122 protein-coding genes and 1 pseudogene are annotated in these 88,815 nt (G+C 68.3%); 87 read left to right on the top strand and 36 right to left on the bottom strand.

All coding sequences use genetic code 11. The features are described from left to right. From ACGFRF_RS38545 to ACGFRF_RS38380, 34 genes are all read left to right on the top strand, one after another. Positions 1 to 1,465 (top strand): winged helix-turn-helix domain-containing protein (locus ACGFRF_RS38545; RefSeq protein WP_393748265.1); only part of this gene is annotated, 1,465 nt, incomplete at its 5' end. 11 nt (positions 1,466 to 1,476) lie between these two features. Beyond that, complete coding sequence (locus ACGFRF_RS38540; RefSeq protein WP_393748263.1) at positions 1,477 to 1,809, top strand: hypothetical protein; 333 nt, start codon at positions 1,477 to 1,479, stop codon at positions 1,807 to 1,809. After that, positions 1,806 to 2,579, top strand: coding sequence for a DciA family protein (locus ACGFRF_RS38535; RefSeq protein ID WP_393748261.1), 774 nt, complete (start codon positions 1,806 to 1,808; stop codon positions 2,577 to 2,579). Before ACGFRF_RS38540 ends, ACGFRF_RS38535 begins: the two co-directional genes overlap by 4 nt. A 188-nt stretch (positions 2,580 to 2,767) precedes the next feature. After that, positions 2,768 to 3,169 carry a hypothetical protein gene (locus ACGFRF_RS38530; protein ID WP_393748259.1) on the top strand — a complete coding sequence of 134 codons (402 nt, stop codon included), beginning with the start codon at positions 2,768 to 2,770 and terminating at the stop codon, positions 3,167 to 3,169. A gap of 69 nt (positions 3,170 to 3,238) precedes the next feature. Next, positions 3,239 to 3,424 (top strand): hypothetical protein, encoded by a 186-nt coding sequence (locus ACGFRF_RS38525; protein WP_393748257.1) that lies wholly within the window; start codon positions 3,239 to 3,241, stop codon positions 3,422 to 3,424. Next, entirely contained in the window at positions 3,424 to 3,639 is a 216-nt protein-coding gene (locus ACGFRF_RS38520; protein ID WP_393748255.1) for a hypothetical protein, read from the top strand. The genes ACGFRF_RS38525 and ACGFRF_RS38520 overlap by 1 nt, the downstream gene beginning before the upstream one ends. 157 nt (positions 3,640 to 3,796) lie before the next feature. After that, positions 3,797 to 5,077: a ParA family protein gene (locus tag ACGFRF_RS38515; RefSeq protein ID WP_393748253.1), complete on the top strand. Its 1,281-nt coding sequence runs from the start codon at positions 3,797 to 3,799 to the stop codon at positions 5,075 to 5,077. 86 nt (positions 5,078 to 5,163) lie between these two features. Beyond that, positions 5,164 to 6,180, top strand: coding sequence for a ParB/RepB/Spo0J family partition protein (locus ACGFRF_RS38510; protein ID WP_393748251.1), 1,017 nt, complete (start codon positions 5,164 to 5,166; stop codon positions 6,178 to 6,180). An 844-nt stretch (positions 6,181 to 7,024) separates the two neighbouring features. Further along, complete coding sequence (locus ACGFRF_RS38505) at positions 7,025 to 7,285, top strand: hypothetical protein (protein ID WP_393748249.1); 261 nt, start codon at positions 7,025 to 7,027, stop codon at positions 7,283 to 7,285. 227 nt (positions 7,286 to 7,512) lie between these two features. Continuing rightward, the gene (locus tag ACGFRF_RS38500) at positions 7,513 to 8,082 is read left to right on the top strand and encodes a hypothetical protein (RefSeq protein ID WP_393748247.1); all 570 of its coding nucleotides are present in this window, start codon (positions 7,513 to 7,515) and stop codon (positions 8,080 to 8,082) included. 132 nt (positions 8,083 to 8,214) lie between these two features. Then, positions 8,215 to 8,457 carry a hypothetical protein gene (locus ACGFRF_RS38495; protein ID WP_393748245.1) on the top strand — a complete coding sequence of 81 codons (243 nt, stop codon included), beginning with the start codon at positions 8,215 to 8,217 and terminating at the stop codon, positions 8,455 to 8,457. A 208-nt stretch (positions 8,458 to 8,665) separates the two neighbouring features. Next, the gene (locus ACGFRF_RS38490) at positions 8,666 to 8,989 is read left to right on the top strand and encodes a hypothetical protein (protein ID WP_393748243.1); all 324 of its coding nucleotides are present in this window, start codon (positions 8,666 to 8,668) and stop codon (positions 8,987 to 8,989) included. 74 nt (positions 8,990 to 9,063) lie between these two features. Next, the gene (locus ACGFRF_RS38485; RefSeq protein ID WP_393748241.1) at positions 9,064 to 9,729 is read left to right on the top strand and encodes a hypothetical protein; all 666 of its coding nucleotides are present in this window, start codon (positions 9,064 to 9,066) and stop codon (positions 9,727 to 9,729) included. A gap of 16 nt (positions 9,730 to 9,745) precedes the next feature. Beyond that, a complete protein-coding gene (locus tag ACGFRF_RS38480; RefSeq protein WP_393748239.1) occupies positions 9,746 to 9,973 on the top strand; it encodes a hypothetical protein in 228 nt (75 codons plus the stop codon). Beyond that, positions 9,973 to 10,530, top strand: a complete 558-nt coding sequence (locus tag ACGFRF_RS38475; RefSeq protein ID WP_393748238.1) for a hypothetical protein — start codon at positions 9,973 to 9,975, stop codon at positions 10,528 to 10,530. Before ACGFRF_RS38480 ends, ACGFRF_RS38475 begins: the two co-directional genes overlap by 1 nt. Positions 10,531 to 10,644: 114 nt before the next feature. Further along, complete coding sequence (locus ACGFRF_RS38470) at positions 10,645 to 11,280, top strand: hypothetical protein (RefSeq protein WP_393748236.1); 636 nt, start codon at positions 10,645 to 10,647, stop codon at positions 11,278 to 11,280. Next, positions 11,280 to 11,495, top strand: coding sequence for a hypothetical protein (locus ACGFRF_RS38465; protein ID WP_393748234.1), 216 nt, complete (start codon positions 11,280 to 11,282; stop codon positions 11,493 to 11,495). The genes ACGFRF_RS38470 and ACGFRF_RS38465 overlap by 1 nt, the downstream gene beginning before the upstream one ends. Before the next feature lie 110 nt (positions 11,496 to 11,605). Beyond that, positions 11,606 to 11,788, top strand: coding sequence for a hypothetical protein (locus tag ACGFRF_RS38460; RefSeq protein WP_393748232.1), 183 nt, complete (start codon positions 11,606 to 11,608; stop codon positions 11,786 to 11,788). Beyond that, positions 11,781 to 12,005 carry a hypothetical protein gene (locus ACGFRF_RS38455; protein ID WP_393748230.1) on the top strand — a complete coding sequence of 75 codons (225 nt, stop codon included), beginning with the start codon at positions 11,781 to 11,783 and terminating at the stop codon, positions 12,003 to 12,005. Before ACGFRF_RS38460 ends, ACGFRF_RS38455 begins: the two co-directional genes overlap by 8 nt. Next, positions 12,002 to 12,214: a hypothetical protein gene (locus ACGFRF_RS38450; RefSeq protein WP_393748228.1), complete on the top strand. Its 213-nt coding sequence runs from the start codon at positions 12,002 to 12,004 to the stop codon at positions 12,212 to 12,214. The genes ACGFRF_RS38455 and ACGFRF_RS38450 overlap by 4 nt, the downstream gene beginning before the upstream one ends. Further along, positions 12,211 to 12,726: a RusA family crossover junction endodeoxyribonuclease gene (locus ACGFRF_RS38445; RefSeq protein ID WP_393748226.1), complete on the top strand. Its 516-nt coding sequence runs from the start codon at positions 12,211 to 12,213 to the stop codon at positions 12,724 to 12,726. Before ACGFRF_RS38450 ends, ACGFRF_RS38445 begins: the two co-directional genes overlap by 4 nt. Next, on the top strand, positions 12,723 to 13,382 hold the full coding sequence (locus ACGFRF_RS38440; RefSeq protein ID WP_393748224.1) for a WhiB family transcriptional regulator: 660 nt from the start codon (positions 12,723 to 12,725) through the stop codon (positions 13,380 to 13,382). The genes ACGFRF_RS38445 and ACGFRF_RS38440 overlap by 4 nt, the downstream gene beginning before the upstream one ends. Beyond that, a complete protein-coding gene (locus ACGFRF_RS38435) occupies positions 13,379 to 13,945 on the top strand; it encodes a hypothetical protein (protein ID WP_393748222.1) in 567 nt (188 codons plus the stop codon). The genes ACGFRF_RS38440 and ACGFRF_RS38435 overlap by 4 nt, the downstream gene beginning before the upstream one ends. A 45-nt stretch (positions 13,946 to 13,990) precedes the next feature. Then, positions 13,991 to 14,488: a single-stranded DNA-binding protein gene (ssb, locus tag ACGFRF_RS38430; protein ID WP_393748220.1), complete on the top strand. Its 498-nt coding sequence runs from the start codon at positions 13,991 to 13,993 to the stop codon at positions 14,486 to 14,488. A 149-nt stretch (positions 14,489 to 14,637) separates the two neighbouring features. After that, positions 14,638 to 14,826, top strand: a complete 189-nt coding sequence (locus tag ACGFRF_RS38425) for a hypothetical protein (protein ID WP_393748218.1) — start codon at positions 14,638 to 14,640, stop codon at positions 14,824 to 14,826. A 154-nt stretch (positions 14,827 to 14,980) separates the two neighbouring features. Beyond that, positions 14,981 to 15,352 carry a hypothetical protein gene (locus ACGFRF_RS38420; protein WP_393748216.1) on the top strand — a complete coding sequence of 124 codons (372 nt, stop codon included), beginning with the start codon at positions 14,981 to 14,983 and terminating at the stop codon, positions 15,350 to 15,352. Between the two features lie 42 nt (positions 15,353 to 15,394). Further along, positions 15,395 to 15,796 (top strand): hypothetical protein, encoded by a 402-nt coding sequence (locus ACGFRF_RS38415; RefSeq protein ID WP_393748214.1) that lies wholly within the window; start codon positions 15,395 to 15,397, stop codon positions 15,794 to 15,796. Positions 15,797 to 15,828: 32 nt separating this feature from the next. Continuing rightward, positions 15,829 to 16,857 (top strand): DNA-methyltransferase, encoded by a 1,029-nt coding sequence (locus ACGFRF_RS38410; protein WP_393748212.1) that lies wholly within the window; start codon positions 15,829 to 15,831, stop codon positions 16,855 to 16,857. 101 nt (positions 16,858 to 16,958) lie between these two features. Next, complete coding sequence (locus ACGFRF_RS38405; protein ID WP_393748210.1) at positions 16,959 to 17,840, top strand: hypothetical protein; 882 nt, start codon at positions 16,959 to 16,961, stop codon at positions 17,838 to 17,840. Further along, positions 17,837 to 18,211: a helix-turn-helix transcriptional regulator gene (locus ACGFRF_RS38400; protein ID WP_393748208.1), complete on the top strand. Its 375-nt coding sequence runs from the start codon at positions 17,837 to 17,839 to the stop codon at positions 18,209 to 18,211. The genes ACGFRF_RS38405 and ACGFRF_RS38400 overlap by 4 nt, the downstream gene beginning before the upstream one ends. Before the next feature lie 63 nt (positions 18,212 to 18,274). Next, a complete protein-coding gene (locus ACGFRF_RS38395) occupies positions 18,275 to 18,535 on the top strand; it encodes a hypothetical protein (protein WP_393748206.1) in 261 nt (86 codons plus the stop codon). After that, positions 18,535 to 19,026 (top strand): hypothetical protein, encoded by a 492-nt coding sequence (locus ACGFRF_RS38390; protein WP_393748204.1) that lies wholly within the window; start codon positions 18,535 to 18,537, stop codon positions 19,024 to 19,026. Before ACGFRF_RS38395 ends, ACGFRF_RS38390 begins: the two co-directional genes overlap by 1 nt. Continuing rightward, positions 19,023 to 19,658 carry a nuclease-related domain-containing protein gene (locus tag ACGFRF_RS38385; protein ID WP_393748202.1) on the top strand — a complete coding sequence of 212 codons (636 nt, stop codon included), beginning with the start codon at positions 19,023 to 19,025 and terminating at the stop codon, positions 19,656 to 19,658. The genes ACGFRF_RS38390 and ACGFRF_RS38385 overlap by 4 nt, the downstream gene beginning before the upstream one ends. A gap of 118 nt (positions 19,659 to 19,776) precedes the next feature. Beyond that, complete coding sequence (locus tag ACGFRF_RS38380) at positions 19,777 to 20,121, top strand: DUF6233 domain-containing protein (RefSeq protein WP_393748200.1); 345 nt, start codon at positions 19,777 to 19,779, stop codon at positions 20,119 to 20,121. A gap of 92 nt (positions 20,122 to 20,213) precedes the next feature. On the opposite strand, the gene ACGFRF_RS38375 is transcribed toward ACGFRF_RS38380, so the two are convergent. The 4 genes from ACGFRF_RS38375 to ACGFRF_RS38360 form a co-directional block, all read right to left on the bottom strand. Then, positions 20,214 to 20,969, bottom strand: a complete 756-nt coding sequence (locus ACGFRF_RS38375) for a hypothetical protein (protein ID WP_393748198.1) — start codon at positions 20,967 to 20,969, stop codon at positions 20,214 to 20,216. Positions 20,970 to 21,011: 42 nt separating this feature from the next. Then, entirely contained in the window at positions 21,012 to 21,443 is a 432-nt protein-coding gene (locus tag ACGFRF_RS38370; RefSeq protein WP_393748196.1) for a hypothetical protein, read from the bottom strand. Then, a complete protein-coding gene (locus tag ACGFRF_RS38365) occupies positions 21,443 to 21,745 on the bottom strand; it encodes a hypothetical protein (RefSeq protein WP_393748194.1) in 303 nt (100 codons plus the stop codon). The genes ACGFRF_RS38370 and ACGFRF_RS38365 overlap by 1 nt, the downstream gene beginning before the upstream one ends. A 109-nt stretch (positions 21,746 to 21,854) precedes the next feature. After that, positions 21,855 to 22,067, bottom strand: a complete 213-nt coding sequence (locus ACGFRF_RS38360) for a hypothetical protein (protein ID WP_393748192.1) — start codon at positions 22,065 to 22,067, stop codon at positions 21,855 to 21,857. 282 nt (positions 22,068 to 22,349) lie between these two features. Here ACGFRF_RS38360 and ACGFRF_RS38355 point away from each other — a divergent pair, with 282 nt between their 5' ends. Then, the gene (locus tag ACGFRF_RS38355) at positions 22,350 to 23,429 is read left to right on the top strand and encodes a hypothetical protein (RefSeq protein WP_393748190.1); all 1,080 of its coding nucleotides are present in this window, start codon (positions 22,350 to 22,352) and stop codon (positions 23,427 to 23,429) included. 1 nt (position 23,430) lies between these two features. Here ACGFRF_RS38355 and ACGFRF_RS38350 read toward each other — a convergent pair whose 3' ends face one another. From ACGFRF_RS38350 to ACGFRF_RS38310, 9 genes are all read right to left on the bottom strand, one after another. Beyond that, a complete protein-coding gene (locus tag ACGFRF_RS38350) occupies positions 23,431 to 23,601 on the bottom strand; it encodes a hypothetical protein (protein ID WP_393748188.1) in 171 nt (56 codons plus the stop codon). Positions 23,602 to 23,648: 47 nt separating this feature from the next. Beyond that, entirely contained in the window at positions 23,649 to 24,290 is a 642-nt protein-coding gene (locus ACGFRF_RS38345; RefSeq protein ID WP_393748187.1) for a hypothetical protein, read from the bottom strand. 98 nt (positions 24,291 to 24,388) lie between these two features. After that, entirely contained in the window at positions 24,389 to 24,541 is a 153-nt protein-coding gene (locus ACGFRF_RS38340) for a hypothetical protein (protein ID WP_393748185.1), read from the bottom strand. Then, positions 24,538 to 24,921 carry a hypothetical protein gene (locus ACGFRF_RS38335; protein ID WP_393748183.1) on the bottom strand — a complete coding sequence of 128 codons (384 nt, stop codon included), beginning with the start codon at positions 24,919 to 24,921 and terminating at the stop codon, positions 24,538 to 24,540. Before ACGFRF_RS38335 ends, ACGFRF_RS38340 begins: the two co-directional genes overlap by 4 nt. Continuing rightward, positions 24,918 to 25,376, bottom strand: coding sequence for a hypothetical protein (locus tag ACGFRF_RS38330; RefSeq protein ID WP_393748181.1), 459 nt, complete (start codon positions 25,374 to 25,376; stop codon positions 24,918 to 24,920). The genes ACGFRF_RS38335 and ACGFRF_RS38330 overlap by 4 nt, the downstream gene beginning before the upstream one ends. Then, positions 25,364 to 25,774: a DUF4326 domain-containing protein gene (locus ACGFRF_RS38325; RefSeq protein ID WP_393748179.1), complete on the bottom strand. Its 411-nt coding sequence runs from the start codon at positions 25,772 to 25,774 to the stop codon at positions 25,364 to 25,366. The genes ACGFRF_RS38330 and ACGFRF_RS38325 overlap by 13 nt, the downstream gene beginning before the upstream one ends. Further along, positions 25,774 to 25,929 carry a hypothetical protein gene (locus ACGFRF_RS38320; protein ID WP_393748177.1) on the bottom strand — a complete coding sequence of 52 codons (156 nt, stop codon included), beginning with the start codon at positions 25,927 to 25,929 and terminating at the stop codon, positions 25,774 to 25,776. The genes ACGFRF_RS38325 and ACGFRF_RS38320 overlap by 1 nt, the downstream gene beginning before the upstream one ends. Beyond that, positions 25,929 to 26,384 carry a hypothetical protein gene (locus ACGFRF_RS38315; RefSeq protein ID WP_393748175.1) on the bottom strand — a complete coding sequence of 152 codons (456 nt, stop codon included), beginning with the start codon at positions 26,382 to 26,384 and terminating at the stop codon, positions 25,929 to 25,931. Before ACGFRF_RS38315 ends, ACGFRF_RS38320 begins: the two co-directional genes overlap by 1 nt. Before the next feature lie 486 nt (positions 26,385 to 26,870). Next, on the bottom strand, positions 26,871 to 27,269 hold the full coding sequence (locus ACGFRF_RS38310) for a hypothetical protein (RefSeq protein WP_393748173.1): 399 nt from the start codon (positions 27,267 to 27,269) through the stop codon (positions 26,871 to 26,873). Positions 27,270 to 27,428: 159 nt separating this feature from the next. Between ACGFRF_RS38310 and ACGFRF_RS38305 the strand changes: the two genes are divergently transcribed. Next, positions 27,429 to 27,644 carry a hypothetical protein gene (locus ACGFRF_RS38305; RefSeq protein WP_393748171.1) on the top strand — a complete coding sequence of 72 codons (216 nt, stop codon included), beginning with the start codon at positions 27,429 to 27,431 and terminating at the stop codon, positions 27,642 to 27,644. A 3-nt stretch (positions 27,645 to 27,647) separates the two neighbouring features. Here the strand turns inward: ACGFRF_RS38305 and ACGFRF_RS38300 are convergent, their stop codons facing one another. From ACGFRF_RS38300 to ACGFRF_RS38275, 6 genes and pseudogenes are all read right to left on the bottom strand, one after another. Beyond that, positions 27,648 to 29,447: a hypothetical protein gene (locus ACGFRF_RS38300; RefSeq protein WP_393748169.1), complete on the bottom strand. Its 1,800-nt coding sequence runs from the start codon at positions 29,445 to 29,447 to the stop codon at positions 27,648 to 27,650. Positions 29,448 to 29,528: 81 nt separating this feature from the next. After that, positions 29,529 to 30,884, bottom strand: a pseudogene (dnaB, locus tag ACGFRF_RS38295) (replicative DNA helicase); the annotation flags it as partial. Between the two features lie 99 nt (positions 30,885 to 30,983). Beyond that, on the bottom strand, positions 30,984 to 32,099 hold the full coding sequence (locus tag ACGFRF_RS38290; protein WP_393748167.1) for a hypothetical protein: 1,116 nt from the start codon (positions 32,097 to 32,099) through the stop codon (positions 30,984 to 30,986). Positions 32,100 to 32,331: 232 nt separating this feature from the next. Beyond that, positions 32,332 to 32,607, bottom strand: a complete 276-nt coding sequence (locus ACGFRF_RS38285) for a hypothetical protein (RefSeq protein WP_393748165.1) — start codon at positions 32,605 to 32,607, stop codon at positions 32,332 to 32,334. Positions 32,608 to 32,846: 239 nt separating this feature from the next. Then, on the bottom strand, positions 32,847 to 34,052 hold the full coding sequence (locus ACGFRF_RS38280) for a helix-turn-helix domain-containing protein (protein WP_393748163.1): 1,206 nt from the start codon (positions 34,050 to 34,052) through the stop codon (positions 32,847 to 32,849). A gap of 181 nt (positions 34,053 to 34,233) precedes the next feature. Beyond that, positions 34,234 to 34,476, bottom strand: a complete 243-nt coding sequence (locus ACGFRF_RS38275) for a hypothetical protein (protein ID WP_393748161.1) — start codon at positions 34,474 to 34,476, stop codon at positions 34,234 to 34,236. Between the two features lie 234 nt (positions 34,477 to 34,710). Between ACGFRF_RS38275 and ACGFRF_RS38270 the strand changes: the two genes are divergently transcribed. The 11 genes from ACGFRF_RS38270 to ACGFRF_RS38220 all read left to right on the top strand — a co-directional run bounded on the left by ACGFRF_RS38270 (position 34,711) and on the right by ACGFRF_RS38220 (position 43,812). After that, on the top strand, positions 34,711 to 34,911 hold the full coding sequence (locus tag ACGFRF_RS38270) for a hypothetical protein (protein WP_393748159.1): 201 nt from the start codon (positions 34,711 to 34,713) through the stop codon (positions 34,909 to 34,911). Next, entirely contained in the window at positions 34,911 to 35,183 is a 273-nt protein-coding gene (locus tag ACGFRF_RS38265; RefSeq protein ID WP_393748157.1) for a hypothetical protein, read from the top strand. Before ACGFRF_RS38270 ends, ACGFRF_RS38265 begins: the two co-directional genes overlap by 1 nt. Next, positions 35,183 to 35,497, top strand: a complete 315-nt coding sequence (locus ACGFRF_RS38260) for a hypothetical protein (RefSeq protein WP_393748155.1) — start codon at positions 35,183 to 35,185, stop codon at positions 35,495 to 35,497. The genes ACGFRF_RS38265 and ACGFRF_RS38260 overlap by 1 nt, the downstream gene beginning before the upstream one ends. Further along, the gene (locus ACGFRF_RS38255; RefSeq protein ID WP_393748153.1) at positions 35,497 to 36,000 is read left to right on the top strand and encodes a hypothetical protein; all 504 of its coding nucleotides are present in this window, start codon (positions 35,497 to 35,499) and stop codon (positions 35,998 to 36,000) included. The genes ACGFRF_RS38260 and ACGFRF_RS38255 overlap by 1 nt, the downstream gene beginning before the upstream one ends. Positions 36,001 to 36,118: 118 nt before the next feature. Continuing rightward, positions 36,119 to 36,409, top strand: coding sequence for a hypothetical protein (locus ACGFRF_RS38250; protein WP_393748151.1), 291 nt, complete (start codon positions 36,119 to 36,121; stop codon positions 36,407 to 36,409). Next, the gene (locus ACGFRF_RS38245) at positions 36,406 to 36,576 is read left to right on the top strand and encodes a hypothetical protein (RefSeq protein WP_393748149.1); all 171 of its coding nucleotides are present in this window, start codon (positions 36,406 to 36,408) and stop codon (positions 36,574 to 36,576) included. Before ACGFRF_RS38250 ends, ACGFRF_RS38245 begins: the two co-directional genes overlap by 4 nt. A gap of 24 nt (positions 36,577 to 36,600) precedes the next feature. Further along, positions 36,601 to 38,181, top strand: coding sequence for a DUF2637 domain-containing protein (locus ACGFRF_RS38240; RefSeq protein ID WP_393748147.1), 1,581 nt, complete (start codon positions 36,601 to 36,603; stop codon positions 38,179 to 38,181). 33 nt (positions 38,182 to 38,214) lie between these two features. After that, the gene (locus ACGFRF_RS38235; protein ID WP_393748145.1) at positions 38,215 to 38,592 is read left to right on the top strand and encodes a hypothetical protein; all 378 of its coding nucleotides are present in this window, start codon (positions 38,215 to 38,217) and stop codon (positions 38,590 to 38,592) included. A gap of 301 nt (positions 38,593 to 38,893) precedes the next feature. Next, entirely contained in the window at positions 38,894 to 40,873 is a 1,980-nt protein-coding gene (locus ACGFRF_RS38230; protein WP_393748143.1) for a hypothetical protein, read from the top strand. A gap of 18 nt (positions 40,874 to 40,891) precedes the next feature. Then, entirely contained in the window at positions 40,892 to 43,060 is a 2,169-nt protein-coding gene (locus tag ACGFRF_RS38225) for a hypothetical protein (RefSeq protein ID WP_393748141.1), read from the top strand. Between the two features lie 200 nt (positions 43,061 to 43,260). Next, entirely contained in the window at positions 43,261 to 43,812 is a 552-nt protein-coding gene (locus ACGFRF_RS38220; protein ID WP_393748137.1) for a hypothetical protein, read from the top strand. A 225-nt stretch (positions 43,813 to 44,037) separates the two neighbouring features. Here the strand turns inward: ACGFRF_RS38220 and ACGFRF_RS38215 are convergent, their stop codons facing one another. Beyond that, positions 44,038 to 44,532, bottom strand: a complete 495-nt coding sequence (locus tag ACGFRF_RS38215; protein WP_393748135.1) for a hypothetical protein — start codon at positions 44,530 to 44,532, stop codon at positions 44,038 to 44,040. Between the two features lie 113 nt (positions 44,533 to 44,645). Between ACGFRF_RS38215 and ACGFRF_RS38210 the strand changes: the two genes are divergently transcribed. The 28 genes from ACGFRF_RS38210 (at position 44,646) to ACGFRF_RS38075 (ending at position 71,368) form a co-directional block, all read left to right on the top strand. Further along, positions 44,646 to 45,158 carry a hypothetical protein gene (locus ACGFRF_RS38210; protein WP_393748133.1) on the top strand — a complete coding sequence of 171 codons (513 nt, stop codon included), beginning with the start codon at positions 44,646 to 44,648 and terminating at the stop codon, positions 45,156 to 45,158. Next, positions 45,139 to 46,749: a terminase large subunit domain-containing protein gene (locus ACGFRF_RS38205; protein ID WP_393748131.1), complete on the top strand. Its 1,611-nt coding sequence runs from the start codon at positions 45,139 to 45,141 to the stop codon at positions 46,747 to 46,749. Before ACGFRF_RS38210 ends, ACGFRF_RS38205 begins: the two co-directional genes overlap by 20 nt. 152 nt (positions 46,750 to 46,901) lie before the next feature. Then, positions 46,902 to 48,773, top strand: coding sequence for a hypothetical protein (locus tag ACGFRF_RS38200; protein WP_393748129.1), 1,872 nt, complete (start codon positions 46,902 to 46,904; stop codon positions 48,771 to 48,773). Positions 48,774 to 48,838: 65 nt separating this feature from the next. Beyond that, positions 48,839 to 49,579 (top strand): hypothetical protein, encoded by a 741-nt coding sequence (locus ACGFRF_RS38195; protein WP_393748127.1) that lies wholly within the window; start codon positions 48,839 to 48,841, stop codon positions 49,577 to 49,579. Between the two features lie 111 nt (positions 49,580 to 49,690). Then, positions 49,691 to 50,101, top strand: coding sequence for a head decoration protein (locus ACGFRF_RS38190; protein ID WP_393748125.1), 411 nt, complete (start codon positions 49,691 to 49,693; stop codon positions 50,099 to 50,101). A 16-nt stretch (positions 50,102 to 50,117) separates the two neighbouring features. After that, a complete protein-coding gene (locus ACGFRF_RS38185) occupies positions 50,118 to 51,164 on the top strand; it encodes a major capsid protein (protein ID WP_393748123.1) in 1,047 nt (348 codons plus the stop codon). A 2-nt stretch (positions 51,165 to 51,166) separates the two neighbouring features. Continuing rightward, complete coding sequence (locus ACGFRF_RS38180) at positions 51,167 to 51,454, top strand: hypothetical protein (RefSeq protein ID WP_393748121.1); 288 nt, start codon at positions 51,167 to 51,169, stop codon at positions 51,452 to 51,454. Between the two features lie 90 nt (positions 51,455 to 51,544). Continuing rightward, positions 51,545 to 51,874, top strand: a complete 330-nt coding sequence (locus ACGFRF_RS38175; protein ID WP_393748119.1) for a hypothetical protein — start codon at positions 51,545 to 51,547, stop codon at positions 51,872 to 51,874. Next, the gene (locus ACGFRF_RS38170; protein ID WP_393748117.1) at positions 51,871 to 52,710 is read left to right on the top strand and encodes a hypothetical protein; all 840 of its coding nucleotides are present in this window, start codon (positions 51,871 to 51,873) and stop codon (positions 52,708 to 52,710) included. The genes ACGFRF_RS38175 and ACGFRF_RS38170 overlap by 4 nt, the downstream gene beginning before the upstream one ends. 26 nt (positions 52,711 to 52,736) lie before the next feature. Further along, positions 52,737 to 52,931, top strand: a complete 195-nt coding sequence (locus ACGFRF_RS38165; RefSeq protein WP_393748116.1) for a hypothetical protein — start codon at positions 52,737 to 52,739, stop codon at positions 52,929 to 52,931. Continuing rightward, the gene (locus ACGFRF_RS38160; RefSeq protein WP_393748115.1) at positions 52,928 to 53,323 is read left to right on the top strand and encodes a hypothetical protein; all 396 of its coding nucleotides are present in this window, start codon (positions 52,928 to 52,930) and stop codon (positions 53,321 to 53,323) included. Before ACGFRF_RS38165 ends, ACGFRF_RS38160 begins: the two co-directional genes overlap by 4 nt. Then, positions 53,323 to 53,769, top strand: a complete 447-nt coding sequence (locus ACGFRF_RS38155) for a DUF6093 family protein (protein WP_393748114.1) — start codon at positions 53,323 to 53,325, stop codon at positions 53,767 to 53,769. Before ACGFRF_RS38160 ends, ACGFRF_RS38155 begins: the two co-directional genes overlap by 1 nt. Beyond that, complete coding sequence (locus ACGFRF_RS38150) at positions 53,769 to 54,161, top strand: HK97 gp10 family phage protein (RefSeq protein ID WP_393748113.1); 393 nt, start codon at positions 53,769 to 53,771, stop codon at positions 54,159 to 54,161. Before ACGFRF_RS38155 ends, ACGFRF_RS38150 begins: the two co-directional genes overlap by 1 nt. Before the next feature lies 1 nt (position 54,162). Beyond that, a complete protein-coding gene (locus ACGFRF_RS38145; protein WP_393748112.1) occupies positions 54,163 to 54,630 on the top strand; it encodes a hypothetical protein in 468 nt (155 codons plus the stop codon). A gap of 131 nt (positions 54,631 to 54,761) precedes the next feature. After that, positions 54,762 to 55,229: a hypothetical protein gene (locus ACGFRF_RS38140; protein WP_393748110.1), complete on the top strand. Its 468-nt coding sequence runs from the start codon at positions 54,762 to 54,764 to the stop codon at positions 55,227 to 55,229. Between the two features lie 102 nt (positions 55,230 to 55,331). Then, the gene (locus ACGFRF_RS38135) at positions 55,332 to 55,862 is read left to right on the top strand and encodes a hypothetical protein (RefSeq protein WP_393748108.1); all 531 of its coding nucleotides are present in this window, start codon (positions 55,332 to 55,334) and stop codon (positions 55,860 to 55,862) included. A gap of 11 nt (positions 55,863 to 55,873) precedes the next feature. Then, a complete protein-coding gene (locus ACGFRF_RS38130) occupies positions 55,874 to 56,227 on the top strand; it encodes a hypothetical protein (protein ID WP_393748106.1) in 354 nt (117 codons plus the stop codon). Positions 56,228 to 56,245: 18 nt separating this feature from the next. Beyond that, positions 56,246 to 60,544: a hypothetical protein gene (locus ACGFRF_RS38125; RefSeq protein ID WP_393748104.1), complete on the top strand. Its 4,299-nt coding sequence runs from the start codon at positions 56,246 to 56,248 to the stop codon at positions 60,542 to 60,544. After that, entirely contained in the window at positions 60,534 to 61,433 is a 900-nt protein-coding gene (locus tag ACGFRF_RS38120; RefSeq protein ID WP_393748103.1) for a phage distal tail protein, read from the top strand. The genes ACGFRF_RS38125 and ACGFRF_RS38120 overlap by 11 nt, the downstream gene beginning before the upstream one ends. 10 nt (positions 61,434 to 61,443) lie before the next feature. Beyond that, the gene (locus ACGFRF_RS38115; protein WP_393748101.1) at positions 61,444 to 62,382 is read left to right on the top strand and encodes a hypothetical protein; all 939 of its coding nucleotides are present in this window, start codon (positions 61,444 to 61,446) and stop codon (positions 62,380 to 62,382) included. Further along, complete coding sequence (locus tag ACGFRF_RS38110) at positions 62,379 to 63,491, top strand: hypothetical protein (protein WP_393748099.1); 1,113 nt, start codon at positions 62,379 to 62,381, stop codon at positions 63,489 to 63,491. The genes ACGFRF_RS38115 and ACGFRF_RS38110 overlap by 4 nt, the downstream gene beginning before the upstream one ends. Position 63,492: 1 nt before the next feature. Next, positions 63,493 to 65,997 carry a hypothetical protein gene (locus tag ACGFRF_RS38105; protein ID WP_393748097.1) on the top strand — a complete coding sequence of 835 codons (2,505 nt, stop codon included), beginning with the start codon at positions 63,493 to 63,495 and terminating at the stop codon, positions 65,995 to 65,997. Then, positions 65,994 to 66,332 carry a hypothetical protein gene (locus ACGFRF_RS38100; RefSeq protein ID WP_393748095.1) on the top strand — a complete coding sequence of 113 codons (339 nt, stop codon included), beginning with the start codon at positions 65,994 to 65,996 and terminating at the stop codon, positions 66,330 to 66,332. Before ACGFRF_RS38105 ends, ACGFRF_RS38100 begins: the two co-directional genes overlap by 4 nt. A gap of 159 nt (positions 66,333 to 66,491) precedes the next feature. Then, positions 66,492 to 67,310: a hypothetical protein gene (locus tag ACGFRF_RS38095; RefSeq protein WP_393748093.1), complete on the top strand. Its 819-nt coding sequence runs from the start codon at positions 66,492 to 66,494 to the stop codon at positions 67,308 to 67,310. Next, complete coding sequence (locus ACGFRF_RS38090) at positions 67,307 to 68,623, top strand: peptidoglycan-binding protein (RefSeq protein ID WP_393748091.1); 1,317 nt, start codon at positions 67,307 to 67,309, stop codon at positions 68,621 to 68,623. Before ACGFRF_RS38095 ends, ACGFRF_RS38090 begins: the two co-directional genes overlap by 4 nt. A 36-nt stretch (positions 68,624 to 68,659) precedes the next feature. Further along, complete coding sequence (locus ACGFRF_RS38085; RefSeq protein WP_393748089.1) at positions 68,660 to 69,046, top strand: hypothetical protein; 387 nt, start codon at positions 68,660 to 68,662, stop codon at positions 69,044 to 69,046. Between the two features lie 13 nt (positions 69,047 to 69,059). Further along, on the top strand, positions 69,060 to 69,350 hold the full coding sequence (locus ACGFRF_RS38080; protein WP_389960668.1) for a hypothetical protein: 291 nt from the start codon (positions 69,060 to 69,062) through the stop codon (positions 69,348 to 69,350). A gap of 698 nt (positions 69,351 to 70,048) precedes the next feature. Beyond that, on the top strand, positions 70,049 to 71,368 hold the full coding sequence (locus ACGFRF_RS38075; RefSeq protein ID WP_393748087.1) for a hypothetical protein: 1,320 nt from the start codon (positions 70,049 to 70,051) through the stop codon (positions 71,366 to 71,368). On the opposite strand, the gene thyX is transcribed toward ACGFRF_RS38075, so the two are convergent. Then, the gene (thyX, locus tag ACGFRF_RS38070; protein WP_393748085.1) at positions 71,369 to 72,097 is read right to left on the bottom strand and encodes an FAD-dependent thymidylate synthase; all 729 of its coding nucleotides are present in this window, start codon (positions 72,095 to 72,097) and stop codon (positions 71,369 to 71,371) included. A gap of 661 nt (positions 72,098 to 72,758) precedes the next feature. Here thyX and dcd point away from each other — a divergent pair. Continuing rightward, complete coding sequence (gene dcd / locus ACGFRF_RS38065; protein WP_393748083.1) at positions 72,759 to 73,340, top strand: dCTP deaminase; 582 nt, start codon at positions 72,759 to 72,761, stop codon at positions 73,338 to 73,340. 47 nt (positions 73,341 to 73,387) lie between these two features. Here dcd and ACGFRF_RS38060 read toward each other — a convergent pair whose 3' ends face one another. The 8 genes from ACGFRF_RS38060 to ACGFRF_RS38025 form a co-directional block, all read right to left on the bottom strand. Beyond that, on the bottom strand, positions 73,388 to 73,561 hold the full coding sequence (locus ACGFRF_RS38060; protein ID WP_393748081.1) for a hypothetical protein: 174 nt from the start codon (positions 73,559 to 73,561) through the stop codon (positions 73,388 to 73,390). 591 nt (positions 73,562 to 74,152) lie between these two features. Beyond that, complete coding sequence (locus tag ACGFRF_RS38055; protein WP_393748079.1) at positions 74,153 to 74,560, bottom strand: hypothetical protein; 408 nt, start codon at positions 74,558 to 74,560, stop codon at positions 74,153 to 74,155. A 10-nt stretch (positions 74,561 to 74,570) separates the two neighbouring features. Continuing rightward, the gene (locus ACGFRF_RS38050; protein WP_393748077.1) at positions 74,571 to 74,750 is read right to left on the bottom strand and encodes a hypothetical protein; all 180 of its coding nucleotides are present in this window, start codon (positions 74,748 to 74,750) and stop codon (positions 74,571 to 74,573) included. An 11-nt stretch (positions 74,751 to 74,761) separates the two neighbouring features. Then, the gene (locus tag ACGFRF_RS38045; RefSeq protein ID WP_393748075.1) at positions 74,762 to 75,061 is read right to left on the bottom strand and encodes a hypothetical protein; all 300 of its coding nucleotides are present in this window, start codon (positions 75,059 to 75,061) and stop codon (positions 74,762 to 74,764) included. An 11-nt stretch (positions 75,062 to 75,072) separates the two neighbouring features. Continuing rightward, the gene (locus tag ACGFRF_RS38040) at positions 75,073 to 75,372 is read right to left on the bottom strand and encodes a hypothetical protein (RefSeq protein WP_393748073.1); all 300 of its coding nucleotides are present in this window, start codon (positions 75,370 to 75,372) and stop codon (positions 75,073 to 75,075) included. Between the two features lie 11 nt (positions 75,373 to 75,383). Further along, a complete protein-coding gene (locus ACGFRF_RS38035; RefSeq protein WP_393748072.1) occupies positions 75,384 to 75,674 on the bottom strand; it encodes a hypothetical protein in 291 nt (96 codons plus the stop codon). 11 nt (positions 75,675 to 75,685) lie between these two features. Further along, the gene (locus tag ACGFRF_RS38030) at positions 75,686 to 76,003 is read right to left on the bottom strand and encodes a hypothetical protein (RefSeq protein WP_393748070.1); all 318 of its coding nucleotides are present in this window, start codon (positions 76,001 to 76,003) and stop codon (positions 75,686 to 75,688) included. Positions 76,004 to 76,011: 8 nt separating this feature from the next. Further along, positions 76,012 to 76,239 carry a hypothetical protein gene (locus ACGFRF_RS38025; protein WP_393748068.1) on the bottom strand — a complete coding sequence of 76 codons (228 nt, stop codon included), beginning with the start codon at positions 76,237 to 76,239 and terminating at the stop codon, positions 76,012 to 76,014. A 240-nt stretch (positions 76,240 to 76,479) separates the two neighbouring features. Between ACGFRF_RS38025 and ACGFRF_RS38020 the strand changes: the two genes are divergently transcribed. The 3 genes from ACGFRF_RS38020 (at position 76,480) to ACGFRF_RS38010 (ending at position 78,913) form a co-directional block, all read left to right on the top strand. Further along, on the top strand, positions 76,480 to 76,686 hold the full coding sequence (locus ACGFRF_RS38020) for a hypothetical protein (RefSeq protein ID WP_393748066.1): 207 nt from the start codon (positions 76,480 to 76,482) through the stop codon (positions 76,684 to 76,686). Between the two features lie 416 nt (positions 76,687 to 77,102). Then, on the top strand, positions 77,103 to 77,750 hold the full coding sequence (locus ACGFRF_RS38015) for a hypothetical protein (protein WP_393748064.1): 648 nt from the start codon (positions 77,103 to 77,105) through the stop codon (positions 77,748 to 77,750). Continuing rightward, the gene (locus tag ACGFRF_RS38010) at positions 77,747 to 78,913 is read left to right on the top strand and encodes a tyrosine-type recombinase/integrase (protein WP_393748062.1); all 1,167 of its coding nucleotides are present in this window, start codon (positions 77,747 to 77,749) and stop codon (positions 78,911 to 78,913) included. Before ACGFRF_RS38015 ends, ACGFRF_RS38010 begins: the two co-directional genes overlap by 4 nt. Here ACGFRF_RS38010 and ACGFRF_RS38005 read toward each other — a convergent pair. From ACGFRF_RS38005 to ACGFRF_RS37975, 7 genes are all read right to left on the bottom strand, one after another. After that, positions 78,910 to 79,356 (bottom strand): hypothetical protein, encoded by a 447-nt coding sequence (locus tag ACGFRF_RS38005; RefSeq protein ID WP_393748060.1) that lies wholly within the window; start codon positions 79,354 to 79,356, stop codon positions 78,910 to 78,912. The two genes, ACGFRF_RS38010 and ACGFRF_RS38005, sit on opposite strands and share 4 nt — an antisense overlap. 99 nt (positions 79,357 to 79,455) lie before the next feature. Continuing rightward, positions 79,456 to 79,800, bottom strand: coding sequence for a hypothetical protein (locus tag ACGFRF_RS38000; RefSeq protein WP_393748058.1), 345 nt, complete (start codon positions 79,798 to 79,800; stop codon positions 79,456 to 79,458). A gap of 49 nt (positions 79,801 to 79,849) precedes the next feature. Next, the gene (locus tag ACGFRF_RS37995; RefSeq protein WP_393748056.1) at positions 79,850 to 80,125 is read right to left on the bottom strand and encodes a hypothetical protein; all 276 of its coding nucleotides are present in this window, start codon (positions 80,123 to 80,125) and stop codon (positions 79,850 to 79,852) included. Between the two features lies 1 nt (position 80,126). Further along, on the bottom strand, positions 80,127 to 80,978 hold the full coding sequence (locus tag ACGFRF_RS37990; RefSeq protein WP_393748055.1) for a hypothetical protein: 852 nt from the start codon (positions 80,976 to 80,978) through the stop codon (positions 80,127 to 80,129). Positions 80,979 to 81,246: 268 nt separating this feature from the next. Continuing rightward, positions 81,247 to 81,525: a hypothetical protein gene (locus ACGFRF_RS37985; RefSeq protein ID WP_393748053.1), complete on the bottom strand. Its 279-nt coding sequence runs from the start codon at positions 81,523 to 81,525 to the stop codon at positions 81,247 to 81,249. An 11-nt stretch (positions 81,526 to 81,536) separates the two neighbouring features. Next, entirely contained in the window at positions 81,537 to 82,070 is a 534-nt protein-coding gene (locus tag ACGFRF_RS37980; protein ID WP_393748267.1) for an endonuclease domain-containing protein, read from the bottom strand. Positions 82,071 to 82,553: 483 nt separating this feature from the next. Next, positions 82,554 to 82,892: a hypothetical protein gene (locus ACGFRF_RS37975; RefSeq protein ID WP_393748051.1), complete on the bottom strand. Its 339-nt coding sequence runs from the start codon at positions 82,890 to 82,892 to the stop codon at positions 82,554 to 82,556. Between the two features lie 159 nt (positions 82,893 to 83,051). Here ACGFRF_RS37975 and ACGFRF_RS37970 point away from each other — a divergent pair, with 159 nt between their 5' ends. From ACGFRF_RS37970 to ACGFRF_RS37935, 8 genes are all read left to right on the top strand, one after another. After that, a complete protein-coding gene (locus ACGFRF_RS37970) occupies positions 83,052 to 83,918 on the top strand; it encodes a hypothetical protein (protein ID WP_393748049.1) in 867 nt (288 codons plus the stop codon). 87 nt (positions 83,919 to 84,005) lie between these two features. Continuing rightward, positions 84,006 to 84,881, top strand: a complete 876-nt coding sequence (locus ACGFRF_RS37965; protein ID WP_393748047.1) for a hypothetical protein — start codon at positions 84,006 to 84,008, stop codon at positions 84,879 to 84,881. Then, positions 84,881 to 85,432 carry a WhiB family transcriptional regulator gene (locus tag ACGFRF_RS37960; protein ID WP_393748045.1) on the top strand — a complete coding sequence of 184 codons (552 nt, stop codon included), beginning with the start codon at positions 84,881 to 84,883 and terminating at the stop codon, positions 85,430 to 85,432. Before ACGFRF_RS37965 ends, ACGFRF_RS37960 begins: the two co-directional genes overlap by 1 nt. Positions 85,433 to 85,513: 81 nt before the next feature. Beyond that, on the top strand, positions 85,514 to 85,795 hold the full coding sequence (locus ACGFRF_RS37955) for a hypothetical protein (protein WP_393748043.1): 282 nt from the start codon (positions 85,514 to 85,516) through the stop codon (positions 85,793 to 85,795). Positions 85,796 to 86,121: 326 nt separating this feature from the next. Continuing rightward, a complete protein-coding gene (locus ACGFRF_RS37950; protein WP_393748041.1) occupies positions 86,122 to 87,006 on the top strand; it encodes a WhiB family transcriptional regulator in 885 nt (294 codons plus the stop codon). Next, positions 87,003 to 87,440: a hypothetical protein gene (locus tag ACGFRF_RS37945; RefSeq protein WP_393748039.1), complete on the top strand. Its 438-nt coding sequence runs from the start codon at positions 87,003 to 87,005 to the stop codon at positions 87,438 to 87,440. The genes ACGFRF_RS37950 and ACGFRF_RS37945 overlap by 4 nt, the downstream gene beginning before the upstream one ends. A gap of 364 nt (positions 87,441 to 87,804) precedes the next feature. Further along, positions 87,805 to 88,182: a DUF6221 family protein gene (locus ACGFRF_RS37940; RefSeq protein WP_393748037.1), complete on the top strand. Its 378-nt coding sequence runs from the start codon at positions 87,805 to 87,807 to the stop codon at positions 88,180 to 88,182. Further along, complete coding sequence (locus tag ACGFRF_RS37935; RefSeq protein WP_393748035.1) at positions 88,179 to 88,439, top strand: hypothetical protein; 261 nt, start codon at positions 88,179 to 88,181, stop codon at positions 88,437 to 88,439. Before ACGFRF_RS37940 ends, ACGFRF_RS37935 begins: the two co-directional genes overlap by 4 nt. The last annotated feature ends 376 nt before the right edge of the window (positions 88,440 to 88,815 follow it).

Below are 88,815 nucleotides of genomic sequence, written 5' to 3'. Positions count from 1 at the left end.
TTCCGTCGCGCCCGTTTCGCGAGGAATCTCCCCCCGCACGGGCGACACCCAGTGCCCCCAGCAGACCCTCGACACACCCACCCCCACCACCAAAACCGAACACACGACCGATTACAGTGCAGGCCACGACGGTCGTGGCGTACGGCTCCGGGTGATCGCAGCCGCCCAATGGCTGCACGCCACGACCGGCCGCATCACCACCTGCGCCCACTCCTGGATGACCGCCGTCCACTGGGTCACCGACTGCGCCAAGAAGGGCCTGTACACCCCCAGCCGCGCCCACGGCCCCAAATGGGGACCCACCACCATCGCCATCGCCCAGGAGATCGCCGCCCTCACGGAGTGCCGGCCCAGCGTCGACTACCTCGCCCGGAAGCTGAAAGTTGCCGAGCGCACCGTCCAGTACCACCTCGGCATGCTCCGCGAGGCCGGGCTGCTGGTGTACCGCAGCAAGGGCACCCGTGTCCGCGGTGGCGGCAACCAAGCTTCCGTGTTCGAGCGTGTCATCCCCGTCGCCTTCGACGAGGCCCTCGGTATCCGCACGATCGGAGAAGGGGTGCAACGGCGTCCCGTCGGCGCCGCCGAGGAGTCCCGGACCCTGCTGGGGAAGCTGGCGAAGAAGGCCGCCCGGAAGACCCGCCGCCCCCGCCGCCGCACCGGTGTTTCGGGACGAGGGCGTTGCACCCCAATGCAGGGTGGTACTTCCGGCACTTCTTCTACTGCTGGTACTCACTCTCCCTCTGAGAGCAAGCTCGCAAGCGGGGAAGGCAAGTCCCCCACCCCGAAGTCATCCAACCGCGGACCGCGGAAGCTCAACCAGGTTGGTCGCCGCTACCAGCTGGCCCGTGAGCTGAAGCAGATGGTGCCCTGGCTCAACCGCGCCTCCATCCCCCGGCTCGCGTGGATCGTCCGCCACGTTGCTGATGCCGGATGGACTGCCCTCGAGGTCCAGGCCGTCGCCGAGCAGTTGCCCGTCGGCGCGGATGACGCCCGCCGCCCGTCCGGGCTGCTGGCCTACCGGCTCGCGTCCTGCCACCTGCTGTACACCACCCCCGAGCGTCGCAAGGTCCTGGTGGAGGCGTGGCAGGAGTCCCGTGCCGCCGAGCAGGCCCGCCACGATGACGCCGCCTACAGCGGCCTCGGCGCCGACCGCACCCCCACCCGGGTCAGCGTGCAATCCCTCGTCCGCGAAGCGTTCCGCCGCACCCGGGAGATCGCCGCCGGCCCCGTGGACGACGCCGACTGCTTTGAAATCCCCGTAGAGACCGCGCCCGAGCCGGTCGACCTCGAGGACCTGGACCGCGCACTAGTCCTGGCCAGCCGTGCCGAGGCCGCCCAGGACTTCACGATCATCTACAACGCGCTCGCGACCGGCATGAGCGAACGGGACGCACGCCGCCTGTACACCAACTGGCTCGTCGACCAGGCCCTCAACGCCCAGCGCACCCTCACCCCCGCCTTCTGAGGAGACCCGCCGTGCCCGACACCTCCCAACCCGCCGACTTCCTCACTGTGCCCCTCGCCGCCGGCGGCAGCTACACCCGCCTGGACAGGCTCACCGACGGCCGGGTCATGTGCTGCCTGTGCTTCACGTACTGCACCCGCGACCAGCTCAACCCCGTCGACGGCGACGTGGAGGACGTCTGCACGCCCTGCGCCCGCATCGAAGCCGCCGTCGCAGACGTACCCGGTCACGCCTGCCGAGTCGCCCACGCCCCTGGATGGGGCGGCGACATCCAGGTCTGCACCCGGCCCCACGGCCACGACGGCTACCACCGAGACGACCGAGTGCAGGGAGACCAACCGTGACTAAGACCCCGCAGCTGTCCGGGAAGGACCTCGCCCGGCAGGCCCTCGCCGCCTACAAAGCCACCGCCCGCACAGCACCCACCAACACCCCGGCCAAGCCCCGCCGCAAGCCGAGCACCCGCCGCGGTGACGGACGCGACCCCATCAGCCTGGCTGCCGCCATCACCGGACTCGGCGCAGACCTTCCCCTTGAGGCCGGCGTCGCCGGTGGCACCCTCCTCGACCAGTGGCCCGAGCTGTGCCCGCACCTCGTCGGCCGCGTCGAACCCACCGGCTACGACGAACAGACCGGCCGCCTCGATCTCCGGCCCGGCACCCACGCCTACGCCGCCCAACTCCGACTCCTCGGCGGCCAGCTCGCCAAGCAGATCAACGACAAGCTCGGCCGCTCCACAGTCCGCAGCATCCGTGTCCTGCCCGTCGGCAACGTCACCGCATCCACGTCGGAACCAGCCACACCCCAGACGTCGGAGCCGCAGGGACCAGTGAAGACCCGCGAGACCGCCTCACCCGGATACCGGGCCACCCTCCAGGCGGCCCTCACTCACCGGCGACCCCACCAGCCCACCGACCCCTACACCCTCGAAGCCATGGCCCGGCAGGAAGCCGCCGCCCGCGCGAACCGAATCCCCGAGCCGGCGGCCGACCTGGACCAGATCACCCCGCGCGAGGTCGACCGCAGCGACGCCGTCCGCCGAGCCGCACTCGCCCGTAAGCGGCAGGAGCAGGCCGGCCTCACCGAACCCCGCCGCGCGTTCGACGTCGCCTGAGAGGACACCCCGTGACCGACACACCGTCCACCGAAACGCTTGAGCAGCGCAAAGCGCGCATCGCTATGCTGCGCCGACTGAACGCCGTCCTGCCCAAAGAGAAGCGCCACCCAATCCCACCACTGCACGGACCCGCAGAGCCCCAACCCGCTGACCCCCCACAGCCCTCCGCGGACGACCTGCTGTCCATGCCCCGCCGCGCCTACGCCCAGCTCGTCTGCGAGACCCTCTCCAGCGGCAAGGACGACCTCTGGGACCTCTACCTGGATCCCCGACTGATCCAGCTCACCCACTCCGTCCTCACCCGCAAGCAAGCCGCGGTCGCCCGACTGAAGAACGACCCCAGCACCCAGGCAGGGCGCCGCCGCCGGAACTTCCTCGACATGCTGGAGAACCGAATTCAGCAAGTAGAGGACGTCCTACCGGACTCGGTGTGGACGTCAGACAGGGATACGACCCGTCGACTCTTCGCAGCGATCCAGGCGCACCGCCGTGCCCTCACCGCCAACAACGTCACACCCGAGTCATGGGACCTCGCCCTCTGGCAGACGGTCGACGACCTCTCGGTAGGGCAGCAGACAGACGACTGAGCGGAGGGAACACCGCAGCGGATGTGGTGCAACGTGGTCGCCGATCACCACGCACGGATCGGAGCCGCCATGCCGCAGCCCACCACCGCCAGCCGCTACCCCGACGCCTGGCACGCCGCCGAAGAAGACCAGGAACAGGCCTTCCTGGACGACTGGATCCGCGGCCGCATCTGCATGGCCACCCTGCAGACCTGCCCCGCCCAGCAGCCTGCGGCGACCGTCGTGCCCGCCCTCATCACCGCCGGGAGCTGCTGATGCCCATCACCGTGAACGTAACCGCGGCAGCGTCCGCGAGGGAGATCGGCGCCCAGGTCGCAGCAACCATCCGGCACGCGAGGCCGAAGCCGGCACATCACTACCCGCGGCCCCCGGTCACCGTCCTCCACGGCGACCTGTTCCGAGAGCCGGTGTACGAGGACGGGCAGGCCTACGCCGACCCGGACGACGCAGACGATGGTGAGGGCGCGTGATTATCACGGCGTGATAATCACGGCCCCTGCCCGGGCGCCGCCATCACCGGCTCCCGAATATCACGGCGTGATAATCCAGGCACCCGCGAGGGTGAAACCCCATCAAGAACCGCACACCGGGTGCCACTCCAACCACAGAGGTCAGTAAGGTGACGCCATGGCCTCTCCATACCCCGACGGAGACCGGGAAAAGGTGGCGTCCAAGCTGCCCTCGGCCCTCCAACAAGCACTCAAGGTCCGCGCCGCCGAACTGGGCCTGGACATCCAGGACGCCGTCGAGGCAGCCGTCACCAACTGGCGCACCAGCGACCGCCCCAACAAGGAAATCGACACCGCCGGCGCCAGGTCCTTCTCCACCTGGCTTCCGCCCGGCCTCTTCAACGACTTCCGGGACACCTGCAACGACCGCGGCGTCTCCATCATCCAGGGCCTGGCCCAGTCGATTCGGAACTGGCTGGATGACCACCCCTCCCCGAACTCCGCGCCCTCCCGGGAACCGAGGCGCATCATCTCCTGCAACCAGAAGGGCGGCGTCGGCAAGACATCGGTGTCCCTCGGCATCTCAGAGTCGTTTGCCGAAGACCAGGAAACCGGCGCCGCAGCGCTCCGCCGGTACATCGAAACGCTCGCCTACAACGATCTGCAGCGCATCGGGAAGACCCGAACCGAACTTCTCGAGCAGGTCAGCGCCGCGTGCGTAGGAAGCCAACGAGTACTGGTCGTCGACTACGACCCGCAGGGCCACCTCACCAGCCAGCTAGGCATCGAATGGATCCCCCGCGGTGCGGACAGCCTCGTCACACACATGGTCGGAAAGGGCGAACGTGATATCCGCGACCATGTGGTCGCGGTAGACGATCCGCGCTACGCCGGGCGCCTACATGTCCTACCGGCATGCTTCGACGGCTTCCTCCTGGACATGGAAATCACCCTGGCCGCAGCCAATACCCGCGGCTTCCAGAAGGAGCACGCTCTCGAACGTGCCCTTAAGCCGCTCGAGGACGACTACGACATCATCATCATCGACTGCCCGCCAAGCCTCGGCCTCGCCATGGACGCTGCCCTCTACTACGGCCGGCGCCGCCGCAACGAAAAGCCCGGCCAGTCCGGCGTCGTCGTCCCCGTCCTCGCCGAAGACTCCTCCGCCATCGCGTTCAACATCCTGGCTGAACAGATCGAGGAACTCTGCAAGGACCTCGGCCTCGAGATCGACTATCTCGGTCTCGTGGTGAATCAGTACGACGCCCGCCGCGGGTACGTCGCAACGTCCTCCCTGGAGAGCTGGCAGGGCATGGAAGAGCAGCGTGTCCTCGCCGTCATCGGAGACCTCAAGGAACAGCGGGAGGCGGTTCGCTTGCAGCAGCCGCTGTTGTCCTACGCGCCGAGCAGCGCTCAGGCGAACATCATGCGTCTGATCGCTCTGGGGGTCAGCCAGTGAGCAAAGCCGATCAGCTGAGCCGAAGCGCTGCGTTCAGCAAGGCCGGTACAGTGCGCAGCTCCCGGCGAGACGCCTTCAAAAACGCCATGAGCGGCGACAGCACGGACCTCTCCACGGTCACCGAACTGCCAGTCACCCTCATCAGCGACAACCCAGACAACCCGCGTAACCACCTGCGTAACCTCGATGAGACCGTAGAGACCGTCCGTGAGGTCGGCATCATCCTGCCGATCGTGGTGGCCACCGTCGACGCCTACCTCCGTGATCGACCCGACCGCGCCAACGACCTCGACGACGGCGCCCAGTACGTCGTGGTCGACGGCCACCGCCGTCTCGAGGCCTCCCGCCGCGTCGGCCTGGCAGTCATCCCCGTCCGTGTCGACAACGCCCGCGTCGCCACCGACGAGACCCTCCTCGAGGCCGCGTTCATCGCGAACTACCACCGCGATGACATGACCGACCTGGAGGAAGCCCACGCCTTGCAGCAGCTCGTGGAGTACTACGGCTCGCAGACCAAGGCGTCCAAGCGCCTCGGTATCGCCCAGTCCACGCTCGCCAGCAAGCTGTCCCTGCTGAAGCTCACCCCGGAGTTGCAGAAGGACCTCATGACCGGTGAGCGGCGTGTCGAGCACGTCCGCAACCTCGGGAAGCTGTCGCCTGAGGAGCAGAAGGCGAAAGCGGACGAGCGAGCGGAGGTCGCCCGCAAGAAGGCTCAGGCGAAGGCCCGGCCGATCGTGGAGGTGTCGGCCGGCCCAGCGGATTATCACGGCGTGATAATCCCGGAGGCAGCTGAACAGCCGGCCCGCCCGGTGTCCACGGTGGAGTTGAAGGGTGCGCCCGCACGAGAGGATCCGGCGGAGTCCATCCCCGAACCGCGGCAACAGACCACCAGTGAAGCGATGCGCGCCAGCCGTCTGTCGAAGCCATCGCCCTTCCCGTACGACAGTCCGGGGTCGGCTGCGATGTACCTCGTGCAGAAGACGACCACCGACGACTTCTTCGAACTGGTGCGGCTCCTCAACGCGAAGGCCCTGGAGATGGATCCCAGTCGGCTCGAGTCGATCGTCCGCTCTCTCCTCGGGATGCCGTCTACGGCCAGTTAGCGCGATCCTCAGCGGCCCAGTTTCCTCGCTCATGGTGGTGGGGTGGCAGGGCCGCTTTTCTGTGTTCACCAGCAATACTGACTTTGAGTCAGGATTGGGGCGGGTTGCCGGGGTTTCTCAGTCGCTCGTTCGGGTGATCGCGCCACTGATGGGTTCACATGCATATGCCCGCCTGCTGTGGTGGAAGTGCCGGTTCCCTTTCGGTGGTCGGACGCCCGGCCGGGGAAGGGGTTACCCAGGGGCGTCTGCGAGGTTCGCAGCCCTCCAGGCGCCCCGCCTCTCCCCGCAGCGGCCACGCACAGCACGGGACACCCCGCCAGGGCTCTGACCAGGACCGGGGAACAGGCTCTAGGCGTTGCGGAGTTCCGGCTTTAGACTCACGTCTCAAGAGACGGGTACGCCCACAAGCCGCCCACGAGGTATCCGCCCTGACGCGAACCCCGATGCCGTCGGCGACACCATCCCGGTGCGGCAGGGAAGTAATCCAGCAACGTCAACTTTTCACACCGGGTAATCGTTCGAGCCATCTGCGTGACTGAAACCGGTCACGGTGGCATTAAAACCGAACCCGATATCCCCCACCGGCACAAATTGATGCCACAGTGGCAATCCCACGGTATGGACTGGCAGCTGTACCAAGGGAGGGCTCCCCGCCCGACCAGCGGGGAGCGTTTCGAGGACCCTTCCCACTGCCGGAGGAGCGGAGCCCTGCATGTCCGCAGCAGAGCCGGCCGACCCCACCCGCACCCGCACGTTGAACACGGGAGCTGTTGGGGCCGTAATCGATATCACCAAGCGCCGCCGCGGCGGCGCCCACGCAGCGGCCCAGGGACGGTGGAAGAGCATGGGGACCTCACCCCGGCACAACCCCGACCCTCACGAGCCGAGCGCCCTGGAGCTGTTCGCGGATGACATCGAGACATCCTTCAACTCCATCAACCAGTCCCTCACCGACCCGCGCACCGCAGCCGCCTTCCTGAAGACGCTCGACATCTGGCAACGGGCCCTCGAGGGATCCCACGCAACCGGCCTGATCACCAGTGAGCAGCTGGACGAACTGGTGACGGTCATAAGGGGGATGCGGGAGGCACCGCGACTTGTCTGAATATGCCGGGGGTTCGTGCAACTTGCCCCCCGGTACGACAGACCAATCTCTACAACTGTCTGTTGATCATCTCTCACAAAGCGTTCAACTCCAGCCACTTGCATGCCATCATGGGGCGTCCGGAATACCCGGAGTGACAACATCCGGCCTCCGGCGCGCGCCCCTTGCACCGTGAGTAAGGACGTCCCGCGCCCCAGGGGGCCGCCTAGGGGACGGGGACCACACCCATGGGCACCACGGACAGCAACACCGACGGCGCGGCCTCGAGACTCGCCCAGCTCCACGCCTACTTCCGTGAGCATCCCGTCAACGGACCCGACGGCCACTCGTACATCAGCTCCGAACCCCGACCCACCACGGTCACCCCCGGCCTGCCCTTCAACGCCGGCATCGTCGACCACATCCAGGCCTCCGTTCGCGAGGTCATCGACCACACCCGGGCCGCCAACCCCGACGCCGGCCCGCTCCCGGACCACGTCCACGAGGTGTACGCCTGGGCGCACCAGCACACCGAGAACGCCCCCGAGGATGTCCAGCAACGCCGCGACACCCTGGAGTACCGGCACCGCCTCGAACACGCCATCGCCGCCGGCGACTACTCCGTCATCCGCCCGCACCGCTGCCCCGACTGCGGAGCCCCCGGACTGCACTGGCAGGAACACCTCGGCGTCGCCCTCTGCGTGAACCGGCACTGTGCCCGCCGGAACGGGGGAACCCACCGGCAGTACGACCTCGCCCGCCTCGCCTACGAGCACATCCAGACTCGCAAAAATCTTCGACAGGAACGTGCAACCTGATCGGGGGTACACGAGTCGTAACTAGCACCAACCGGCATCTTCACACCACCAACACAAACGGACCACCAGGATCACCACCCGTCATCGGCCGCCGTAGCTGCGAACTGTGGCCGTCCGATTCCGGGAGGCCACATGGCCATCACCACCCTCAGCCCCGACACCTGCGGCACGCCGGCCATCGAGGACCCCGTGTCCCTCAAGGAGGCCGTGCTCATGTTCCGTGAAGCGAACATCCGCATATCCGACGACACCATCCTCCGCTGGGCGCGTCAGGACGGCCTCCGGATCGAGCGGCGCGGCCGCAAGGTGGTCGTCGACTACAGCGATCTGCTGGAGGCGTACACCCGCAGGTACCCGGTGCCAGGTCGCTCCTGACGCCGCGTCGGTCCCGGTCAGCACGGCCCCGTCCCCTTAGGAAAACAGGGGGAGCAGGGGCCTTTTTCATGCCCGAACCCAAGGCATCCCAACGAATGCATTGCATCGCAATGCGTTGAGCGGTACGGTGGTGTCACCGATAAGGCAACAGCCCCCCAACCAGGGCTGATTGACCCCATCCGCACCCCCTGGAGCCACCGTGACGCTGATGACGCATGCCCGCGCACGCCTCGAAGCCGACTACAGCAGCCTCACCCCGGCCGCCCAGGACCGCTTCGACCATGTCATGGACCGCGCCGACAACACCGCCGACAACGGCGAGTTCACCGCCCTGATGCTCGCCGCCGCCTCACTCGCCGGCCTCGACATCCCCTACGGCGCCGAGGTCCGCAAGTGCGGCTGCTCCTGCTACTGCGGCACCGTCTTCGACCCGGCCGACCCGGACGCCCACGTCATCGAGCAGTCGGCCGGCTTCAACCTCGGCCGCCACCAGTGCCCCACCTGCGCCGACCGCCACCGCGAAACCGCCTGACCCACCACAGACTTCCCGGCCACGCATGACCACCACACTGCGCGGCCGGGACGCCAACCCCCGGGAGAACCGCCATGCGCCCCACCCAGAACGTCCTCCAAGACATGGCCGCCGTCATCAACATCGAGGGCCTCCACCGCGGCGAACAGTTCGGCGAACGCGGCGACATCGACCGTCTCGACATCTGCGCCCACGCCTTCCTCGTTGCTGAATGGCACGGCCCCCTCCGCGTCCCCGCCGAGTTCTTCACCGACGAGCTGGCATCGATCCGCCTGATCGAGTCCAGCCCGGGCGCCATAGCCGCGATCCGCGCCATCTCCGACGCCCTGGACTCCACGGTCGACGAGGAGGAACTGGCCCCCGGCTTCTTCGTCCCGAACTACATCTCCCACGTCTCCAACTGGGTCCGCACCGCTTCCCCAGTCGCCCCGAAGCGGCCGCCCACCACCAGCGAAGTCATCGGCCGCATCCTTCGCGCCGCCAACACCCTCACCACCCAGACATCCGGCGCCCGGCCCGGCTTCACCGACGCCTACGGGCTCTGCACGACCTGCCATGGCCACGGAACGCTGATGGTCGACGGCGAAGAGATCCCCTACGCGGAACTCAGCCCGCGCCGCAAGCAAGGTCACGACCTGGGACACCGCTTCTACCGGAACACCAGCAAGCCCTGCCCCGACTGCGACGGCCAGGACCGCGTCACCGATGTCGTCGTGTCCGCCTACGAAGCCTCCCTCTGACTGAAAGGCCACCCCCATGAGCCTCATGACCCCCGAGACCACCCCCACCGGCTCCGCCGACTCCTACAACGACGGCTACACCGACGGCGAACTCGCCGCCATCACCCACCTCCCCTCCCACCGCGTCCACGCCCGCGCCTCCATGGCCGACCAGTACGACCCCCTCTACGCCCAGGGCCTCATCGACGGCTACCTCCACGCCATCCAGGTCAACGCCGCTCTTATGGAGAAGGAGCAGAGCTGATGACGAACCTGACCGAGGACCTCGCCAGGGCGCAGGCCGAGCTGGCAGACATCAAGCAGGAGATGACGAACTACGTCATGGTCCCGCCAGCGGAGTACGAACTGCTGCGCCCGACCGGTCTCGCCGACGAACTGAACAGGATCGGCGCCAAGATGGCGTCCCGGCGGATCCAGGCGGCCGAGGCCGTCGCCTGGCAGGCCCTGAACCTGAGCCCGTTCGAGAACGAGACCGCCAGGCAGTTCGCCGACCGCATCCGCTTCTACGCCGAGCGGAACCACCCCGAACTGATCATCCGCTTCGAACACTCCCGCATCGAGGTCTACAAGCTCGCCGACTTCTGCGGCTGCGACCCGAACGCCGAGGACTACGACGACCAGCACGCCGAGAGCGACGAGGACGGCCGCTCCCTCTGCGACAAGGGCTTCCTCGGCTACGTCTGCGGCAACTGCGAGAACGAGGACGGCGACGGGCCCGACTGGAACCCGGACCGCTACGAGTGGCCCTGCCCGTCTGTGGCCGCACTGGATAAGCCCACCCAGGCGCCGGCGCAGAGGTGACCTGGCCTGACGGCATCGCCCTCGCCATCGGCCTCACCACCCTCGCACTCCTCACCCACACCCCCCACCACCAACGGAGCACCACCAGAACCCAGCACAGGACGGAGGCCGGACATGACCACCACCCGCACCGCGAAGAAGACCACGCCCGCCCGGAAGAACCCGGCGAAGAAGACCCCCACCCGCCGGCCCGCCGCTAAGAAGACCACCCCGCCCCTCCCCAAGCGGCCCCGCGACTTCATGACCGACGGCCAGGGCTACGCCATCGTCTCCGCCCGCATGGTCGGCATCACCACCCCGCACATCCGCGACTGGCGCGACCACCGCGACGGCCAGATCACCCGCCCCCTCACCGACGACAACGGCGCGCGCAGCCTCCTCCACTACGACCTGCCCACCCGCACCCTCACCTGGCAGGCCACCTGCCCCATGGGCGCCACCCACATCTACCGCCTCGACACCCCCTCCACCGCGGCCGCCGCCCGCGTCCACGCCGACCGGTGCACCGAAACCCACGCCAGCCTCACCCACATCCCCCGCCTCACCCGGGATGAACTGACCGAACTCGGCATCCACACCGGCCCCACCCTCGCCAAGCAGCTCCCCGGAGAGCCCACCACCGAGTCGATCCCAGTCCCCATACCGACCCGGCCGCGCGCCCTCGGCGACGCCCTCACCCGCGCACACACCGCGGCCGCCGACACCCAACCCATCCCCGTCATCACCGCCGACTTCGGAGGGGACGCCTAATGGCCACGCGCACAGCGACCGTCGTGATCGTCGAATGCGACATCTGCGGCAGCCCCCACGACATGGACGGCATCGTCCTCCACTTCACCACGGACAACGAAGGCATCAACACCGTGATCGACAGCGGCTGGATGCGCCTCGACGACGGCCGGCTCATCTGCCGCATCGACGACTTCGTCCACGACATGGCGCGCATCCCCGGCGTGCACCTCTGACCCGCCGCCCCACCAGATGACCACCGGCTGGCGGGAGCGGCGCCCCAAACAGAATCCCCGCCGGGGTCCAGCCGACGGGGATCCACCACCACCATCCCACGAAGGAACCCGTGAACAACCTCAAGCCCGTCACCACCGATGAGTGGGCCGCATCACCCACGTCCGCTGGCCTCGAACCCGGCCCCGCTCTCGGCGACGCCCTCACCCCACACGAAGCACGGCAGAAGGCTGAGGCCCGCGTCGCCGAGCTGGAGGAAGAACTGCGCCAGCTCCGAGGTGAGTTGGATGGCTGACGCCGACCAGGCCTACGTCGACACGCTCGCCCAGCAGCTCTGCACCCAGCACGCAGCACTCGTCACCAGCCTCCAAGACGACCTCGCCCTCGCCCGAGCCCGCATCGCCATCGTCGCCACCTGGATCCACAACGACGCCTACGACGACACCGCCCGCCGGCACCTCGCCCAAGCCCTCGGACTCCCCGAACCCACACCACGCACGGAGCCCCGGTGACCGAAGAGGAAGCCACCTGCACCGGCAAAACCCCGTTCCACACCCGCAAAGCAGCCAAACAACGCGCCAACCAGATACGCCGCCACACCGGCAACCGCATGCGCGCCTACCAATGCCCGTTCTGCGCCGCCTACCACCTCGGCCACCGCCCCGGACACGCCACCCACCTCCGCAGCGGCCACCACCGAACCAAGGAGCCCACCACGTGAGCATCACCGCCCCCACCCTCCCCCAGGCCTACGAATGGGAGACCGAACCCCGCCTCACCATCGCCGTCCACGGCCTCCCCGGCCCCCAAGGCAGCAAGACCCCCGTCGGATGGGGACGCAGCCGCAAGACCGGCAAAGCCATCCCCCTCATGCGGGAATCCTCCAAGAAGGTCAAGCCCTGGCGAGAAAAGGTCACCGACGCCATCACCACCGCCATCCTCCGCGGCGACGCCCACCCCCTCACCGGCCCCGTCCGCGCCGACGTCACCTTCACCATGCCCAAGCCGGCCAGCGCCCCCAAACGACGCCGCACCTACCCCGCCGTCAGCCCGGACATCGACAAGCTCGTCCGCTCCACCTTCGACGCCATCAGCACAGCCAAGGCGTGGGAGGACGACGGCCGCGTCATCGAATCCCGCAGCCGCAAGGTCTACCCCGGAGAACACCCCGAAGCCCTCACCCAGCCCGGCGCCATCATCCGCCTGTACACCCTCACCGGAGCCCTCGCATGACCGCCACCACACGCCTCGGCACAACGCCCGCCGCGCCCTGGAACTGGCGAGACTTCGCTGCCTGCCAGGGCGTCGACACCGAAACGATCTTCTCTGAGCAGTCCCGGGACCAGGAGCAGGTACAGAAAATCTGCCGCGGCTGCCCTGTCCGTATCCGCTGCCTCACCGACGGAATTGCGTTCGAGGACTCCTCGTACATGGTGTGGGGCGTAGTCGGTGGGCTCACTCACCTGCAGCGGCGTGCCCTGCGCGTGGAGGTGCTGCTTGGCAACCGGCCGAACCTGGAGCAGGCCCGCAAGCTGGCGTCGCCGGCGTACGCCCGGTTCATGCACGAGTGGAAGAGCTGGCCGGCCCAGACCGTGGCTGAGGAGCTGCGCAGGCACGGTGTGATCGCGGCGCCGGTGACGGTCCGGGTGGCGCTGTGGTGGATCGGCGCGAAGGGCAGTCTGCTGCGGCCGAAGAGCCCGGGCGACAAGCGGCTGATGTGGGAGCAGGTCCGAGACGAGCACCAGGAGACGGTGTCCCGGCTGCGGGAGATGCGGCTGAGTCTGCAGGACATAGCGGCGTTTGTGGGGGTGTCGCACTGGCAGATCGAGCAGGCGCAGAAGGAGTGGAACAAGGCAGCGAAGACCGTGGATGGGGTGAAGGTGGCATGAGCGAGTCCCTGACTGCGGAGCAGCGCGGCGACATGGTGGAGGCGCTGATGCCAGAGGCTGCCGGCTTGGTTGTGGACGTCCACGAGGGCTCCGCCGACGACGTCAAGACCCGCCTGGCAGGCCTGACCCGGCACGAGTTGGAGGCCCTCGCGGTTGTCCTGGCCGCGGTCGCTGACCCGGACCGGCCGCTGAAGGAGGCGCTGGCCTGGGTGACGTTCGATGAGTACGGGGACAGGCTGCCTCCGTCGCGGACGACGAGGTCGGAGAAGACGGTTCGGGACCTTGCGCCGGCGCTGCGTCGGAAGACGGCCGGAGTGGACGTGGTCGCGGTGAACCGGACCCTGTCTGCGGAGGGTGAGGGTCTGCCGTTGAACCGGGAGGAACGCCGTCTGGCGATCGAGGTTGGCTTGCGGCGTGGCTTGTCCTACCAGCTGGTGGCGCAGCGCCTCGGTATGGAGGTCGACACGGTACAGAGGTCGTGGGAGCGGATTAAAAAGCGGGCCCGGGACGCTGGTGAACCGGTTCCACAGCGGCCGCTGGTCGCCGTGTCTGACGTGGCTTGACCTGGCCCGTCTTGAAGGTATCGAACTAGAGAAGGGAGCGGTGGCGTGAGCCTGCCGACACTGAACGGAACCGCCCGGCTGATGGACGACCCCCAACTGCGCTACGGCGCTTCCGGTGGAGCCGTTGTTACGGTGCGCCTGGCGTTCAACTCAAGGAAGAAGGACCCGCAGTCGGGTGAGTGGAAGGACGACGCTTCATTCTTCGTGGACGGAAAGGCGTTCGGGCCGGCCGCTGAGAACATCGCTGAGACCCTGTCCCGCGGCCTCGAGGTCGTAGTGTCCGGGCGGATGAAGACGGACAGCTGGGAGAAGGACGGGGAGAAGCGGTCGCGGCCGGAGCTGCTCCTGGACTCGATCGGCCCGTCCCTGCGGTCGGCGACGGCAAAGGTGACGAAGGCCAGTGGCGGTTCGGGTCAGGGCCGGCAGGAGGCGCGTCAGGCGGTGCGTCAGGGGGCGTCCAGCGCGCCGGCGGACGATCCGTGGGCCAACGGGTCGGCGGGGGGCGGTCAGGCGGGCGCGTGGGGTGACGAAGCGCCGTTCTGAGTTGTCCGGGTGGGTGTGAGGGGTCTGGCCTTCGGGTTGGGCCCCTTTCGCATTGACGTCCCTCCCGGTCAACGCATTGCGATGTCATGCATTGGGGGGTAAGCTATAGGTATTCAAGCCCCACCCAACCCATCTCCTGGGGGACTCCCATGCCGACCCTGCGCCTCATCGAACCCAACGGCTACTCCGTCCCCGGCGGACTCCGCACCGTCACCCCCGACACCGAAGCGCAGGCCCGCACCGAACTCGAAGCCCTCGCCGTCCAGGAAGCCGCCCAGTGGGCCGACTTCGGCTACCACCCCGGCGACTACCGGATCCTCACCGACCCGGCTTCCTGACCGCGGTCCCCTTCGCCCCCTCGCGGGGACCGCCGGCCGCGTACCCCCAGCGCCGCTCCCACTGCCCCACTCCGGACCCCCTGCGGGGTGGGGCAGTTCCTATACCCGCCGCCTGAGCCCCGCCCATCGCAACCCAACACCCGAAGGACACCGCATGAACAGCACGCCCGACCCCCGCATCCGCCAGCTCGCCAAAGCCCGCCAGCAGGTGACGCACGACAACACGAACGGCGCCGTCCCGCAGTGGGCGGGCCTGTCCAAGGGAGCGCAGCGCATCATGCTCGGCGAGGCCGCCGCCTGGCTCCGCGCCGCCATTGCTGCCGGGATCGCGCCCGCCGTCGAACGCCCCACCGACGACCACGACGCGGTCTACGTGGACGACGAGGGCCTGCTCTACGCCGAGTACCGCACCACCCCCGCCTCCGACGCGATCCTCCGCCTCGTGTGGGCCGACGAGATGGCCGAGTCGAAGGCCGACCTGGAAGAGCGGGGCGCCACCTTCCGCCTCATCGGCTGGAGCAAGTAGCCGCCCGCCTGACTGTCCGCCCTCACACCCCTGGAGACCCGAATGCCACACGACCCGCAGCTCGACCTCGACGCCGCCGACACGGTGATCGCCGCCTACCAGCAGCACCCCGACCTCGGGTTCGCCTGCTGCTCCGCGCACCCGGCTGCCGACGCCGCTGCCGCCATGGCCGCCGAGATCCGCCGCCTCCGCGCCGAACTCGCCACCGCGAACGCCCGCCTGGACGCCACCGCGCGGCTCGCCGGACGACAGGAGACCAAGCTCCGCGAACTCGGCGCCCCGGCCACCGTCGACGCCATGTCCGTGACGAGCGACCCCGAGCCCGGCACCCACCCGTGCGGCCACGACGACTACCACGACCCGCACGAGTGGGCCGACCGGCCCGGCGTCTGGTGCCCCGGCATCAGCTACGCCGACGACGCCGTGCCCGCCGCCCGGCCGTGACCGCACCCACACCAACCACCAGGAGCAGCACCATGACCGACCGGCAGCCGTACTACCGCGACGAACAGGTGACCCTGCTCCTCGGCGACGCCCTGGAACAGATGCGTACCCTGGCCGCTGGCTCCGTCGACTGCATCGTCACCTCGCCGCCGTACTACGGGCTCCGCGACTACGGCACCGAAGGCCAGTACGGGCTGGAGGCCACGCCGGCCGAGTACGTCGAGACCATGCGCGCCCTGTTCGCCGAGGGCCGCCGTGTGCTGGCCGATGACGGGACGCTGTGGCTCAACCTCGGCGACTCCTACAGCAGCGGTCAGGGAGCGCTGAACACTGGCTTCAACGAGCGCTGGCACGGCGAGGGAACCGGTGGGCAGCGGAAGCAGGAGAAGGGCCGTCCGTCTCGCCGCCGCGACGGCGCCGAAGTGGCGGCCGCCCGCCGGGCCGTGACCGGCATGCCTTCGAAGAACTTGCTGATGATCCCGGAGCGGGTCGCCATGGCCCTTCAGGATGACGGCTGGATCCTTCGCAACAAGATTGTGTGGCACAAGACGAACGCCATGCCGGCATCCGTCACCGACCGGCTTTCCAACCGCTACGAGCACCTGTTCCTGTTCGTCAAGTCGGAGCGGTACGCGTTCAACCTGGACCCCATCCGTGAGCCGCACGCGATGCGCCCGCAGCGCAGGCCCTCAGGCCGCAAGGCGCGGCGACCCGATGCGGTACTTCCCTCGCAGACGTACTCAACCTCGCAGCGCGACGAGCCCGGAGTCGACGGCCACCCCCTCGGCCGGAACCCGGGCGACGTCTGGTCGATACCGACGAGGCCCTACCCGGCCGCGCACTTCGCGGTGTTCCCGATCGACCTGCCGCTGCGCTGCATCAAGGCTGGCTGCAAGCCCGCCGGCACCGTCCTGGACCCGTTCTCCGGCTCGGGTACGACCGGCGCTGCGGCTCGCCAGCTCGGCCGGAAGTACATCGGCATCGACCTCAACCCGGCCTACCACGACCTCGCCAAGCAGCGGTTCGCGCAGGGCGTTCTCGACTTCAACGGCGCCGCGTGACCCCACCCACGGCAAGGCCTGGGCGCGTCGTTACCGCGCCCAGGCCGGCCCCAGCCTCCCACACCACGACCGACCGCCCGCACCAGACATCTGGAGTGACCGTGACCGACACCGACCCGACCGCCGCTTCAGCCGGCTGGATCGACGGCGACCCGCTGATGGAAGCCATTGCCGCCGCCGTGTGGGAGCACTGCGGCACCGACGAGTGTGGGGTCGTCACCATTGACGACCCCCGGAACATCGCCGCCGTCGCCGCCCATGTGGCCCGCACCCACTCGTCTGCCGGCCCGGCGCCCGCCACCGACCGGGACACGCTGCGGGAGCGGATCGCCGAGGCCGTCGACCGCGTCTTCGAGTCGTGGCGGCAGGGCCTGGGCGAGACCCGCCCGCAGGACGCGGTGACCGATGCGGTCCTGGACGCCGTGCCGCCCGCGCCCGACCAGCAGACCGCCGTGCTCGCCGAGCACCTGGTCGAGCGGTGCCCCGACCACGGCTGTGTCGAGCCCGCGTGGGAGGACGGCTGCCACTGCGAGGTCGTGCCGCTGCTGCGTCGTCTGGCTGGCGAGGCGCATCAGCCCCGAAAGTCCACCGCCGAGAAGGCCGCGGACCTCGGCCTGACCGACACGGAATACCGGGCGCAGTCCCATGCTGCCGCCGTCGCCACGATCCGGGCCGCGATCCCGGGCATGTACGCGCACGTCGGCTTCCTCCTGGAGGACGTCCTCAAGGAGGCCGAAGCGGCGCAGCAGGACCCGACACAGGACGGCAGGGCCACGCTCCCGTGCAACTGGGCCAGGACCCGGCAGCCCCACACCCAGCACGACTGGGAACCGCAGCCCGGCATGGACCCGGTGCACTGCCCCGGCCACCCCGCGAAGCTCCCGCCGATGGACCCGGTGCACATCCTCGGCATCGGTGCCGACGCCGCCGTGGCGCGGTCCGGGCAGCCCGACACGGAGCCGCGTCTGGGGGGTGGAGAGTGACCACGCCGTCCCGGCGTATCGGGTCCTTCGGTGACCCGCTCACCGATCGGCAGCTCCGCACGCTGCAACTGGCCGCCGAGGGCCTGACGCAACGGCAGATGGCCAGCAAGCTCAGCATCCAGGAAAGCAGCGTCAGCTACCTGGTGTCGGAGGTTCTGGTCAGGTTGGGTGCGCACAACATCACTCATGCCGTGTTTCTGGCGTGCAGGGATGGGGTGCTGGAGCCGCGGCGTCGGCACGGTGACCATGCGGGGTTCGTTGCTCATCAGCGGCGTGGTGAGGACCCGTGGGCGTGTGAGTTGGGCTGCCCGGAGGGTGAGCGTGCGTATCGGCGGGGTCGGCGTGCTGCTCGTAAGGCCGCCGCAGTCTGACACAGAAACGGACATCTTAGACACCGCCGTCGGCGGGTAAGACCGATCAACCGGGAGCACCTCGTGATCCGCAAATACCTTCCCGCTCTCCTCTCCACTGTCCTGTACATCGGCTTCGGTATCGGTCTCGGCCTGCTCTGGTGGGCGGTGACTGGCCGGACGGACATGCCGTGGTGGCTGGCCATCCTCCTCGTCGCCCTGGTGGGCTGGATATCCGACCTCACCGAGCAAGTCCTGCGTGGCTGGCGTCACCGCCGGCAGCGCACCGTCCGCCGTACCCACGCCCGACCCCGACCCCGTCCCACAACCCGGAAGGCGGCCTGATGGCTGACGAACTCCGCCGGACCCAGGCTTATCTCAGGATGGCGCAGCAGCACGCCCACACCGCCGATGCCGAACGGGCCGAGATGGAGGCACAGCTGCTCACCGAGCGGGCGGTCTCCGCCCGGGCCAATGCGCGCGCCGCACGCTCCCAGGCGGAGGCGGTGACCGCTCAGGCTGCGGTTGCGGGGGTTCGTCGTCTCTGTGAGATGACCATCTCCGACTCCGTTCGCGTCCAGGCTGTGGCGCAGGCCCGCGACACGCTGGCCGTCATCGACTCCATCACCGAGGGCCAGCCGCTCCCCGGGGACGCGGCCTGGCATTCCGTGTGGCTCCACGGCGACTGGCGCTGGCTGACGAAGAACATGACCACCCCGGAGCGGGAGCACGCTGCTGACGCCGTTGCCCGCTACAGCGCTCACCTCAACGCGGAAGACCCGGACCTCGAGGCCGAGATCGACGGCCTGCGCTGGTGGCGGGAGAACGGCCGGTGACCGCGGGTGGGTCGGCGTCCCAGTGGGGCCAGGAGCAGCGTGAGGCGGCCCGGCGGGGCCTGTGGCGGCGTGTCCTGGCCGTCCTGGGGCTGAGCCCGGCCGCGCGGCGGGCGGACGCCCGTGCGGCTGCCTGTGACGCCGGCGCGGTCGGTGAGCAGCGCACCGCGCAGCTGTTACGTCCCCTCGAGGCGGCGGGCTGGACCGTGTTACATGACCGGGCGATACCCGGCGCCCGCAGGGCGAACGCCGACCATGTACTGATCTCGCCGGGTGCGCGCCCGTTCCTGGTCGACTCGAAGCTGTGGTCCGTTCGGTATCCGGTGCATGCCGCGGGCGGGACGTTGTGGCATGGGCAGGCCGGCCGGAAGCAGGCAGACCGTAGTCAGTCCGTGCGTAGCGTCTTGTACGAGACGGGTCTGGTGGGTCAGGCGTTGGGGGTGCCGGTGCAGCCGGTGATCGCCGTGCATAACGCTTCTGTCGCCGACGGCGGCTTCATGGTGCAGGGCGTGCCGGTGGTGCCCGCGGGCCGTCTGGTGGAGGTGCTGCTGGGCAACGACTGGCCTAGGAATTGGGTGGCAGCGGCTGCGCTGGCGCGGAGGGCGCGTGTGGTTCTTCCGCCGTATCTGGGGTGAGGCGTAGCGTTGGCCGGGCACGGAGGGGGCGCCCTGAGCGTGGTCACGACATAGCCCGCTGCTTGGGGGATCTCCCCAGGTGGCGGGCTGTTTTTTCATGCCCATAGAATCGGTCGTAATGTTCGATGATCTGCCGCCTGACCTGGAGCGCCTCGAGGTGCTGCGTACCTGGCATGTGATGTGGGTGGAGCGGATCGACGCGAAGATGGCCCGCCTGCGGGAGCGGGAGGCGCAGCAGGCCCGGGTGGCGGCCGCCACGGAGGAGCGGGCGCCGGACTGGTTGATCGAGTACGGGCTGAACCGGGACGCGATTCCGAACGCCGTGCACACGGGGGACTGCACGATGGCGGGGAAGCGGTCGAAGGGCGTCGACTCGAACACGGCGCGGCGCGCGCTCGCGGGCGGGGTGGCCGCGTGCACGTTCTGCCGGCCGGACACCGAGCTGGGAATCCTCGAGGGGTGAGCGCACGACCGCTCCGCCACGACGGGGGATGCGTGGCGGAGCGGACGAGTTCAGTGTGGCACGCAGCCCTGACAGCGGCCCCCGGATCGTGGTCAGGGCTGCCGGAGGTAGTAGTTGGCGAGCATCTGCCGCAGGCCGCGCAGGTCGAACTCGGTGGTGAACTTCCCGCCAGCCGTAGAGGGCGGGTTCCCACGGTTCGGGCTGCAGAGCAGCGGGCGCAGGCCGGCCGAGTTGCGGACGCATTCGCCGTTCTCCACCACGCCGTCCCGGTCGAGGTCGGTGTTGGGGTGGTCGAGGCCAAGGATGTGACCCAGCTCGTGCGAGACCGCGTCCTTGCGGCGGGCCTCGTTCGTGGTGGCGTTCGAGGAGAACCAGGTGCTCGAGGTCCAGTACTCGCTGTCCATGTAGAGGTGGCCGCCCCACGCGGAGCCGTCGGCTATGGCGTAGCAGGGCCGGGCTTGGCTCATACCCTTGGTGCCCATGGGCCGGTAGGTGTAGTGGACGACGATGCGGTGCCGGGACGGGCAGGTTGCGGTGGTGGTGTCGATCGTCGTGGACACGGTGATCTTCACGCCGATGCTGGTGGTGACCTGGGCTGCCGGCCCGGTGAAGTACTTGGTCAGCTTCGTCCGCGCGGTGCTGTTGGCGAAGACGATTGTGTACGGGTCGGGGGAGAGGCTGTAGATGCCCTGGGCGGTTTCGGCTTTCCACCCGGTGCCCTTGTAGAGGGGGGTGGTGGCGGCTCGGGCGTCGGTGGCGGAGGCGAGGAGCAGCGCGAGGACGGTGAGCGCGGCCGCGATCAGGGCGGCGAGGGTGCGGCGGGTTCGTGCGGGTTTGGGCGTGGGCATGCCCTTCAGTCTGGACACGAACCCGGGCCGCGTTCCCTCCGCTCAGACGGCGCCCTTGCCGTCGAGGGCACGGATGGTGGGGCAGGGGTGCGGTACTGCGTAGTCCGGGTAGTCCCGTTCGGAGCAGTGCTCGCAGTCACCGGTGTATTCGTTACGTCTGTGCAGCTTCCGTACTTCCTGAACGCTGGCCAGGAGCTGGTCGCGGGTGGGCTTCTGGTACGGCTGCCACCACTCGGGCGGCTCGACCTTCAGCGGCACGGCGACGGTACGGCGGGCCACGTTCTCTCCCCGCTCGTCCAGATGCTTACGTCCGTCCTGGTCCAGGTCGAAGACCTCGCAGCGCAGAAACCGTCCTGCGGAGCCTTCGTCGATGGTCATGTCGGCGTCCAGGGGGACGGCATTGGGGTCGATGCCGTTGGCGGTGAGCCAGGCGCACAGGGCCTGACGGCGGTCGTCTTCCGGGTGCTTGGCCATCAGGCACCTTCCTCGGACGGCTGGAGGGCGACGGCCGGGTACTGCTGGGCGCCTTCGGGTACCGGGCGCGGTTTCACCGTGCCGCCGAGAGGATGGAATGCCGGGCCCAGGAGAGGGCGTGTGGCCGCGGGGAAGGTGACGAGGTGTTGGCCGGTATCGATGCACAGGTCGTTGGGGCCGATGATGCGGATGCGGCCTTCGTTGAGTCCGATGGGGTCGACGCTGATGAATGCGACGGTGTCGCCTTCGTGGAGGGGGCGTCCGCTGTAGTCGACGGCCGGGGGCGGGGGCGTGTCGGTCATGCCTCTACGGTGGCGCGGTTCTGGCGCGGTGTTCCCTCGGCCCGTGGGGCGTGAGCCCTGGTGCCGGCTGCTTCCCCTCAAGCCGACACCAGGGGGCACGCGGTGAGGGTCAGCCCCAGCCGGTGTCGAGGGGGATGGGGAGGTTGATGGGGAGGATGTCGCCGGGCGGGGTGCCCCAGCCGGTGTCGTCGGTGGTGGCGGATGCTCCCCATGTGGTGTCAGCCTTGTGTGCGGCGACGGATTCCGTGGCGATGAGGGTGCCGGTGGCCACGGCGGTGGCGAGTGTGAGGGAAGCGATGAGTCGTTTCAGTGGCTTCTGCACGCGTGTTTCCTTTCTGTAAATGGTGGCGGACACGATAGCGGGGCGCCGTCCCGGTTTTTGCTCGTGTTCCGATCCTGCTGCGAAATCCCCTTGGCTGTACGGGTCTTCCTGGCAGCAGTAGACGCGTGTGGCTTTTGGGGAGGATGCGGAGTACGAGCGCCGGGGGACGCCCCGGTCATACGGTGCCGTAGGCTTGTTTGGTTATCAACGTTGTGCGGGTGCGGGTGCGCGCAGTGCGGGAACTCGCATTTGATCTAGGGTATTTGACGGAGGGTCGGATCCTTGGCCATAGGTAGCGTGCACGGTGATGGGGAAATCTTGTCGGCGGGTGCGAAGCGCTTGTATGGGGCGTATGTGCGGCAAGACTGGGTGCAGGCAGAACGTATTACCGACGAGTATCCGAACGTGTACGGTGAACTCGTCTCATTCGGCCTCATTCAGGAGGACCCGGACAGGCCCGGCAAGCCAGTGGTACGGAATCCGAAACGAGCCCTGGAAAACGTCCTGTTCTCCCAGCTGGAAGAGGCCAAGCAGCGCGTTGCCTTCATGTCTGCTCTGCCGGATCTGACGAACGAGCTGGCCAGCCAGTACGCCGCCACCACGTTCCGCCCCGGACGCAGCTCCGAGTACCTCGACGACCAGGCCGCGGTGAACTCCCGTATCCGGGACGTGGTGGCCGGCGCGAAAACGGAGATCCTCGCCGCGCAGCCCGACGGCCCCCGGAACAAGGCGATCCTGGACGTGGCTGTCACCCGTGACTCTGCTGCGCTGGACCGGGGCGTGAGCCTGAGGACGGTCTACCGGGACACCGTCCGGGACGACCCGGTGACCGCCGAGTACGCAACCCTGATGGCGAACCGTGTCACGGGCAGCGTCGCCCAGTACCGGACGCTGCCCGGCGAGTTCGAACGAATGATCATCGTGGATCGGGAGCAGGCCTTCATCTCCGACCACATCACCGGCGGCCCTCAACATGCGGCGTGGCATGTCACCGACCGGGCTGTCATCGCTGTGCTGGCGGCAATGTTCGATCAGATGTGGCTGTACGGCGAGCCGTGGACGGGCCTGCTGCGCTCACGGCGTGGCCGGCTCGAGGTAGACGCTGTGTCGGGCCCGGACGGTGTACGGACGTCGGCCAGGCAGCGGCAGATCCTCCGGTACATCGCAGCGGGAGTGTCGCAGCAGGTGATAGCCCGGAGGATCGGGGTTTCGCAGCGCAAGCTGGAGCAGGAGATCGCCGCGTTGAAGGCGTTGTGGGGGGCGTCAACTCTGCCGGAGCTGATCTATGAGTACGCGCTGTCTCAGGACCGTCTGGTCGATGACGGTGAGTGCGCGGCCGCCGGTGCGGAGCCGACGGCGTAGCTCAGTCCTGGATCAGCTTGTGTTCGTCCCGGTGCGCCCCGCAGGTCTGCCCGAACAGATCGGCCCGGCAGGCTCCGGGGCCTTCGTAGGCGTGGTGCCCGATGTGGCCGATGCTGATGGTCTGCTGGCCGTCGAGCGGCGCCGGCGTCCGCTGCGCCAGCTGCGCTTCCACGGCCTCCAGACGCCGAACAATCTCCCGCCGCGACACCCAACGCCTCTTCACTCCTCACCGTCCGGCAGTTCGGGCTGAAGCTCGGCATGGCCCTTCTCTCGCCACAACTGCTTGTACGAGCTGACGTACGTGGCGCAGTCCTGGCGGGCATGAAAGACCGCCGAGCCTGTTCCGAGATCAGGGCGCCACAGATTCGGTCCAGGGAAGCGGACAGCCTTCATACGGGAGGTGATGGGGTTGCCGCAGCCGAGGCAGCAACCGGGCTGGATTGCCATGAGCCGCTCAGTCTGCTGCATGGCGTGGTCGATAGCGGCTTCGGTGGTGGCGTGCGTGCAAGGCGGAATCTCGTTGCACAGACGGCACACGCTGTAGTGCTCGGGCAGGACGTAGAAGGTACGGGATGCTCGGACGGCGTAGTGCTTCGGCTTGGCAGCGGGCTGGTCGGCGGGGCGGATAACAAGGACGAACGGCCGATGCTCCCAGGTGGCCTGTTCGGGCTGGGGACCCATGTCGCGGCCTGATACGACCTGCTCAGCCCACCATTCGGTGTATTCCTGCCACTTCTCCCGGTAGTTGGCGGGCCACAGGTCTAGAGGCCGTTCGGCGATCTGGATGACCTCGTACGCTTTGCGGTCCGACCAAACGATGATCGTTCCTGGTCGAACGACTGTGCTGTAAGACGTCTCCATAACGGGTCGAGTGTCTTCGGAGGCGCGGAGATGCCCCCGCCTGCGGCACTGATCGGGCCACCACTCGTGGACGACGTTACTGAAGTGGATGCGCACAGTCAGTCCTCCTCGTTGGTGCGTTGGCAGAGCAGCAGAAACAGGTCTCGGGTGCGGTCGGCCCACAGGTCGGCTTGGGCTTGGGCGCGTTCGTATTGGGTGCGGATGGCGTCGGTGCTGGCGTGTTCGATGAACTCAGGCCGCAGGTCGGTCACAGGCCGGTCCTGTCGTTGTCGTCCTCGGGGTCGTCGGCGCAGCCGCACCGGACGCCTCCTTGGTGCCGGGGCGGGTCTGCTGGGACGGTGCGCAGGTTGGGGCAGCGCTCGATGGTGGCGACGGCCGGGTACAGGTCGGGGTAGACGAAGCAGGCGTTGATGACGTCGGCAAGGATGTCGGCGTTGAGGGGGATCTCTTCGCCTCGCGGGTGCATGCTGCCGCGAACGTAGCCCATGACGGCAACGTCCTGGACGAGGGCGCGTTCGCGGGGGGTGAGGCTGTCGAGGAAGGCGCGCACTCGCTCGGCGCGGGCCGCCTGCCTCTTGGCGAAGTAGTCGGCCAGGGCGGCGTCCACCTGGCTCTCCCGGTAGTCGGTCACTGGCGGCGCTCCTTGTCCTCAAGGGCGGTGAGGATCCGACGTGCGTCTTCGTAGGGGAGGTCGTGGCAGGCCTGCTCCACCTTGTTGAGGACGTCGTTGGGGACGGTCCACAGTCCGAGTTGGCCTCGGACGCCGAGGATCGGGTGGGTGACGGCGCGGACGTTGGTGAGCTGCCAGTGCCAGGTGTCGGGGAACCCCCACGGTGCGCAGCAGCGCGGCTTGGCCGCCTGGTGGCAGCTGGTGAGGGTGGCGACGGCGACGATCGCACCCCAGTGATGGGGCCAGTCACGGATCATGTCGGCGGGGAGCGCGTTGACGTCCTCGGCCTGGCCGGCGTGGATGAGGATCGTGCTGCCAACGTGCTTGGCGGGGATGGGGCGGGAGCGGTTTTCGATGCGCTTCGGGCCATGGGCGATGGCCGCGGCCCACGGATGTTTCACGGTCAGGGCTCGCACTGGGCGGTCCTCTCAGGGTTGGCGATACGCAGCAGGGCGTCCACATGGCACGGGAGCGACTCGGCGCACCAGCACATGAGGTCGCGGCCGGCGAGATCGCGGCAGATCCGGTCCAGGAGCGTCGGATGGGCGTGCACCCAGTTCTCGTACAGCTCGACCGCGAGGGCGTGGGCGTCGCGCTGATCGTTGGCGGGGACGAGGTCCTTGAGGCCGAGGGGGCGGTGTTGGTCGCGGTGGCCTGCCCACTGGACTGCCCAGCCGGTGCCGGTGGTGAGGTGGATGACGGCCCAGGGGTTGCCGTAGCGGGTGCCGCGGCCAACGTAGATGGGCTTTCGGCCCTGGGCGTCGAGCGGAGCCGTCCATCCGGCCGTCCGCTTTCGCTGGACTCGCTTCGGCATCACTGCTCCTTGTGGCGGGTGCGGTCGACGGTGGCGATGGTGGTGTAGGCGACAGTGAAGAGGGTGAAGAGGAGGCCGGCGGCGGCGTGGGCGAGTGGGGCGGGGAGGTGGCTGATGGTGGTGTCGATGCCGTGGAACAGGCGGACCAGCAGCATCAGGCGTCCGTCTCGGGCTGGCTGGTCTTGAAGCCGTTGCGGGCGACGGCGCGGCGGACGGCGCGGGCCTGGTACTCCCAGAGTGCCTTGTCCTCGTCGGGAACATCGCTCCAGGGCTGGCCGTGCGAACCGAACCGCCAGTGCAGCCACGCGGGCAGCGTGTCTGTCTCGGTGGTCCGCTCCGCAGGCGTGTACTGGCGGGCCAGTGCGGCCAGCCATGCCGGCCAGTCCTCGATGGGCTCCCGGTAGTCCTGGTCGCAGGGGGCGTCCGTCAGTTCACCGTCCTCGCGAACCCAGGAGCCGTACAGGTGGGCGGTGATTCGGTCGGGGAGGTAGTAGAAGAAGACGCGGGTCGGGCGGATGCGGCCGCTGCCGTACTTGTTCTTTACGTCGGGCTGGCCGGCGAGTTGGAGTTCGACGGACTGGGACAGGGGTGTGACGCTGGGCTCGGTCATGGGGTGGGGCTCCCGGGTGTTGGGGGCGTGGTAGGTCAGCCTGCCGCGTGTGGGCGGGGGTGTTCCCTGCGCTTGCGGGTGGGAGATGCAACCCTTCCACTGTACCGGTCTACGCATGGCGTCACAATGTATTCACGGGCATGAATGCATGGGGAGTCCCGGTACCTCGCCCGCCACAACCCCATGAGTGACCGGCAGCATGCCCGCTCGTTGACCCCTGTGCTGTCACATGCGCGGGCCGGACAGCACCATCTCCCCTCAGGTCCGGCCCGCGCCCACAGACGCCCTCCCCGGAGCGGGGCGCGAGAAAGCCCCGGGGGGTTCGGTCCCGGGGCTTAACCAGCTCTTCCCCTCCCCGCCGGCGGGCGGATCATGGGGGCGCTTGAACGGAGATGCCCGAAGGCACCCGCCCAGCATCACCCCAAACCGCAGACCCGTTCCCCCGGCTACGGCGTGCCGTCCGTCGTGCTCGCGTTTCCCCCCGGCTCAGTCCTCGCCGTCAGCCGGCGGCCAGGGCGCTCCCATGCGGGAGAGCGGTCTGGCCGCCTCCCGCATCGCCTCATCGGCTTGGCCGAGCCGCTCCCGGGCCTGCTGCAGCGCACTCCGCACGGCGAGGACCTGTCGGAAGATGTCCTGTCGTGACGTCTCCGCTTTTGGCTTGTTGTCCAGGCGGATCTGCTGATTTTCGTCCAGAAGTTCCAGGCCGGCCTCCAACTGCTGCAGTGATTGCGGCAACGTCTGCAGGAGCCGGGTGAGCGCGTTGAGGGTGTCGGCTACCTCGGACGGTGTTGTAAAGACCTTGGGATCCAGGGTGCGATGGTTCAGTGTGCGGATCTCATCGGCGGCAGCGTTAGCGATCTGAGAGGGAGTTCGGTCCAGGTCCACGAGAGTCTCCAGGGAGTCGGCAACTGCGGCCAGTCTTCCAGGCGGAGGGCGCCTGCTGGGGCTCCTGACGGTTGTTGTGGCGGTCTGCCAAGGGTGTACGCCTGTGCGCCCCGCTCGCCCTCTCCACGGGCACGGCCCGTACGCCGCACGGTCGACGGTATGGGGGCTATCAGGGAGACGTGTCCGGGCCGCGGTGACGGCACCGACTGCCCGAACGGGGAAGACGAGGTACTCGTGGACGGAGTCCGCTGCGAGGAGTGTCTGCACTACTGGGAGCTGGACGCGACGGCCCCGGAACGCCGGCTGGTGACGGATGACGGGCTGACCCGGCCGGTTGGGGAGCCGTGGGAGGCCGGGCCGGGCACCGCTGCGTAGGCCTCAGACCATGCCGGCCCGGCTCCGTGCCACCTCGTGCGCTGCGCGCAGCATCTCCTGCTGGTCCTCGTCCAGGCTTCGTGGCCGTGGGCTGCGGGATGCGACGGCGAAGAAGGAGATGGGTCCGTAGAAGGGGCCGTCGTGGCAGTCCAGGAGGCGCAGCATCTCGTCCGCAACCGGGTTGGCCAGTTCCTCGGACGCCGTGACCAGCTCGCCGACGTAGGCGTGCACGGGGGACGGATCCGGCAGAGTGATCCGGTCGACGATTCCCGCTCCTGCTGCTCCAACCTTGTCGCGCATCTGGTCGACGGGCTCGGAGTGGAACTCGAGGCCGCCGTTCGGTGTGACCAGGGCATAGGTGATCGGCGGCTGCTTCGACTCGCGCTTGCGGCCGGTGCGGAGGTCCTCGAGCCATGTGTCCATGGCTTCGCCAAGCTGCTGGTCCTCGCCCAGGTCCTCCATGTCGCCGTCGAACTCGGCGGCCTCGAGGGCACGGCTGTCGGTGCGCTGCTTGAGCGTGCGGAAGCGGCTGAGCGCGTCGGTCTCGGAGGCGTGTTGCTGGAGGAGGCGAAGGGCGGTGGCGTGGATGGCGGGGCGGGGCACCCAGTTGGGGAGTTCGTACTCGTCCATGCGGCGGTCGCGGGCGTATCCGATCCGGCGTTCGAGGTTGGTGACGGACGCTGAGGAGACGCTTCCTGGCTTCAAGCCGGGGGTGCGCTGGCCCCAGGCGACGGAGCCGGCCGCGGAACTCCAGGCGATGGCAACGAGTTGACCGAGGGTGAAGCCCTCCTGGAGGGCGCCCAGGAACAGTTCGTAGGCGTCGGGCAGCCGGTGTTCGGGGATGGGTTCCTCGTTGTACTTCCGGGTGAGGAGTCCCTCGAGGTAGTTGACGGCCATGCCGGCCTCGAGCCGGTGCACCTGCTGGGTGACTTCGTCGGCTCGGTTGCGGAGCATGCGGCTCATCCACTTGGCGGTCTCGCCGTGTGCTGTGGCCTTCCCGCCCAGGGCCGGCGCGAGCTGCCAGGGGATCTCGGTGACGTACACGCCGCTGACCGTGCCGTCGTCTTTGAAGGCGAAGTTGTCTGTGGTGGCTGGGAGGGTGGGGCAGATCCACCGTTCGCAGTGCAGGGTGCGGAAGACGTCGATGTCGGTTTCGGCTGTAGTGGTGAGCGTGTAGTTCAGGTCCTTCAGCGGGCCGATCGTCTCGGTCTCCTTCCGTTGCATGATCTCCACCATGGCCAGCAGCGTGAGCGCGCCGATGAGGTCGGGCATACCGTCGGGGAAGTCCCGGTCGGCCTGCTGCTGCAGCCACGCGCCAGCAGCGTCGACCCGCTTTTGGGTCTGCTGCCGCTTCTCCTCCTTGGCCCGCTCTGCCTCCGCTTTGCGCACCTCGGCCTCTGCGGCCGCGCATGACGGGCAGACCTTGGCTGCGTCGACCGGCTCGGTCGGGAAGTCCGGTCCCCAGCAAACGGTGGCGGCCATGTCGGACCGGCTGGTCACCACGGTGGGGGCGGCGCAGCTGGGGCACACCAGGTTCAGCAGTTCGGCCCGGCACGCTCCGCGGACGGCCTTGTAGACCAGGGAGGTGGAGCCGATCGCTGAGACGTGCCGGGTCCACTGGCCGGGGACGGTGAACTCCCAGTACTGGCGGCACATGGCCGCGACGTCGGCCGGCGTTTCCGGCTCGATATGGACCTCGAGGAGCGGCTGCTCTGGGCTGGGATACAGGATCCGTTTGACGGCAGGCGGCCGCTGCTTTGCTGCGACTTTCTGGCGTTTCCTGCGGCGCTCACGCTTTCCCATAGCGTCCCCCTCCAGGTGAGTTCCTCAGGATATCGATCGTCACCGACAACCCGGATCCGTTCGGCTGGTCGGGCCAGAAGGTCACGTCTGCGCCATGTCCATGAAGCGGCAGTAGTGCCCCTGGAACGCGGCTGTGATCGTCGCGGTGGGCCCGTTGCGGTGCTTCGCCACAATCAGATCAGCCTCGCCGGCCCGCGGGGACTCCTTCTCGTACACGTCCTCCCGGTGCAGCAGGATGACCATGTCGGCGTCCTGCTCAATGGCGCCGGACTCCCGCAGATCGGAGATCACCGGCTTCTTGTCGGTGCGCTTCTCCGACTCCCGGTTCAGCTGGGACAGGGCGACCACGGGGACTTCCAGCTCCTTCGCGAGGAGCTTCAGGCCGCGGGAGATCTCGGAGACTTCCTGTTGCCGGTTCTCGCCCCGCTTCCCCGTGGACTCCATCAGCTGGATGTAGTCCACGATGATCAGCGACAGGCCGTTCTTCGCCTTGCGCTTCCGTGCCTTGGACCGGATGTGGTTGAGGTTGATGTTCGGGGAATCGTCGATGTACAGCGGGGCGGCGGACACGTCCGGCATGCGGCGGGCCAGGCGCGTCCAGTCATCCTCGGTCATGTTCCCGGACCGCATGTGATGCAACGGCACTTTCGCCTCGGCGGACGCAATCCGCATCGTCAGCTCGCTGCGGCCCATCTCTAGGGAGAAGATCTGGCTGGGCAGACCGTGCTTGATGGAGCAGCAGCGGGCGAAGTCGACGGCCAAAGTCGACTTGCCGACGGCGGGCCGGGCCGCGATGACGATCATCTGGCCGGGCTGGAGGCCCTCGGTGAGGGAGTCCAGGTCGGCAAGACCGGTGGGAACGCCAGTGAGTTCCCCCTTCTTGTTCTGTCGGGCCTCCAGCTCGTCCAACATGCCTTCCATGACGTCGCCGATAGGTACGTCTTCCTCGTCGGCCTTGGACACCTCGGTCGCCACGTACACGGCGGTCTGGGCCTGGTTGCAGATGTCGGCGAGTTCGCCTTCCTGCGCGGCGGCCATGGCGGCGATGCTGATGCCGGCCTTGTGCAGGCCCCGCAGGACGGCCTTTTCGTGGACGATCTCTGCGTAGTGCTCGGCGTTCGCTGCGGTTGGAACGACCTGGACGAGGGTGTGCAGGTAGGAAGCCCCGCCGATCTTGGCGAGCTCGCCGCGCTTGGTGAGGTCCGCGGCCACCGTGATCGGGTCCACGGGGATGCCCTTGCCGTACACGTCCAGGATCGCCCGGAACACGGCCTCGTGGCGGGCGGCGGCGAACTGCTCGGCCTTCACGAGGGGGAGGACGTCCTCGATGGCGTCCTTGGACAGGAGCATGCCGCCGAGGACGCACTGCTCGGCGTACTCGTCATGCATCGGCTGCCGCTGGGGGCCGTCGTCGAAGACGTCGTCGGAGCTGTGCTGGATGCTCTGCTGAGGGATACTCACGGTGTGGCCCTTTCGGGGGTCTGAGCAGCGGCCGGCCCTGGCGAGGGATTCACCGGCCGCTGCGGTCGTTTCAGGTCAGGCTCGGGCGTGCTTCGGATGGCAGCGGGGGCACGGTGTGTCGTTGCCGTCAGAAAGCTCCACGGTGCGCTGGTAGACGGCCATCGGGAACTCGCCCCGGTTGCACTCTCCGCACCACTCAGCGAGCCGCCCAGCGTCCGGCACGGCCCCATTCGGCTGGACCTGTCGGCGCTTGAGGCTGCGGATCCGAGTAGGCATGACCCGGGATGGCACCCGTACGGGGTCCTTGGGATCGTCCTGCATCAGCTGGAGTTGCAGCATCAGGTCCAGATCCAGCTCGAGGACGTGAGCCCGGGAGGCCAGCAGCGGAGCGAGCGCGCGTGCCTCGTCAATGCCCATCTGCCACTTGCCCGGGAGGTCTTGCAGGAAAGCGTCGGCCGCTTTGATCTCTTCCGCTGTCGGCGCGTAGTCCTCTGGAGCCAGTGCGCATGCTGCGGCCCACTTGGCCGCCCGACCGGTTTTGTGGGGGCTGGGGGTGGTGTTACCACCACCCTCCGGGGGGTGTGGGGGGGGTCCGGCATTGCCGGAAGTGGCTCCGACCTGCGAAGACGTCGAACTTCCGGCATCGCCGGATCCGGCATTGCCGGAAGTGGCTCCGACCTGCGTAGATCGCTGTTTTGTCCGTTTCCCGGCCCTGGATTCGGCATCGCCGGATCCGGCATTGCCGGAAGTGGCTCCGACCTGCGACGATTCACTGACTGCCGGTGCATCGGGATTCCAGGCCGGCCAGTCGTAGAACTCGTACGCCACCCCAGTCCGCTGCCCCGTCTTCTCGTCGCTCTCCACGATCCGCCGGATGTAGCCCTTCGCTCGCAGCCTGGCGAACGACGCATAGACCGCGTCGCGGCCCACCAAACGGGATCCGTTACCGCTCCGTACACCCATCTCCCGGAGCCGCTCGAGAACGCTCTGCGGCGTGATGACGAGCGGTTCGTCGGTCGACCGACGACGCGCCTGCTCGCCGAACAGGAACATCAGCTCCACCACTACGACCAGGTCCAACGGATCGGCTGTGATGGCGTGCGGCCCGCTCCGCATGTGCGCATGCACGGAGACGTTCGGAACCGGGCCCACATGACTGATAGACCTGGTCTCTTCGATTTGCTCCGTCACCGCGCACCATCCGCCGTGCGGAGGATCATGCGGGGTCCACTTGTCGACACGCTGGGTGGTGCCTGTACGCTCAAGGCGGGTACCTCTCGATGAGGTGAATCACTTAGCCGGCGGGCTGCGAAATCCGCTGGCTTCCTGGGCGGCCTGGCGCGGTGGAGCTGCGAACTCCCTGCCGGGCCGTCTTGCGTTTCCGGGCCGTGGCTGCGAACACGGCTGATCGGAGACGCGACCGTTACTGCTGCTTCGACGCCTTGCCGCGCCGGCCGGGCTCCCGGTCCGGCCCGCGTCCCACGATCGGGTGCTTCCGGAAGAACTCCAGGAACGGGCCTGTCTCCATCACCTCGGCGTTCGCCAGCGGCCAGTACGGGTACGGGCGGTCTGGGCCGAACGGCCAGTCGGGGTGCTTGGAGAGACGGCGGACGCCCTCGCGGGTCATGTTCTTCGCCAGGCCGAGGCGGACCAGGAGGTCGGCGCCGGTAGCGAAGGTCACGACGGGCGGGAGGGCCATGAGGGTTCTGGGGTCGGGCTTCGTCAACTTTCACCCCGGCCATTGGTCGAGACCGGGGGCAGCGCGAGAGCATCGCCAACAAGTAGAGTCATGATGACTGCCTTCTCTGCAAGGGGTTGGTCGGTCACGGCCGCATACGACTTCGCAGGTCAGCGGCCAAACAGGGAGGTCGGTCGGGGTGGTGCCCGGTCGGCCTCCCGCCTTCTACGGCGGGCTACGCACGCCTCGTACTCCTCTCATCACGCCGCCAAGGCGTTGATCGCCTCGACGGTCTCCTCAGCCGTACCGTTACCGGCGTACCGAGGTGCGGAGAGCATCCCCGCCACCCGGTCCATCCGCTTCACGATCCACGAAATCTGATCCTCCACCGGCAACGACAGAACCGGCGCCAGGGCATCGGCTGCGCCCTCCACGTCATCGAGCTGCACCCGTGCCGTAGCCAGGTAGATGTGGGCCAGCCGTTCGTCGTCCAGCGACCGCTCCTGGACGGGGCCGGACTGCCACAGGCTGATCGCCTCGAGCGCCTCACGCTGCGCGCGCTCGGCATCGTGGCCGCCCTGCAGCCAGATCAGGGACGAGCCGGCGTAGTACGACTGCTTGGCCCTCGAGAAGCCGAACAGACCCTCCAGCGAGTCCGGGCGCCGGATCCGCTCCCGGGCCTGCTCCGCGGAGTCAAGAGCGGCATTCGCCGCCCGGCTGTCCCCGAGGTTCGCCAGGCACTGGGCTTCACCACAGCGCAGCCGGGCCTCCCCGCTGCCCTGCCCGTGACCCACCCACTGGTAGCCGTCCCGGATGTACTCCAGCGCACGCCCATAGTCGCCCTGGAACCGGGCGATCAGGGACTTCGTTCCGGCCACCCAAGCGGCCAGCTCGGCGTCCCCCGCGAACTCGGCGCACCGGCCCGCCGCCGTGGCGTGCTCGAGTGCCTCATCCGCGTCACCCATGTCGAGCAGCGCGTACGACAGCACCCCGGACAGCCGTCCGGCGGCCACGTACAGGTCCGAACGATCCTGCGGCCGGTGATGCCCCGAGCGAAGCCGCTCGAAAGCCTCCCCGCGCAGCAGATGCGCACGGTCCATCATCGGCCCCGGCGGGGATCCCAGGTAGTCGACCGCGGTAGCCGACACCCCGTCCTGCAGCTCGCTGATATCCAGATCCGCCAGAGCGGTCAGGTCCCGGGACATGGCGAGCGCAGCAGCCCGTACCCGGTGCGCGGCCGCAGCCTCGCGGCGTTCTCTGTCCTCCCGGTGCCATTGCTCGACCAGGGCACCGTTGGCGCCGGTCGCTTCGTCCGCGGCCTCGGCCACGCACAGCGGGGTCGGCCGGCGGCCGGTCTCGAAGTTGTGCAGGGACGTGCGGTCGTAGCGGACGCGTTGTGCCAGGTCGGCCAGCGACATGTGGGCGGCCAGCCGCCACTCGCGCAGCAGTTCCGGGAAGGTCGTCATGCTCGGAGTCTTCCTCCTCTCATCTCTTGTCGGGAGAGCTTGCCGCCCTCTTCGTCGTCTTTGTCTGTTGGCAATTTGGAGGTGACTTGATTGCCAACAACAGCTTCAACTGCATGGGGTCTGCCCGGTGCTGGCATGGAGTCAGACCTGATCGACGACTCCAGGAGCAGCTGCCGTGGCATCACTCCGATTCGCTCTCCGGCTTTGTCCGGCGCCGGCGGTCGCGTGCGGCTGCCTTCTGGGCGTGAGCCACGAAGTACGGTCTCGCCTTCTTCCAATCCACGACGTTGGCGCGGCCGATCTTCTGGACCTCGGGGAAGTTCTCAGGGTCCTTGAGGTGGAGCTGCGAGATTCGCTGGTGGGTCATCGACGGCAGGATGCCTTCCTCCACCACGCGCCGCGCAGTTTCGCGGAAGGTCAGCAACTCCGGTCCTCCTTCGGTCTCGGCTATGGCGACGTCCTCCAGTCTCCCTCATTGGGTTGCCAAATGGCAACCCAGGGCGTAGTGTCTTTCTTGGCACAGCAAAACGGCCCTGGACCAGCAGTTGCCGGACCAGGGCCGCGTGTCCCGAACGGTGCTCGCAACACCGGAACGGACGTGAACCCGCCCACCTGCGGATATCAGGGAGGCCGATCCAGTATGGATCGTAACCGCCATATGGCTACTCGCACAGCTCACCCCGGCGACAACGAGGTCGCCCCCGACTCCACCGCCCGCGTTTTGGAGCGGTTCCCGGCGTCTCACCCGCGCGGCTCGTGGCCGGCGGAGGAGTACGCCGCCGCGCAGACCGCAGCCGGCACCCCCGCCACCGTCGTCATGGACCTCACCACCGACACGTTCAAGGTGGTGACGGTCTGATGGACGAGATCTACCAGATGCTCGCTGAGCGCACCGGACGGCAGTTCCTCCACAGCCTCCGCGTGATGCCCGAGTTCGAGACGCCGAAGAACATCGGCCGTATCCGGATCAACGCGGCCATCGTCGGCATCGACCTGGACCTCGGCTTCGTGGACATGGACCCGGTGAACCTCGGCGACCTCGCCAGCATCGCGGCCCGCCGTGCCGAAGGCCTCCGCATCAAGCACGCCCAGGCCACCCGCCCGACGCTGCGCCTGATCGGAGGTGCGTGATGCAGAACGAGCACCCCTTCTCCAACGAGGAGATGCGGCTCGCCGAGCTGCTCCACCAGTTCCTCGCCCTCTCCGACGACCAGGACTGCGCCGGACGGCTCATCTTCCGTGGCCCGAAGGGCGAGTACATCGGCGAGGCCACCCTGTCCGCTCGGGACATCGAGGCCGCCACCGACGCCCTCACCTCCGTCAACGCCTACCGGGCGGACCTGGAGGAAGCCGGACTGAAGCCGGAGGCGCCGCTGCCTCAGGTCGACGCCGACGACGTCACCGACGTGCTGGCCGGCTTCAAGAAGCTGTTGGGCGGCGAGTGATGTCCGGCCCGTTCCCCAGCACCGACGACAACGCCGTGCCCAACGTGGACGGTACCGACCTCGGTGACCTGCTCGAAGACCTCCGCGGTATCCACCCCGGCATCGACTTGATGCTGGACGGCGCCCGGCTCATCGCCCACGACCGGCACAACCTGAACATGACCCAGGTCCTGGTCGCGGTGCTGGCCGGCTCCCCGGACGCCCTGGACGTCACCAGCCTGCCCGGCCTTCTGGTGGAGCGCCTCACCAACCCGGACACCAACCCGGCCGTCCGCTCCCTCCCGCTCGACCAGCAGAAGGACGCCGCCCACCAGGGCTGGCTCACCGCTCACAACCTCGCCGACCCGGACCTCCGCGACACCACCGCCCGCGCCTGCGCCGCCCTCGACCCCCGGAAGGACCACATGGACCAGCCCACCGACCAGCCCGACTACGACGACCTCATCGCCGACACGATCATCCGCGACCTCACCCACGACGACCACGAAGACAACACCCACTAACCCCCAACCCCGGGCCCCTGGCCCGGCTGGAGGCCGCCCCCGCTACATCCCCCAGGCGGGGACGGCCCCCAGCAAGGCCAGCACCCCACCCACCCGCACAGACCGGAAGGAGACCGCAATGGACCAGCACACCAACGAACGCCGTTTCGACCGGGCTGCCCGCCGCAACCAGGCCAAGGCCAACGCTCTCACCGCCATCGCCGAGACCCTCCTCATCACCGCCACCCTCGCCGCCGGCATCGCCATGTACGAGCTGATGGCCAACACCCCCGACCTCTTCGCCGTCACCGCCGCCATCGCCACCGCGTTCGGCGCCAACGGCACCCTCACCCCGATGTTCACCGCCGCGTTCGGGCCGACCATCAACCGGCTCCGCGGCCTCACCCCGAAGGGAGCCGACCAGCGATGACCGGACCCGAGTTCGCCCAAGCCCACGGCAACGACAGCAGCACCTGGATGCCCGCCGACTTCGACGCCGAGATCGTCTTCGCCGAGATCGACACCCAACCCGCCTGGCTCGCCCTCAAGACAAAGCCGACCCCCAAGCCGGCCACCGACCTGACCCCCGCCGCCTGACCACCAGAAAGGACACCGATCCCCGTGAACCCCACCCCGGCCGGCAACGAGCCGAACCGCCCCGGCGGACCCCTCGCGCCCACCGCGCCGGGGAAGCCCACCCTTCAGCCTCTCACCCGCACCCAGAAGATCCTCACCGGAATCGTCGTCGGCGCTGTCCTCGTCATCGCCACCCTCGGCTTCGTCGGCTCCTACAGCGCCGTCACCCACCTCGCCCTCAACAAGGGCTTCGGCGAGTTCGCCCACGCCTTCCCCATCGCCGTCGATGCCGGCATCATCGCCTTCCTCGCCCTCGACCTCCTCCTCACCTGGCGCCGCATCCCCTTCCCCCTCCTCCGCTACACCGCCTGGGGCCTCACCACCGCCACCATCGCCTTCAACGCCGTCGCCGCCTGGCCCGACCCCGTCGGCGTCAGCATGCACGGCGTCATCCCAGTCCTCTTCGTCATCGCAGTCGAAGCCGCCCGCCACGCCGTCGGCCGCATCGCCGAGATCGTCGCCGACAAGCACCTCGAAGGCCCCAACCCCTCCCGCTGGTTCCTCAACCCCGTCGGCACCTTCGTCCTGTGGCGGCGCCAGCGGCTGTGGAAGATCCGCACCTGGGACGAGGTCCTGACCCTCGAGCGGGAGCGCCGCATCTACATTGGCCAGCTCCGCAAGGAGCACGGGCGCACCTGGCGCCGCAAGGCCACCGCGGAGCAGCTCCTGATCCTGTGGCTCGCCACGAAGAACGGAATGAGCATCACCGAGGCCATCGACCTCCCCGCCCGTGAGGAAGCCAAGCGCCGCGACGAGGAAGCCCGCATCGCCCGCGAGGCGCAGCACGCCGAAGACGAGCGGCGCCGCCAGGACCTCGCCTACGAGCAGGAACAGCAGCGCCTCGAGGACGAACGCAAGCGCCAGGCCGAAGCCGACCGCATCGAGCAGGAACGCCGCGCCCTCGAGCTGGACAACCAGCGGCGCGAGGCGGCACGCCGGCAGCAGATCGCCGACGCCGAGGCCAAGGTCCGCCTCGAAGAGATCGCCCGCCAGCAGACCGCGGCCGCCGCCGAGGCCGAGCACCGTCGCCAGCAGGAGCAGCTGGAGCACGCCCGCCGCGTCGCCGCCGAACAGGAGCGTGCCGCCGAAGCCGCCCGCCTCCGCCGGGAGAACGAGGAAGCCGCCGCCCGGGCCGCCGCCGAGAAGGAGGCTGCCAGCCGCCGCGCTGCCGAGATCGTGCGCGCTGCCAGTGCCAGCCCGGCGCCTGCCAGTCGCCCTGCCAGTGCCAGCCGCCCGGCTGCCAACGCTGCTACCACCCCGGCTGCCAGCACCCCGGTCGAACCTGCCAGCGCTGCCAGCGCCAACGCTGCCAACCCGGCTGCTACCAGCAGCCAGCCTGCCAGTGCCAACGCCAGCCAGAGCACTGCTACCAGTGCCAGCGCCGTCGACATCCAGCAGGTCGTCGACGTCTACCAGCTGCTGAAGGAGAAGGAAGGCAAGGCCCCGTCCGACGCCACTCTCGGCAAGGCCCTTGGCGTCTCCCGCTCCCGAGCCCAGCAGCTCAGGACCCTCGCCGTCGACGCCGGCCACACCGAGCTGGCAAAGCCCATGCGGCTCGCCTCCTAACTGCCAAGCAACCTGCCAGCGAAAGGCACCACCGTGAACCCGACCCGATGCACCGTCGAGAACTGCCAGTCCGCTCCGGCTACCAGCCAGCCCATCCCGCTGTGTGCCAAGCACGGCGTGGAGACCGCGCTGGCAGTGCTCCCGCTGGCACTGGCAGGGACGCTGGCAGGACTGGCAGACCAGCCCGACGACCTGGCAGAGCTGCGCGGCCGAGTTGGCAGGCACTGGCGGCAGGCCCAGATCAACGCTGTCCACTCGTGGATCCAGAAGGCCGGTGACCCCAAGGCGGTGTCCCTCGAGGACGTCATGAACCGACTGGCCCTGACCCAGACCACCGCCTATGACCGTCTCGTCACCGCCCAGCGACTGTACGAGGCGGCCCAGAACCCGAAGTCCGAGAAGACGGCATGAGAACCACCGTGAGTCAGTCGAGGAACTCCACCCCCCAGATCGTAGAAAGGAAGTGCAGGAGGTGAGCGGAGAGACGATTAGCCCCTTCCGTATCGACCCTTCAGCGACCTCTCCGGACACTACGGTGAGTGACGGCGCTGGTGGCGGGGCGGGGCGGGGCGGAAGCCAGAACGGCTCCGGAAGCCCTCTCGTGGTCGTCCAGCAGGGCCGTGGCGTCGCCCCGCCCCGCCCCGCCCCGAGCCGTTCTCAGGTCAACAGTGACAATTCACTGCGAAACGGATACGCAGCGATCTCACACAGCGTGAGCGGAGAAACGGCGGCGATCGGCCTTGGATTTCTCCTCGGCGGACCCATCGGCGCCATCATCGGCGGCACCATTGCCCCAGCTGCGGTCGCCGCCCTGATGTGGCGCTCCCGAAGCGGCGACCACGACGCCAACAGCAACGACGCGACCTCCAGGAACGGATCCGCAGACGGATCTCGCAGCGGGTCCAACGGCAGCGGAGGGCGCGGCCGCAACAACGGTGGCGGAGCTGGACGGAACAACGGCGCAGGCGCTGGCCGGAACAACAGCAGCACGGGTGGATCGGGCCGCGTAAACCACGGCAGCGGCGGCGGCAGGCACAAGACCCCGAAGGGCCACCACGACAACCACAGCGGCCCCCACAAGAAGCCCAAGACCAAGGACCCGGTTGCCGACAAGCTCAGCAAGCTCGGCAAGTCCGTCACCGACAAGCTGAAGCCGAACAAGACCGACAAGCGCAAGAGCCCCAAGAACAGCAAGCACGACGGCACCGGGAGCGCCAACACTGACCCGAAGAGGCAGAGCAACGCCGACAAGGCGAAGAAGAACAAGCGCCCGCAGGCCCCGTGGACCAGCTCACCCGACGGTCTCGACCCCAAGAAGCCGAAAGACAAGCACGACCGGAAGCCCAAGGACCGCAACGGCAAGGACAACGACGCCTCCAGCTCGACCGCGCGTGACGGCCTCGCCCCGAAGGGCCCGAAGGGCGGCGGCGGTGACCTCCCGCCGAAGCCCGACTACGACCCAGACGAGTACGTCGACGCCGAACTCGTCGACGACGACCTGCCCCCCAAGCCGGATGCCGGCCCCGACGACGTCATCGACGCCGAGGTCATCGACGAAGACCGGATCGCCTTGGTCAAGGCAAAGCGCGAAAAGGACCGCCGCCGTCAAGCGATCACCGCAGGCAAGAAGGCCGAGAAGGAAGCCGCCCGCGACGGCAGCATGGGCGACCCCGCCAAGGTCAAACTCGAACGGATCCGCGCCGAGAACCGGCGGATCGACTTCGAACTCGACCGTCAAGAACAGCTGCTCGCCCTCACAGCGGCCGCAGAGACACCGAGGAGCACCCCCGTGAACTACCCCGCGATCCAGGCCTCCCCGGCCAGCACCCGCACCGCCGGCGCCGCCATCGCACGACAGGTCGACTTCCGAGGCTCCACCGCCTACGCCATCCTCCACGCCATGGCCGACCAGCTCGCCCACGGCCTGTACAACAACGACGACGCCGACATGGCCGACCACATCGTGGAACTCACCGGCATCCCGAACATGTGCAAGAACCTGTCCCTCGCCGTACAGGAAGCAGCCCGCGCGCTAGCCCGGACAGCCCCACTCCACCCGTCAGTGATCAAACACTTGAACAACGCGGCCATCGCCGCCCGCAGCGCCGGCGTCATGGCAGACCAGATCATGGTCGTGTTCGTCCAGGCACACCGCCAGGACATCATCCGCGTCCTCGACCCCCGCATTGGCGAAGAACGCTGGAACCTCCGCAACGGCCCCGGCACCCTCGACGCCGCGAAACTCCGCGCCGCGATCTCCTCCGCGCACTCTGCCCGCCTCGCTCTGCCCGCAGGCACCTCCGAGCCCGGCACCAACGGCGGCAGCAAGCTGGTACCGGCCTCCGACGGCAGCACCAAGAAGCTGATCAACCTGATGAAGGGCTTCACCCGAGGCCACATGGTCACCGTCCTGTCCGAAGTCGCCGGGGCCGCCGCCGGAGTCGAAGTCGTCGCCGACTCCGTCACCAAGCTGTACCGGCGCATGGTCAAGACCTGGCCCACCGAAGGCGTCGTAGACGACACCGTCCGCGCGACCGCCTCGAAGGTCCGAACCGTCTCGACCGAACTGAGGAAGGCCATCAAGGCAGCACAACGCGCACACGAGCGTGAGCTGCGCCTGAACGCCAAACCTCGCAAGGGCGCGAACGCAGAGAAGAAGTGGGACGTCGTCGGCCGCGGGCCGGCCAGCTAACCGAAGGGAGACAAGGTCATGTCCAATGCAGAGCTACTGGTAACACCCGCAGAAAAGCGCTGGGACTTTAGCAGGGACGCGGTCACCCACGGGCGGCTCGTCGCATGGGGCAGCGAACTCGGCGTAGCAACCGCGCTGGTGGCTCCCCTCGCGGACATCCCGTGGGAAGCCGGCGCCGGAGCCGGCGTCATCTGCACGGGCGCGGCCGTCCTCTACGAACACGCCCGGGGATCCTGGCGACGCGTCATGGTCGCCAGGGCCTCCGCCTGGCTCGCAACGACCGGATGGCTGTCCTACACCCTCGCCGAAGGCCCCACCCTGCTGAAGATGGCCTTCGGAGGCGCCATCTGGGCCACCGGAGCCGCCGTCAACATCGGCATGGACAAGTGGGGCGAAGAAACCCGCGCCGCCGAGAAGGAACTAGACCGCCGCCTCGAACAGGGCAGCGAGATCAAGGCGGCGCAGGACGGGTGGGCGAAGCTGCTGTACGACATCTGCGGCATCGAAGGCGCCGTCGCCGACCCCGTCATCGACCGCTGGATCAGCGGAGCTGGTTACACCGTAAAGATCACCCTGCCCGCGCACATGAACATCGACGCCCTCCGCGGCTACGAAGCCCCCCTCGCGGGCGCCCTCCACCTCCCCAAAGGCGGCGGCGTCAGCTTCAACGCCGGCGGCCCCAACACCCCCCGCAACGTCGTCTTCATCGCCGTCACCGAGAAGAACATGATGTCCGGCGCCATCCCCTACCCGAAGCTCACCCCAACCACGATCAACAAGCCGGTCGGCTTCGGTGTCGTCGGCAACGGCGCCGAGGCCGGCCTCAACCTCAAGGACGAAGGCTTCATCGCGATCGGCGCCCAGGGCTCCGGCAAAACCGCCCTGATGAAGACCCTCGGCCTCGGACTCGTCCGCTGCGTCGACGCCATCGTCATCGACCTCGACACCTCAGCCAAGATGTCCGCCGTCTTCGTCAACCCCTACCTCCGGCACGGCATCGGCCGGCCCCTCATCGACTGGCCCGCCACCACCGAAGACGAATGCCGAGTCGCCATCCAAGCCGCCAAGAACGCGATCGCCGCCCGCAAGACCGAATACGCCGACCTCCTCGAAGACGAAGACGTCGACAACCTGCCCGCCCGCCCCGACATCCCCGCCATCCACATCCGCGTCGATGAGACCAAGAGCATGCCCGACGACGTCCTCGCCGGCATCGACTTCATCATCGAAGAAGGCCGCTCCGTCAACGTCCGCGTCTCCAACACCGGACTCCGCGCCACCCGCGAATACATCACCGGCACCATGGACGAACTCACCCCCGGCCGCATCGGCCTGCGCACCAACAACAGCTCCGAACTGCAGATGCTGTTCCCCGACACCGGCGCCCCCGACATGGCCATCTTCACCGACCCCGGCACCGTCACCTACATGTCGACCACCAAGGGCCCCTTCCAGCCCACCCCCGCCAAGGCCTACGCCACCATGGCCGAAGCGTTCCCTGAGGGCAGCGACGACTACAAGCGGATGCAGACCCTGTTCATGGACGCCGCCCGCGAACTATCCGACATCCGTCCCGACATGGACCCCGTCACCGCCAAGGCCATGGGCCTCGCCTGGTCACAACGCTGGGCCCGCATCATCCCCAACCTCCGAGGCGACGCCCACGGCAACGTCACAGCCGACCGCATGCACGAATCCGTGTGGGAGCTGTACCAGTCCTGGGAGAAACCCGTCCCCTACGACCTGCTCCTCGGCCGCGCCGCCGACGACGACGGACACACGCTCTCCGCACCAGCGAACGGTGCCGCAGCCGAGATCCCCCGCCTGTCCGAGACGATGCTCACCGACGACGAACTCGACCGGCTCGCCGCCCAAGAAGCAGCCATCGAACTCGCCAAGACCTCAGCCAAGCCCAAGACCGACGACGACCTTGCCATCGAACTGTTCACCTCGATGGGCCGGCCCGCCAAGCCCAGCGAGATCTACCCGTTGATGGTGAAGGCCGGCTACGAGAAGTCCGAGCGAACCTTCCGCGACCTGACCGCGAAACTCGGCCTACAGGACAAGCTGGTCAGGCGTCATGATGGAACCTACGCGGCAGCCGAGTGCGATGAGGTTCCCAATGGCGGACGAGTTCCCGGATCTGAAGATGACCCCGATGGACGAGGCGATGCTCCACATGAGTGAGCTGATCAACGGTCTGAAGAAGGCCGGACTCAGCGAGAACTCCGCTGTGCGCTTCGCCGCCATCTACTTCGCAGAGCAGTCAGGCAGCGTCGACGACTCGGACGCCGACTGACCCCATCCCACGACCAGGCAAGCCCCCGGGTCGTACCCGGGGGCTTTCTGTATCCCCTCACCGCCCGCCGCACCCAGGAAGAGCCCCTATGACCACCCACCTGCCCAAGCCCCACACACGGCAGCCCCACGTCACCACGGCCGGGCAGCCCACCCCCGACGCCTACGCCTTCCTCGCCGACCTCGAATCCGCCTTCAATCAGGCAACCCACCCCGCGAAGGCCGCACCCACCTCGTACCGCGACCTCACCCCCGTGCCCGCCTACGGCACCAACCCGCCCGTCCCCCAGCCCGGACGACCCCCCATGAGCCAGAGCGCCGTCGACTACAGCGCCCGCATGATCTCCACCGGCGTCGCCTCCGTCCTCTTCAGCGCCTCCGTCAGCGGCATCCTCATCGCCTCCGGCCACGCCAACCCCACCGTGGTCAGCTTCATCGTTGCCGCCCCCGCCGCCCTCGCCGTACCGATCCTCGCCCTGTCCCGGCTCGTCAAGCGGACCAAGGAAGTCGTCGAAGCCGCCCCGGCCACGCACCACCACCACTACAACGCCACCGTCGACCAGCGGACCGTGAACAGCACCACCCGCGGCATCTGGGCCAGCACCCACAACCAGCTCCCGCCCGGAACGACGGGGGAGTAGCCGCAGGGGGAACGCGTCTCTGACAAACCCCCACCTGTACGCCACCATCAGAACTGCACGGCCCGGACAGCTTCTTGGACTCCGGTGTCCCCGCGCCCAAGCCATGCAGGAAGTCCGGGCCGTGCACAGACCAGCTCGAGACCCCTCCCCCCCCGGCTCTCGAGCACACGTCGGGCCCGCCACCGAATCCCCCCGGTGACGGGCCCGACCCACACCCGCGGCCAGCTACTTCACCAACGACCACGTCCCACACTCACGCGACGTGAACAACTCACCCACCCGAACCGTCACCGTCAGCCTCTTCGCTGCCGTCACGAACCGATTCTCAATGATGTCCCCACCCTCCGTAGAACGCTCCCAGTAGCAATCCGGCAGGGGATCCTGCAGCACGTACGTACCCGGCAAGGCAACCTCCACCTCGCCGTCCCCGCTCCTCGGCTTCGTCCCTATCTCGTACGAGCCCTCGCTCATCTGACGAGCCGGGGCCACCGCAGTAGGCGAATCCACGCTGCCGTCCATGACATCAGGGTCGTAACCGCCCCCATCCACAAACGAATCGTCATCGTCCGGCGACGGACTCAACAGCTCCCGGTTCAACTCATCAATCGACTTCCCCGTGTCCTCAGCGGCCTTGTCGTCCCCACCGTCCGAGCAGCCACCGATCAGCAAAACCGAGACGACTACGCCCGCCACGGCCCCCACCCTGCGCATCTTCCTCATGCCGGGCATCGTCCTCTCCCACCCCCACCGGAGGGAACAGAACCGCAAAAATCGGCGATCATCCGTGACAGGCGCGGGGCCTGACAACCACACAAGCGGGAGCCCCCACCGCTATGCCGAACAACAAGGCCGTCCAAGCCGAGATCGACGAACGCCGCGCGCAGCTCATCAAGCTGCGCCGCACCCGCACCCCCTACGACGACCCGAAGATCCTCGCCCTCGGCTACAGCAGCGCCGACAGCGCCCGCAAAGACTTCTACCGAGCCGTCACCGCCCGCCGCGACGCCACCGCCGCAGAAGTCGCCGGATACCGCGAAGAACAGAACGTCATCTTCGAGGACATCATCGACACGTACCTGCCCATCGCCCTGGGCAGCAGCGGAGACAGCCCGGACCCGAAGGCCGCCGACCTCGTCCTGAAGACCCTGGAGCGGCAAGCGAAGGTCAACGGCTGGGAAGCCGCCCTCAAGACCGAACTGTCCGGGCCCGGCGGAGGCGCCGTCCCCATCCGCGCCGAAACCATCAACGAACTCCGCGACCTCATCCGCACCGCCGGCGACCCCGACGAAGACGATGAGGCCCTGGCCGACGACGGCGAGGAACCGGATGACGACAGCACCGACTGACCGCACCGAGACCGACGAAGACAGCGACCTCGCCCAGCAGACCGAGGCCTACCTGAAGCTCGCCGCCGAGTACCGGACCCTGAACCGGGCCCAGCGCCGCCGCATCGCCTCGGCAGCCAGCCCCGACCTGCGCCGCATCCTCGCCGAACTCGAACGCACCATGGCCCTGGAACGCTCCCCAGGCTCCATGTCCGCGATCCTCACCGACGGCAAAGAGAAGCAGGCCCGCCACCTCGACTTGATCGACCGCGTCTTCCGCGACATCGCCCGCGGCCACTCCCGCAAGGTCCTCATCACCATGCCGCCACGGCACGGCAAAAGCCGTCGTGCCGCACGATGGGCACCCCTCTGGTACCTGTCCCGGCACCCAGACCACCGGGTGATGATCGCCTCCTACAGCGCGGACCTCGCCGACGACCACGGCCGGTGGATCCGCGACGCGATCGTCTCCTACGGTGAACACGTCGGCCTCTACCTCCACGCCGGCTCCAAAGCAGCCAACCGGTTCGACCTCGCCGACAAGGACGGCAACCGCCTCGAGGGCGGACTCGTCACCGCCGGTGTCGGAGGCGGCCTCACCGGCAAGGGCGCCCACCTCGCCATCGTCGACGACCCGATCAAGGACGCCGCAGACGCCGAATCCCCCACCATGCGGCGCCGCCTGTGGGACTGGTGGACGTCCGTCCTCAACACCCGCGTCGAACCCGGCGGCAGCATCATCGTCATCCAGACCCGCTGGCACGAGCAGGACCTCGCCGGGAAGATCCTCGAAGGCGAAGACGCAGACGACTGGATCCGCCTCGACCTCCCCGCCATCTGCGACACCGAAGACGACCCCCTCGGCCGGAAGATCGGCGAAGCCCTCTGGCCGCTGCGCTACGGCCGCGCAGCCCTTGAGAAGATCCGCCGCGCCGTCGGGGAACGCGTCTGGTGGTCCCTCTACATGCAGAAACCACGCCCGCTCGAGGGCGGCGTGTGGAAATGGCCATGGATCACCGACAACCGCATCACCCCCATGGCGTTCCGCGGCGTCGACCTCACCCGCACGATCGTCGCCGTCGACCAGGCCGGCGGCGAAGGCGACACCCACGACGAGACCGGCATCATCGGCGCCGGCCGCACCGCAGACGGCCACAGCTACGTCCTCGCCGACCGGTCCAAGAACATGGGCGCCGACGTCTGGGGCCACGAAGCCTGCCGCCTCGCCATCGAACTCACAGCAGACGCCTTCGTCGTGGAGGACAACTTCGGCGGCGACCAGTCCGCGCAGATCATCCGTCAGGCGTGGGCGGACCTCGAGCGCAACGGTGAGACCAAGGGCCTCCTCATGCCGCGGATCATCCCGGTGCACGCCAAGCAGGGCAAGAAGCTCCGCGCCGAGCCCATCGCTCAGTTGGCCTCACAAGGCCTGATCCACCACGTTGGGGAGTTCCCCCGCCTCGAAGGACAGCTCATCACCTGGCTGCCCGGCATGAGCAGTCCCGACCGCATGGATGCCTACGTCCACGCCCTGACCGAGCTGGCCGACCCGGCTCAGGAAGGCCTTGGCACCCAGCACTACAGCGACCAGCGGCTCCGCGGCCGCCGATAGGAGACCCCTCGTGTACGTATACGGCCGCAGCCGGCCACGCCACCCCCTACAACGGCGGCCGCCGTACCCTGCCCGGCTAGCAGGGGGAACCCGACACCCCTGAGCCCGTACGCTGATCACTAGGCGCGGGGCCTGCGAGCGAGGGAGTAGCGGTGGGCCTCACGTCCGGTGCGAAGCGTCTCATCGTCGACGCCTGGTCCTGGCTGAACTACAAGCCGATCTACAGCGACCCCCGCGGCATGCCCCACCGCAGGGCCTTCCCCGAGGCCAAGGCCACCTGGGTACCCCCCGAGGACGAACGCCGACTCGCCGCGTACAAGCTGCTCCAGGCCTACGACAACAACCAGGCCGCCGAACTCGCCGAGGTCCTCGACGGCCCCAGCGCGCGCGACAAGCGGGAGTTCGGCGACCCGTCGATGTTCGTCGACGCGATCCTCTCCCACGTCCTGGGCCGCGAGCAGCACATCACCGTCCCCGGCGCCGAGAACACCGACGACCCGGACGCCCGGGACGCCATGGCCGAACGAGTCCAGACCCTGCTGCGGGACTGGGCCGAGGACGAACTGCTGCCGATGCGGATGCAGCAGACCGAACGCAAGGCCGTCACCCTCGGGGACGGCGTGTACCGGCTCGCCTGGGACCCGGCGAAGCAGCGGGCCACCGTCCGCTCCGTCGACCCCGGTTTCTACTTCCCCGTCCTCGAGGAAGACGACGGCGAGTTCCCCGACCGCGTCCACTTCGCGTGGGAACTCCCCGAGGACCCCCGCCGCAATCTCAAGGCCCGGCTGCGCCGCATCACCTACGAACTCGCCCCGATCGGCGCAGCCACCGCCGCCGGCCTGGACTCCTCCGGCCGGGCCGTCCGCGCCCCACTGACCGTCGAAGGACCGGACGGAGACCTGGTCCCCGTCGTCGGCCCCGGCGACACCGTCGACCCGGACACCGGAACCGTCAGCCGCCTCTACCCGTGGAACGACCGGCCCACCACGCTCACCTGCTACCTCACCGACGCCACCTGGAACCTCGAGGACCTCAAGGGCGAGACCGACGTCGACTCCCTCCCCCTGGACAAGGCAACGTTCGCGACCCGCTCCGACGGAGAAGTCCTCGACCACCTCGACCTGCTCATCGACTTCGTCCCGGTCGTCCACGTCCCCAACACCGTGCCCTCCGCAGAAGAACACTGGGGACAGTCCTCTCTCGCGAAGGTGCTGCAGGTCTTCGACGAACTCGCCGGATCCGACACCGACTCCGCACGCGCCTCAGCGACCACCGGCCTGCCCATGGTCGCCATCTCCGGCGTCACCGACCCCCGCACCCAACTCGACGTCGGCCCGGGCGCCCTGTTCAAGCTGGGCGAGAACGGCCGGCTGACCGCCGTCGACACCTCCTCCGCGCTCCGTGAGCTACGCGAGCACGTCCACGACCTCGCCGACCGCGCCGCCAAAGTCGCCCGGCTCCCCGCCGTCGCCCTCGGCACCGTCGACCCAGCCCAGGCACCGTCCGGATACGCCCTGGACATCACCCTAGGTCCGCTCGACTCCCTCATCGACAGCATGCGGCTCGCCCGCGACCACAAGTACACGCTGCTGCTGAAGTTCATCCAGCGCCTCCACCTCGCCGGCCAGCACCCCGACTGGGCCGGCGTCCAGGCACAGCCCGCCAAGCTCGTGTTCGGCCCGTACAAGCCGACCGACAAGGCAGGCGTCCTCGAGCAGGTCACCACCGGTGTCACCGCCGGCGTCCTGTCCAAGGAGACCGGCATCAAGATGCTGATGGAAGCCGGATTCCCGATCGAGGATGCCGCTGAGGAGCTGAAGCGGATCGACTCCCGGTCCTTCACCGACGCCCGGAACCTTGCCGACGCGCTCGGCAACCCCGAAGAGGTGGCGTCGTTCCTCGGTCGGCAAGCCCCCGACGAGCCCGAGGCACCGGCCGTGATCCTCCCCGAAATCGGGCCCAGCCCGGCCGGCCAAGCGGTCGACGATCCGGCCGCGCAGGGAAGCGGGGGGAACACCTCTTGATTTCTGTGCTGTCCTTGATCTCAGGCGCGGGGCCTGAACGATCGTCCTTGGGAGGACTGTCTCCAATGCGTCGCCCCGCGCAGCACCGCCCCGGTCTCGCCGCCGCCCCCGGCTGGGCCCACCCCTACACCGGTCCCGTCGGTCTCGCCGTGTTCTACAACGACGGCGGCACCCCTCCCACGCCGACCCCGCAGGACCCGCCCAAGCCCGGCCCGCCCCCGAGCCCCACGCCGGTACCGCAGTACACGCAGGAAGACCTGGAGCGGATCGCAGCCAAGGAGAAGGACCAGGGCAAGCGGGCAGGAGCCCGCCAGGCCCTCGAGGACTTCGCCACCGAGCACGGCTTCAACAGCGTCGACGACGCCAAGGCATTCATCGCCGCCGCCCGCCAGGCGGAGGAGGCGAAGAAGACCGAGGAGCAGCGCCTCCGCGACGAGCTGGAGCGCATCAAGGCCGAGGCTGCAGCCCGCGAAGCCGCCGCGGTCGCCAGGGAACGCGCAGCGACCCGCCGGGCTGTCCTCGTCGGGCTCGGTGCCACCGGCGACGACCTCGAGGACGCCTCAGCCCTGCTGCGCGTTGCCGACGACGCCGACGAGCAGGCCATCACGGAAGCCGCCACCGCGCTGAAGGAACGTCGCCCGGAACTGTTCGGCGCCAAGCCGGCCCCCCAGCCCAATCCGCTTCCCCCCGCTCCCGGCGGCGCGCCCGCAGGTGGCAGCGGTAAGCCGCACGCCACCAAGGACGACGTCAAGGCCCGCGCCGAAGCACGCGCCCGGCAGATGGGATTCCGGCGCCCCGCCGCCTGACCCACCCAAGACCGAGGGACCACGCCCTCCCCGCACCACCCCGTGGACGGCACCACCCGAGTTGGTAGCCCGCACCCCAGTGCCATCCCCATTCCACGGGAGGAGATCGGCGTGGACCTCCAGCCGATGACCACCACCACGACCGTGACCGCTGACCGGCGGTGGCTGAAGAGCCCTCACGGCACCGAGATGAACGAGACGATCACCCTGGACGTCTCCAAGTTCACGTCCGGCACCCACTACGTCGCGGCGACCGCGACCATGCCGTACGCCTACTTCAAGTCCGGCCTGCCCCTCGGGAAGATCACGGCGTCTGGCCTGTACGGCCCGTACACCTCCGGCGCCTCCGACGGCACGCAGATCCTCGCCGGCGTCCTGGACACCGAGACCGCTTTCAACCCGGCCGTCACCAAGGTCGGTGGCGCGCTCCGCGTCCACGGCTCCATCGACACCGCGAAGCTCCCGGTCGCCCTGACCGTGCCCGCGGCCGCCAACCGCACCGACAACCTCCGATTCGCCTGAAAAGGGGTGACCCCAGATGCTTGACACCCTGCTCAGGGACATCGACGCCACCGAGATCAACGCGTTCGCCCGCGCCGTACAGACCCCCGCGGATTACGCGCTGACCCTGTCTGTGATGCCGGAGAAGACCATCAACTCGGTCAAGTTCCGCATCAAGTCCACCAGCCGGCGTGTGAACGCCGCTAAGTACCGGGCGTGGGACGCGCAGACCGCGGTCGCCACCCGCGAGGCGAAGCGGATCGTCACCGAGGGCATGCTCCCGCCCCTGGGCCAGAAGTACCTGGTCGGCGAACTCGAGCAGATCCTCCTCGACACCTCCCGCGGCGCCGACGCCTCCGAACTGGTCGAACTCCTCTACCAGGACGTCGCCGCGCATGTGCAGTCCATCAAGGCCCGCCTCGAGCTGGCCGTGGGCGACTTGCTCACCGATGGCAAGTTCACCCTCGCCGGGGAGAACGGCCTCACCGTCGAGTACGACGCCGGCGTCCCCTCGGCGAACATGCCGACCGCGGCGACCGCATGGACGGACCCGACCGCGGACGCCCTCAAGGACGAGATGAACTGGATCGAGGTCCTGCGCGCTTCAGGAGCCCCGCTCCCTTCCCGCGTCGTCACCTCGTACAAGGCGCGCGCCCTCCTGGCAGGGAACAACGCCTACCGGCAGGCCTTCTACGGCACCTCCGCAGCGAACATCCCCACCGGAGTCCTCGCACCCAACGAGGTCGACGCCGTCCGCGCCCGCTACAACCTGCCGCCGATCGAGGTGTACGACGTCCAGATCCCCAAGGACGACGGCACCATGGCCCGGCCCATCCCGGACAACAAGTGGCTGATGCTTCCGCCGAACCCGCAGACGTGGGGCGAGACGCAGTACGGCGTCACCGCCGAGTCCCTCGTCCTGTCCTCCGGTGGCAACCCGGCCATCGAGCGGGAAGAGGCCCCCGGCATCGTCGTCACCCACGGCTACACCGATGACCCCGTCACTGTGTGGACCAAGGGCGCCGCGGTCGCCATGCCGGTGCTTTACGTCCCGGACATCCACATCACGGCGACGGTGTTCTGACCATGGGACGGAAGCTGGCAGCGTCCGTCTACGTCACGGACCCCGACACCCACGAGACCGTCCTCCTCGAGGCCGGTACCAGCCCGGACAAGCGCCTCGCCGACCTCGTCACCAACCCGGTGGCCTGGGAAGGCGAGGACGCTGAGGGCAATCCTGCGGCCGCAGCCAAGGACGAGGACAACGACGCCTCGAACGACGGAGCGGACGACAAGCAGGCCGCGAAGAAGACCGCGGCCCGGAAGCCGGCTCGGGGCCGGAGCGCCGCTGACGAGGGCACCAGCGGCGAGTAAGCGGCGTGCGGGCCCGCCCCTGTGGTGGGGGCGCCAACCGGCGGGCCCGCACCCGCACCCCTTCCCACCCCACACCACCTGGAGGTAGCCATGGACGACGCCGTCAAGGCCTGGCTGCTCGCCGAACTTGGCACCGCCACCAACGTCACCGACCTCCAGACCCGCTACACCCGGCTCGGTACCGCCCGCGCCGTCGCCCTTGAGGTCCTGCGGGAACGCCTCGCCGCGCTCCGCGCCCAGCCGGCGACCGTCAGCGTCCCCAACGCCGTGTCCGTCGGTTTCGCCGAGAACATCAAGGCCTACGAACGGCAGATCGCCGCCCTCGAAGCCGGAGACAACCCGGCCCCAGACGACCCCACCGACGGAACCGGCACAGAAGGCATCGACCTTCTTATGCTGCGGGAACGGCCCCGCCGATGAGCACCCGCATCCGCCGCGGCCGCACCCTCCGCTCGCGACTCCTCAGCTTCATCACCGACGCCGTCAGCCGGCTGCGCGCCGCATGGTCCATCCTCACCATCGCCCAGACCCGCCTGCTGAACGCGCTCGCCGCGATCCGGCCCGGCCGCACCTCAGGCGGCGGCGCCGCACTCCGTGCCGCGTTCGCCGTCTTCAACACGTCCCTGGCCGCGTTCAACCGGGCCGCCATGGCCTTCGCGGAGCGCTGGGCCGCAACGGACCTGCCCCTCATCTACCGTGAGGGCGCCTGGACCATGCTCGACAACGCCGACCGCCGCAACGACCTGTTCACCTGGACGGACCGGCACCGCGCCGCGATCACCACCGCGTCCGCGCAGTTCTACGCCGACCTCACCGGCCGCATAAGCGAGGCTCTGCGCCGCGCCCGCGCCTTTCTCCGCGCCGCTCAGGACGCCGCCCGCAGCACAGCAGCCCGCTTCGACGTGACCGCGCTGCGCCGCGATCACCCCCTGGACACCGTCCTCTACGCCAATCAGGCCCGCCACCCCGTCGACTCCTGGGCTCGCGCCGCGATCACCTGGCAGGCCGTGACCACCGCCAACACCGCTGCCGCCCGGACCGCCCTGGACGAACTCGGCACCGAATGGGTGGAGATCCGTGACGGCGCCGACTGCGGCTGGACCGAGCACGACGACCCCGACCGCGCCAACCGGACCCTCAGGACCGTTCAGGACGCCCTCGCGCACCCGTCCGCGCACCCGAACTGTCAGAGGGAGCTTCTTCCCCGCCTGGACCTGATCGGCCGCACCACCATCCGGTCGGGAGCCCCACTGTGATGTCGCACGTACGAAGGGAGACGTCCGTGGGCTCCGCCCTCTTCTGGAAGCGCCTGCACATGGTGCTGTTCTTCGCCTGGGTTGCGCTGCTCCCGCCCACGCTCCTGTGGTGGCGTAACTCCATCGCCTACGTCGTCCTCATGTCCTGGTACGCCATCGCCATCGGCCACGTCAGCTCCTGGCAGGCGTCGCGGGCAGAAGAGGAGGCCACGGAAGAATGAGTACCCTGCCGCCGGACGAACCGCAGGCGCACGGCGTCCGTATCAACGCCCTGCCCGGCCACGCCAGCATCGCCCTGGACGGCGCCTCACTGCCTGCGAACACGGTGACCGGCTACGTCCTCGAGCACTCGGTGGCCGACGCCCTGCCCATGCTGGTCCTGCACACCAGGCAGCCCGACCACGTTGCCTTCGAAGGCCTCGCCCGCGTCGCGGTTGGCGTCACCAAGACTCCGGGGGAGCTGATTGCTGCCTTCCTCGCCGAGGTCGATCCTGTCCTCCTCGACCAGGCGGCGCTGAACCGTGCCGACTATGGCGGGGGAGAGGGCGCGACCGCCCGCGCCATGCTCGCCACCCTCAGGGAGTGGGTGCTCGGCGGAAAGGCAGACACTTGATGACCGGCCTGGACCTGTCGTCCATCGCCCAGTTCGTGGAGGGCTTCATCCTCCTCGACACGATCCGCTTCACCACCCCCGCCGCGGGCAAGCCCGTCTTTGACCCGGCTACCGGCCGCTACACCTACCCCGAAGGTGACCTCATCTACGAAGGTCCCGGAGCCGTCCAGGTGTCCGGCACCCCGGGCGGGATATCCGCGCTGCCGGTCGTGACCCAGCCGTGGTCGGACGAGACAACCTCCAAGTACATTGCGCTGACACCGCTGTCGGCGCCGATCGCCGAGCGGGACAGCATCGTCACGGTCGTCACTGTGCACGCGGGCGGGGACCTGGCGCTGATCGGCCGGCAGTGGCGGGTGCAGGACCCGTCGAACGCGGCCACGATCTCCGTCGTCCGGATCACGGGCCTGGACCAGATCCAGCAGACGAGGGAGGCGAGCAGCTGATGGACCTCGACGACCTCGCCGCCCGCCTCGAGCAGGCCGCCGACCGGGTCGGCCCCGAAGTGAACCGCACGGTGCAGCAGCAGGCCCGGCTGCTGCGCGCGCTCATCATGGAGAACGCATCCGGCAGACCCGGACCGAACGTCATCACGGACAAGTACCGGCCTTCCTGGAAGCGTGAGCCGTTCGCGGTCCCGGACGGCGGTGGCGCGGAGGTAGGCACCCGCAAGCCGCAGGGTCGCCGCCTGGAGTACGGGTTCTGGGATATGACCGACAGCATCGGCCGGCACTTCTTCCAGCCGCCCTTCCCGCACGTCGGCCCCGCAGTGAACGAACTGTCACCCGAGTACGAGCAGGCGTTCACCAGCGCCCTGGACCGGATCTTCGGGAGCTGACGTGATCGAAAGACTCCCCGTCACCGAAGGCCTCCAAGCCCTCCTGGAGACCCTCACCGGCTTTCCGGTCGGGCTGCGCACCGTCCCCCTGGACGATGCCGGGCACCCGGTCCCGCCGCCGTACACGCTGCTGTACCCGCTGGACCGCAACGACAACACAGGAACCCTCGCTGACAACGGTCGCGCTGCGGTCGTCGACTACCAGGCCACGTTCGTCTCCGGTCCCGCACCCGGCGTACCGGACAGTCGCGGCGGCGACGAGCAGGCGCAGTGGCTCGCGGACCGCGGCTGGAAAGTCGTGGAACGGCCCGCCGACGGCAGCCCCGGCTACGCCCACCCGCTCAACGTCGGACCCGGCGCCGTCTGCTGGTGCCGGGAGGCGACGGAAGCGGGGGGAACGTCTGAGCAATCCGATGCAATCATGACGGCAGTGATCCGTTACCGCCTCTACCTCGAGGCGACCGCCTAAACGCAGGCGGACAGGTAAGACCGCACCGCGGCGGGACCCCACGCGGACGCCACCACCGGCTGGTGGCCGCCACACCACACGTGTAGCAGGGGCCCCACAGTTCGGCCCCTAACCGCAAGGGGCCACATCTCATGAGGTTCAACCGCAAGGGCACGACCCGCATCTGCTTCCTGCCGACGATCGCGTCCGCGTCGCTGCTTCCGACCGCCGCTGAGATCACCGCCGGCACGGACTACACCGACCAGGTCACCGCCATCGAGGGATGGTCGCTGGAAAACCAGCCGATCGAGACCCCCGACATGGCCAGCACCTTCGTGTCGAAGATCGGCGGCGACGACTCCGCAGCCGACAGCTCGCTGACGTTCTACGAGGACTCCACGACCGACGACATCGAGACGGAACTCGCCAAGGGCACCACCGGGTTCATCGTGATCTTCTCCAAGGGCAAGGCGCCGTCCACGAAGGGCATGGACGTCTTCCCCGTCACCGTCGTGTCGAACTCCAAGGCCTACACCACGGACAACGAGGCCGCGAAGATCACCGTTCAGTTCACGATCACCGATCGGCCCGTGTTCAACCAGACCGTGCCCTCGTCCTGACGCCCAGCCGGAATCGCCCCCTCTGAGCCCCCGGCCGGGCCCCTGGCGAACACGGGAAGGGCGCCGCGGCGCCCGGCCGGGCCTTCCCCGATGGAGACCCGCATGACCACCAGCAGTACCTGGGACGAGCTGGAGAAGCAGCTCAACACGATCGAGAAGCCCGTCACCACGCTCAAGCTGTGCCGCGACCCCGAGGTCCGCGAACGCTACCTGACGGCCAAGCAGGCCCACGAGCAGGCCGACCGCTACCTCAAGCAGACCCCCAAGGACGCCAACCCCGAGGCGCTGGCCCTGCTCAAGCAGGAAGCCGCCGACGCCCGCAAGGAACTCGCGGCCGCACAGAAGGCATACGACGAGCAGACCATCACCCTCCGATTCACCGCCCTCGAACGCAAGGCCCTCGAGGCGCTGCAGAAGCAGCACCCGGCCAGCGAGGAAGACGAGGAACGCGGCGAGGAGTGGGCGATGGACACCTTCGCCCCCGCCCTGATCTCCGCCGCGTCCTTGGACGGCATGCCCGTCGAAGCCGCCCGCCGCTACCTCGACACCTGGGCCCCAGGCGACGCCCGCGACCTGTGGCAAGCCGCCTGGACGATCCAGCACACCCGCCGGACCGACTTGGGAAAAGGCTGATCGACGATGCCGTGTTCCGAGCCGAAATGCAGCTGTGCCGCGAGTACCGCATCCCGCACAGCCACTTCCGCGGCCACGGAGACGGCACCTGGTCCGACCTGGACCGCCGCAAGGCCCTCGCCTACGAGGACTACCTCAAAGCCTGCTGCCCCACCTGCGGCACCCGCCCCGAAGAGTGGGACGAGTCCGCTGGTGGTGACGAGGACGCCTACCGCGCTACCACCCACCGCTGCATCGGCTGCCAACTCCTCGCCGACAAGCAGGCGACGGTCCCCGACGGCGACGAAGGGCACGGCGTGAAAGTCCTCCTGCTGCCCACCAGCCTGCACGCCGCCATGCAAATCCAGACCACGAACCACCCCTAGCTCAGGAAGGAGCCCGCCTTGTCGCAGTGGAATCTGTCGGTACGCCTGTCCGGGCAGGGCTCCGGTCTGGCGCGCACTCTGCGGGACACCGCAGCAGACGCGCAGAACGCATCCGACGAGGTCAACGCCCTGCGCCGGAATCTCACCCTGCTCCGGGCGGAAGCCAGCAACAACATCTCCATCCGCCTGGAACTGGATGCCGAAGACCTGCGACGTGATGTTCGCGCCGCGCTCACGACCGCCGGACACGGTGACGCGCTCTCTGTCGACCTTCGCCTGGCGAATGCCATGGACTTCCGGCGCGACGTGCAGAACGCAATCCGCTGGGCAGCCTGGGGGCACCGCATAGAGGTCCCGCTGGTACTGCGTGACCCCAATAGCCTGCGCAACCAGGTCTCCGACGCGGTCCGCCGGGCCCAACGAAACCAGACCATCCGCATCCGGGTCACAGCGGACACCAGCGACCTGCGTACCGTCACGCGCGGCCTGAACAACAACCGCGGCGGCGGCATGGCAGGCAGCAACAAGACCGACTTCGGTCTGAAGGGCTTGCTGACCTTTCTACCGGCCGCCATCCCGCTGACAGCTGGTCTGAGCGCCACGCTCGCCCCGCTCGCCGCCCAGTTCACCGCGGCCGGCATCGCGGGCGCGGCATTCGGGATCGCCGTCGCCGGGCAGATCGGCCCCCTGTCCGACTTCGCCGACGCTGAGCAGAAATACCAGGACGCCATCCGCCAGCACGGTGCAGCCTCGAAGGAAGCCGCGCAGGCACAACTCGCCATGCAACAGCAGCTGGCCTCCATGCCAGCGGCTACGCAGAAGGCCGCCATCGCCGTCTCGACCTTGAAGAGTGACTTCTCCGCCTGGTCCGACGACATGGCCCGGTTCACGATGGAGCCGGTCACCAAGGGCATCACGGTCCTGGACCAGCTGATCCCCCGCCTCACGCCCGAGGTGAAGTCCGCCTCCACTCAGCTGGACCGCCTCGTCAGTGTGGCGGGCGGGGCGATCCAGACGCCCGGCTTCGATGCCCTCTCCGACAAGATCGCCTCGTTCACCGACGGCAAGCTGGAGCACCTCACCGACGAGGTCATCCACCTCATGCGGGTGCTGTCCGAAGGAGGAGCCGACCACGGCGCCATTGGCGCGTTCGTCGAATTTGCGCAGGCCAACGGGCCCGCCGCCCGCGACGCCATCAAGGCCCTCGGGCAGGCCGTCATCGTCCTGGTACAGGGCGCGGCACAGGCCGGCCCGAGCATGCTCACCCTCGTCACCGCCGCGGCCCGCCTGGTGGCCGCCATGCCGCCGCAACTGGTCGGCATCATCCTGCACGTCGCGGCCGCGCTGAAGCTGCTGCAGCTGTCCGGAGCCGGCATGGCTGCCCTCGCTGGCGGTCTGACCCGCGTCCGTACCCAGATCCTCGCCCTGGGTACAGCCTCCGCTGCGGCTGGTGGAGGTCTCGCCGGCCTGAGGGCCGCGTTCCTCGCGCTTGGCACGGCCGCGAAGGCGGGCATCGTCATCGCCGGTATCGCCGCCCTCGCCTACGGCGTCAGCAAGCTGTCCGACATCGGCAAGGACGCCAAGGAAAGCGTTGACGACCTCGCCCGCTCCATCGAAACCGGCCTGACCAAGGGCCACATCGACTCCTCAGCCATCGACGACCTCCGCAAGGCACAGAAAGGCCTACTCAAGGAGACCGACGACACCGCAAGCGGCTGGGACAAGTTCGTTCACGGCTTCAAGACCGGCGGCTCCGCGTGGAGTGACACCGCATCGTCCTCCCAAGCCGTCACGAACAACATGCGTGACCTCGGCAACGCCATCAACGAGATCACCAAGACCAAGGGCCTCGAGACGGCCCGGCAGGCGATGGCGATGCTCGAGGCGCAGGGCATCCACATCCCCACCAAGTACCTCAAGGACTACAACAACGCGCTGGCCGATTCCGCCCTCGAAGCCGAGCTGACCGCCAGGTCCATGGGGATCTTCGGGGACGCCGCCGCGGACACGCAGGCCAAACTGAACGCGCAGAAGCAGGCCGCCGACGGGCTGAGGCAGAGCATCCTCGCCCTCAACGAAGCAAACCGCAGCGCCTACGACGCTCAGATCGGCTTCGAGTCCTCTTTGGACGACTTGACCGAGGCGTTCAAGAAGAACGGGGCCACCCTTGACCTGAACACACGAGCCGGGCAGGCCAACGGCCAGGCGATGTCGGATGCGGCAAAGGCCAACGACGAGATGATCGCCTCCGGGATCGCCGCCGGTGACTCGCTGGCGTCGATGCAACAGAAGTCCGACCAGCTGCGGACAACGATGGTGCGGCTGGCCACCGAGGCATTCGGCGGCAACAAGAAGAAGGCCCAGGAGTACGTCAACACGCTGCTCGGCACGCCTGACCAGATCAAGACGATGGTAAAGCTCGAGCGTCAGGACGCGGTCCGTGGACTGGGCGAAGTCCGCGCGGCGATCGAGAAGACACCGAACGCCCACAAAATCACCGTCAGTACGCTCAACGCTGCCGCAATCGCAGCCCTCGAGGCCGTGGGGCTGAAAACACGACAGCTGCCCGACGGGCGTACCGAGGTTTTCACCGCCAACGGTGGCGCCCTCGGAGGCATCAGCGCGGTCATGGCGGCCCTGAACGCCCTGAACGGCAAGACGGCCACGACGTACATCAAGACTGTCCGGGTCGGTGGAAGCTATGGGAACAAGCAAGTCCCGCTGTCCGCGGACGGTGGTCTCATGCGGCGGGCGGCCGGCGGGACAACGAACCCGGTGCAGCACTTCGACCAGGGAGGGTTCATCCGGGGGCCGGGTGGCCCGAGGAGCGACGACATCCTGGCCACGTTCGCATCGGGCGCCAAGTCGTGGGTGTCGAACACCGAGTACGTCATTCAGGCGGCCGCGGTCCGCAAGTACGGGGTGCGGACCATGGATGCCCTCAATCAGGGCCAGCTGGTGCTGCCACGGCTTGCCTCCGGCGGACCCACTGGCCTGCCGCACCTCGCAGGTGGCGGCGCCGCGAACTTCACGTACTCCCCGTCCGGCGGAATGAAGTCCACGTTGGACGTTATGTCGGCGTACTCGAACGCTCACCAGCCGATCAGCAGGGACGACTACAACAAGAAGCTCCGCGCGCGGGCGAACGCCGTTGATGCGTTGCGGGCGGCGGAGGCCCGGCTGAATCAGGTCCGTAAGGGCCGCCACACGAACGCTCAGCTGGTCGCGGCGGAGAACGCGGTAGCGAAGGCGCGCCGGAGCCTGGCTACCGCTACGGATGCGGCAGCGTCGGCTGAGGCCCGCTACAAGAAGAAGTTCTCTCTGTCCGACTGGGGCAAGACCCTCGGTTCGGCGGTGAAAGCGAACGCCTCCTACGAGTCGAACCTGAACAAGATCGCTACTCGTGGTGCCGGCGGTGACGTCATCGAGCAGCTGCGGGACATGGGTGCCGAGGGCGCCTCCGTGGTGTCCGCGCTGGCGAAGGCGTCGAAGAAGCAGTTCAACGACATCATCACCAACCTGCGCAAGCTCGGCCCGCTCGCCAAGGCCACTTTGGCGGACTACACCAAGCAGCTCACCGACTCCACCAAGTCCGACACCACCTTCCAGGACAACCTGTCGAAACTCGCGTCGATGGGCTACGGCGACCTGGCCATGCAGCTGGCCGCGCAGGGCGACGACGCGGCGAAGAAGCTCGCCGCGGACGCCGTGAAGAACAAGACGAGCGCGAAGAAGGCCAACGACGCCGCGAAGAAGGCCAAGACCACCCTCAGCGACGACGAGAGGACCGACCTGGTCCAGATCATCGCCGCGATCACCTCCAGCAAGACCGGCATCCACGACGTGGCCGCCAAGACCAGCCTCGGTGAGGACGAGATCATCACCGTGGCCACCAAAGCCAAGAGCCAGATCAGCAAGTCGCTGGGGTCCCGGGCGACGAAGTTCCTCGCCGACCTCGGCCGCGCCAACCAGCACCTGTCGTACGCCGACGGTGGTATCCGCGCCGGGATGTACGCCACCAGCGGCGGCATCGTCCGCTTCGCCGAGCCGGAGACGCATGGCGAGGCCTACCTGCCGCTCAGCCCCAGCAAGCGGCGCACCGCCCTTCCCGTGCTCGCGGATGTCGCGCACCGCTTCGGGCTCGGCCTCACCGACGTCGCGGCGTCCCGTGCGGTCGTCGTCATACGCGAGGGCGGCGACACCCACGTCAACGTCACCGCGGTCCGTACCGGCGCGACCGCATCCGACATCGGCGCACAGGTCGGCCGGTCGGTCCGCCGCGCCCGCAGGGGAGGGGTGGCCGCCCGTGCCGCTTGAACTGGCCGATTGGCAGTACGACATCGGGGGCGTCATCATCGGCGCCGGCACCGCGGTGAACGTCATCGAGGTGACCGGGCTCGGCCGGCCACCGGTCCGGGACAACGACGTTGACCAGCCGTCCATGGACGGCTCGTTCGCGGGACCCGACTACTGGGCCGCCCGCCAGATCCAGTTCGATGCCGCCATCAAAACCCCCGGTGACCCCGCCGCCTGCCACGACATGGTTGCTGCCCTACAGGCCGCCACCGACGCCACTGCGGTGCGTCTGGTCGGCGGGCAAGGCCTGACGATACGGATCAAACGGCCCGGCCGGCCAACAAAATCACTCACCGTCCGCGCCCGGAAGATCGACCCCGAATACCGGCAGGTCATTCACGGCTACGTCCCCCTGGACCTCGAGTTCTTCGCCCACGACCCGCAGTTCTACGCGGACGAGGCCACCACCACCGAGATCCCCCTGGGCTGGCTCACCGGGGGTGGGTTCGCGGCCCCCGTCGTCGCGCCGATCTACGTACAGGACGGCACCGTGGCCGCCGACCGTCCCGCCTGGGTCACCAACACGGGTGACGCGGACGCCTGGCCCATCATCCGGATCACCGGACCGTGCTCCAACGTCAGCATCATCCACGTCCCCACCGGCCGCACCCTCGCCCTGCCCACCCTGACCCTCGCGGCCGGCCGCTGGGTCGAGATCGACACCCGCCCCGGATACCGCACCGTCACCTGGGACAACGGCGGCAACGCCTCCGCCTACCTGACCCCGGCCTCCCGGATCGACCTGTTCTCCCTACCGCCCGGCACCAGCGAGATGCGCTGGACCGCATTCGACTCCACCAACACCGCCCGCCTCCGCCTTACCTGGCGCGACGCCTACATAGCCCTCTGAGGAGCGCCACATGTCTCTATTCCCCGCGCCCATCCTCACCAACGGGGCCACCCACTCGGCGCAGCAGTTCCGCATGCTGGTCCGCGACCTCGCCCGCGGCTCCGAGGGCATCACCGAAGGCGACGACCTCCAGGTCAGCCAGCGTTCTGTGCCCGGCGGCGGGGTCACGGTCGGCGACGGCTCGGCCGTCATCCAGGGCCGCGACGACGCCTTCCAAGGCCACTACGCAGCCTGCAACGTCGGCGCTGTCGACGTCGACATCGCCGCGACCGGCAGCACCGGCCGCTCCGACATGCTCATCCTCAGGATCGAGGACCCCGAGTACACCGGAACTCTGGACCCCGAGGTGGATCAGATCGCCTACTTCCAGGTCATCTCCGGGGTTTCCTCGGCGGCCACCACCATCCCCGACGGCCGGACAGGTATCCCGCTCGCCCGGATCGACATTCCACCGCTGACCGGGACGATCACCAGCGAGATGATCACCGATCTGCGGAAGATCGCGAACCCCCGCCGTGACCGCAGCCTCTACACCCAGTCCCCGGCCAGCATCTCCACCCAGATCGGCGGCAGCAGCAACTCCTACGCCTACTTCTCCACCGCCGCCGGCTGGACCATCACCGTGCCGTCCTGGGCATCTACCGTCAAAATCCGCCTGGACATCGCCGGCCTGCGCCTGACCGCAGGCAACATCTTCGGGTCCGTGCGCGCCATGTTCGGTACCGAACGCAGCATGCAGCCCGTCATCATCGACGACAATCAGGGCGCCGTCACCCGCCGCCTCAACGCCATCGTCGCCGACACCCTGACCATTCCCTCCTCCTACCGCGGCACCTCCCAGCTGCTGCGCGCCCAGTTCGCGGGTCATTCCGGCAACGTGGGCACCGTCAGCGTCGACAGCAGCAGCACCCTCATCGCCGACGTGGAGTTCTTCGAGGCGCCGCGATGACCGGCCCCCTCGTCCCGGACCGGGTCCTCACACAGAACGCTCTCACCGGCGCCTGGCTGTCCACTGCACTCCCGCTCGTCGACCTGGAGTACGGGGACGAACTCAACGGGCCAGGCAGCCTGTCCGGTCGGCTGTCCCCACGGCTGCTCTCGTCCAGCCCCCTCGTCGTGGACCCTGGCAACACGTTCATCTTCGTCGAGTCCGCCAACCAGCTTCAGTGGGGCGGCATCGTCTGGGACGTCCGCGCACAAGGAAACGACTACGCGATCGAGGCCGCGTCCTGGTCGTCGTACCTGCAGAAGCGATTCGACCTCGACGGAGAGCACGGCGGCCGCGGCCCCTACACCTACGCCGACCGATGCCAGGTCATCCGCAACATCTGGACCTACGCCCAGTCGGTGGCCGACGGCAGCATCGGCGTCACCGTCGACCCCACCACCAGCACGGCCACCATCGGCACACCCGCGGACGTCTACCACTCCAACCCTTGGGAGATGCCCTGCCTAGGAGACCAGGTCGACGACCTCGTCTCCGGTGACGCCACCCCCGACTACACCTGCACCACCTCCTGGAACAGCACAAAGACCGGGGTCGTGAAGCGGATCAAGCTGGGCTGGCCGCGCCTCGGCAGGCGACGCACCGACATCACCTTTTCCAGCGGCGTCAACATCATCGACGAACCCGAAGACGCCCTGTCCGGCGACGACTACGCCCAGGTCGTCGTCGCCGCAGGCTCCGGAGAAGGCCGCTCCCGGCTGAAGCAGACCTCCGCCGTCCGCAACGGCCGCCTACGCCTCGAGCACGTCCTGGACCTCCCCGACGTCAACGGCAACGACATCCTCCAAGCCCGCGCCGCCCGCGAACGAACCTGGAGACAGGCCACCGTCCGAGGCAGCGTCGACCAGATCACCATCCGCGACACCCCCGCCGCCCCGTACGGCTCCTGGCAGATCGGCGATGACGTGTTCACCCGCGTCAACAACCCCTGGACGTCCTACGCCGGCTGGTGCCGCATCACCGGATGGACCCGTAAACCCCAGGCCCAGGGCGGCCCCCAGACCGTGGTCAGCCTGAAACCGGCCGACTCATTCCAGTACGGAGGCGTCTGAGGTGGACATCGGCCGCGAACTCAACCAGATCAACAAACGCCTCAGCAAGATCGAGCGTTCCCCCCGGCTCACCCACGCCTCCATCGAGAACACCGCCATCCAGGTGTACGACGGGCAGGGCAGCCTCCGCGGCGTCATCGGGCAGCAAGCCGACGGCACGACCGGCGTGAACATCACGAACGGGCCGCCCCCACCGCAGCCGTCCGCACCGATCGTCGCCTCCGTTCTCGGCGGCGTCACCGTCTCCTGGGACGGCACGTTCGCCGACGGCAGCGTGCTGCCGCTGGACTGGGCGCGGGTGGAGGTCCACGCCTCCATCCTCGCCTCCTACACGCCGGTCCCGGCCACGCTGCAGGGCACCATCGAGACCGCGCAGGGCGCCACCGTCGTCGTCCCCTGCGATGCGCCCGTGTACGTCCGTCTGCTGGCCCGGAACACGTCCGGCACCGCATCCACGCCCTCCGTCACGGTCGGCCCGCTCGGGCCCACACCGGTAGTCGCAGACGACATCCTCGACGGCATCGTCACCACGGTGAAACTCGCCGACGACGCCGTCACGGCGGCCAAGCTGGCCGCCGGCGCAGTCGACACCACCGCCCTCCAAGACGGCGCCGTCCTAGCGGCGAAACTCGCCGACGCCGCCGTGGAAGTCGGCAAGCTCGCCAACAACGCCGTCACCGGACCGGCCATCGCCTCAGGCGCCGTCACCGCCGGGAAACTCGCCGCCAACTCTGTCGTGGCAGGCAACATCCAGGCCGGGGCAGTCACCTCGGCGACGATCGCGGCCGGCGCGGTCACCACCGACAAGCTCACCGTCACCGGCGGCGCCAACCTGCTGTCCGACCCGAGCTTCGAAGGCGCCTACACCGCGGCCCTCGTCACCGGGAACAGCTTCTGGTCCGTGGACGCCACCAAGGGTAACGGCTCCACGAAATCACTCAAGGTCAACGCGACCGCAGGAACTCCCACGAACCGGGACCTCACCCTTTTCGACATTCCGATCCTGCCCGGCGAGCAGCTGTATCTGGCCGTCGACTATCAGGCGTCGACGGACTATGTGGGCACGCCCCGGATCTACGCCCGCTGGGAAGACGCATCCGGGACGTTCCTAGCGTCCGGTGCCGCGCAGGCCAGCCCGCCCACCGTGGGTGCGACCTGGCAGCGCATCACCGCAACTGTCACCGCCCCCGCGAACACCGCCCGGGTCAAGCTGAACGTGGCCTCCACCAGCGGGACCGCGGGAACACTGTGGTTCGACAACGCCGCGGTGCGTCCGGTGGCCGGTGGGACGCAGATCCAGGACGGCGCCATCACCACGCAGAAGATCGTTGCGGGCGCTGTTCAGACGGTGCAGCTGGACACGGGCGCGGTAAACGCAGGCAAGATCGCATCCGGTGCGGTGACAACGGACAAGCTGGACGCGCTCGCCGTGACCGCCGACAAGATCGCCGCGAATGCGATCACGGTAGGGAAGATCCAGGCAGGAGCGGTGGACGCGACCGCGCTTGCCGCGGATGCCATCACCGGCAAGACCATCACCGGCGGCACGATCACCGGCACCACCATCACCGGCGGCACGCTGCAGACCGCGACAAGCGGCGAGCACATCACGCTGAACGAGCTGGGCCAGAACAAAATCATCCTCTACGACAGCAGCAACACAGCCATCAACGAACTCTCCGCCCGCGGCCTCCTCGTCAAAGGCAGCAGCGGCGCCGTCCTCTGGCTGAACCCGAACCTGAGCTATCCACAACTGCAGCTGCACAACGCGGGCGGCACGAACAAAGCAACCGTCCAGGTCACGGAGAGCAACCCAGGAGATGCCGACCTAGAACAGTTCTGCGGCCCGTTCAGCGGCAGCAGCTACTCCGACATGGTCTGGCGCAATTTACTGACCAACGACAGCGCGGTGATCGAGCGACTGCGATTCAGCGACCCGGACAACGTCCGTATCGGTGCACGCCTACGCCTGACCGAGACCCAGGCATGGATCGGTCTCAACCGAACCGACGACACCACGAAGGTCACCACCATCGTTGTCGAGGCAAACTTGGCAACCCTCGCCCAGGGCCGCTTTGCCGTCGATGCCCCCGCATCCACCTTCAGTGCCCTCTACGCCAACGCAGCCACCGGCCACACCGGCAACCTGCTCCGCCTGCAACTCGCCAGCGTCGACAAGTTCCTCGTCGACAAGGACGGCAACGCAACCGTCAAGGGAATCCTCACCGCGGGGAACATAGCCACCGGCACGGTCACGATCACCCCGTCCGCGGCGAACACGCCGACCAGCGCATCCGTGTCCTTCCCCGCACTGGCAGGGACCACATTCCGCGGCTACGCCACCGCCAACACAACGGTGCCCGGCGTCCGAACCCCTACTGGGCCCAACAACTTCGGCGTCACCGGCGTATCCGTCTCCTCCGTGACCTCCTCCACCGCCCTGATCTGGGTCAACCGGGAGAACACGACCGCAACTAGCATCAACTGGATGGTGATTGGCTCATGACCGAACAACCACTCGAACCCACCAACACCGAGTCCCCTGCCGACGACATCCCGCCCACTCCGGTCGAGCCCGAGCCGGATACCCCGCCGCCCCCCGGCCCCGCCCCGGACTCGCAGCCCATCACGTGGGAACCGCAGACCTGGTACTCGATCACAGCCGCCTGCCGCACCCCCGGCTGCCTCCAGGAGAACATCGTGGTGACCATCCCGATGTTCTACTCCAACAACGGCGACCCGAAGTACATCCGCGTCGTGTGCGCCGCGGACGACTGCTGCGGAAAGGACTGCACCATCCTCACCGCCACCAAGCTGGACCCGCAGCCGGTCGAAGAGTAGAAGGCCCGGGGCAAGCGGGGGCAACGATCGCCCCCGCAACCCCTAGCCTGAGATCACCGGGTGACCCTCCACCCTGCTCCAGCCCCCGAGGGACGACCACACCACAGTGGTCCGCCACGATGTTCACCTGGGCGCGGGGAGATCCAGGAGCCAGGGCGGGTGCCCGACCTCGACATCACGCAGTACACCGTGACCGGCGCATTGGGCCGGCACATGGTGCTGGACGAGCGCAGCCTCGCCTACCGACGCCGCTACTACGGCGAACCCATCAAGCCGGTCGAGTGGACCCCCAAGGTCCCCGTCCTCAACCAGCAGGACCTCCTCACCCAGGGCATCCGCACGTCCGAGCTGGTCCAGGGAGTCGAAGACGTCGACGCGCTCGGCTCCTGCACCGCCAACAGCGCGACCTGCCTGATCTCCATCCTCCGCACCACCGAGGACCTCGCCGCGGCCGGCCTCGACGTCACCGACCCGGTTGCTGCGGAAAGGTGGGCGATCGGCCTGTACTCCGACGCCACCCACCGCGACCAGTGGCACGACAACGCCTGGCCCTCCGACGACTGCGGGTCCTCCGGACTCGGCGTCGCCAAGGCCCTCCGCCACCGCGGCCTCATCGACCAGTACGGGCACGCCACCACCGCCGAGGAACTCTGTCGTGACCTCCAGAGCGGGCCCGTCCTCATGGGCATGCCGTGGGTAGACCATTTTTTCACGCCGGACCAGGACGGATTCATCGACGCCGACCCCGACTGGCAGTCCTCCCCTATAGCGGGCGGCCACGAGGTGTGCCTGACGGCCCTCGAGAGCGTCTCCCTCAACCCGGACGGCACTCTCGCCGACGACACCGTCCTCCGCTTCGTCAACAGCTGGTCGGACAGCTGGGGCGACCACGGATCCGGTCGGCTGCGCCTGTCCACGTACCGCGCCCTTCGGCAGCAGATCGACTGCACCCAGCCCCGATTGGACTCCCAGCGATGACCGAGTACTACGTCGCAACAGACCACCTGGACCCCGACACCGGCGAAGTCACCACCACCTACCTCGGTACCTGCACGCAGGAGCACGCCGACGAGGTCCGCGCCATTGCGGCCCTGGAGGACACCGAACGCTGGGTGAAGGACCACCCCCGCCAGGCCGGTGCGTTCGCCGTCCTCCGCGACGACGGCGACCTCGACGTGTACGTGCCCGTCGACGCCCCCGAGTTCCGCGTATACCAGCCCGACGAGCAGCCCAAGAGCCTCGACCCCGACGACCTCCCGCGCGGCGCCAGCGGTCCGGCCTACATCACCGGCGCCGTCAGGTTCGGATCGCAGTCCATCGGCGGCGCCATGGACCACCCGGAGTCCGGTCCCCGCTTCACCTGGCACACCACCGAGTCCCCGGCCGGCGCCGCCTACTTCAACTCCGTCGCCCTCTACCTGATCCGTGTCGCGTCGGAGCCGCAGGTCATCTACGACCCCGTGTCCGACAAGATCGGCCAGTTCGGTCCGCTGAACCTGTCCGCCCGGGCCCTGAAGAACGACGGAGCCCGTCGCACGAACCGCGAGGGCAAGGTCAACATTCAGGTAGAGGTCCTCGGCAAGGCCGCCTCACCGTGGACCAAGGGCTTCGACGCGGCGAAGAAGCCGAACTTCCAGAAGCTGCTCGCCGCTGGCCGGGCCTGGGGCGTCCCCGACGACTGGCCGGCTGGGAAGCCGCCTGCCTACCCGAACGGGAAGTCCTCTCGGTCCCGGACGATCTGGCAGTCCAAGCCCGGCCACTACGCGCACTCCCAGGTTCCCGGCAACGATCACGGCGATCCGGGCGCCATCGACACGACCATCGTGCCCGGCAAGGCCCCGACGGACACCGGAAGCGACAGCGGCTCCCCGAGCAGCACGGCTACGTACACGGTGAAGAAGGGCGACACCCTGTCGGCTATCGCCAAGGCGAACGGAACCACGGTCGCCGTGTTGGTGTCGCTGAACAAGCTGAAGGACGCCGATGAGCTGGCCGTGGGCCAGAAGCTGAAGCTGCCCACGAAGGCGAAGCCGTCCGCCCCGCAGTACGAGCGGTTCCCGGGCAGCAGCTTCTTCCACGGCGGACGCCACAGCCCGATCATCACCGCGATGGGGCGCCGCCTCGTCGCGGAGGGCTGCGGCCGCTACAACTCCGGGCCGGGCCCGAACTGGACGAACGCCGACCGGGAGTCCTACCGCGCCTGGCAGAAGAAGCTCGGCTACACGGGGGATGACGCCGACGGCATCCCCGGCAAGACCAGCTGGGAAAAGCTCCGCGTCCCCAACGTCTGACCCACCCTCCACCAACCCCTCAGCAAGGAGACCACCGTGTCCCCCGTCAAGATCTTCGGGCGTGAACCCGCCCTGCTCCTCGGTCTTGTGGCCGCAGGCGTCAAGCTCCTCGGCTACGAACTGGACGTGTCCGACGGCGTTCAGACCGCCATCAACGCCATCGCCGCCGGCGTGGTCGCCCTGCTCATCGCGATCGTCGCGAAGAACGGCGCCTGGGGCGCGGCCATCCTCCAGCTCGGACAGGCCGTCATGAGCCTGTTCGTGGGCCTCGGCCTGGACTGGTCCGCGGACCGGCAGGCGCTGTGGATGGCGACCATCGCCGCAGGCCTGGCCGTCGTCGAACGGTTCATGGTCACCCCGCCGCTGCCGTCGACGCCGCTGGAAGAGTCCAGCCCGGTCAAGCCGGCCGTCCGTAGCGTCTGACCGGAGCACACCCATGGGCGACGAGCCGACCCCCGGAGAAATGGTCCGGCGTCTCGAAGATCGGCTCGCCGACGTTCGTGATGACATCCAGCAGCTCGGTCGGCGCATGGACGAGAAGGTCGACCAAAGGATTTACGACCTTCGACACGAGGCGCTGACCGGGCGGGTGTCCACGTTGGAGACCCTTCGAGAGAAGGACGCTGAGAAGTTGGTGGCCACCAGGCGGTGGCTGATCGGAGCCGTAGTCGTGCCCCTCGTCGGAATCCTCCTGCCAGTGATCATTCTGCTTGCTCGGGGGACGTGATGAGCAGGGCACAGATACGTGCTCAAGAAAAACGGTGGCGCCGTGGCGACAGTCTTGCACTGCTCTTGGCTGTCCTCCTCGGCGCCGCCATCGCGTGGATTCTGCTGTCCGTGCAAGGGCTGCAGGACGACTTGCGTAGGTCCAACAACGCGCGTGACGCTCTGGCCCAGCAGGTCGAGTCACTGGGGGAGAAGCCGGTAGCGGGGCCTCCTGGTTCACGGGGCGAGCCGGGCAAGGCGGTAATCGGCTCACGTGGGCCTTCCGGGCCGCCGGGGCCGACGGGCGCATCCGGGAAGGACGCGCCAACCATCACACCTAGTCCGGGCCCTGCTGGCCCGCCGGGGCCATCGGGTGCTCCTGGCGCCGACTCAACCGTCCCCGGGCCCACAGGCCCCACAGGCCCCGCCGGAGCGGACGGCGCGCCAGGCAAAGATGGAACGGACGGCAAGGACGGCAAGGACGGCGCCCCACCCTCCCAGTGGACGTACACCGACCAGGACGGTAACGAGTACCGGTGCGTTCCTGTCGACGACTTTGATCCGGACCACCCGCGCTACCACTGCACCCAGACCAGTACGGCCAATCCGGACCCGCCGCCATCTCCCAGCCCCAGCCCCGGCGAGCCTTCCCCAAATGACACCCAGTCCACTCTGCTGCCGCCCACCCTGACTGACCGACGCCGCGATTAGGAGATCCAGATGACCACGGTGACCGGCAAGCTGATCGGAGCCCCACGCCCAGAGCGGGTGGAGGTGACCGCGACCCTGGTAGACGTCACCGGTGCCCGCACTATCGGCTACGCCGCCGGGATCCCGGGCGAGGTCGTCCAGGACCAGCGGATCCATCCGGCCTCGGACGGCACGTGGGAACTGGACCTGCTGCCGAACAGCGGGATCACTTCGGACGCCGGGGACACCCTGTGGTGCATCACCGAGGGCCGCGCCCCGGACGGCAACCCGGCCCGCACCTACATCGTCGTACCCGACACCGGCTCGTACTGGATCGGCGCCATCCGCGCCGACCTCTCCGACACCCAGACCGGGCAGGGCACCGTCGTCTACCTCGCCGGCCCGCAGGGACCGGAGGGACCGGAGGGTCCCGAGGGCCCTGTAGGGCCGGCCGGCCCGGCGGGCGCGACGGGCGCTCAAGGTGATCCAGGCACCCAAGGCCCAACCGGACTGCAGGGGCCCACGGGAGACACCGGCCCAGCCGGACCCAAGGGAGACACCGGAGACACCGGCCCACAAGGCCCCGCCGGACCGAAAGGCGACAAGGGCGACCCCGGCGATCCTGCCCCCGCACGACCGGGAGCCGTCTGGCCCGTCACCGAACAGCCAGCAGACAGCCTCGGCATCGACGGCGACTGGGCCATGTCGATCGGGGAACGACGCCTGTACGGACCCAAAACCGGAGGGGCGTGGGAACCCTGGTCGCGGATCGACCCGCCCACCCTCGCCGGCTGGCAGCGCAACGGCCAAGCAACCCTCGACGGCATGGACGTCTACCTCACCCACGCCTCCAGCGGCTTCGGTGCCGGCTCCTGCTGGACCACCGCCAACCACCCCTCCGAGGTGGACGTGTCGTTCACTGTGGAGATGAGTGGCGGTACCGGCGCCGACGGCGTCACCTTCGCGCTTGCCGACCCGGCCACCCCGGCCACGTTCGTCGGCGGGGGAGGCGGGGAGCTGGGACTGCAGGGCTGTAACGCGGTCGCTCTCGCCCTGGACACCGGCTTCGGATCGCGGGCCCGGATTGTCACCACGGACGCCGACTCCCTGGACGCCGTGGCCACCTACGGCGGTGTCCTGGATCTGCGTGCCGCACCCCAGCGAGTGCGGGTCCTCGTTGAGGACGGCTTGATGTCCGTGTGGATCGGCGCCCTGCTCGCCTTCGATCAGGTCCCGGTCACGGTGGCGGCCACCGCCCGGATCGGCTGGACCGGCGCGAACGGCGGCGCCAACGACAACCACATCATCCGTAGCGTGCAGTTCGTCGCCAAGGGCGGCATCCAGCTGTGATCAGGGAGCTATACGCCCGTTGGCGTTGAACGCCTCATAGGTGAGGGGCATCAGCCGGGCCCACTCGGCTTCCATTTTCTCGCCGACCATCTCGATCTCCCGCTGCGGGTAGGACGGGGTCGCCGCGGCCGGGTGCTGGGTCCGCAGGCCGAGGAAGTGCATGAGAGATCGCGCGTTGCAGGACGCGTACATCGACGAGTACAAGCCCACCGGGAGCACCGACCGGGCCACCTCCCGGGCGACACCGTCAGTGAGAAGCGCCTGATACGCCTCGTACGCCTGCCGGTACGAGGCCCGCATCGCCGTCCGCGTCAGATAATGCTGCTCCGGCGTGCCCTCCACGAACTCGTACCTACCGGGCCGCCCCTGCTGAACCAGCTTCCGATCGAAGTCCGGCAGGTAGAACACCGGCTTCAGCTCCCGGTACCGCCCGGACTCCTCGTTGTACGACCAGCCGGCCCGGTGCCGCATGAACTCGCGGAAGACGAAGATCGGGGCACTGATCAGGAACGTCATCGACGTGTGCTCCCAGGGAGACCCATGGCGTTCCCGCATCAGGTAGTTGATCAGACCCTTGGAGCGCTCAGGGTCCTCCTTCAACTCGGCCAGGGACTGCTCACCGGCGGTCGAGACACGGGCGGCGAAGAGGACGTCGGCGTCCGAAGCGCTGCACTTCACCAGGTGAACGGTGACGTCACTGCGGAAGACGGGCTCGGTGGGCGTGGGCACAGCAGGCTCCGATCGGGCGGGGGAGCGGGGAGGCACCGCCAAGTCTCCCGGCCCGGCCCCACAGCGTTCCCTCCGCACCCTCGTACGATGGAGCGCATGAGCAGCCCCGCCCTCACCGACAGACCTGTCCCGCCTCTGCCGACATGCCCGCCCGCGTTGGTCGGACCGTGTTCGACGTGCCAGCAGCCCACCCACCGCTACGGCCCAGGCGGCAGCCCGCTGTGCGTTGTCTGCATGCAGGAGCTGGAGGCGTGGCGGGCGCAGATCCGTTGACACCCAGCTCACTGCGACGGAGGGTGTAGGGGCGAAGATCAAGCGGGGGGCATGTGACGCGTATCGACTACCAGCGCACCCGCGCCCGTGTCGTCCGGGCGGGCACCGACACTGCGCACCTGTCCATACCGGCCTGGTGCCGAGGCCAGATCTTGGTCCCCGTCCTCACCCTGAATCTGATGGCTGCCACAGGCCTGACACTGCAGGACCTCCCCGAAACGGACTTGGTCGTTACGGCGAACCTGGCGGCTGTCACGGACACCGAGGTGGATCCCCACGCCTTCCAAGTCGCGTCCGACGGCTCCCGAGCGAACCCCACATCGTTATCCGCTGCTGCCTGACGACCTGCGCGGGGAACACCTCGCCGGCCCGGACGTAGGCTCCGCGTGTGCTCCTCTCCGACAGAGACCTCCATGAGGCGATAACCGATGGACGGCTCGGCGTGACCCCGTACGACCGGGAGATGCTCCAGCCGGCGTCCATCGACGTCCGCCTGGACCGCTCGTTTCGGGTCTTCGAGAACCATCGGTATGCCCACATTGACCCAGCCATCGAGCAGCCGGACCTGACGCGGCTGGTGGAGCCGGACGAGGGGGAGGCGTTCGTCCTGCACCCGAGGGAGTTCGTCCTCGCCTCCACCTACGAGCGGGTCCGCCTGCCCGACGACCTGGCCGCACGCCTGGAGGGCAAGTCGTCGCTCGGGCGACTGGGCCTGGTCACGCACTCCACCGCGGGCTTCATCGACCCCGGCTTCGAGGGCCACGTCACCCTCGAGCTGTCCAACCTCGCCACCCTCCCGATCCTTCTGTGGCCGGGGATGAAGGTGGGCCAGCTGGCCGTCTTCCAGATGACCGGCCCGGCCGAGTTCCCGTACGGCTCCGTGGAACGCGGGTCGCGGTATCAGGGGCAGCGGGGACCGACCGCGTCCCGGTCCTGGCAGAACTTCCACCGGACCGCGCTGCCGTCCTGACAGCCCGAGGGCCCCCACCGGTGGTAGGGGCCCTCCAGGTCCGGCTGCTAGTGCCGGTTCTCCCACCAGACAACGAGGAGACTCACGGCGCCACTCCCGACGCCGTACGAGACACCCCGGATGATCTGGCTCTGCACGTCACGGCGGTGACGCTTGGCCATCCGCTTGAACCGCGCAGCCTTCTTCGCCGCCCACTCACGCAGGCTGTAGAGGACACGCAACAGTCGTTGCGCTAGGGTAGATACATCGTCATCACGCATGGCGATGCGCCTTTCGTTAGTACCGAACAGGGCGCGCGCAGAGAGCCCTCCGGCCGAGGCCTGGTAACCGATGCCGGGAAGCAGGGCTCTCTTTGCGTTGGTAGCAGTCTAGGGAACTCTGGTAGAGCTGATCGCCACCGAGGCCAAACTTCCATTGGTTAGGGGAACTTCCTCTGCCTTGCGGCACTGTCGGGGTGCCGGCAGAGCTGCGCCAGTGACCCGCCTGGGCGTCGCTGGACCACGGCTCCACAGCTCCCTTGTGTATCCCGTCACAGTCGGCCACGTCTGGCCTCCCGGGCGGGACGAGGTACACGCTAGGGGAGCGGATCAGCCAGCGCACGCGGCCGCTCACGATCCCGCCATCTCACCCTTTTGGCAGGTCAGATGGTGCACACGCATGCCAACACGTGAGCACACGGGAGCAGCCGCGAGTATCCGCGAATTACCGCTAGCCTGCGGATTCGCGGGTTGTCCGGATCTCGCCGTCGATCGGTAGGGTGCACGACGGTGCCCCGGCTGAGGAAAGCAGCCGGGGCACCGTCATGCGTGGGGTCAGGCGGAGTGGACCTGGACGAGGTGGGCGAATCGCTCGTCGGGGCCGGGGCCAATGCGGGTGCCCTGCGGATACTTCATCTCCGAGGTGGCGTGGCATGTCGTCGTGTGGTCGTCGCCGTCGAGCTGCACCTCGACGTACTGGCCAGCGAAGCCGACGATGCGGCCCGGGCGGCCCTCATGCTTGACTTCCAGGCCGACGCGCAGGTCGAGACCGTAGTAGTTCCGAATGTGCTCGCGGCTGGACTCGATCCGGGCCTTGATGCTGGCGGCGTGCTCCCGTAGTTCCTCGATCCGGTCCTCGGCACGCAGGCGCTCCTCCCAGGTCTTGCACTGGTGCAGGGCGGCGAGCATTTCACGGGCCTGAAGTTCCATCGCCTCTGCATCGGCGAGAATGGCGGCACTCATGGTCGTGTCCTCACTTCTCGGTGGCGCGGTCGTACGTGACCACCATGGCGTCGGGAGAGTTCTGCGGCAGATCATCAACCAGCCCCCACGCCTCGGCTCGGTATCGCTCCAGACGCTCCGGGTCCTGGGCGGCCATAAAGTTCACGAAGTGACGCGTAAACGCATCGGGACTGGTCGCGACTTCGGTCATGGCCGGTGTCCTCACTTCTCGGTGGCGCGGCCGGCAGCCTGGCGCTCGCGGTGAGCGCGCTGCCGCTCGGTGCAGTTGTGCGGGGGCAGGGCCTCCAGCGTCCGGGCACGGACCAGCATGCCGCAGTCGGAGCACGTGATGCGGCCGGTCCGCTCCCAGTCCAGTTCCTCGATCTGGTCGGCTTCGGCACGGAGGGCTGCGGCCTTCTCCAGCCACATCCGCTCGTCGTCGGTGCGCGGCCCGGCGTGGGCCGGCGGGACGCGCTGCTCCAGCTCGGCGGCGCGGGCCCGGAGTTCACTCGGTGTGCTCATGGTCGGTGTCCTCATTTCTCGTCGTCGCGGGCGGCGTCTACCGCATGCTGCTGATGGGCGGCCGCGTAGCGGTCGGCTTCCTCCTGGCTCATGCCGAGCTTCTTCAGTGCGAACCTGACCAGCGTGTGAACGTACAGAGGGTCGCTCGGGTCGGCCTTTCCAATCTCCACGGCACCGTCAGCGATCTTCGCTGAGGTGACGGATCCTGGTGCGATCGGTTCGCGGGTGATGGCCTCCTCCGGGATCTCCCGCCCCTCGTAGATGAGCGGCTGCGGCTGGGCAGGGGTGTGGCGCTTACGGAAGACGCTCATGGTCGGTGTCCTCACTTCTCGTCGTCGCGGCCGGCGAGGTCCTGGTCGACGACGCGGTGGTGGACGTCCCGGAGGGGCGACGTGGACTGGAAGAAGTCGCCGCGCCGGTACTCCCGGACTTCGGCCCCGGTGCTGTCGACCAGCCGCAGGTAGCTGATCGACCCGTAGGCGCGGAGCAGACGGACGGCGGTCTCTTCGGCTGCCGCCTGCGAACCGGTGGGGCGGGGCTGGATGTTCGGCGTGGGGTAGTGCTGGTGGCGTCCGTTGCGGATGCCGCCGGTGATGGGGTGCAGGGTCAGCATGCTCGGTGTCCTCACTTCTCGCGGTGGTACCGGTTGACGTGGTTGTTGATGCTCTCCCGGGTGCCCCGGTAGCCGCAGCCGCGCGGGCACTCCTCCCAGATCCCCTTGTCGACCGCCTCCTTGGTGACGGATCCTTCGGCGTTCCGGTCCGTGGTGGGGCGGTAGCCGTGGGCGTGGAGCATCTGCGCGACGGAGGCGTCGTGGTGGATGGCGAGGAACGCGGCTTCGGCGGTCTTGTCGTGGCCGGCGGCGAAGTACCGGCCGTAGCCGATCTCCTTGCCGCAGCCGCAGTAGCACCGGCCGGTGGGCTGGGCGGTGGTGTCGCTCACGGGTGTCCTCAGATCTGGTTGGGCTGGAGGTCGAAGGTGACGGCGACTCCGCCTCGGGCCCGCGGGTCCTGCTCGTCGATAAAGCTACGGATCTTGTTGAACATGTCCAGGCGGGTGGCACCCGGCTGGGGCGTCCACGTTCCCTGGTAGCTGTTCACGTAGAGGCCACCCTCGTTGGGGGTCTGGATGACCATGAGCCAGAAGTGCGAACCCTGCTGCTCCTCGGAAGCTGTCATGCCGTCAGCTTAGCTACCCCTTGGAAGTCTTGACAAGGCTTGAAATCCAAGGATGCCTAGAGTTTGGAGAGCGTGCCCGCCGAGGGAGCGCTGGGGCCGTCTGGGCACAGAATCGCTCCTGACGAAGAATCTGACGGGCTGTCATGCGCGATAAGCTCACATGAGGTGCTGCAGAGCCCGCGCAGCCGCCGAAGGCCGCCGTTCAATAGGATCTCCCTCACAGCAGAGAGGGGTGCAGTCATGAACTTGGTAGCCGGCTGGTACGAGTTTCCGTGCCTCGAGTGCGAAGGGGAGGGCAGCTTTCAGGTCATCGCTGCCGACGGAAGCGGACTGGTCTCGGAGCTGTGCTCCGAGTGCTACGGGAAGGGCGTCCAGCACCTGGACGAGGAGCAAGCAGCAGAACGCATCGACAACGGCTTCATGCCCACCCGTACGCCTACGTCCTGACGTCACAACAGGGGCACCGTGCCGCCTGGCTGAAGAGGGTTCGAGCTGAGGCAGGGGAGAGGCTGATGGCCGGGCGTCCCGGCAATGGGTGCGACGACCCACGCGAGATCCACCCGCACTGGTGCGGTTTCTGCGGCGCGCGACAGATGTTCTCTTTGCTGGAGTGCGCGCAGGTGATGTTCGTACCAACCTGCCCGCGTTGCGGCGGCACGGACTGGCGCAACGAGACCGATGAGCTGACCGCCCCGAATCACCATGAGGATCGATCGGGCTGACGGATCACCTCATGTGGCGTCGGATAACCTCTCCTTCTCCTACGCCACGGCCCTGCTGAGGGATCTTCGAGTGATCACCCTCGTATAATTTCCCTTATACGAGGCTGCTTGCGTGAGCGGCCATGAGAGGGGACCAGACCGATGACGTTCGCCCGCCAGCTCACCACCGTCCGCACCGGGCTAGCCCTGCTAGCCGTCATCGCGGCAGCGGCGTTCGCTACGATCCTCGCCGAACAGAAATGGATCGAGCTGGCCGTAGTGCTTCCCCTGCTGGCCGCAATCGGCTGGCTCGCGCATCTCCAATGGCGCATGTTCTCCCGCCAGCGGGACATCGCGGATCTCGCGCAGCAACTCCGTGAGGTCAGTCGTACCGTCCCCGCCGGGACAGACCGCTTCTACACCAGCGTCCTGTCCACCGAGGCCGTGCACTGCCACCCCGACAACGGAAGTGGCTTCGACCAGTTCTCCCGCCTCGATGCCGACGACATCGAAGGATTCGACAGAGTGGAGGCCGGGGACATCGCCAGCCTTCCTGCGGTGACGTACCGAGTGCGCCGTTCCTTCCCGATCGTCTGGCGGCACGTCTGGGCGGACCGAGCCGTCAAGGGGCGAGACGGTGAGTTCATCTCCCTGCCGCGGCAGAGCACCAGCTACCGGGACGTCTTCAAGCTGTTCCTGCTGAACCATCGGACCGGCGTCCTCGTACCCGACCGCGATGACCTGACCAACCTCCTCCACGCGATCGAGACCGCCGATCACGTCCACGACATCCCCCGGAAGGCGAAGTGAACGAGCACGGCCCGGAGGTGGTCGACGCCGAGCTGGTCGACGACGCCCACCTACCCGCCATCGCCACCCACGGCCTCTGGACACCCGCCCAGCCCGTACGTCCGCTGGTGGACCAGCACACGGTGCTCCTCCCCGGCCAAGACCTCCCCACCGAAGCCGACCAGCCCACGTACACCGAACGCGACCTCTACGTCTCCCCGGCCACCGCCGAGCGGCTGAAGAACCACTCCAAGCCCCGCAACACCAACAAGAACTACCGCTCCCAACGCGACCTGTTCGCCGCCTGGTGCGCCGAACACGGCCGCGTCGCCCGCCCCTGCACCACCGCCACCTACATCGACTACGTCGGCCACCTCATCAACGAAGGCCGCTCACCAAACACCATCAGCGCCCACATGTCCGCCATCCGCACCTGGATGCCCGACGACAAGAAACCCGGCACCTCCGAAGCCCGCGGCATGCTCAACGAGTACCGCAAGGAATGGGCGAACCGAACCCGGGTGAAGAAGGCCCCGCCCATCACCCGCGACATGCTCCGCGCCATGGTCGCCACCTGCGACCTGCGCCACCCGGCCGGTATCCGCGACCGATGCGCGCTACTCCTGGCCCGCGGCGCCCTCAACCGCCGTATCGAACTGGCAGACCTGTCCATCGCCGACGTCTCCGTGGACGACGACTTCGTCACCCTCCACATCCAGTTCTCCAAGACCGACCAGGAAGCCCACGGCGAGGACACCCACATCCCCGCCGAACCCGACGACCCCCTGCTGTGCCCCGTGGACGCCACCCGGGCGTGGCTGTCCATACTGCATCGGCTCGGCGTCCGCGACGGCGCCTTCATGCGCGCCCTCACCTCCGCCGGCACCCTACAGAACCGGCGCACCGCCACCGACCGCGGCGACCACGTCACCGGCGACGCCATCAACGACTGGGTCCGCAACCGCGCCCACAAGGCAGGCCTTAAGGACTGGTGGAAGCTGACCGCACACGGGCTGCGCCGCGGCGGCGCCCAGGAGATCGCGGACGCCGGCGGAGACCCAACCAAGCAGGGCCGGTGGAAGCCCGGCTCTGCTGTAGTCAAGCGCGAGTACCTGGACCGCGCACAGTCCCGCGCGGAGAACCCGTGGCTGAGGGTGCAGGCCAAGCGGCGAGGCGACGACTAGCGCCTACTCTCGCCCGCGGTGGACGGCGACCCACCGAGCCGCCACCCGGACGACTTGTACCCCCGGTAGGTGCGCCCGTCCTCAATGGCCTCTTTGTTGCGGGCGAACTCCTGCTCGGCGGCCGCAGTGTTCCACTGCCGCGGTGCCGGCGGCTGCGCCTTGCCGGTTCCGGCCTGCTGAGCGCGGGTGAGGCAGGAGGCGTGGCAGGTCTTCCCCGACTTCGACTTAGCGGTGGGCCGCTTGCCGATCGGCTTACGACAGATGGCGCAGGACCGGGCGCCGGCACGCGGCGCCTGTCTCGCGGTGGCCTTCACTGCGGCGGGCGACCGTGCCGGCACTCCACTGGCTGCCCGGTAGGCATCGGCGCGGGCGCGGTGACCGCCCTGGATGGTGCACGGCGTACCGGCGGCTGCGTTGCAGGCCGGGCAGGCCACCGATTGCATCTGCTTCTGGGTGGGCGGCTTCGGAGGCTGCTTGACCGGTGCGCTTCGGCTGCCACGGCTGGGCCGACTGATGCGTCGAGACACGAGAACCCCCGAAGGTCAAAGGGACCGAGTGGACGGCACGTTACCGCAATCCGGCAGCGCGGCACGGATGTGTTCGGGGAGGGCCTGGCGTACCGCTTCACCCGCATCCCAGCCATCGGACAGTTGGTCGGCGGTGACGAAGACCGGACTGCCGGTATCGGTGTAGGCGAGGGCGCGGAACGTTTCCCCGGGCCGGGCCGGGTTGGCGGCGAGGTGGCCGGCCAGGACGGCGCGGGCGACGTCGGCGGGCGCCGCGGTGGTGGTGGCGCGTCCTAAGCCGCGGCACATCCACACGCGGGAGAACGGCTCGTACAGCTGGACTTCCCAGGTAAGGCGGGAAGCATTGTCTTCGCAGGTCATGCCCGCAGTCTGCCCCGATCGGGGGAGCGGCACGACCGGTACTGGTGGGTTACTTCCGGGGAGCCCGGCGCTTGGCAGGAGGCGTGTCCTCCTCGGGTGCGGGCTCGGGGTCTCGCTTCCAGATATTGATCATCCGGAATGCCCGTTGGCTGTACTCCCTGGGCGCGTACAGAGCGGTGACGACCACCATGGTGATGAGAACCATTCCGAATCTGATCACCTCCTTCTGCAGGTCGTTGTCCGCGGCGTTCGGTTCTGCGGAGTTTGTTGGGGTGGTCTTGGCGCGGGGCATGGGCGGGTCCTTCTGGTCGGCGGGTGCGGGCATGCTATCCGCCGGCCGGGGTGTCCCAGTAGCCGGTGTGGGCGATGGTGTCGGCGGTGACGGGCGGGGTCCGGTCGGCCAAAAGCGGGTGTGAGGCGCAGATCTGTTGGACGAGCATGTTGGGGTAGCGGGAGACGATGGGGCGGCCGCCCTGGCCGAGGATGAGGTGGTGGACGCCGTCCTCGGGGGTGGGCCGGTGCGGCAGGTACGCCTTCAGCGCGGCGACGGTGAGGGGTTCGAGGGTGAATTTCTTGCCGACGTTCTCGAAGTCGTCGGGGGCGCGGACCTCGTAGGTGAAGTCGGGGAGTTCGTAGAGGTGGCGCATGTCGAGGCGGACGATTTCGCCGGGGCGCAGGCCCTCCAACAACAGGTAGGCGATGAGGCGGTCGCGGAGGTAGTGGCGGGCCTGGTCTTTGCCCCACATGCCGATGCAGGTAAGGAGGACGGCGCGTTCCATGGGGGTGAGGCGTTTGGGTGGGGTGGCGTCGCGGTCGACGCCGGAGCGGATGAGGTTGAACTCGGGGAGCTGGCGGAGGAGGCCGGCGTCCTTCGCGGCGGTGTAGTAGCCGGTGAGGGCGGTGATCCGTTTGTCGTGGCTTTTGGCGATGTCGGGGTGGTGTTCGGCGAGCCAGGCGAGGGCGCCGGGGCCGTCGAAGGGCCGGCCGTCAAGGATGTCGCGGAGGTAGCGGTCCTCTGCCCATTGGGCGATGTGATCGAGGCCGAAGGCCCACGGGTCAACCTTGTTCTCGTCGCACCAGTCGAGCCATGAGGTGACTTCGATGCGGTAGGTGGCCTGGCTGGTGGGGCGGAGGGTGCCGCTGGTGAGCCAGGTGTCGAGCAGGGTCCGTGGGTCCATGGCGTATATCGTGCCCGGTCCCACCGGTTCATGTGGATCTAGTTTTACGGAACCTCGGGCTCCGCTCATTCAGGGGGCGTCTTCCGTGCCGTGCGTGGGGAAGTGCGGGGGGATTGCGCGCGCGACTTCTCCTGGTGGGTGGGGTGGCCGAGGTTCCGTAAAAATCCTGATCAAGGGGGTGGAGGGGGGCCGGGCGGGTGCTTCACCGTGCTGGCATCACGCTACGACCGATCCCGGCCCGCGTTCCCCCCGCTCCCCTGGCGGCGTGTCAGCTCTCAGCGCTCTGGGTCTCGGCGGCCGCCAGGCAGGCCGCGATGATGACAACGGTCGGGGTGTTGCTGGGGAACTCGATAACGGCACCGTTGGGGCAGTCGAGACCCGACTCGCCGGTTTCGTTCGTCAGGGCCCATAGCGCACCGTTCTTCCGCAGCACGGTTCGGGATTCGTCACCGGTCCAACCTGCAGCTTCCAGGGCCTCGGTGACATCCAGGCGACCCCACCACTCACCGGGCTCGGGCTCTGTAATGATCAGATGCAAGTCGGGCATGATGCTCCTCTTCACAGTCCAGGTATGGCGTCTTGGTCGACTTCGTGCCGGCCATCGTCTGCGGTACGCGGCTCCGGCGCCGGTCCGAGGATGCGGATGGACTCGAACTTGGTCAGGTACTTCAAGGCCCCGCGCAGCCGCTCGGGATTGTCACCGAGATGACCCACGCCCGAGTTGCACGGACTACACAAGAAACCGCGCAGCTGCCCCGTCTGATGGCAGTGGTCCAGGGAGAGTCTGGCGAACCTTCCGGACCGGCTTGCCTCCTGTGGGGTACGGCCGCAAACTTCGCAACGGTTGTCGACCGGGTACCGCTCCACAACTTCAGACCAGGGAATGCCCAGCTTCTTAGCGTACCGTCGCAGGCCAGCGTAGGACTTGCTAGCCCTGTCCTGTGTGTGGTCACGGAGAGCGTTCTTCGCCTGAAGTTGGCGATCAGCCGCCTCGCACTCATTACATCGTGATCTCCACTGGGCGGCCCCACCACTCGACTTCCTCAGCCTGAAGGCGCTGATCGGAAGTGTGCGTCGGCACAGCCAACACATCTTCTCAGTGGGCGCATGAACCTTGACAGCATCCGTGTGGCAGGCGGTGCAGAGGGCGCTTCGACGATCCTTGGCAGCCCCGCACGCAGGACAGTTGTCGAGGCGCCGGATGCTGTAGGCGTAGTGGGCTTCGCACAGGCCACGAGATCTACGTGGCTTATCGCAGTCGCCGACCAGGCAGGGGCCGACACGAGGGATGTTCTTCTTGGTGCCGGCGGCCAGGGTCTTCAGGTGGTCCTGATAGTGCTGTGGGCACAAGCCCTCCGCTCTACCCATGGCCCGGATGGGATGCACGCACCCCTGTGCCTTGCATATTCGCTCATGGAGGGTCGCAGGGTGTTCAGTCAATGTGAACAATCCTCCCAGTTCATGAAGGGGGGTAGCGGCTTGCGGAGTTCGAAAGTTAGACTGCGGTCACGCAGTGCGTGTGTCCAAGGCCACCAACCCGACGATCGGGTGGTGGCCTTCGTCGTTTCCTGGGGGCTAGGCGGCGAGGGCGAGGCGGGCGGCAGCCTGGACATAGGCCGCCTTGCGCGGGCGGTAGATGACAGCGAGTGCGGCGACCTGGGTGGGGGTGTAGCGGTGGCAGGTGCGCATGCGGCCGGCGGCGTGGGTGCGGGCGGCCAAGCCGTGGATGCCGAGCTTGGTGGCGGCTTTGCGGAGGCTGCTGGCGACGGTGCGGGCTTCCTTGGGGGTGAGGCCGGCGGCGAGGCAGTGGGTGGTGAGGCTGCCGTTGCCGCGGCGGGTGATGCGGGAGGCGGCGCGCTGGGTGCGGGTCCTGTTGCGGATGGTCTGGCGTGCCTGACGGCTGCTGGCCTTCATCGTGGTGTCCCCCTTGGTGCGGTGCGATGACTTCACCTTAGACCACGAACGCATTGCACTGCAATGCATTGAACGGTAGTCTTTGGGGTGTTGGGGCGCCGCCTCGACCGCCAGACCATCACGGCATGGCGTCGCAATGCGTAGAGGAGGAATACTGAGGTGGCTACTGCCCCCACGCGCCGCCCCGAGTCGTATCCGGACCAGCGGCGCCCCACGAAGGGAAGCCGCCCCATGGCCGGGATGATCCGCCCCCACCTCGCCGAGACCGTTCAGGTGCTGAAGGAGGCCGGCCGCTACGACCTGGCCACCACGATGGCGGAACTCGGCAAGCCGCGCGGTTACCTGCTGCTGCAGCGCACCGACACCGTCTCCCCGAGCCCGATCTCGCTGACGACCACCAAGGCCATCAAGGATGAGCTGCGGGAGGCGGAGACGGAGATGGACAAGGTCCTCGACTCTCTCGCCGACGATGCGTACCGGCGGGTGCTGTCGGGGTGGCTGCCGCCGAAGTGGCAGAAGCCAGGCCGTGGCCGTGCTGGCGGGCCGCCTGCTGTGCTGCAGGTGCAAGTGGACAGTGAACTGCGCCAGCAGGTACAGGAGGCGCTTCCCGCGCTGTCGAAGAAGGCCGGATACACGGTGAGGGAGTCCAACATCCTGCTGACGTACCTGTGTGACGAGCTGGGTGTGCACCGCGGGGTGGAGGCGGCCATGCCGCTGCTGCTGCCACTGCCGGTGCGGGATCATTTCGTCGCGGCGCGTGAGAGCGGCACCGACCTGAACCAGCTCGTGGACACGGGTGTCCGGCGGCTGCTGGACGGTTCGTGGGAGATGCCGCGGCCCGCCCGGGCACCGAAGGGCACCCGGGGCGGTGAGACCGGGAAGCTGTACGTCGATCTGAAGGACGACGTGCGTGACGCTCTGCACGAGCTGGCGCCGCGGTTGTCCGAGAAGTTCGGGGTGCGGGTGTTCCCGGGGACGATCGTCCGCGTGATTTTGACTGACCGGCTGGGTGAGCCCGCCGCGTAGCACGTTCTGGGTGCGGGCCGGCTGGGACGCCGATACCCGGGCCGGCCACCGCCCCACTTCACTGAGCACAACCTCATAGGAGACCTCATGCCTCAGGGCACGGAGGCCCCCGCCGGCACGATGGCGGAGGGCCAGACCTCGCACACCCTTTTCCAGGCCGCACGCCCGGCCAACACCTTCGGCTACACCCGGGAGCAGCAGATCGAGGCCCTGCACAAGCTGCGGGAGCCGTTCGCCCCGACGGAGGTCCGTTACTTGCCGCGGGTCTGGTGCCGTGCCTGCAAGAGCGCCGGCTTCAACGGCTGCCAGCAGCACCCGGTCAGCAAGTGCGGGAAGTGCAAGCAGAAGATGCCGAACAACGGCCACATCGATCTGGCCTACGTCGGGCACGCGGAGGCCACGAACCGGCTGCTGAACGTGGACCCGTTCTGGGGATACGAGCCGCTGTCACTGGATGAGCGGGGTCTGCCGCAGCTGGACGGCTACAAGGGCCTGTGGATCCGGCTGACGGTGTGCGGGATGACCCGTCTCGGGTACGGGCACGCCGGTGACAAGACCGGTGGTGACGCCATCAAGGAGACGATCGGCGACGCGATCCGTAACGCTGGCATGCGGTTCGGGATGGCGTTGGATCTGTGGACGACGTCGGACTTGGAGATCATCGAGTCCGGTGGTGATCCCCGTGAGCAGGCCAATGGGAGTGGCGCCGAGTCGTCTGGGAAGCCGGAGCAGGGCCCGGCACCTTCTGCCGTCGCTGGGGTGGACCATTTGGCCCGGCTGCGTGCCCAGGCCCTGGAGTGCTGGGGGAACCCGCTGAGTCTGGGACAGATCATCCTGGACGCGGAGAAGCACGGCGTGGCCGACAACGACGTGCCGTTGAAGGACGGGCGTGTGGTGATGTTCCGGGAGCTGCTGAACGGTCGCATCGCCGAGCTGGGCGGCGGAGAGCAGAGGGCCGCCTGATGGCGGCCGGGTGGGAAGGGCAGGCCGCTTGTCGCGGCCTGGACCCGGCACTGTTCTACCCGGCCAAGGACCAGGCAGAGCAGGCAAGGCGGGCGCGTGCCGTATGCGCGGCATGCCCGGTACTAGAGGCGTGTTTGGCGGCAACGTTGGAGGATGAGAAGCGGCTGGGTCCGTACGACCGTGAGGGGATCCGCGGCGGTTTGAACGGCCGTGAGCGGTACCTGCGTCAGCACGGTGCGATGAAGCCGCGTCGCCGGAAGAAGACCCCGACGCGTCGCCGCGCATCGGCCTCGCAGAAGCTGGCGACGTGCGGAACGGTGTCGGCTCACGACCGGCACAAGCGGCGCGGCGAGCCTGTTGATGAGGCCTGCGCAGCGGCCAAGTCGTCCCGTTATGCGTCGCGGCGTGTTCTGGCTGCGGAGGAGCACCCCGAGTGCGGCACCCGCAGCGGCTACCTGTGGCACATCGCTCACCATGAGATTCCTTGCGAGCCGTGCACGCGTGCGGATCTTGCTGTCACCTGGTTCATCCGGCAAACCGCTAGGGCGTAGTCGAGCTACTACCTCATCAGCCCACCCCACGGGGCTACCACCCACACCACGACCCGGCTGACCGCCGAATGGAGCCCCGTCATGCCTATTTCCGATCTGAGTGTCCTGGTCCCGCTGGCTGTGTCTGGTGTGTACGTGGCCGCGAGTCAGCTGCGGGCGTGGGCCCGCCGGCGCAGTGATGCGCGGCGGGCGGCGCTGGGCGTGGCGGGGGTGTCGTCGATGGAGGAGTGGCGTCGGCTGCCAACCGAAGTGCAGGCGGCCGCGGACGAGGCTGCTCTGGCCGACGCTCAGGATGCCGCCCGGATGGTTGCTGACCGTGCGGCTCTCGAGGCGGTTCGTATCAACACGCTGCACCACCCCTGACCCTTGTCCGTCCCTTCCCATGCCCTTGGAGGTGAGACCGCGTTGGCGGTTCGCACTGTGACGGCCGCCGCGGTTCTCACCGCGGCGGTTGCCGTTTACGCCCTGCACCTGTCGTGCCGGAATCGGCGGTTGCGCCGGACGCTGGCGCGGGAGCGAGCGTCTTCCCGGCTGATGGCCGGCTGTTTGACCCGGGACCTTGAGACGTTCCGGAGCCGTCTTGGCCAGGCCGTGGCCCAGCAGGTGGTCGCGGCGTCCGGGGGGCTGGCCCTGGATGACGCCTTGCCGGCCCATACCGACACCAGTCCGCCGATGGAGGGAGGCCCTCGATGACGATGCCGATGGAGAAGAGCAGCGAACAGCTGCGCCGAGAGTGGGAGGAGCACCCCCGATACCGGTACCGGGGGTGTGCTCCCGATGAGGACGATCCGCGCCGTGCCGCGGGGGACCACCGACTGACGCTGGATGCGTGGTCGGGTGCGGACCGAGATGGCAGTGAGCCGCAGAAGCAGCGTGAGGCCCGGCAGGAGGCCGCGATAGATGCGTGCTTCGGCTGTGCGGTGATGGTGCAGTGCGACGCGTACGCAATGTCGGTGCGGTGGGTCAACGGGGTGCCGAAGCTGGCGGAGCCGGAGGGGATCTGGGGCGGTCGGACGGCGTTGGAGCGGCATCGGTTGCTGATCGAGTCGAGGCCGGAGTTGAAGGCTAAGCCTGCCCCTGACCGGATGTTCCAGACGGAGCAGAAGCAGTCCGTGTTGCGGGCGTTGGCGCGCTGCTGGGAGCCGGTGGAGGTTGCGCAGGCCGCGGAGCTGCCGGATGTGCGGACGGCGAACTGGCAGCGTAGTGCGCTGGTCCGGTATCTGGGTCTGCCGAAGACGGCGTCACGGATGCAGGTGCTGGAAGCGGCTGAGAAGCGCGGTCTGCTGGACGGGGTCGAGGTGGTGCCAGATGACGGAACGGTTCCGGCGATACCTCCGGCGTCGGAGAACCTGCTGATGGAGTTCCACGGTCAGGTGCTGTTGTGGCCGTCGAAGCCGGCGGAGGTGAAGGCGCGGCCGCGGCGTCGTCCTGGTCGCGGGCCGCGTCGGGTGTCCCTGCGGCATAAGTTCCCGTCTGTTGAGGGCCAGGAGGACCTGGTCGTGGTCAAGGCCGAGGGCCTGGCTGATGTTCGTGAGATGTTCCCCGCTGAAGCCGCCATGGAGGCTGTCGCATGACCGAGATCCCCACCACCGAGCCTGCTGTCGTGTCTGCTGAGGAGGAGGCTGCGTTCGCGGTGATGTCGGCGGACGCTGTCCTGACTGGGCGGGTGATGATGACGGGGCAGGCGGTGTCGTCGGCGGAGTTCTGGGCGGGTCTGCTGGCGGCCGCGTTGGTGGATACGGCGGGGTCGCCGCGGAAGCTGCCGGCGGACATGTGGCCGGAGCAGGATCCGGTGGTGGTGCAGGAGATTTGGGATCGGGCTGCGGTGGTGGTGTCGCGGGCGGCTCAGTTCGCGGCGTCGCCGTGGTTGCACCGGGATCGTCTGCAGGGGCTGCAAGAGCGGTTGGCGGAGGCCGGGTTCCATGCGATGGCGGGCTCGGTGCAGCGGTCGCTGCGGCTGGTGGTGTCGGGGCATCCGGCGGACTCGGAGATAGGCCGGGAGCACTGACGGTCTGTCATGGCCGGTGTGACTAGTAGGACGTGCGACACGTGAGGGAGGACCGGGGACAGATGCGGCGTCCAACAGATAGGCTGGTGCCTGCGCCAGACGTGCAGTCAGTTGCGAGGATTCGCGGAGGGCGCGCAGAAAAGTCAGAAGCCCCCGCTGCCACAGTGTGGCGGTCCCGGTTTGCGAGGCCGGAACGCGAGGGCTGCCGACACCACGACCCTTGCGAAGTAGAGGTGCCGACGATGGCCAAGAGTACCCGGGGTACTTCCCCTCATGACAGGTCGCCCCGAAGTTTCTGCGTATCCGGCGTGAAGATCACACCGCCGACGCAGCCGGGCCCTGTCCCTTCTACCCGCTCAGTCGCGTGACTGCCCAGGGCGGGGACATCCTCGCCTGGCTGAACCGCGCCATTACCGCGCGCGAGCAAGCCGCCCAGGAAGCCGCTCGCTTCTACGGCCCCCGCTGGGTTCGGCCGGTCGACACGGACGTGGTGCGCGTCTCGGACGACGGCATCGTCTGGTTCCAGGCGCTGAGCGACGAGATCGCAGAGCACATCATCCACAACAGCCCCGAGTCGGTGCTGCGTCGCTGCGCCGCCGACCGGAAGGTGCTGGCGCGGCACGTACCCCGGCACTCTGAGCCTGCTGGCGGAGACATCTGTAGCCACGACGGTCACCGGTGGCCGTGCCCGGACGTCAGCGACCTTGCTGAGGGTTACGGCTGGACGGGAGGCGAGCGATGAGCGTGCACGTCTTCCCAGACCTTCCTGACAGCGAGCTGTGCTCCGCCACCTACCCGGCCCTCGGGCCCGACTTCGGCTCGCTCTGCAACGAGGCGGACAAGCACGACGGCAACCACATTGCCCTGGTCGTCGTTGCACCTGGATACCGGCGTTACGTCGTGTGGACGCCCGCTGGCGAAGTGCTGCCCGACGAAGAGACTTCCCTCGCGCATGCACAGGGACAGACCCCACCCATTGAGGGGGATCAAGTGACGTAGCGAGTTTCTAGCGGGAGGTTCCTGAGCCCCTTGGCGGGGGCTTCACCCTCAACCGCTGGCCGCTGGTGTTGGCGCACCGTGCGCGGCCTCGTGCAACGGCTCGGAGTTGGCGCTCCGAGCTAAGGCCCATCTCTACCGGATTGGCAGCCGGTCGGGACGAGCGACTTTCAGGTTCTCCCCAGAACCACCCCGGTCACCGAGCGGGCTTTTGCATGCCCTCTCGCTTATCCGAAGACGAGGTACATAGTGCCTGAACGCACCCCTGTTTGTCAGCTTGGCAATTCCGTCGCGCCCGTTTCGCGAGGAATCTCCCCCCGCACGGGCGACACCCAGTGCCCCCAGCAGACCCTCGACACACCCACCCCCACCACCAAAA

The sequence above is a fragment of the Streptomyces sp. NPDC048521 genome, from assembly GCF_043199855.1.
GTDB lineage: Bacteria > Actinomycetota > Actinomycetes > Streptomycetales > Streptomycetaceae > Streptomyces.
The sequence above is the reverse complement of the archived record's forward strand: the minus strand, read 5'-3'. Positions and strand labels throughout refer to the sequence as shown.

Bases quoted from the DNA above. Each gene is read 5' to 3' on its own strand.
- ACGFRF_RS38530 (WP_393748259.1), top strand. From the start codon at position 2,768: ATGCCCCGCCGCGCCTACGCCCAGCTCGTCTGCGAGACCCTCTCCAGC.
- ACGFRF_RS38525 (WP_393748257.1), top strand. From the start codon at position 3,239: ATGCCGCAGCCCACCACCGCCAGCCGCTACCCCGACGCCTGGCACGCC.
- ACGFRF_RS38520 (WP_393748255.1), top strand. From the start codon at position 3,424: ATGCCCATCACCGTGAACGTAACCGCGGCAGCGTCCGCGAGGGAGATC.
- ACGFRF_RS38515 (WP_393748253.1), top strand. From the start codon at position 3,797: ATGGCCTCTCCATACCCCGACGGAGACCGGGAAAAGGTGGCGTCCAAG.
- ACGFRF_RS38510 (WP_393748251.1), top strand. From the start codon at position 5,164: ATGAGCGGCGACAGCACGGACCTCTCCACGGTCACCGAACTGCCAGTC.
- ACGFRF_RS38505 (WP_393748249.1), top strand. From the start codon at position 7,025: ATGGGGACCTCACCCCGGCACAACCCCGACCCTCACGAGCCGAGCGCC.
- ACGFRF_RS38500 (WP_393748247.1), top strand. From the start codon at position 7,513: ATGGGCACCACGGACAGCAACACCGACGGCGCGGCCTCGAGACTCGCC.
- ACGFRF_RS38495 (WP_393748245.1), top strand. From the start codon at position 8,215: ATGGCCATCACCACCCTCAGCCCCGACACCTGCGGCACGCCGGCCATC.
- ACGFRF_RS38490 (WP_393748243.1), top strand. From the start codon at position 8,666: ATGACGCATGCCCGCGCACGCCTCGAAGCCGACTACAGCAGCCTCACC.
- ACGFRF_RS38485 (WP_393748241.1), top strand. From the start codon at position 9,064: ATGCGCCCCACCCAGAACGTCCTCCAAGACATGGCCGCCGTCATCAAC.
- ACGFRF_RS38480 (WP_393748239.1), top strand. From the start codon at position 9,746: ATGAGCCTCATGACCCCCGAGACCACCCCCACCGGCTCCGCCGACTCC.
- ACGFRF_RS38475 (WP_393748238.1), top strand. From the start codon at position 9,973: ATGACGAACCTGACCGAGGACCTCGCCAGGGCGCAGGCCGAGCTGGCA.
- ACGFRF_RS38470 (WP_393748236.1), top strand. From the start codon at position 10,645: ATGACCACCACCCGCACCGCGAAGAAGACCACGCCCGCCCGGAAGAAC.
- ACGFRF_RS38465 (WP_393748234.1), top strand. From the start codon at position 11,280: ATGGCCACGCGCACAGCGACCGTCGTGATCGTCGAATGCGACATCTGC.
- ACGFRF_RS38455 (WP_393748230.1), top strand. From the start codon at position 11,781: ATGGCTGACGCCGACCAGGCCTACGTCGACACGCTCGCCCAGCAGCTC.
- ACGFRF_RS38440 (WP_393748224.1), top strand. From the start codon at position 12,723: ATGACCGCCACCACACGCCTCGGCACAACGCCCGCCGCGCCCTGGAAC.
- ACGFRF_RS38435 (WP_393748222.1), top strand. From the start codon at position 13,379: ATGAGCGAGTCCCTGACTGCGGAGCAGCGCGGCGACATGGTGGAGGCG.
- ACGFRF_RS38425 (WP_393748218.1), top strand. From the start codon at position 14,638: ATGCCGACCCTGCGCCTCATCGAACCCAACGGCTACTCCGTCCCCGGC.
- ACGFRF_RS38420 (WP_393748216.1), top strand. From the start codon at position 14,981: ATGAACAGCACGCCCGACCCCCGCATCCGCCAGCTCGCCAAAGCCCGC.
- ACGFRF_RS38415 (WP_393748214.1), top strand. From the start codon at position 15,395: ATGCCACACGACCCGCAGCTCGACCTCGACGCCGCCGACACGGTGATC.
- ACGFRF_RS38410 (WP_393748212.1), top strand. From the start codon at position 15,829: ATGACCGACCGGCAGCCGTACTACCGCGACGAACAGGTGACCCTGCTC.
- ACGFRF_RS38390 (WP_393748204.1), top strand. From the start codon at position 18,535: ATGGCTGACGAACTCCGCCGGACCCAGGCTTATCTCAGGATGGCGCAG.
- ACGFRF_RS38380 (WP_393748200.1), top strand. From the start codon at position 19,777: ATGTTCGATGATCTGCCGCCTGACCTGGAGCGCCTCGAGGTGCTGCGT.
- ACGFRF_RS38375 (WP_393748198.1), bottom strand. From the start codon at position 20,969: ATGCCCACGCCCAAACCCGCACGAACCCGCCGCACCCTCGCCGCCCTG.
- ACGFRF_RS38370 (WP_393748196.1), bottom strand. From the start codon at position 21,443: ATGGCCAAGCACCCGGAAGACGACCGCCGTCAGGCCCTGTGCGCCTGG.
- ACGFRF_RS38365 (WP_393748194.1), bottom strand. From the start codon at position 21,745: ATGACCGACACGCCCCCGCCCCCGGCCGTCGACTACAGCGGACGCCCC.
- ACGFRF_RS38345 (WP_393748187.1), bottom strand. From the start codon at position 24,290: ATGGAGACGTCTTACAGCACAGTCGTTCGACCAGGAACGATCATCGTT.
- ACGFRF_RS38325 (WP_393748179.1), bottom strand. From the start codon at position 25,774: ATGCCGAAGCGAGTCCAGCGAAAGCGGACGGCCGGATGGACGGCTCCG.
- ACGFRF_RS38320 (WP_393748177.1), bottom strand. From the start codon at position 25,929: ATGCTGCTGGTCCGCCTGTTCCACGGCATCGACACCACCATCAGCCAC.
- ACGFRF_RS38315 (WP_393748175.1), bottom strand. From the start codon at position 26,384: ATGACCGAGCCCAGCGTCACACCCCTGTCCCAGTCCGTCGAACTCCAA.
- ACGFRF_RS38305 (WP_393748171.1), top strand. From the start codon at position 27,429: ATGGGGGCTATCAGGGAGACGTGTCCGGGCCGCGGTGACGGCACCGAC.
- ACGFRF_RS38300 (WP_393748169.1), bottom strand. From the start codon at position 29,447: ATGGGAAAGCGTGAGCGCCGCAGGAAACGCCAGAAAGTCGCAGCAAAG.
- ACGFRF_RS38285 (WP_393748165.1), bottom strand. From the start codon at position 32,607: ATGGCCCTCCCGCCCGTCGTGACCTTCGCTACCGGCGCCGACCTCCTG.
- ACGFRF_RS38280 (WP_393748163.1), bottom strand. From the start codon at position 34,052: ATGACGACCTTCCCGGAACTGCTGCGCGAGTGGCGGCTGGCCGCCCAC.
- ACGFRF_RS38270 (WP_393748159.1), top strand. From the start codon at position 34,711: ATGGCTACTCGCACAGCTCACCCCGGCGACAACGAGGTCGCCCCCGAC.
- ACGFRF_RS38265 (WP_393748157.1), top strand. From the start codon at position 34,911: ATGGACGAGATCTACCAGATGCTCGCTGAGCGCACCGGACGGCAGTTC.
- ACGFRF_RS38260 (WP_393748155.1), top strand. From the start codon at position 35,183: ATGCAGAACGAGCACCCCTTCTCCAACGAGGAGATGCGGCTCGCCGAG.
- ACGFRF_RS38255 (WP_393748153.1), top strand. From the start codon at position 35,497: ATGTCCGGCCCGTTCCCCAGCACCGACGACAACGCCGTGCCCAACGTG.
- ACGFRF_RS38250 (WP_393748151.1), top strand. From the start codon at position 36,119: ATGGACCAGCACACCAACGAACGCCGTTTCGACCGGGCTGCCCGCCGC.
- ACGFRF_RS38245 (WP_393748149.1), top strand. From the start codon at position 36,406: ATGACCGGACCCGAGTTCGCCCAAGCCCACGGCAACGACAGCAGCACC.
- ACGFRF_RS38225 (WP_393748141.1), top strand. From the start codon at position 40,892: ATGTCCAATGCAGAGCTACTGGTAACACCCGCAGAAAAGCGCTGGGAC.
- ACGFRF_RS38220 (WP_393748137.1), top strand. From the start codon at position 43,261: ATGACCACCCACCTGCCCAAGCCCCACACACGGCAGCCCCACGTCACC.
- ACGFRF_RS38215 (WP_393748135.1), bottom strand. From the start codon at position 44,532: ATGAGGAAGATGCGCAGGGTGGGGGCCGTGGCGGGCGTAGTCGTCTCG.
- ACGFRF_RS38210 (WP_393748133.1), top strand. From the start codon at position 44,646: ATGCCGAACAACAAGGCCGTCCAAGCCGAGATCGACGAACGCCGCGCG.
- ACGFRF_RS38205 (WP_393748131.1), top strand. From the start codon at position 45,139: ATGACGACAGCACCGACTGACCGCACCGAGACCGACGAAGACAGCGAC.
- ACGFRF_RS38195 (WP_393748127.1), top strand. From the start codon at position 48,839: ATGCGTCGCCCCGCGCAGCACCGCCCCGGTCTCGCCGCCGCCCCCGGC.
- ACGFRF_RS38185 (WP_393748123.1), top strand. From the start codon at position 50,118: ATGCTTGACACCCTGCTCAGGGACATCGACGCCACCGAGATCAACGCG.
- ACGFRF_RS38180 (WP_393748121.1), top strand. From the start codon at position 51,167: ATGGGACGGAAGCTGGCAGCGTCCGTCTACGTCACGGACCCCGACACC.
- ACGFRF_RS38175 (WP_393748119.1), top strand. From the start codon at position 51,545: ATGGACGACGCCGTCAAGGCCTGGCTGCTCGCCGAACTTGGCACCGCC.
- ACGFRF_RS38170 (WP_393748117.1), top strand. From the start codon at position 51,871: ATGAGCACCCGCATCCGCCGCGGCCGCACCCTCCGCTCGCGACTCCTC.
- ACGFRF_RS38160 (WP_393748115.1), top strand. From the start codon at position 52,928: ATGAGTACCCTGCCGCCGGACGAACCGCAGGCGCACGGCGTCCGTATC.
- ACGFRF_RS38155 (WP_393748114.1), top strand. From the start codon at position 53,323: ATGACCGGCCTGGACCTGTCGTCCATCGCCCAGTTCGTGGAGGGCTTC.
- ACGFRF_RS38150 (WP_393748113.1), top strand. From the start codon at position 53,769: ATGGACCTCGACGACCTCGCCGCCCGCCTCGAGCAGGCCGCCGACCGG.
- ACGFRF_RS38140 (WP_393748110.1), top strand. From the start codon at position 54,762: ATGAGGTTCAACCGCAAGGGCACGACCCGCATCTGCTTCCTGCCGACG.
- ACGFRF_RS38135 (WP_393748108.1), top strand. From the start codon at position 55,332: ATGACCACCAGCAGTACCTGGGACGAGCTGGAGAAGCAGCTCAACACG.
- ACGFRF_RS38115 (WP_393748101.1), top strand. From the start codon at position 61,444: ATGTCTCTATTCCCCGCGCCCATCCTCACCAACGGGGCCACCCACTCG.
- ACGFRF_RS38110 (WP_393748099.1), top strand. From the start codon at position 62,379: ATGACCGGCCCCCTCGTCCCGGACCGGGTCCTCACACAGAACGCTCTC.
- ACGFRF_RS38100 (WP_393748095.1), top strand. From the start codon at position 65,994: ATGACCGAACAACCACTCGAACCCACCAACACCGAGTCCCCTGCCGAC.
- ACGFRF_RS38090 (WP_393748091.1), top strand. From the start codon at position 67,307: ATGACCGAGTACTACGTCGCAACAGACCACCTGGACCCCGACACCGGC.
- ACGFRF_RS38080 (WP_389960668.1), top strand. From the start codon at position 69,060: ATGGGCGACGAGCCGACCCCCGGAGAAATGGTCCGGCGTCTCGAAGAT.
- ACGFRF_RS38075 (WP_393748087.1), top strand. From the start codon at position 70,049: ATGACCACGGTGACCGGCAAGCTGATCGGAGCCCCACGCCCAGAGCGG.
- ACGFRF_RS38055 (WP_393748079.1), bottom strand. From the start codon at position 74,560: ATGAGTGCCGCCATTCTCGCCGATGCAGAGGCGATGGAACTTCAGGCC.
- ACGFRF_RS38050 (WP_393748077.1), bottom strand. From the start codon at position 74,750: ATGACCGAAGTCGCGACCAGTCCCGATGCGTTTACGCGTCACTTCGTG.
- ACGFRF_RS38045 (WP_393748075.1), bottom strand. From the start codon at position 75,061: ATGAGCACACCGAGTGAACTCCGGGCCCGCGCCGCCGAGCTGGAGCAG.
- ACGFRF_RS38040 (WP_393748073.1), bottom strand. From the start codon at position 75,372: ATGAGCGTCTTCCGTAAGCGCCACACCCCTGCCCAGCCGCAGCCGCTC.
- ACGFRF_RS38035 (WP_393748072.1), bottom strand. From the start codon at position 75,674: ATGCTGACCCTGCACCCCATCACCGGCGGCATCCGCAACGGACGCCAC.
- ACGFRF_RS38025 (WP_393748068.1), bottom strand. From the start codon at position 76,239: ATGACAGCTTCCGAGGAGCAGCAGGGTTCGCACTTCTGGCTCATGGTC.
- ACGFRF_RS38020 (WP_393748066.1), top strand. From the start codon at position 76,480: ATGAACTTGGTAGCCGGCTGGTACGAGTTTCCGTGCCTCGAGTGCGAA.
- ACGFRF_RS38015 (WP_393748064.1), top strand. From the start codon at position 77,103: ATGACGTTCGCCCGCCAGCTCACCACCGTCCGCACCGGGCTAGCCCTG.
- ACGFRF_RS38005 (WP_393748060.1), bottom strand. From the start codon at position 79,356: ATGCAATCGGTGGCCTGCCCGGCCTGCAACGCAGCCGCCGGTACGCCG.
- ACGFRF_RS38000 (WP_393748058.1), bottom strand. From the start codon at position 79,800: ATGACCTGCGAAGACAATGCTTCCCGCCTTACCTGGGAAGTCCAGCTG.
- ACGFRF_RS37995 (WP_393748056.1), bottom strand. From the start codon at position 80,125: ATGCCCGCACCCGCCGACCAGAAGGACCCGCCCATGCCCCGCGCCAAG.
- ACGFRF_RS37990 (WP_393748055.1), bottom strand. From the start codon at position 80,978: ATGGACCCACGGACCCTGCTCGACACCTGGCTCACCAGCGGCACCCTC.
- ACGFRF_RS37985 (WP_393748053.1), bottom strand. From the start codon at position 81,525: ATGCCCGACTTGCATCTGATCATTACAGAGCCCGAGCCCGGTGAGTGG.
- ACGFRF_RS37980 (WP_393748267.1), bottom strand. From the start codon at position 82,070: ATGTGTTGGCTGTGCCGACGCACACTTCCGATCAGCGCCTTCAGGCTG.
- ACGFRF_RS37975 (WP_393748051.1), bottom strand. From the start codon at position 82,892: ATGAAGGCCAGCAGCCGTCAGGCACGCCAGACCATCCGCAACAGGACC.
- ACGFRF_RS37965 (WP_393748047.1), top strand. From the start codon at position 84,006: ATGCCTCAGGGCACGGAGGCCCCCGCCGGCACGATGGCGGAGGGCCAG.
- ACGFRF_RS37960 (WP_393748045.1), top strand. From the start codon at position 84,881: ATGGCGGCCGGGTGGGAAGGGCAGGCCGCTTGTCGCGGCCTGGACCCG.
- ACGFRF_RS37955 (WP_393748043.1), top strand. From the start codon at position 85,514: ATGCCTATTTCCGATCTGAGTGTCCTGGTCCCGCTGGCTGTGTCTGGT.
- ACGFRF_RS37950 (WP_393748041.1), top strand. From the start codon at position 86,122: ATGACGATGCCGATGGAGAAGAGCAGCGAACAGCTGCGCCGAGAGTGG.
- ACGFRF_RS37945 (WP_393748039.1), top strand. From the start codon at position 87,003: ATGACCGAGATCCCCACCACCGAGCCTGCTGTCGTGTCTGCTGAGGAG.
- ACGFRF_RS37935 (WP_393748035.1), top strand. From the start codon at position 88,179: ATGAGCGTGCACGTCTTCCCAGACCTTCCTGACAGCGAGCTGTGCTCC.